We start from the raw sequence: 115,343 nt of genomic DNA on the forward strand, positions 1-115,343 counted from the left end.
GGATATACGTTTATTTTCTCGCTCTTAGGCTTTTTTTTCGCTTTTTTCTTCAAATAACTGCATATTCGCACTTATTCGAAAAGACAGAAGAAAATCGAACGAAATAAGTGTATATAAGCACTTATTTCGATAGAATCGAGCGGGCGAACTTTTTTTTCGATTTCTTCATATTTCTTCCGATTTCTTGCTGCTTCCGCGTTAACGCGGCTTTCTAGACAGTCTGACCGTTTCCTTTCCCGGAAACGGTTCTTTCTATTACGTCCGGTCTATAAGCCCAGCATCGGGCGTAGGGCGAGGACAATCTCCCGGGCGCGTTCCAGCGCGCCTTCGCCGCTTCGGACGATAAGGTCGCAGCCTTCCAGGGCGGCGATCTCTTCGTCGTAGCCTGCCAATCGCGCGGCGATCTGCTCCGGGTCGGAGCCGCGGGCCAGCAGGCGGGCTTCGCATTCGGAGCGTGCGGCGGAGACGCCGAGCATCAGGGCGCGGTCGCCGAGCAGCGCTTTGGCTACGCGGGCGCCGCTCGGGTCGAGGACGATCGAGCGCAATCCGGCGCCGCTCGCGGTGTCTTCGATCGAAGCCAGCGAGGTGCCGTACAGATGGCCGCGGTATTCGCTGGTTTCCAGCATTTTGCCTTCGTTCATCATCCGTTCCAGCGTCTCGCGCTGGGTGAAATGATAATCGACGCCGTCGGTTTCGCCGTCGCGCGGCGCTCTCGATGTCCAGGTCACGATGCGGGGAAGCCCCAGCACGGCTTGAAGTGTCGTTTTCCCCGAAGCGCTTGGTCCTTGAAAAACAACCAGTGATATATCCATGATTCCAACCTCCGAATGCCGAGTCGCGGAAGTGCTTTTTTCTGATTCGGCCTGATAAGATGCAACGTGTATTTTCGCATGTTCGCGCAAAATGTGCCAGCTTTGCACATACCGGGAAGCTTTTTTCGAAACCCTTTTTCATGTTAAAATAAAGGTATGCGCGTCTCTGTCGTTTCGAAAAGAGCGCCAAATCGAAACGCCGATCCGGCTTGCCCTCCGGTATCCGAACCCCCTTCCCTCATTTGCAAGGCGAAGGGGGTTCGTGCCTGATCGCGCCGGAACCGGCCCAACGGAAAGAAGGTATTTACCCGTGAAAAAAGAGCTGATCGAACGTCTCGACCGCTACGCCCGTTTCGATACCCAATCCAATGAAGACAGCGAGACCTGCCCGTCCACGCCCGGACAGATGAAGCTGGCCGAACAGCTCGTGCGCGAGCTGACGGAGATGGGCCTTACGGAAATCACGCTCGACGAGAACGGCTATGTCATGGCTTCGCTTGAAGCCAATACGGATAAAACCGACGTGCCGGTAATCGGCTTCCTTGCCCACCTGGACACGGCAACCGAATTGAGCGGCGCCAACGTCAATCCGCAGATCGTGGACAGCTACGACGGCGGGGATATCGTGCTCAACCAAGAACTCGGCATCGTCCTGTCGCCGCGCGAGTTCCCCGAGCTGTCGCACTACGTCGGCCATACGCTGGTGACGACCGACGGTACGACGCTGCTCGGCGCCGACGACAAAGCGGGCATGGCGGAAATCATGACGGCGCTGAACCATCTGATCGCGCATCCGGAGTTGAAGCACGGCAAGCTGCGGGTCGCGTTTACGCCGGACGAAGAGATCGGCCGCGGACCGCAGCGTTTCGACGTACAAGCGTTCGGCGCGAAATACGCCTATACGATGGACGGCGGCCCGCTCGGCGAACTGGAGTACGAAAGCTTCAACGCCGCTGCCGCCAAAGTCACGATCAAAGGCGTCAGCGTTCACCCCGGCACGGCCAAAGGCAAAATGATTAACGCCGCGAAGATCGCGATGGAATTCCACCGTCGTTTGCCGGAGCAGGAATCGCCGGAATTCACCGAAGGCTACGAAGGCTTTTTCCATCTGCTGGACATCACCGGCGGCACGGATCAAACGACGCTGTCGTACATCATTCGCGACTTCGACCGTAACAGCTTCGAAAGCCGCAAAAAGCTGATGGAAAGCATCGCGGGCGAGTTCCGTCAGACTTATGGCGACGAGAACGTGCTGCTCGAACTGCGCGATCAATACTATAATATGCGCGAAAAAATCGAGCCGGTGATCGAGATCGTGGACCTGGTGAGCGACGCGATGAAAAAGCTGGACATCACGCCGGACATCCGTCCGATCCGCGGCGGCACCGACGGTTCGCAATTGTCCTACATGGGTCTGCCGACACCGAACATTTTCACGGGCGGCGAGAACTATCACGGCCGTTACGAATACGTGTCCGCCGATAATATGGTCAAAGCGACGGAAGTCATTTTGGAAGTGGTGCAGGCGTTCGAGCGTCAAGCCTGACAGGAGGTACCTTAACATGTTCGAATATGAAAACCGCAGCTACGAGGACGTGGACTTCGGGGCGCAGGAGCTGCGGGACGGCGAGCTGACGAACTGTACGTTTGTCCGCTGCCGCTTTACGCACGGTTCGCTGGAAGAGATCTTGACGCGCGGTTGCCGTTTCACCGAATGCGATTTCCGCGGTGCTTCGATGAACGGCTCGATCCATATCGAATCGGCGTTCGAGAACTGCAAGTTCAACGAAGCGAATCTGTTCGCGGCCAAGTTCGACAATTGTAAAATGACGGGGTCCGACTTTGCAGGCTCCAAACTGGACGGATTTACGGTCGTGCGCGGCGATTGGTCGTATACCAACCTCCGCCATGCGCGCCTGGACCGGCAGGATCTGCGCGGCGCACGCTTTTTCGAAGCCGATCTGTCCGAGACCAGTCTGCAAAAAGCCGATCTGCGCGGTGCCGACCTGACACGCTGCATGCTCGGAAAAGCAAAGCTGCAAGGCGCGGATCTGCGGGATGCGGTGCTGGACGGAGTCGATTTCAAATCGCTGGACGTCAAAAACGTACGGATGGATCGGGATCAGGCGGTCCTGTTCATGCGCTCTTACGGGGCGAAGGTCGACTGAGCCGATTATGAAAAAAGAATGATTTTAAAAGACGGTGCACGGCAAGCCGAACCGATGCTGCTTTGAACCCTTTGCCGCAAAAGCGATAAGCAAAAGGGGCGAAGCAACATCGCGGACAGCTTCCGTCCACTGTTTTTTCAATTCCCGACTTTTTTAATCGGATTTTAAGCTTATATCGTTATATCCATATCATTTTAGGGTAAAAAATAAAGACGCGTTTTGATTTTATTTATGGAAAGCGAGGGTTTTGCAATGACGAAAGCAGTGAACGAGAAAGTAACTTTGGGTAAAAGCGGTTTGAAAGTAAACCCGATCGGCCTCGGCACCAATGCCGTCGGCGGGCATAACCTTTTCCCTAATCTGGATGAAGAAGCGGGTAAAGCATCGGTTCGCTCGGCTTTGGAAAGCGGCATTAACTTTCTGGATACGGCGTTCATCTACGGACCCGGACGTTCGGAGGAACTGATCGGCGAGGTGCTGAAAGCTTACGGACATCGCGACGAGATCGTCATCGCCACCAAGGGCGCACATAAAATCGTCGACGGAGGCGTTGAACTCGATAACTCCCCGGCTTTTCTGAGAGAATCGGTCGAAGCCAGCTTGAAGCGTCTCGGTACCGACTACATCGATTTGTACTATATCCATTTCCCGGATGAACATACGCCGAAAGACGAGGCTGTAGGCGAGCTGGCGAAGCTGAAGCAGGAAGGCAAGATCCGTTCGATCGGCGTTTCCAACTTCTCGATCGACCAACTGCGCGAAGCCAACAAGGACGGCCATGTCGATGTGTTCCAGGGCGAATATAATCTGTTCAAACGCGGCGCCGAAGCCGAGCTTCTGCCATACGCCAAACAAAATAACATCTCGTTCGTCCCTTACTTCCCGCTCGCTTCCGGCCTTCTGACCGGCAAATACAGCGCGGACGACAAGCTCGACGAGAGCAAGCTCAAAAACCCGATGTTCCAAGGCGATAACTTCAAACGCAACGTGGAAAAAGTAAACCGCCTGCGCGAGATCGCCAATGCCCAGGGAGTCGACATCTCCAACGTGGTTCTCGCCTGGTACCTGACCCAAGACGCGATCGATTCCGTGATTCCGGGTGCCAAAAACGACAAGCAAGTCGCAGCCAACCTCAAAACACTCTACGTCACACTGACGCCGGAGCAAATCCAGCAGATCGACTTCCTGTTCCGGGACTAAGCAGGACTGTTCGTTTTTTCAGACGGTCGGCACCGACTTGAATACAATGGATTTTGTTGCATGGTTCATGATTCAGACCGCCGATGTTCTCGGCGGTCTTTCTGCGTTGAAATTTTCACCTTGCATGAACGCGCCCCGCGCTCAACCGCACGCTGCATCCGGGGCTTTTTTTATGTTTTTTCATACATATCAAGTCAAGGAAGCGTATCCAGTTCGCACAGCTTGTCTTTTTTCGAAAAATTTTCGCTAAAACCCGGTTTTCCATATTCATTTCGTCTTTCTTTTCGAGTACAATGGGTCAGTTGAGTTCCACAAAGAACGGAACCGTTCGGAAATCACTTGCTTTCTATCTTGCATCGTTGGAGGAATCATTAAAAGCTATGAATCACCCGTCCCCTTCCACCGTCAAAGTCGTTACCGCCGATCCCGGCGCAATCGGCTTGTTCGGTCTGGCCATCGTCACACTCGTTGCTTCGTCGCAGAAGCTCGGACTGACGGAAGGCCTCAGCTATGCCGCTTCCTGGGCTGTCTTCCTTGGCGCTTTTGCTCAGCTCTTCGCCAGCATCCAGGATGCCAAGCACAATAACACGTTCGGTATGACCGCTTTTGCCGCTTACGCATTCTTCTGGTTCGCCATGGCGACCAACTGGTTGATGAAAATGGGTACTTTCGGCCCTGAACTTGCCGGTGCCGTCGACGGTAAACAGCTTGGTTTTGCTTTTGCCGGATATCTGGTCTTTACCTTGTTCATGACGATCGGCGCGATGGAGACGAACAAAGTGTTGTTCATCATCTTCTGTCTGATCGACGTTTTGTTCCTCGGTCTGACGCTTGACGCCTTCGGCGCACCGGAGTTCTTCCACGAGATGGCGGCTTACGCGGAACTGGCCATCGGTATCGTCTCGCTGTACGGTTGCGGAGCCAACGTATTGAACGTCCACTTCGGACGCGAGTTCCTGCCGATCGGCAAAGCGTTCGGCATCTTCAAGCCGCGCGCGTAAAAAAGATCCGATCTCCCTATACGATCTGTCCGGATTGCATGGCTGAAGGGTTCGTGAACTCGTCTAATGAATTCGCACCCGAAAAGAATCGGAGCATCAGCTATAAAGAGGCTATCCTTAAAGTCGTCGTACGACTTGGGGCAGCCTCTTTTTTCTATCCCGCAAACACTTTACCGAAAAGACTTGATTAACTTACTAAATGTAACTATAATAATTTTAAGTAAGTAAAATTCATGCCGTTTCGGATCGCGTTCCTGACGGGTCCGATTCGGGTGCGATTTTGGCATCCAACGGCAAAAGGAGTCTTTTCCCATGAAAATCGAAGTCTGGTCGGACTATGTCTGCCCGTTCTGTTATATCGGCAAACGCCGTCTTGAGCACGCCCTGGAACGTTTCCCCAATAAAGATCAGGTTGAAGTGGTGTACAAAAGCTTCGAACTCGATCCAAACTCCGCTGTTCAGCATAACGGCGATATTCATGATCTGCTGGCTGGCAAGTACGGCATGAGCCGCGAGCAGGCGATGGCTTCCAACCGCAGCGTCGGCGAAGCGGCTCGCGGCGTAGGACTGAATTACGATTTTGACAATATGCGCTATACGAATACGTTCGATGCGCACCGTCTGGCTCATTTTGCGACGGAAAAAGGACTGCCGCAAGCGCTGACTGAACGCCTGATGCAAGCCTACTTCACGGAAGGCGCCTTCCTGGGTGACCACGAAGAGCTGGCGAAGTTGGCTGCGGAAGCGGGCCTCGATAAGGAAGAAGTGCTGGCGGTATTGAAATCCGATGCCTACGGCGACAAGGTTCGGGCCGATGAAGACGAAGCGATGCAGCTCGGCGTACGCGGCGTGCCGTTCTTCGTGCTGGATGGTAAGTTCGCGGTTTCCGGCGCGCAGCCGGACAGCGTCTTCGACCAAGCGTTGGAGCGTGCGTGGGGCGAGCGTCCGGCGTTGACGGTGCTGGGCGACGATTCGGCGGAGCTGGACGGATGTTCGGACGGCTCATGTGCGGTGCCGGGGGCCGGGAAGCCTGAGTAAAGGCTTCTGTGGGGAAGTCCTATTCGTGGAAGGCCGCGCTGGGCGCTGCGGGGGAAATTGCCAGCATATGCTTCCGAAGTGCATTTCTTCGAAATGATTCACGAGACGCTGTCTCACTCGGAAAACTGGATTGGAATTTCAGTGGAAGTTTTCCGAGTTCAAAAGCGTCTCTCGCTGAATTTCCCCCTCCGCTAGGCGCGGTCACGAATCGGACTTCCGGGAAGGTTTAACACAAGCTTCGCGGTGTTGGGTATAGATTAAAGCATAAAACAGCGTTCCGGGGATTTGTCCGGAACGCTGTTTTTGATATTGATGAGGGAGGATGAAGGGGAATCAATAGGTGGGTCAGGCGATTCAGGCAGGAAGGAGAAGAAGAAGGAGAAAATTTTACTTTATCTATCTGGTTTGCCCTCTTCACTTTTTACTTTCTACTCTTCACTTCTCACTTCTCACTTCTCACTTCTCACTTCTCACTTCTCACTTCTCACTTCTCACTCTTCATGTTGACCTTTTGCACACATTTCAGCGAATTTTAGTGCTGTTTTTTAAAAATCTTGACGAAATATCAAGATATTTTTGGTTTGGGGTGAAGTTTGAGCCGAAATTCAGAAAAATGTTGATCAAACGTCAAGATCGGGTAGAAAAAGCATACAAAAGTCGTCGAATTGTTGACGATTTGTGCGCATTTTTAGGATTGCAGGCGCCGCGGCGGTTGCGCAGGGTACGCGCGCACACGTAACCGCCTTGTGGCAAGCAGCAAGCGCACCGCTGCGTCTTCGGGTTGCCGGATGGAGAGGCCGGCAACCCGAAGCGGAGCAGCGGTTTTCGGCGAATCTGTTAATCCGCCAAGCGTTCATAAGCTTGGCGGGTTAACGGTTCCGGCTCGGCGCCGAGTTCTTCTTGGAGACGAAGCGCGAACGTCCGGTAGCTTTCGCGGGCTAGGCGTTTGTTGTCGGCGGATTCGTAGGCTGACATGAGTTGGCGGCAGATTTCCTCGGCGTAGGGTTCTTCCTCCTGGAGAGCGGTCAAGAGGCGGATGGCCTCGTCGGTTCGGCCTGCGGCCTTTTCTTCTTCGGCCAGTTCGAGGGCTAGGCGCAAGCGTCGGCGGTTGAGCTTTTCGGCCCGGGATTCGGCCCACGGGTAGTCGTGGTGTTCCAGATAGCCGCCTTTCCAGAGGGCTAATAGCGTCTCAGCCGGATCGATGTTGCCTTTTACCGAACCGATTAGCTTTTCGGACTCGTGCTCGAAGCGTTCGACGTCCGTTTCCACGCCGCCGCGCAGCAGACGATAGCTTTCTTGGCGGTACTCCAAAGCCATCTCCGGCTTGCCGTCCTTCAGCAGCTTGCGAATCTGGTAGACCGAGGTATGCAGGTGCGTGGCGGCTTTGTCGCCTGACATGCTTGGCCAGAGCAAGTCGGTCAGTTCGTCTCGCGGTACCCATTGCTCGCCTTGGTGCAAAAGATACGCGAAGAGTTCCTGCGACTTGGCGGTGCGCCATTTGACCGGACGAACCTTGCGGGCTTCGGAATCGTATAATTCCAGCCGACGAAACATAAGGATGCCGGGCATCTCCAGCTCTTTTGGAGCAGAATCGCCAGCCTTTGCAGCCTTGTTTTCTACCGCGAGAGATTCCGGCACGATTCGTGCAATTGCTTTTTGCAAACGGGTGGGGCCAATAGGCTTGAGCAGGTAATCAATCGCCTGCAAGTCGAACGCTTCCACGGCGTAATCGGAATAGGCCGTGACGAAGACGATCGCAATACCGGGATGGCGCTGCTGGATATGCTCCGCTGCTTCCAATCCGTTCATCTCCGGCATGCCGATATCCAGAAATACGGCATCCACCGGCTCGTTGTCCAACCATTCGATGCCTTCGCGAGCCGATGTACACATTGCAACAGGCTCCAATCGCCCGTCCGCACGAATCAGCCGCTCCAGATGGAGCAGTGCGGGCTTTTCATCGTCGATCAGCATTGCTCGCATCCGTATCACTCCACTTTGTCTAATCTTTCTTGCTGCCTATGAATAACGCTTCCGCAGGAACGCCGCAAACGAACGATCGTCCGCTCCAGCCGTTCCAGCGTCAGCGGTTTGAGCAGGTAATCGAATGCCCGTTGTTCAAAAGCTTCAACTGCATATTCGCGGCTTGCCGTCACATAGACGATACGCAAACCGGGCAAGTCGCGCAGAAGACGCTCCGAAGCCGCAAGCCCGGAAATATAGCCCAGACGCGTTTCCACAAATAAAGCATCGGGTTCGAGCCCCAGCGCTTCGCTTAGTGCGGCTTCGGGCTCGTACGAGCTGCCGACCAATTCGACATCGGGATAGTCGCCCAACATGCGGGCTGTCCGTGCCAGCGATTCCCGATCGCCATCCAAAAGATAAATCCGCATGCTTCTCATCCCTTTCCCGGAAAACGCGGGTACTCGTACTTAGCATACCGGAAAGGGCTGAACATTTTCTGAACAAGAAAAATGGAATTTCCTTACTGCAACACCGCATTCTTGGGAAGATCGAATCCGATCTCCGTACCGCCCTCACTTCCGGGAAGGCCCGGTTCCAGTCGCAGCGCTGCACCATGCAAAGCAGAAAGGCGCCGGTGGATATTGCGCAGACCCACACCGCCCGTTCGACCTGCCATAATCTCGTCGAAATGTTCTGGGCTAAGACCGACTCCATTGTCTCTAACCCGAACAGAAACCGTCGAGCCGGTATCCCGAATCTCCAATATGACTACGCCTCCGGCGGAACGCTGCATCACACCGTGCCGAACCGCATTCTCGACCAGCGGCTGAATGCTAAGCGGGGGGACAAAAACGCCCACCAGTTCATCCGCTTCGTATTCAAACACCAGCCGATCGTCGAATCTCGCTTGTTCCAAGGCCACATACGCCTCGACCAGCTCAAGCTCCTTTTGCAGCGGCACAAGCCGATCCCGGTTATGGAAGTCGAAGCTCCCCCGCAGATAATGACTGAGTTCGATCAGCAGATCAATCGCTTTGTCGGGATCGGTGCTGCACGCGGAAATAATGACGTTCAGCGCATTGTACAAAAAGTGGGGCTTGATCTGGGCTTGCAGAAACGCCATCTCCGCACGGATCGCTTCTTCCGCCGAGCGGCGCATGCCGATCAACGTACGCGCTCGCGCTCTCAACTCACCGGCATCGACAGGCTTGCTCAGGAAATCGCTGGCGCCTGCCTCGAAGCCTGCCCGGATATCCTCCGGCAAACCCCGCGCAGTCAGCAAAAGAATCGGCAATTCCGCCAGCGTATAACGCTCACGCAACTGGCGACACAGCTCAAGACCTGACATACCGGGCATCATCCAGTCCGTCACAACCAGCTCAAAGCCGGACTTTTCCTCGATCAACGCAAGCGCTTCGGCAGCACCGGATACTGCCTCCACCTCATAACCGGCCGTTGCCAGCAAGTTTAGCAGCACCCGTCGATTGACCGGATCATCATTGACGATGAGCACGCGCCCGGCATCGGCAACCGCAAGTCCCGGAGTATCAGGAACCTGTGTATTGGAGTTTGACTCTTCGGCAAATGCCAATATCCCCGTTTGGGAAGCTTCCGGCGCAGATGAAGACACAGGCAAAGTGAAAAAGAAGGTTGTCCCTTCGCCCGGCGTTGAATCCAACCAGATCCGGCCTCCGCCCAATTCGACAAGCTGCCGGGTAATGCTGAGCCCCAGCCCCGTTCCTTCCATCCCCAAAGCCTCGTCCGTACGTTCGAAGCGGCGGAAGATGTCAGGCCAGCGTTCTCGTTCGATTCCGATTCCGGTGTCCGCCACTTCGACTCTCACCTGATCGCCGTCGGCATAGGCGCTGATCCGAATCTCGCCCCGCTCTGTATATTTGACCGCATTGCCCAGCAGATTATAAAGAATTTGCCGCAACCGATCCTCGTCCATCCGCACGCCAGGCAGATCCTCCGGGCACTCCTGCACGATCCGAATCGGCTTGTCTTCAAGCGTGTACGTCATGACCTCGATTACCGAGCGGACGACAGAAGTCAGATGCAGGGTGCGCACATCCAGGCGAATACGCCCATCCTTCAAATTCGAGAAATCCAAAATATCGCCGACCAGCAAGGATAGCCGCTGACCCGTCGTCATGACCATCGCCAGATTTTCTCGCTGCTTGGCCGAAACGGGACCTGCCGCACCTTCCAGCATGGAACGCGCGATATTAATAATGCCATGCAGCGGCGTCCGTAGTTCATGCGACGTATTCGCCATAAACTCGTCTTTTAGCCCATCCAAGGTCAGCAACCGGCCCGACAGTCGCTCTACATCGGCAAATGCCCGGACAAAGCGGCGGATCAACAGCACGGTCTGCGCCAACACGAACAGAACCAACTCATAGATCGCCAGCCAACGCGTATCCACCTGAGCGATCAGATAGACCAGGTTCAGCAAAATGAAAACGGAGATGCTCATCAAGCCCACCGTGACCAGATACCAGTCCTCCGCGCTTTTTTTCACCCAACGAATCATGATCCAGCCCGTATAGGCCAAGCTCAAAAAGGCTACAGAGAGCAGAACGCTTTCCAGCATCGAAAAGATCGGCATCGGCAGCACCAAAGCCAATACGGCTCCCGATATCGCCAACGAAGCGTATCCTCGCAGCACGACCTTATGAATCGTCCCCGGAATCAAAGCATCCATATAGGCCATCAGAAACAGATAAATCAGGTTGGACGATACGGCCTGAAGCTTCAGCATCGCCATATATGGCATGTTAGGCAGGAAATAATCGAGCAGCTTTTCCCCGTGCGTCAAAACGTAAATGGCCGCGAACATACAAAACAAACCGAGGAAAAGCTGCGGCAGCTCGCGCTTGTGCAGAACATACAGCAGCAAGAACAGCATGCCCGGCAAAAAGAACCCGCAGATCGAAGCAAAGTCCCGAATCCAATCTCCTTGCTTATCCAGCAAAATGACGCTTTCCGGCCCAATAACAATCGAATCGAAAATTCCGCCCGAGGCATAACTGAAATTCGAAGCCTGCACAACCAATACAGCCTTGTCTCCGGTCAGATGCACGAAGCCGGTATAAGGCACGTTTTTTTGCACATCGGATGCACGGTCTTCAGATGGATAGCCACTTCCGCCTACCTTTTCGCCGTTCAGATAGACCCGGCTTGCCATTCGCACGTTAGCGACGCGCAGTCCAAAATCTTCATCGAAAGACTGTCCGAGATCAATCTCCAATCGATAGGTTCCGTAACCGAGCGGCCCGTCCGGCATGGCGTCGTTCCAGGCACCAGGCACTTGCAGCGTCTTTCCTTCCGGGCGTTTTTGCGTCAGCTCGCCGGGATCAACCAACTTTCCGGGATAAAAAGTCCATTCTCCGCCCAGCGTGGCCGCACCGCGCTGCGCATAATCCCAGTCGCTCAAGTCCACCTTGCCGTCTTGCGCACGGGGCAGCCCGCGCTGCGACGCCATAATATCCATCAATCCAACCGCAGGCACTATAATGATCAAGCAGAAGGCCAGAATCAGAATCAGCCACTTTTTCAACATCGTATCGCTCTCATTCCTGTTCATCTTCTGTGCGAGCCGAATCTTGCCCGGCACTAGTTGTCGTCATACGGGATTCGAAAAATCGAAACATGGATTTTCAATGAAGATTATACACCGTTTTTCTATCCAAAATCTTCGATTTCCATGACGGCTGATGCAAATTTGCCCAAAACGCGATTGCGGCGATTCCGGCGACCTGCTACGCTAAATGCAAAGAACCGTCAGGAAAGAAGGATGCCGCATGAAAAAAAATCCACGCAAAAGGCAAATCGTTGAAGCGGCAGCACGAACGATTGCAGACAAAGGCTATGAGAGTGCTTCAATCAAGGAGATCGCGGCAGAAGCCGGACTCCCCGCTCCCGGCCTGATCCACTACTATTTCAAAACAAAAGAAGAAATCTTGCGCGAGGTGGTCAAGCAAAGCCGCGAACGGTATGAGGAGGAGTTTGGGGATACGCTGCCCGGCCGTTCATCCGAGCTGTTCGGAGCCGAAGAAGGTACGCCTCGCAAAACGGCTGACGAGCATGGTCCGGATTGGTATAAGCTTCGCTACGAGTTTTTTGCCCAGGGACTACGGGACGCGGCGCTTGCGAGCGACGTCTCGCAGCTGCTTGAAGTCGGGCGCGGAGGGATTGCAGGCGTGCTGGATTCCGCGTTGCTCGGACTGGACGATCAGGAACGAGAGTCTCTGTCGGCGATTCTTCTGGCGTGCTTCGACGGTCTTGCGCTTCAGAAGCTGCTCCACCCTGAACTGGATTTGGAAAAGACCTATACGCTGCTGGAAACGATGATTCTGGATCGTTTTCCGGCAGCGGAGTAGTGTTTAAGGAGCAGCGAACGTGTAGAGTAGAAAACGTCAAAGAACTTCGGGGAACTTTCGGAAATTCCAGCGCGAAAAGTCTGAAATCGAACGAGTCGGAATCGGATTCACAAGAAATAAATGCGGATATGCACTTATTTGTTTCGAGTTGGGCGATTTGGAGAAAATAGATGCGCATATACACTTAATTTCTCGATATGATACGATCTTTCGCTACTTTTCTCTAGGGCGTGTACGCAAACTCCGAAGGGCGCAGATTGAGCTGAATATTCGTTCTCATCAAGGAACTTTTCCGAAGGCGTGCCGGGGCACGTCAAGGGAAAGTGACGTAGAGGAGGGCGAAAAGGCAGCTCAAGATGCACGTCGCCTGAGTTTGCGTACACGCCCTAAATAAGTGTAGATTTGCATCTATTTGAAAAGTCGGGCGCAAATCGGACGAAATAAGTGTAATTGGGCACTTAATTTGAATAGCGACCCGGCGCCGAAAAAAATTGCGCGAAAAAGCGAACGAACGCGGAGACTCGCGCTTGTTCGCTTTTTGGATCGAGCGCTTTTTGGATTCGACCGATTTTTGGGCGTGGCTTGCTTTTGCGGCGGCCGAAAACGAAAAGGCTGTCCATTCGGTTTGGTTTGGTTCGGTACTGCTCAGTTCGCCGGAGCCGTCGCCAGACCCAGTTCCTTCAGAAGACGCTCTTCTTGCAAAAAGTGGTGCCTGTAGTGCATTTCCGTTACTGTGACCCATTCCGAGGCGGTCAAATTCCCGAATCTCGGATGCGCCTGAGTATGCCCGGAGCGGTCGGCGATGGCGGACGCTTCCATTTCCGACACGCATGCAACCACTTGTTGCAGCGCGCTTCGAAGCTGCTCTTTGCTTTCCGGCTGCGCAGGCGTGTACTGCGGGGAAGGCGGAACCTTGACGCGTTCGGGCGGGAAGCTTCCGGCCTCGAACAACGCTTCGCCAAGCGGCGTTTTAAGCAGGGGCTGAGACGGCTTGCCTGAAGCCGCGGCTTCCAGGCAGCGCTTTGCGTTCGCGAGCTGCATATGCAAAGCCGATCCGGCAAGGTGCATGTACATTTGTCCGAGCGACCATTCGTCCTCGGCCGGAACACGGCGAAGCTGTTCAAGATCAAGTTGGTCGATCTGCCGCAGATAGCGCCGCGTGGAGCGTGCGACGCTTTGCGCGAGAGGTCCGGCCTGCGCGGAACGGTCGCGATCGGCGGATGCGGAAGTATTGTGCTCGGCGGGCGCGGAAGTCCCGGAAGCGGGGGAAGGGTTCGAAACCTTCGAAGTATTCGTACTCATGGAAATATCGACTCCTTTTCGTATCGGATATTCCCAGTCTATAGCTGCGCTGCTGACACCATCCTGTCAGTAGCGATTCCGCATATGTTGCAGTTCGTTGCGCATCAGCGCGCGCAAGCTTTCCGGCTCCAGTACCTCGGCCGACGCGCCCAGGCCCAGCAGCAGCGGCAGCAGGTCTTTCTCGTGCCGCATCCGAAAATGCAGCCGATACTCGCCGTCCGAATCTTCGATGTTTTCCAGGTAAAAAGGACGCAGTTCTTTGACCCGTTCGACCGCCGAGCGGTCGGCCCGAACCACGGCGCGCAAAGTCCGGTCGTCTTTGGCCCGATAATCGGACAACCTGAAATCGCCGGGCAACTCGAAACGCTCCGGCATCAAGCGCAAATCCCCAATCCGCGAAACGCGAAAATGGCGGATTTCCCGATGCCGGTCGCAATGCGCGATCAGCATCCAGACGCCCCTCACCAGCACAAGCCCGTACGGTGCGACCGCGCGGCTTGGGTCCGCAGCGGAAATCCGGCTTTCTTCTCCGGCTTTCGTGTACGTAAACTCCACTTTCCTTTTGCGCAGCACCGCTTCGCGCAGCAGCTCTACCCGTTCCAGTTCGGCTTCGCCTTGCTCTGCTGCCCCGTCGGGCGCAAGTCTCGCCGTTTCGCGCAGATTGGCGACTTCTTCGCGCAAATTCGGCGGCAAAATATGCTCCAGTTTTTCCCGGAACGTACTTGCTCCCGCGCGGACGCTGCCGCCGAAAGTCTGGTGCGTCAGATCCGCTCCGATCAGCGCCGCCAGCGCTTCGGCCTCGGTCAGCATCACCGGCGGCAGAAAATAACCTTCGATCAGCGAATACCCCGCTCCCGGCGTGCCGAGCAGCGGAACGCCGGCTTCGCTCAAAGCCTGCATATCCCGATAAATGGTCCGAACGCTCGTCTCGAACGTCTCGGCCAGATCCTCTGCCCGAACCGTCCGTTCCCGCTGGAGACGGAGCAAAATAGCCAGCATCCGATCGGTTTTGTTCAAGATTTCTCCTCCTGTTTGCGCGCCAAAGTGCTGACATTTTATCACCGGCGCAGAAACAGCGTCAATATCGGATGCGATCGGCGAGCTTTGAAAAGATACGTCGAACGACCGGTCGGACGGGAGATCCCTGAGTTAATCGAAACCGAATACGCTTTGAAAGGATACGTCGAAAAACAAGCTTTGGAATCCGGAAGGTTGTTTTTCGCTTGCGAACGTTCAACGTACCGGAAGGCGTCGAACGTTTTTTTCGGATCGGCTATTTTGAGCAAGGTTGTTGAAATAAGTGCGCATATGCAATTATTTCGTTCGATTGGCTCCCGAATTTTCGAATAGGTGCAAATATACACTTATTCGAAGAAAATACGCGTAAAATGATAGGCGAGCGAGAAAATAGATGTATATTCGCACTTATTCTCTCCAAATCGCAGAATGCGAAGAAAATAAGTGCATATCCGCACTTATTTTCAGAATTCCGAAATCGTTGCGTCATACCGAGGCGGGATTTTCGGACTTGAATGGCTTCGTATCGTTTCCTGTCGGTACATGATGCTTGTCCATGTACCGTCACGCTTCGTCATGCAAAGCGTTACTTCGCGCTTACCGCCGATGCTCCGCGCAAAGCGCCCGTGCGCACGGCGGCTCCGGCCACGGCGGCGCGGACGGATTCGACGACCCTCGGATCGAACGCGTCGGGAATGATATATTGCTCGTGCAGATCGGCGGTCGGGATGACGGAAGAGATCGCTTCGGCCGCCGCCAGCTTCATTTCTTCGTTGATATCGGTCGCCCCGCAATCCAAAGCGCCGCGGAAAATGCCGGGGAAGCACAGCACGTTGTTGATCTGGTTCGGGTAATCCGAACGTCCCGTCGCCATGACGCGAACGTACGGCGCGGCAAGGTCAGGGTCGATCTCCGGGATCGGATTCGCCATCGCGAACACGATCGGATCGTGCGCCATGCGTTGCAGATCGTGCACGGTCAGCACGTTCGGACCGGACACGCCGACGAAGACGTCCGCGTCGACGATCACGTCCGACAGCTTGCCTTCTTCCAGATACGGATTGGAAACCAGCGCGAAGTCGTTCCAGTGGGCGTTCGCGTAAGATGCGGACCGGGTCAGCGCGCCGATCCGGTCCACGCCGATCAGATTGGCGGCGCCGGCTTTGAGCAGCATCTTGGCGACGGAGAGGCCGGCCGCTCCCATGCCGTTGACGACGATCTTGACCTGCCCGATGCTTTTGCCGCAGACTTTCAGCGCGTTCAGCAGTCCGGCCAGCACCACGATCGCCGTGCCGTGCTGGTCGTCGTGGAACACCGGAATATCCAGCTCGGCGCGCAGGCGGGATTCGATCTCGAAACAGCGCGGCGCCGAAATGTCTTCCAGATTGATCCCCCCGAACGTCGGCGCCAGCGCTTTGACGATAGAGATGATCTCTTCGGTGTCCTGCGTGTCCAGGCAGATCGGTACCGCGTCGACGTCGGCGAACTGCTTGAACAGCGCCGCTTTGCCTTCCATGACCGGCATTGCCGCTTCCGGGCCGATATCGCCCAGCCCCAGCACCGCCGTGCCGTCCGAGACGACGGCGACCGTGTTTTTCTTGGTCGTCAGCTCGTACGCGCGCTCTTTGCGGCCGGCGATTTCCTGGCAAACGCGCGCCACGCCGGGCGTATACACGCGGGCCAGGTCTTCTTTGTTCAGGATCGGGTTTTTCAGCGCCGTTTCCAATTTTCCGCCCCGATGCAAATCCATGATTTCGTCGAGCAATCCCATTTTCTTTTCCTCCTTAATGATTCGAACGTTTGGATCAGAAACAAGTGCGAGCGTCCGAGCGCAACGGCTTCGGCGAGCTTCGACGCATCAGCCGCCCCAGATCGCGATCAACAGCGTAGCGGCCACGACGGTCAGCGCTCCGCCGATCCGGGTCGAAATTTGCGCGAACGGCATCAGTTCCATCCGGCCGGACGCCGACAGGATCGCCACGTCGCCCGTTCCGCCCAGACCGCCGCGGCAGCCTGTCACGATCGCCGCTTCCACCGGATACATGCGCACCCATTTGCCCACGAAAAATCCGGTCAAAATCATGGCGGCGATCACGGAAGCGCAAGTCAGCACGTAAGGCACGGAGATGATCGCGGCCACGTCGCCGAGCGGGATATAGAGAATGCCCAGCCCGACCATCAGCGGCCAGGTGAGCGTCCCGGACACGAATTTGTACAACTGGTACGCGCCCTGCTCGATCTTTTTGGGCAACAGGCCGCTGATTTTGAGCAGCGCCGCGCCGAAGATCATCAGAATCGGGCCGGGGATGCCGACGAACGGCGATAGCAGGCTACCCGTGATAAACAGCGCGCAGGCGAACAGCAATCCGGCTCCCATCAGCGCGAAATTCGGCTTTTCGTTGTCGTATTCGCTGCCACCGAGCTTTTTGCCGCCTTTTTCCCGGACCAGCACGCCGTTGCCCGTAATGGACGGGTTTTTGTCGGCCATCTTTTTAAGAATGCCGGCACCGATAATCGCGAACACGTTGCCGATCACGGCCGCCGGTATCATCTGGGCAACGAACGCCCCGGATTCGCCGCCGAGGATTTGCGAGAACGCGATAGACAACGGCAGGATTCCTTCGCCCACGCCTCCGGCGATGATCGGAATCACGATGTAGAAAAAGGCTCTGTGCGCGCTATAGCCGAGCAGCACGCCGACGCCGACTCCCACGCCGATCGCGGCGACCGTCCCGGCCATCATCGGAATAAAGATGCGGATGAATCCGTCGATCAGCGTGCGCCGGTTCATCCCGGTGATGCTGCCCGCCACCAGACACGCGATATACAAATACAGAAAATTCGACGTTTTCATCAGCGTGTGCACGGCGTCGGTCACTTGCGGGTTCAGCACGTTCCAGAACACGAGGAACGACGGAACCATCAGCGACAAGATAGCGGCACCGCCGATATTTTTGAGCAGCGGCAGCTTGAACCCGAGATCGCTGAGCAAAATGCCGAGAATCATGATGACCGCCAGACCGCCGATCATGTCGTTGGGCAGCTCCCCGACCGCGGCGGCCGCGAATACGATAACGGCGAGCACCAGATACAACGGCAGCGGGACGACCCCGACTTTGAGCTGCATGATTTTCAGACCGGACAATTTGCGCAGCGGATGATTGCGTTCTTTTTGCTCCGAAGATTGCTGTTCTTCCTGCGTCGGCATCATCGGCTGCTGGATGGCTTTTTCCATGATCTAACCTCCTTGTAATCGCTTACAAGTGCATCCTACTCTTTTTGCCGACGCTTTTGTTTTTATGTAATTAACGATTGTTTTTTGTAAATTAATTAAGCGGATTTTTGAAAAAGGAAAAGAAAAGACGGCCCGGAAGCCATGCGCGAGGATAAAAGCTTGGCGCAGGCCGAGGCCGTCTTCTACAGATAAGCCGCGATCAGCGAGCGTCCTCCCGCCACCACCCGATACCGTTGCACCGGGCGGCCGATCGTGCCGTACGTCTGGTCCATCTCCAGCACGTTCATCTCCGCCAGGCCGGACAGGTATTTGCCGACCGATACGCGGGATATGCCGGTCGACGCCGAAATCTCTTCGCTGGAAAAAGACTCGCCGGTCGACGCTTCGATCGCCTGCCAGATCGCGCGCAGCGTCTGGCGCGTGAAGCCTTTGGGCAACTGCGCGGCGGAAGGCGTCTCCGCCGTGCGGCGTGTCAGCGCGTCCAGTTCCGCCTGATCCAGACTGGAACGGTCGCGCAGCAGCAGATGCCGTTCGCGGTACGCGACGAGCGCGTCCCGGAAGCGTCCGAACTCGAACGGCTTGATGAGGTAATCGACCACGCCGTTTTGCAGCGCCCGCTGGATACTGCCTTTGTCGCTGGCCGCCGAGATCACGATCACGTCGACGGGCCATTCCCGCTGCCGCATCTCGGCAAGCAGTTCCAGGCCGTTTTCCTGCTTCATGTACAGATCCAGCAGCACCAGCCCGAACGGTTCGCGATCCAGCAGCTTGAGCGCTTCTTCCGGGGACGGCGCCCAGGCTCCGAACCGGAACCCGTCCACCTTTTCCAAGTAAAACCGGTTCATCTCCGCGACCATCGGATCGTCTTCGACGATCAATACGTTAATCATTTGCCCACCCCTTTTTTCGCGACTTCGTACGGCAGTTCGACGACGAAGCGCGTTCCACTCTCCGGCGCGCCGACGCACGATATGCTTCCGCCCAGACGCTGCGCGCTGCGCCGTACCAGGTACAACCCGACGCCTCGGTCGTCGCCTTTGGTCGAATACCCCTGCTCGTACATCGCCGCCGCGATATCCGGCGGAATGCCGATGCCGTTATCCGACACTTCGATCTTCAACCGGCCTTGCTTGTACACGAACCCGATGCCGATTTCTTTGTCGACGGCTTCCGTTCTCGGCGCTTCCATCGCGTTTTGCAGCAAATTGCCGACGATCGTCACCAGTTCGCGAGAGACCGACGGCTGCGCCGCTTCCGGCAGCACGCCTTCTTCGCTGACCGTCAACCGGATGCCGGCTTCGCGCAGCAAACTGAGCTTGCCGAGCAAAAATCCGGCCATCACCGGGTCTTTGATCTGCGTCGTGACGGCGCCCGCTTCGATCTGAAGGCTCGGAACCGCTTCCTGCAAATACGTCTCCAACCGATCGTACCGCTTCATATGCGTCAATCCCATGATGATATGCAGCTTGTTCATGAACTCGTGCGTTTGCGCGCGCAGCGCGTCCGCGTACAGCGAAATGCCCGACAGTCGCTCCATCAGCACGCTGATCTCCGTTTTGTCGCGGAAAGTGGCGATCGCACCTTCGACGCGGCCGTCGATCCGGATCGGCACCACGTTGACCAGCAGCGCGGTGCCGCCGCGTTCCGCTTCCAGATCGTAGACCGGTTCGCCGCTCGCCAGCACCCGATCCATCCGCAGCAGCGAACGGAAATCCGATTCCGCCGAATCGTCGCCGCGCGCGTCTTGACCGGGCCGTTCGCCGTCGTTATCGCTTTCGCCTATCAAGCGCCTGGCTTCGGCGTTAATCAACGTGATCCGCAGTTCTTTGTCGACCGCGAGAATGCCTTCTTTGGCCGATTGCAGCATGGCGCTGCGTTCTTCCAGCCGCCGTGCGATCTCGTCCGGCTCCATCCCCAGCATCATCCGTTTCAAGCGGCGCGCCAGCAACACCGCGCCGAATATGCCCAGCGATCCGCCGAGCAGCATCCCTCCGTACAGCAGCCACATATTTTGCCCGACTGCCGTTCGGACGCTGCCGAGCGACAATCCGACCGCGACGGCGCCCACCTGCGTCCCGTCGTCTCCGTAGACCGGGGAAAACGCGCGAACCGAAGGGCCCAGCGAGCCGGACGCCGTCGAAATGAATTCGCGGCCGTTCAGCGCGGGCGTCTCGTCCCCGCCCGCGAAGTGCTGCCCGATCCGGGAAGGATCGGGATGGGAAAGCCGAATGCCCTGCATATTCAGCACGACCACGAATTGAATATCGTTCGCCCCGCGCACCGCTTCCGCGTAAGGCTGCACGCCGTCGCTATCGCCGCCCGGTTCCAGCGCCCGGCGGATCGTCGGCGTCAACGACACGGTACGGGCGATCCCGACCGCCCGTTGTTCCAGCGCTTCCCGGGTATGCCTGGAGATTTCAAAGCTAATCATGACATACAAAGCCAGCAGCGCAAGCGCGACCACCGACAGCACCATCAGCGTGGTCGTCGTTTGCACCCGCATCCGGTAACGCCCTATTTTCACTCCCGTTCCCCCGCTTTCGGCGATAATGACCGCATTATAACCGATTCGAACGAACGGCGCGAGGAAGAAACATACAGCGGGCAGCCTTTTGGCGGCATTGCCGTCTCCGTTCGGGCAAAAGAAAAAACCTCCCGGACTTTTCCGAAAGGTTCCTATCCCGCAGCCGAACGGCCTTTTTCAAAACTGTACGCTGAATCCGTCGAACCGATGGATGCCCGTGCCGAATTTCGCCAGGTCGCGATCTCGCAAATACTCCGCCGCCGCTTCGGCCCGACCCAAAATATCCGGCGCAAGCCCCAACGTGTTATGCGAACCGAAAACGCGGACGACGTTCGGCAACGCGGCGATCTTTTCCCAGGAAGCGATCAGATCGACCGGGCTTGTGGACGGATAAAAAGCATAGACCGGCGTCTCGTCGTACAGTAGATCGCCGGTGAACAAGTAACCCGCCGCCGCTTCGAAAAAGCTGAGATGCCCCGGCGAATGGCCCGGCGTGTGACACGCGGTCAACGAGCGTCCGCCCAACTCCACCACGTCGCCGTCCGCGAGCGTTCCCGTCGCTTTGCCGCGAAACGGCGCATAGGTACGCGGATCGAAGCCGGGCGGCAGCGGACGCGTGATATCCCGGCCGATATCGCGGCGAATCTGCTCCAGCGTCAAGCCGGCGATTCCTTTTTCCAACCAATCCCGATCCAGCTCGTGCACGTAAAGGCGTTCGAACCGTCCGTGACTGCCGATATGATCGGTATGCACATGCGTGGTCAGCACGTCGATCGGCAGGTCGGTCAACCGGTCCGTGATGCGCTTGATATTGTCGATGCCGAGACCGGTGTCGATCAGCGCGGCTTTGCGTTCTCCCAGAAGCAAAAAAGAATGCACTTTCTCCCAATGCCCGTATTCGCTGATCGCGTACGTGCGTTCGTCGATGCGTTGTACCGTAAACCAATGATCCTGAAGCATGAGCGCAAGCCTCCCAAGTCGTTAACTCTTTTCATTATACCGTTTGTTTTCATGAAAAAACGCGTCGGACACACTTTTATTCCAAATCGTTCCATTCGGTCGCATCGAACGTAAATCCGTTTTCGGGCGCGGAAGGCGAAGTAGGACTCCGGAGTGATTTTTTTTGGGACAAAAGACTGGAATTCTCTTTAGAAAAAGTCTCCTCTGACCGAAATAAAAATTAAAATTCGTTTCTTTTTTGAACAGGAGGAGTATCCGGCATTATGTTAATTGGTGTCTACCACCGCAGCGACCCGTTCACCTCGATCGCAAACGAACGCATCCAGGCGCTGATCGCGGAAGCGGAGCGGCAGCAACTCTCGCTTTGCTTTTTCAGCGTCGACGGCATTAATCCCGACAGGCAAACGGTTCAAGCGCTGCATCCGTATCAGGGACAGTTCCATCCCCGCGAAACCCCGTACCCGGATATCGTGCTGAACGAATCTCCCGAACTTGCGGCCAAGCGCCCCGAGGCGGAAAAAATGTTGCGTAAGGAAGTTCCTTTCGCGGTGCATCTGATCGGGGATAAAGAAAGCGTTACCACGATTCTTAGCACGGAGTTTGCCGAGCTCCTGCTGCCTACGAAAAAAATCGAAACGCCGACCGACACGGAAACGATGCTGAAGCTGCACGGCGAGGTGCTGCTGAAGCCTTCCGACGGGCGGCAAGGCGGCGGAATCGTGCGCGTCAAACCCGAAAAACACCGCTATCGCTTCGACACGGTCGACGGAGATTCCCGGCTGCTTGACCTGCGCGAACTCCGCAAAGCCGTACGGCGCCTTACCGTTCAAAAAACGTATCTGATCCAACCTTACCGTCCTACATTGACTCCGCAAAACGAGCCGCTCGATTATCGCGTGCACGTCCAGCGGGACCGAAACGGCGAGTTTCAGGTCACCCGTACTTATCCGCGCGTCGGACGTCCCGGCGGATTCGTCAGCAACCTTAGCGCCGGAGGCCGAAGCCCCGATCTGGACGAGACGCTTGTCTCCATCCACGGGGAACAAGCCGCCGCCATGCGCAAAAAGCTGGAAGAAACCGCTCTCCGGCTGGCCGAAGGCGTGAACCGTCCTTACCCTTTTCTGTGCAACGAACTCGGCATTGATCTGCTGATGGACCCAAGCGGCGAGATTCGTTTTCTGGAAGCCAACGCTTCGCCGGAAACGCGCGACCATGAAGAACTGCGCGCGGTCCGGTTGCTGGAATACTGCCGCCATCTGCACGAGGTGCGAACGGGAGCGATCCGCTCCCGTCGTTCGATCGGCATGCTGGTGGCGGAAAAAGACAACGATTCCCGCCTGCACGACGCGATGGCGTTCGCCAGCGCGGCCCACGAAACGGACTTTTTCTGGTTCCGCCCCGTCGACGCCGCTTACGATTCTCCATTGCTCAAAAGCATGGCTTTTCAAAACGGAAAATGGATCGCGCAGGCCAGACGCTTGCCTGACGTGGTGTACGACCGGCTCAAAGAACGCGGCTTGCGACGTTCGGAAAAAGCGTACGAGCGGCTGGCGCATATCCCCAACACGCATACCCGTCCTGCCGGAAGCTTCAACAAGCTGAAAGCGTACGAGTTGCTGTCCGGCGATCCGGCGATCGATCCGCATCTGATCCCGTACTCGCTGCTGGAATCGGCCGAGTCGGCTTTGGACTTTATCGCCCGGCACGGGCAGACGGTCATCAAGCCGAGCGGCGGAACCAAAGGCTCGGCGATCATCGTGGTGCAAAAAGAAGGCGAACATTACCGCATCGACGATCCCGTCTACAGCCATCTGCTGAACGCCGATCAACTCTCCGCCTTGCTGGACGGCTTGGCCGCAAGCAAAGAAATGGTATTGCAAAAATTTATCGACAGCATGACTTCGGAAAACCTGCCGTTCCATATCCGCGTCCATCTGATCCGCGACGCGAACGACGACTTCCGCATCATCGGGCATATGCCGTACATCTCGACGCAGCAGCGGCATAAAGTCGTGAACCACCATTCCAACCTGCGCGCTTTTACCCAATGGCATTGGTTCTTGCCGTATCAGTTCCCGGGACGCGAAGAAGAAATGGACGCGAAGATCGATGCTTTCGCTTATGCCGCCGCCGCGCGGATCGAACAGCGCCTGGAGCATCGCCTGTGGGAGATCGGGCTGGATCTCGGCATCGAACAAGACGGGTCCATCTGGCTGTACGAAGCCAACATGAACAAAGTCGGCGTCATCAATCGGGAATTGGAAGCCGCCGCGCTGCTGGTTCCTTCCTGTATCCGCCTGATAAACGACCATCCCCAACAACCTTAATTAGGAGCGTGACTTTATGAACAACAAGAACAGCGCAACACGGAAAAACAACAAGAAAAAAGTCATGCTTCGTTCTGCCGTGCTGACGACCGGCTTGACGGCGCATCTGTTGTCGGGAGCGCCGGTCGCGGTCAACGCCGATCCGGCCGCCTACGAAGGCGATTCGCTTGCTTACCTCAGCGAGTATCTCGGCATCGGAGCGGCGTACGCGGCTCCGGACGACACGTCGATTACCGATCCGCGCTTCGAAGCGCTAGGCGAAGACGGCGGGGGAACCGGCGGCGGAACGCCGGCTACCGATCCGAACTGGCAAAGCCTGAAAGCGGAAGCCGGCAACGCTTCGGCGCTGCTGAGTTACATGAAGCCGGAACATATCGAGAACGGCATCCTCGAAATGTCGACCGACGGCGGATTGACGTTCGTCACCGTGCCGAAAGAGCAAATCTCGAATTTCACGTACACGTCGTTGACCGTGACCGATCTGGTGAACGGGACCACGTACCAGTTCCGCTTCAAGATTATCGACGACTGGGGCAACGGCTACTCCAATACCGTGACGGCTACGCCGAAAGCGCCTGAAACGCCGACCCCTACACCGACGCCTTCGACCCAAACGTCGAGTCCCGTCTTTTCCAATCCGACTCCGGCGGTGACTTCGAATCCGGCCGAAACGATCCAGGTACTCGCCGTCGCGAAAGGCAGCCTGACCGGACAATCGGCCAGTCTCGTCCGCTCCACCGGAACGAACGGCACGCCGCGCGCCGAGCTGCGCCTGGATTCGCAAGGTCTGACGATCGCTTCCAAAGACGCCGCGCGCGGCGAGACGCTGGCGTATCGCCTGCCGCAATTGAAAGCGACCGATATGCAGATCGTGTTCGACGGCAAAACGCTGGCGCCTCTGGTCAGCAACGCCAATAAGCTTTCGGTCAGCACCGCCGACGTCGGCATCACCTTCCCGGTCGACCGGCTGCGGCTGAGCCAGGCCGCCGAACGTCTCGGCGTTTCTTCGGATCAGGTACAGATCAGCATTCAGATCGAAAAATCGACGGCCTTGACCAGCCCGAGCGCATGGGGCCAGATCAAAGGCGCCGTTCCGGTAGGCGATGCCTACGCGTTCCGCATGCTGGCGAGCAGCGGCACCAAAGTCGCCGAGATCACCGGATACGACAAACGCTACGGCGAACAAAACATTCCGGTTCCCGCAGGAACCGACACTTCCAAACTCGGTGCCGTCATGCTGGTGGACGGCCAGTACGTGCCGATCCCGATCACGTTCCGCGAAGGCCAGGCCGTGCTGCATACGACGGGCGGCAACCCGGTCATGCTGGTGCGTTACGAGACGCCGGCGGCAGCAGGCAAATGGTTCGACAGCGCCCTGACGGAAGCGTCCGTCAAAGGCATTCTCGAAGACCGCTCGCCTTCGTCGACGCTGGATCGCGAAGCATTTGCCCGCATGACGGCGAGAGCGCTCGGCCTTGAATCTTACGGAACGTCCTCGTCGCTGGCCGCGCTGAAAAATGCCGGGCTGCTGGACGGCTTGCCTGACAGCTCCGGCACGGGCGGCGCGATCACGCGCGAAGAGATGATCGCGATTCTCGTCAACGCCAGTCAACAATTCGACTTGCCGTTGAATACGCTGGACACGCCGAAAGCAGTAAGCGCGCAGGCGGCGTTCAAAGATGCGTCGAGCATCTCGGATTGGGCGGGTTCGTACGTCGAGTCCGCGTACGCGGCCGGATTGTTCCAGGGCGACCGCGGCCAGATCGCGGCGCAGCGCCAAGGAACCGCCGGCGAAGCGGCGGCTCTGCTCGTGAACCTGCTGCACAGCACGGGACTGGGTGACTCGGCCAAGTAAACGTCACGGCATAGCGAAGCCGTGCGAATGAATTTTGGCAAGCCAACAGGGCAGCCAAAATTGCCGAGTGAAAAAAGTCGCGAGTGAAAAAAACAGCAAAAAAGCGAAGGCGCCGAGCCTTCGCTTTTTTTTGTGCAGACGGCGCGAACATTCGCGACCGTTCGGGAGTCGCAAAATAAGTGCGATTCTGCAATTAATTTCAAACCGTTCGACGAAAATAATGAAATAAGTGCTCAAATGCAATTATTTCAATGAAAAAGACGAAAACAAAAGGCAAAACCAGAAATTAAGTGACTATACGCACCTATTTCGTCCAAACGGTAAAATTCAAAAAAATTAAGTGTATTTTAGCACTTAAATCCAAAATCAGAAGGCATTCTAACATAAAATCGAGTCCGGTTCTCGGCCGCCTTGCATACCATATCCGCTGAATCCGCTGTCGATCCTATCCTCAAGCCCGCCACTTCATAAAGCGGTGCTCGAACAAATCCACCAACACGAACAATAAAAATCCTACGCCGCTGAACAGGAGAATTCCGGCGTACATGCCGGGGTAATCGAGCCTCAGCCAGGCGTCCATGATGAAGTAGCCCATGCCGTGTTCGGTGCCGTAGATTTCGGTAAAGAACAAGACCGAGAAGGCAGTGCCGAGCGAGATGCGGATCGTGCTTAGGATCGAAGACAATGCGCCGGGCAAGGTGATTTGGGTGAACTTGGCCATGCGGCCTGCGCCCAGGCTGGTCAGGACATCGTAGGTATTGGCCGGAATGGCTTTGACGCCGTCGCGGACAGAGATAATGACCTGAAAAACCAGAATCAGCGCGATCATGACAATCTTCGAAGCTTCTCCGAGTCCGAGGAACAGCATGGCGACCGGAAGCAAGGCAATCTTCGGGATCGGGTAAGTCAAATAAACGACCGGATCAAGCAGCCTGTTCCAGCGTGGGGAACGTCCCATCAACAGGCCCAGCAGCAAGCCGACGATTAAAGCCAACGCAATCCCGGCAAAGACCCGGCCCATGCTGGTGCCGATATTCAGCAGCATGTCTCCGCCGTCCAGCTTGAATAATGCCCGATAAACGACCAGCGGCGACGGGAGCATGTCGCGCTTCAACAAGGCAGCGATGAGTCCCCATAATACATGCAGAACGACGAAAACCGACAGCAAGCGGAGCAGCATCGTTCCGAAGCCGCTTATCCTATTGTTTCGGCTCGGGCGGCTTGTTGCGCGGCTTGTAGCCGAATCGGATTCCGGGTTGCTTTTCTCCCCGTTGTTTCCTGCACGGCTTTTCTCTGTGTTGTTACCGGATTTCATTCTCCTCACCGTCCTTCACGCATGATTCGTCGAATATGGCGAGTCTGCTCGTAAAAAGTCTCATGATCTCGCTTGTCCTCATCTGCGAGAAAGAAAACGGATTCGTTGTCGATCAGGACGGGGTGTCCGGCGGAAGAGGTCAGGATCACGATCTTGCGACCCAGCAAGACGGCTTCTTCGACATCATGCGTGACGAACAGCATCGTGGACGGCTGCTGGCGCCAACTCTCCAGCAGAAGACGCTGCAACCCTTCGCGCGTAACGGCATCGAGCGCGGAGAAGGGTTCGTCCAACAGCAGCAGATCCGGCCGGATCGCAAAAGCCCGGGCAATCGCCACGCGCTGTTGCTGTCCGCCGCTCAAAGCCCGGGGATAGCGTCCTTCCAGACCGGACAGCCCCATCAGCTCCAGCCAACGCAGCGCCGTGGCTTCGCGCCGGGCGCGGTCTTCGTCCGGTCTGGCAATTTTCAATGCCGTTCGGATATTCGCGATAGCGGTCTGCCAGGGCAGCAGTCCGTAATTTTGCGGGACAAGACCGACCCGGATCTCTGCGCCGGCAGCTTTTCCGCTGCCTATCGGACGGCCGCCATAAATCAGGCTTCCTCCGAAGCCGGGCAGCAAGCCTGCCGCCGCCTTCAACAATGTCGATTTGCCGCTGCCGGAAGGACCAAGTACGGTATAGATGCCTTGTGCCGGCAGATGAAGGTCAAGCGGGCCCAGCACCGGACCTTCTCCGTAATCGACGGTCAGAGCGCGGGCGACCAGGGCCTGATCTTCGCTTTTTCCGGCTACGGATGGCGTAAGGATTGCAGCCTCTTTCTCCATTCTTCCTCCCCCTTTTCCGGCCTCATGCTTGGGTTGATTTGAGTTGGTTTTATTTGAATTGAACGTCCGAGATGACATCCGCCGCATGCAGATCTTGGGTCAGTAGGCCTTTTTCGCGAGCCCAATCTAAAGCCGAATCAACCTGCGCCGGGTCCGCTTGCTTGGCAGGCACGTAGTCCGGAACGTCGATTTGGTCTTTGAGCGTCTCCGGATAACCGACTTCCTTGATAATCAGGTCGATGTATTGTGACTGATCATGCGTCTTCATATAATCCACAGCCTGATCGTACGCCGCATACATGTCACGGATCGCGTCGGCTTTTTCGTCAATCACACTTTGCGGGAAAGCCAGCACGAAGGGGTTGATTTCTGCGGTATGCGTAGAGCCCAGAATGTTCAATCCCGCTTCGGAACCCATCGTTACGAAAGGTTGCGGCAGAACTGCGGCATCCGCTTGGTTGTTTTTGAGCAATTCCAGGCGGGTTGGAATTTGCGGGACTTCCGTGACGGTAATATCGTCTTCGGTCAGTCCGGCTTGCTTCAGCATCATAGCCATCGTATATTGGGTCGAGGTGTTTTTGGACAGGATCACCGTTTTGCCTTTCAAGTCGGCTACGCTTTTCACGTCCGGATTGCCTGTGAGCAGATCGAATTCGCCGAATGTGGTGCTGGTGATTTTTACGTCCTGACCCGCCTCGTTATAGATCGAAATCGCAACCAGATCGGCGCTCAAGCCTTCGACTTTGCCCGCCTGGAACGCGACGTCGCGGTCCTTCGCGCTTTTGAACGTCTGAATATCCAGATTGACGCCGTGCTCCGTGTCGAAGCCCTGCTCATGCGCCACGATGAACGGAATCGCGTCAATCGACGGCAGCAGGCCCAATGTGATCGTCTCGGTTGCTGCTGTCGTCTCGGTCCCCGCATTTGCAGCCGCAGTTGTATCGGATTCCGCCGCATTACCGCAGCCAGCCAGCGCTACGCTGAATGCAGCGGTCAGCATCATCCACATAACGGGACGTTTCCCGTGAAAAGTCCGTTTGGTTTGACGAGTGTTTTTCATTTCTTTTCCAGCCCCTATTCTTTATCTGATTACGTGTCCGCGCATAAGTTTGTTCATTCGTTCACAATCTTATGCAGCCGTTCCTATTCTACTCCTGTGCTCGTATTTTGTATATTCATAATTTTAAATAAGAAGCCTTGCCATATGACATTTGTCACCCCTGTCATCTGACGTTTATGACTACGCGGGGCAAGCGCTTTTTTCTATACTGGGTACACAGAGATGCCCGAGCGGCGTCCGCGAAAGGGGATTACACGATGAACCCGTCCACGAATACCGCGTCCGCCAACCCGATTGCGGAATTGAAAAAACATATGAAGCCTTACGAAAAAACCGACTCCAAAGCCAGCATCCGCCAGATGATCAACACGCTGGTTCCGCTGGTTCTGCTCTGGGTCGGCGGTTATCTGAGTTTGTCCATTTCCTACTGGCTTGCGCTGCCGATCCTGCTCGTGGCTTCCGGCTTCGTGATCCGGACGTTTATCATTTTCCACGACTGCACGCACGGTTCGTTTTTCAAAAATAAAAAAGCCAACGATATTGTCGGTACGATCACGGGAGTCATCACGATGATGCCGTACCGCAAATGGAAATACAGCCATACCCGTCACCACGCGACAAGCAGCAACCTCGACAAACGCGGCGAAGGCGATATGTGGCTGTTGACGGTCGAGGAGTATGCCGAAGCTTCGTTCTGGACCCGTTTGGCCTACCGTTGCTACCGCAACCCGCTGGTCATGTTCGGTCTCGGCCCGATCTATGTGTTCCTGATCGAGTCGCGTTTCAACCGCAAAGGCGCGAAGCGCCAAGAACGCATCAACACCCACCTGACCACCGCGTTGATCGTGCTGCTGTACGCGGCGCTGATCTGGGCGATCGGCTGGCAGGCTTTCCTGCTCGTGCAGGTTCCGGTCTTCTTTTTCTCGGGACTGCTGGGCATCTGGTTATTCTACGTGCAGCATCAGTTCGAAGACTCGTACTTCGAGCATGAGGAAGAATGGAGCTACGTGAACGCGGCCGTCGAAGGCAGCTCGTACTACAAACTCCCGAAGCCGCTGCAATGGATCACGGGCAATATCGGCTTCCACCACGTGCACCATCTGAGTCCGAAAGTCCCGAATTACAATCTGGAAAAAGCGCATGATTCTTCCGTTCCGCTGCAAAAAGCGACGACGATCACGTTGCGCACCAGCTTGCAATCGCTGAAATTCCGGTTGTGGGACGAAGAAACGAAGTCGTTTACCGGCTATGGCCGAAAAGTACGCAGGGGCCTGCCGAAAAATGCGGTGCAAGCGGTCGCTCGCGAATTGAAGCCGAAAGCACCGGTACTGCCGAAAGACTGACCGAACGACCGGTACGCGCGGCGATAGGCAAGCGGCTGACGGATCGTTCGGACGAATGTTGCGGAGATCCGGCATGTTTCGCGAATTTTATAAAGGTTCATTCCAATGTTGCAGTCATCCATCATTTTGCGGAGTTTTCGGTTTGATAGCCGCGAATCGCCGCAAAGTGATGGAGATCTGCAACATTTTTTGCGGAAAAGGAAATTTGAATACGGAAATGATGGACGCTTGCAACATTTTCGCACACCGGAGACCGGACAAAAAAAGTGCTTGGCAATAGGCGCCGCGGCTTGGGAAAAAGGAGGAAGCGGGTTATAATGGTCACAAAAAATCAGGCGGTGCACGCACAGGGAAGGCTTGTGCCGATTCCGGCAAAAATCCGTGGAGGGCAGACCGTCATGCAGAAGTGGTATCAGATTTTTCAACGCAGCACCGGGCTTAATCCTTACGTGTGGGTCGTGTTTTATATCCTGCCGTTTTATTTCATTTTCCGTTCGTCTTCCGCGTTCCAGGCCGCTACCGGCATATTGATGGTCATCGGATTTTTCGTGTGCTATTTGCTCGCTTTCGCTTCCAAAGGACGGCTGCGCTATTTTTGGACGAGCATGCAGATTTTGTTCTCGGTGTCGATGACCTTGATGTTCGGCTATATCTACTTCGCGGTTTTCCTGGCTTATTTCGTCGGAAACATTCGCAGCAAAAGCGGCTTTTTCACCTTATATTCGATCCAGCTTGCCGCGGCGCTCGCTTCGGCTTACGTCGGCTATATCCATCTGAATCCGCTGTTGATCACGCAATGGCCGTTTGTCGCCTTGACCATCATTGCCGTCATTTTGCTGCCGGTCACGACGTACAACCGCAACCGCAGCGAGCATCTCGAAGAACAGCTCGAAGACGCCAACAAACGCATCTCGGAGCTTGTGGTCATGGAAGAACGCCAGCGCATCGCACGCGACCTGCACGATACGCTCGGGCAAAAGCTGGCGCTAATCGGGCTCAAAAGCGATCTGGCGGCCAAGCTTGTGACGAAGGACCCCGGTCGGGCGGAAGAAGAAATCCGTGACGTTCAGCAGACGGCGCGCGTTGTTTTAAAAGAACTGCGCGAGCTGGTGACCCAGATGCGCGGCACGCATGTGGAGGACGAGATTCACCGGCTGCGGCAAATCTTGAAAGCGGCGGAGATCGAGTTCACCTTGATCGGCGATCCGGCAGAAACGCGTACGTCGCTGCTTAACGAAAATGTGGTCAGCATGTGTCTGAAAGAAGCGGTCACGAACATCGTAAAGCATAGCGGGGCGACCTCCTGCCTGATCGAGATCGAACCGCTCGCCAGTGAATTGATCGTCCGCGTCGCGGATAACGGAAACGGACTGAAAGACGGCGGAAACGTGCGGGGCAGCGGTCTTCGGGGAATGCGGGAGCGGCTGGAGTTCGTAAACGGAAGCCTGGACATCTCTGCGGCTCCCCCGGACGGACGCGGAACGTTGCTGACCCTGCGCATTCCAAATGTGCTAGCGCAACGGGAAGCGGAGATCGGAACCGTACCCACGGCGGACAAGGAGGGGTAAAAGATGATTAGAATCGTCATTGCGGAAGACCAGCGGATGCTGCTCGGCGCGCTGGCTTCGCTGCTGGATCTGGAAGACGATATGGAAGTGGTCGGACGGGCGTCGGACGGCGAAGAAGCGGTTCGGCTCGTGCGGCTGCACAGACCGGATATCTGCGTGATGGACATCGAGATGCCGAAAAAGACAGGTTTGGAAGCCGCCGAGGAGTTAAAAGGTTCCGGCTGCCGCGTGTTGATCCTGACGACGTTCGCGCGCTCCGGGTATTTCGAACGGGCGATCAAAGCGGGCGCGCACGGCTATCTGCTGAAGGACAGTCCGAGCGAGGAACTGGCGGAAGCGATCCGCAGCGTCATGTCCGGCCGCCGCATCTACGCGCCCGAACTGGTCGACGACGCGCCTTACGCCGAAGCCAACCCGCTGACCGACCGGGAAAAAGAAGTGCTGCTCCTGATCTCCGAAGGCAAAAACACGAAAGAGATCGCCACCACGCTCTCGCTCACCAACGGCACGGTGCGCAACTATGTATCGGTGATCCTCGACAAGCTCGGCGCGGGCAACCGGATCGAGGCCATTACGAGGTTCAAAGAGAAAGGCTGGTTCAAGTGAACCGGCTTTTTTATTTGCGGTCCAGACGATTCTTTTTGATGAATTCCTCGAAATCTCCGGAAGCGTCCGCTTCTTCGCTCAACCTGTGGCTTTTGAATTTATCATACTGTTCGGAGGCCAACTTTTCTGCGACTTCCTGCGATACTTTGCCTGCGTTATGCAAAATTTCGCGATCGTTGAATTTTAGAAAAGCGTCCAATTTGTCAGCCCAGTCTTTCATATACATCGGGGAACGGCGTTCTGCCTGATCTTCCGCATAGTCGAGGTACATATTGACGATTCGGTTCAAAGACGCCAATTCCTGTTCCGTGAGATAGTTTGTGGCGACGGTGACGTCGGACTTTCGAACTTTATCGCCTTTCCAGGTCGTCAAACCCATGTTCTGCTGCTCGGCATCGGCACGGTTCGCTATCAATTCCGCGGCCGTTTGTCCATGTATGGCAAAATGAAGTTTATTCTGAACCGTGGCAAAAAACAGGCTTGCCGGTTCGGACTTGGGATCGTAGTCGATCGCGGTGGCGTAGATATCGGTGATTTTGCGGTAAAACCGTTTCTCCGAAGCTCGAATATCGCGAATGCGTTTGAGCAGTTCGTCGAAATAATCTTGTCCGAATGTCCGCATTTCTTTCAACCGTTCGTCATCCATCGTAAAGCCTTTGACCATATATTCGTTCAATCGTTCCGTAGCTCAACGTCTGAACTGGGTACCGCGATGCGAACGGACACGGTAGCCGATCGCGATGATCATTTCGAGATTGTAGTGCTTTGCATTTCTGCTTACTTGCCGCTTGCCTTCCGTTTGAACTTGTAAGTAATCCTTACAAGTTGACTCTTCTTCCAATTCATTTTCCTGATAAATATTTCGAATATGTAAAGTAATGTTTTGCGAAGTCGTTTGATACAGCTCCGAGATCGCTTTTTGCGTCATCCAAACGGTTCCGTTCTCCAATTTCACGTCAATGCGTGTCTGTCCGTCCTCCGTTTGGTAAATCAAAATATCCGTTTTTTCCGACACTGCAAAAGCTCCTTTCCTGGATAATTTTATTATGCAATCATATGTTCCTATTTTATCATAAAATTATCGCTCTTCTCAATCGCCTGCAGCCTGTACACCCGCCCCCTTTTGCGATATGGTAAACAGAGTATTTTCCCCAATCAGAAAGGTGTGCGTAACAGTGCGAATCAACAAATATATCGCCGAGTCCGGCTTCACGTCGCGGCGCGGGGCGGACAAGATCATTGCCGAAGGCAAGGTTACGATCAACGGCGAAAAAGCCGATCTGGGCAGCCAGGTCGAGCCGGGCGACGACGTTCGCGTAAGCGGCAAGCGGATCAAGGAAAAGGCCGCGCAGGAGAACGTGTATCTGGTGCTCAACAAGCCTGTCGGCATTACCAGCACCACGGAAAAAAGCGTCAAAGGCAATATCGTGGATTTCGTCGGCCACTCGCAGCGGATCTTCCACGTTGGTCGATTGGATAAAGACTCCGAAGGTCTGATCCTGCTGACGAACGACGGCGACATCGTGAATGAGATTCTGCGTGCGGAGAACCGCCACGAGAAAGAATATATCGTCACGGTCGACCGTCCGATCACCCCCGAATTTTTGAAAAAGATGGCGGCGGGCGTGGAAATTCTCGATACGAAGACGCTGCCGTGCGAAGTCGAGCAGTTGTCCAAGTTCATTTTCCAAATCACGCTGACGCAAGGCTTGAACCGCCAGATTCGCCGCATGTGCGAAGCGTTGGGTTATAACGTGCGTGCGCTCAAGCGTATTCGCATCATGAACATCCATCTGAACAGCCTCCCGGTCGGCAAATGGCGCGATCTGACGGCGAAAGAGCTGGATCGGTTGTTCAAGGATCTGGACTATACGCCGCGCAATAGCGGATAGACGCAAGCGACACGGCGAGCCTTTGCGGGGTTGTCATCAGCGTGCCTAGAAAGTCCCGGCAGCCGTTTTTTATCTCTTTTCATATATGGACATTAAGTTTCGGTCGATACCGCAATCGGAGTCGGGATTCTGCGAATAAGTGCGGATATGCACTTATTTTCTTCGAATTCCACCGTTTTAGGGAAATAGATGCGAATATGCACTTATTCCCTCGCTCTTAGACTCTTTCGCGCATTTTTTCTTCAAATAAATGCAGATTCGCACTTATTTGAAGATTCGGGAGCATCTTGATCGAAATAAGTGCATTTGAGCACTTATCTCGACTTTTCAACCTCAACCGCGCGAAGCGCTTTTGGAATGGCTGTTGCGAACGAACGCGAAGCCAAAGTCATTTTCTGCACAGCCTGACGACGAGCCTTTACCGGTTCGTCTTTTTTGCGTTTATGGCGATTTCGCCTACGAATCAACAAATTACAAAAAGTAATTGACGAACTTTAGTAAACCAATTATATTATGATTAGTTAACAACTTACCTTTACATAGAACCTTGCGAGGAGCGATAAAAGATGGCAATGAAATGGACGGCAACGACGATGCGGCTTGTGTTGGGGATCATTTTTTTGGGACATGGCATTTCGAAACTGAGCGGAGGCATCGGCAATACGGCAGATTGGTTCGTTACGTTGGGGTTGCCGGAATTTCTCGCGTACATGATCGCCATGCTGGAACTGGTCTGCGGCACGACGATGATGCTCGGTCTGCTGACCCGCATGTCCGCTGTCGGATTCGTGGCGGTGATGATCGGCGCGATCGTGACCGTCAAACTCCCCGCCGGTCTGCTTGGCAGCACCACGTCCCCCGGTTATGAACTCGATCTGGCGTTGATGGCATTGGCCGCTTATTTTATCGTATCCAAAGAAACCGGCGTCGGCGTGGACAGCCTGCTTGCCGAACGGGATGCCGACGAAAAAGCGGCCGCCGTTTCGAAAGGTTCCGTGTCTTCGCCCGCATCGAACGCAGCATGAGTTTGGCTGTTGTCCATTCGATCTTCTCGGCAGCCGCCCTTCTCGGCAGCCGACTTTCTCGACATTCTGTCGTTGTTGAAGAAAACCGCAAGACGAAGAAACCCGGCCTCCTTTAGGAGAACCGGTTTTTTCTGCATTCTGCTTGTTGAAAGCCGAAGCCAACCCTATGCCGGTTAGCCTTTTTTATCTGATCAGGCCGAAGTAATCGATAGCGTACATGATCGCGAACACGACGACGACAGTAACGGCAACCGTGATCACCGTACGTTTGAGGGACGTATTTTTCGCTTTTTCCGCTTGGTGCTTGGCTCTATGCTTGGCGGCTTCTTCGTCGGCACCGTTCCAGTTATGAGGAAGCATATCGATTCCCCTCCCTTCTCCTTTACTAATACCCATTTTTTTCATTACTTATACCTAATTTTTTACGACTTAAGCTTGTTTTTCGGATCAATATCTAAGCTTTTCCTTTGCATATGAAACAACTTACCTATCTTGCCAAAACGTAATCATTACGATAATATAAGCTCTATTGCGTTAATGATAATCGTTACGAATTAGAGAGGGGTTTTACTTTTGCATAAAAAAATGTTCCCGTTGTTGGCGTCTTTGATCTTGGGAGCCGGACTGCTGAGCGCCTGCGGATCTTCCAACCCGGAGACGGCCGCGCAATCGACCGACTCCGATGCTGCCACGACTGCCAAAAATGTTCATTTCCTATATAACTTCGCGACCAGCTCGCTTGATCCGCATGTCGATTCCAGCTATGTGCCGCTGCGCGCGGGCATCACGGAAACGCTGGTGCGTCTCGACGAAGAAAACCTGACCGTCGCGCCGTGGCTGGCCGAGAGCTGGGAGAGCGAAGACGGACAGCATTGGATGATCGACTTGCGCGACGACGTGACGTTCCAGAACGGCAAGCCGATGACGGGAGACGCCGTGAAAGCTTCGCTGGAACGCGCCCTGTCCGAAAGCGTCGCCATCCAAAACGCGCTCAAGATCGACACGATCGAAGCGGACGGCGACAAACTGTCGATCACGACGACGCAGCCTTTTCCGGAATTCGCGTCCGAGCTGGTCAATCCGAACACGTCGATCATCGACGTGAGCGAGCCGGACATCGTGAACAAGCCGATCGGCACCGGGCCGTTCTCGCTGACGTCTTTTACGCCGGGCAGCAAGCTGGAAGTGAGCCGCTACGACGGGTATTGGGACGGCGCTTCGCCGCTCGACACCGTGACGTTCTCGTTTAACGAAGACGCCAACGCCCGCTCGCTCGCGCTCAAATCCGGCCAAGTCGATATCGTCTACCGCCCGGAAGTGGAAAGCCTGGAATCGCTCGAAGCCATCGACGGCATGGTCGTGGAATCCGCCTCGACGTTCCGCGTGCATCAGCTGACGATGAACATGGAACGCGAAAGCATCAAAGACCTGAACGTGCGCAAAGCGCTCGACGCGCTGATCGACCGTCAAGGCATCGTCGACACGATCCTGCTCGGCCACGCCGAACCTGCGATCGGGCCGTTCCTGCCTTCCCTGCCGTTCGCGCCGAAATATGACAACGCCGCGACCGAGTCCGGTTCGGAAGCCGCCGTGAAGCATCTGGAAGCCGCAGGCTACAAACTGGAAAACGGCGTGATGGCGAAAAACGGCAAACCGCTCAAGCTCACGCTGCTCACCTACTCCGCCCGCGCCGACCTGCCGCTGATCGCGCAGGTCTTCCAATCCGACGCCAAACAGATCGGCATCGACGTGGAAATCCGCCAGATCGACACGCCGGAAGAATACATGGCCTCCAACCGCGATTGGGACATTGCGACTTACAGCAACCTGACCGCTCCGCGCGGCGACGCCGGGTACTACTTGAACGCGACGTACCACCCGACAGGCGCCCTCAACTTCAGCGGTTCGGAAGATCCGGAATTGACGGCGATCATCGACAAGTTGAACCTGACCGTCGCTCCCGAAAAGCGCGCCGAGCTTGCCGAGCAGGCCGCCAACTATGTACACGACAACGTGTTGAATTCGTTCGTGCTGCACCCGTCCACCATCGTGGCCTACAACGGCAAAAAGGTCAAAAACTGGGTCAGCTCGCTCAGCGAATACTACATGATTACCAATAAGCTGGACGTGATGTAATGTTTCGTATTTTGCTGCGAAAGTTTTTGGAAGTGTTCATATTCTTGCTGTTCATCATGTTCGTCAGTTTCCTGTTCATCCGGCTTGCGCCGGGTGATCCGGTGCTGACGATTTTGAACGTTGACGAGCTGTCGGTCAGCCAGGAGCAGGTCGAAGCCATGCGCGAAGAAATGGGATTCAACGACCCGCTCCTCGTCCAGTTCGGCAACTGGCTGCTGGACTTCGTTCGTTTGGACTTCGGCTCCTCCTACTCGACCGGACAACCGGTGATGCAGACGCTGATGAGCGCGCTGCCCGCGACGGCGGAACTGACGCTCGGCGCGCTGCTGGTCATGCTGCTGATCGCGGTACCGCTAGGCTCGCTGTCCGCCGTTTACCGCGGAAGCTGGATCGACACGCTCAGCCGCATGCTGTCGATCGTCGGCGCGGCGGTTCCGAGCTTTTGGCTGGGCCTGATTCTGATCGACCTGTTCGGCGTCCGCTTCGGCAATCTGCCGACGATGGGACGCGACGGCTTCGCTTCGTTGATCCTGCCGTGCGTCACGTTAGGACTTGCGATCTCCAGCGTCTACGTGCGTCTGCTCCGCTCCAGCCTGCTCGATTCGCTCAGCCAGGAATTCGTGCGTTCCGCGCGGGCGCGAGGACTGTCCGAAGGCCGGATCTTCTGGCTGCACGCGCTGCGTCACAGTCTCCCTCCGGTCATCACCGTATTCGGCGTCAGCCTCGGCAGCCTGATCGGCGGGGTGGTCGTGATCGAAGTGCTGTTCGCGTATCCGGGGATCGGCAAGCTGGTCGTCGACGCGATCCGTCAGCGCGATTATCCGTTGATTCAAGGCTATATCCTGATCATGGCGGTCGTCGTGTTCGTCGTGAACACCGCCGTCGACCTATCGTACCGTTATCTGAATCCCGAAATGAAACTCAAAGAAAAGGAGGCCCACCGATGAAAAGCATCCCTTTGCGCGTTCGCACCCGTGCAGCCAAATCCAAAAAGCACAGCGTCCAGGCGATCGTCGCCGCTTTGTTTGCGCTGCTCGTCATCGCGGCCTCCGCTTATACCTTTTTAGTCTTGAAGCATGATCCCACCTTGACCGACCTGCGCGGACGTCTGCTCGGCGCGAGCACCCTCCATCCGCTCGGCACCGATCATCTGGGACGCGACGTGCTGACCCGTTTGCTGCTGGGCGGCGGTCAGACGCTCGGCTACAGCCTGCTCGCACTGGGCGCGGCGCTGGTAATCGGTATTCCGTTCGGCATCGTCGCCGGCTACAAACGCGGCTGGGTCGACAAATTGTTCATGCGGATCGCCGACGGCTTTCTCGCTTTTCCCGATACCATCGTGGCGATCGTGCTCAGCGGCCTGCTCGGCGCGGGCATCGGCAACCTGGTGCTGGCGATCGTCATCGTCAAATGGGTCAGCTATGCCCGCCTTGTCCGCAGTACCGTACTGTCCGAATCGCAAAAAGACTATATCCGCATCGCCCGTACCAACGGATTGTCCGACGCGCGCATCATGACCAAGCACCTGCTGCCGCATATCGCCGGGCATGTGCTCGTGCTCGCCAGCCTCGATCTCGGCAAGATCATCCTGCTTATCTCGTCGCTGTCCTATATCGGACTGGGCGCGCAGCCGCCGACGCCGGAATGGGGCGCCATGCTGAACGATTCGCGTCCGTATTTCCAATCCCGTCCCGAGCTGATGGTCTACCCGGGTCTTGCGATCGTCTCGGTCGTGCTGCTGGCGAATATGCTGGGGGATTATTTGCGGGATCGTTTTGACGTGAAAAAGGAGGTGCAGCCGTGATTCTCTCGATCGAGGAACTGAGCATCGCCGGACAAGGCCGCACCATCGTGGACAATGTATCGCTAGCGGTACGCGAAGGCGAGTTTATGGCGCTGGTCGGACAAAGCGGCAGCGGTAAAAGCCTGCTGTCGCAGTCGATCGGGCAACTGCTGCCGCCGAATCTCCATGCGTCCGGGCGAATCCTGTTCGAAGGAAGCAATCTGCTGGAGCGTACGTCCAAAGAAATGCGTGCCTTGCGGGGCAGCCGGATCTCTTATATTTTTCAAGACTACCAAGGCGCCTTCACGCCGTTTCGCAGCATCGGAGGACATTTCGACGAGTATCAGAAGGTACATGGGGAAAAGTCTTCGGCCGTCCGCAAAACCAAAGCTGCCGCAGCGCTGGAATCGGTCGGACTGGATGCGGCGCTGCTGCGGCGTTATCCGTTTCAACTGAGCGGCGGGCAGTTGCAAAGAGCCGCGATCGCCACGTCGCTGCTGCTGTCGCCGCGATTGTTGATCGCCGACGAAGCGACGACCGCGCTGGACAGCGTATCGGGCCATCGGGTGCTGGAACTGCTCGTCGCCAAGCAAAAAGAAACCGGCTGCGCGATCTTGTTCATCACGCACGACTGGCGGCATGTCCGGCGTTACGCCAACCGGTTGTCCGTCATGAAAGAAGGCCGGATCGTCGAATCGGGCGGCAAGCACCGCATCCTCGATCATCCGCAGCATGAATACACCCGGAACCTGATCGACGCGGCGCCCGTGTTAAGCCGTTCGTTGAAGTCGGGGCTTGAGGAGGAATCGCGATGATTGGACAAAGCTTGAATTCGAAGCCGACTGCGATAAGCTCGCCGGTATTAAGCGTCGGCCGACTCACCCGTACCTACGCCGGAGCCGACCGCCCCGCGGTCGACAACGTGAGCTTCGCTCTCGAACGCGGCGAATGCCTCGGCGTTGTCGGCGAAAGCGGCTGCGGCAAAAGCACGCTGTCGCGCTGCCTGCTGCGTATCGAAGACGCCGATAGCGGCTCGATCGTGCTCGGCGGCCAGGATATCGCCCGCTTGAACGCCCGTAAGCTGCGCGCGCATCGCCGCAGTATTCAGATCGTATTCCAAAATCCTTCCGCCGCGCTGAACCCCAAGCTCAAGATCGCGGATTCCTTGATCGATCCGTACGAGCATCTTGCTCGGGGTGCGCAACTGAAACATTTCAATTACACGTCGCGCAAAGCCTATATCCGGCAGCTACTCGAAGCCGTCGAGCTGCCTGCCGAGCTGGCGAATCGCTATCCGCACGAACTCAGCGGCGGGCAGCGCCAACGCGTCACGATCGCGCGCGCGATCGGCATCGAACCGGACGTCGTTGTGCTGGACGAGCCGACAGCCAGCTTGGACGTCATCTCGCAAGGAGCCGTGCTGGATCTGCTGACCGGGCTGCGCACCTCGCTCGGCTTGTCGTATCTGTTCATTTCCCACGACCTGGCGGCCGTTCACCGGATGAGCCAGCAGATCATGGTGATGCGGGAAGGCCGGATCGTGGATCGCTTCCGCGCGGAAGACCTGATGGCCGAGGGACGGCATCCGTATACGAAAGAATTGATCTCGATTTTCTGAACGAACCTTATCCGCAAATAATCGATCGGAAATCAATACGGATTGAAAAATGGAAAAATAAGTTCTTATATGCAACTAATTTGTTTTATTTTCTCGCAAAATTCGAAATAAGTGCGCAGATGCAATTATTTGAACAAAAAAAGGGCGAATCCGCGAAAATATGAATAAATAAATGCAGATCCGCAGTTATTTGTTCAAAGCTGATCGATTCGAACAAATTAAGTGCATATGCGCACTTATTGTAGTCGCTTGCCTTCTTTTCATTTTAAACCCTATTGTCATCTGTTGAATGCTGCCGTTCTTCGATATGTTCTGTCATTTCGATAGGGTATATATCCTTTTTTAATCTGGGCGTATCGCACAAAAAAGGGCTGTCCTCAACCGATTCACGGTTTTCGGGACAGCCCTTTGATCGGTTATGCAGTTCAGTTGTTGAATACGCCTTCTACCGCGCTTTTCAGCGGCGTATACGCGTCCCCGATCAGGTTCGTCAGATCATTCGAAGGATGGGCAAACTCGCCGCGTTCGATCGCTCCGTCGATCACGTGGATCAGGAAGCCCGCGCCGCCTTCAGGCACGCCAGCGGATACCAGTGTGCTTACGGCTTCAGGAGCAGGTAACGCTTTATGGGCAACCGGCTTGCCGGATACTTCGGACAACACGGCTGCATACTCGTCATACGAGAACGGTTGAGGAGCGGTCAACTCGTAGATTTTGTTGGCATGGCCTTCCTGCGTCAATACGACAGCTGCCGCACGTGCCAGGTTATCTCGCGTCACGTAGTTCAGTTTGCCTGTCGGCGCAGCGGAAATGACCGCACCGCTAGCCGCGATTCCCGGTGTGCCTTCGTTTACCAACAACTCCAGATAGAAGCCGTTGCGCAGGAACGTATAATCGGCACCCGTCGTGCGAATCATGTATTCGGTCGCCAGATGGACGTTTTCCAAAGCGATCGTCATTCTTTCGCCGAAAGCAAGCCCTGTGTACACGATATGCTGGATTCCCGCGTTGCGCGCCGCTTCGACCACGGTCGCGTGCTGGCGAATGCGCAGGGTGTTATCCATCGAGGAAGCCGAGACGAACAGCAGCTTCTCTCCGCCTTCGAATGCCGCAGGCAGCGAAGCCGCATTGTCATAGTCGCCCAGACGAAGCTCGATACCCAGCTCCGCGAGAGCCGCTGCTTTCTCCTTGTCGCGTACGATGCCAACGATGTCTCCCGCTTGTACGCCCAGATCGATCAGATGGCGGATTGCCGCCGAACCCAGATGACCGGAAGCTCCGGTTACGATAATTTTGCCCATGTGTATTCGCTCCTTCGAGAATAAGGTTAAGTAAATCGTTTAATTGTAACCATTATAGTTTCAGGAAAGAACGAAGTCAACTCTCTTTTCGTTAGCGTGTATTCTTTACCAATTCCAGTGCTGCATTCACGATCGCTTGAGGATCATACGCCTGGATGGAGTGGGCCGAATTTTGCACGACGGTCGTCTGGGATTGCGTCGACCATGACTCTCCGAATTTGCGCTGCGTGTCCAGCCAATCTTCGGTCACTTCGCCGAACCGGTCCGCCACAAGCTGGGTCATCGGAATATCGAGTTGCGTTTTGTCGTCCACGATCTTTTGCGCATTGGCCCGCATATTGCGCATCTCGTCCGTTACGTTATCGTTGATCGCGACGAGCAGCGTAGCCAGCCGATCCTGTTCTTTCATCTCGGGCGATAGCAGGCGAAGACCGTTGCGCTGTCCGTTCAGATATTCCGCGAAGCCGTTCACGTGGTACAATGCCCGCACGATGCCCGATTTGATCGCAATGCGTTGAAGCTGCATATTTCGCTCGGGGAAAGTGAGATAAAATTCAGGCGAGCCCGAATCGATCGTCACGATACCCGCAACTTCGTCCGGGTATTTCTGCGCAAAACGGATCGCTTCCAGACTGCCCAGCGAATGGGCGGTCAGGACATAAGGCGGTTTGACGCCAGCCTGAATCAGCCCCTCGCGCAGCTCTTCCGTGATCTGATCGATCTTGCGCTTGTCGTCCGTGATGTCGCTGTAGCCGTAGCCAAAACGCTCTACGACGGCAAATGAAGCCTGCTCGCGCAGCAAGGCATACAGCGGCGAGAAATCCGCATACGGGCTGGCCGTGCCCCAACCGGAGATCAGCACCACCGTCGGCTCGCTTACGCCTTTCCCCGACTTTTGTTCCGTGTAGACGTGCATCCGGTGCCCTTCCACGTCTACCAAAGCTCCCGGCGCGACGTAAGCGGCACGATCGCGATACTCGCCGACCGCTTGATAAATAAAACCGGCCAGCAGCACCACCAGAATGACGATCAAAACCCAGCTCAGACCCGAAACGATCCGCCGAACTACGCTTTTCTTTTTTCTTGCGGGCTTTTCAGGGTCTGTGGGTCCTGTCGGTCCTTCCGATCCCGGCGAAGGCATAGGCTGCGCAGGCAGACCCGCATCCGCCTGAGCCACTAACTGCTCCATCGCCGCCCGTCTTTTGGCACGTTCGTCCTGTTCCATCTTCGATCCCTCCATAACAACGAAAAAGCGCATTTTGCACGTGAACCTTTGCTGATTACCGCTGAATGCGTACCTCTGCAAATTCTCTCGCGAAAACGCGCCTTTCCAACAGTTCCGAATGCTTTCTTATTTACTGACGCCCTGCTTATTCAGACCCCTGCATGTTAAAAAGCTAACTTTAGTCCTCGTAGCCAGCCAAGCCCTTGTCGATCAGGTAAGCCATCTCGGCATCCAGAACGTTCTCGATTTCGAGTTCGTTCAGTTTGACGTTTTTCTGCGCAACGACGTAATCGACCAGCTCGTCGCCGTCCAACTCGATCGTGTCGCCCGGCTTTTTGGCCGCTGCCGCGATGAACGCCTGCTCGTGCTTCAATACCGTCTTGATGCCTTCCTCGCCTACTCCTGTTTTATCCGCAATATATGCGATCATTTCGCTCTCGTTCACTTGTTGTTCGCTCATTTTCCGACTTCCTTTCGCTTGCTTTTTTTCCGGCGAATCTGCCGTTTCCATTGTAGCATACGCGTTTGCGGACAGGGAGGTTGCGGGCGGGCTTGCCGATCGGAAATTTTGTTTAGAATTTGTTCAGAGAAGGATTGTATAATGGAGAAACTTTTGACGGACAAACGCCGGTTCGCCAAAAGACAAAACGATAACAAGGGGACGCGACACCTAAGATGAACAAATCAGGATCGAAATTCAAAAAAATGGGGCTGACGCTCGCCTGGCTATCGACGTTGGGGGCGTTGTGGCTGGGGTCGGCCCATCCGGCCCATGCGGAAGGAAGCCGGGATCTGGTCGAAAGCGGCAAAGGCGAGCGGCCGTTCACCGAATGGGCGCCTGGAACTTACCTGGCGGGGATCGAACGGATCACGTCGCTGCAAACGTACGTCAAAGTGGGAGAAACGATGTATCTCGGCTCCAGCGTACCCACGTCTTACAACGGCGAAGATATCGTCGTCACCAAACCGGACGGCAGCAAAGTCGTGCGGGACGTGATTGCAGGCGGGGCGGGACTGATCGATACCGTCGCCAAAGAAAAATCGGGTCCCTATTCGTCTTCCAATACGGGCGGATACACGCCGCTGACCGTCGCGGCCGACCAGACGGGATGGTGGACGATCCAGTTTCACGGTCCGGGTTCCGGCGGCAATCCCGGAGCCCTTGCCGTTTCTTCGAACGATTTTTACAATTCGGACAAGCAGCAAAACATTAACAAACAGCAAGGCACGGTAGCCGCTTGGGATATCACCGTCAAAAACGCAGACGGCGAGATCAAAGACGGACGAACGTACACGAACTACTTATCGCTTAATATGGGCGGAGGCGGCAAATACGCCTATTCGAAATTATACGTGCTGACCAAAGACGGTTATCAGTACGAAACGGACCTGAACGGCATCGACCCGTTCGGCTTCGGCTTTTTCTCCAATAACCGCGGTTTTTTGGACGGATCGAACGCGACGCTGTATCGGTCGGTCAATCTGAACGGCAGCAACTTCCTTCCGCTGGGCGGCGTGACGGTGCAAAATCCGACGAAGCCGGACACGGCGACGGATCAGACGCATCGAATCTTTTTCAACCGGCCGAGCGCGGATCTTCCGGCAGACGTTCCGACCGAACCGCTTTCGCTGGCCCAGCTCGAAAAAGACAGCCTGAAATTCGTCGGCACGTCGAGCGCGACGACCTCTCCGGGCGTCGGCGGCACATTCTCGTTCAAAGCCGACAAACCGGGCAGCTACCAGCTCGTGATCGACACCGATCTTGACGGCACGTACGATGCGGCGGTCGACCGCGTGCTCGAAAACACCTTCGTCGCGGGCGAAAACGAAGTCAAGTGGGACGGCAAAGACCGCGCGGGGGCCGTGCTGGCCGAAGGACATTATCCGGCAAAACTGACGGTCAAAGGCGGGGAATACCATTTCCCGATGCTGGATATCGAAAGCGCGCCGAACGGGATCAAGATCAAAGCGCTGAACCAACCGTCCGAGCCGGCGTTGCCGAACGGCGTGACTCCCGGCACGATTTATTGGAACGACAGCAATTATAAAACGGCCAACGGAACGAATATTTCGCTCGATCCCACCGGCACGCAGATCGCCTCCAAGCCGCGCGACGCCTCTTCCGGCATCGACAGTTCGGCGGGCGCGCGAGGATTCGACAAAGACTACGGCAACAACAAAGGCATCGATACCTGGACGTATTTCCCGGGGCCTTCCTACACGACGGTCTTGAACGTAAAACCCGAAGTGTCGGGCACGGTGTTCAAAGATAACGACGGCAACGGCCAACAAGACGCCGGGGAACCGTTTTACGAAAAAATCATGCTCACGATTACCAACGGCGGCGGCATGGAATACAAAGTATGGACCGATGCCGCAGGACGGTTTTCGTTCCCTTCCGGTTCGGGCAAAGTCACGCTTCGACTGGATCGCGCTTCGTCTTACGACGTCACGACAAGCAACGCCGTGCAAACGGTCACGGTCGCAAGCAATGCGTCGCAAACCTTCGCCGCGATCGGACTGAAAAGCAAAACGACGGCGGCGCCTTACATCATCGGCTTGTCTGCCGCAAGCGATTCGGGTTCTTCTTCGGCGGACGGTATCACGAACGTCTCGACTCCCCAATTGAAGGGAACCGCGGAGCCGGACAGCCAGGTTACGGTCTACGATAGCGACGGAACTACCGTGCTGGCGACCGCGACCGCCGACGATCTGGGAAACTGGGTGGCAACAACGAGCCCTCTTGCGAACGGCACGCATACGCTTACTGCCAAAGCTCAGGCTCCCGTGAAAGAAATCAGCCCTGCTTCAAGCGGCTATTCGATCGTGATCGATACCATCCCCCCGGCATCCATAGCCGTTTCGAATCCGCAGGACGGTTCCGTGATCGATTTCGATTCGCAACCGATCGCGTTCGAAGGGACAGCGGAAGCGGGAAGCCAGATTCGGTTTTCCGCCGACAACGGCATCACGTATTCGCCGATTGATCAGGCGGGCCAAAGCGGGTCGTGGAAGTACGCATTTCCTTCGAAGCTGGAGCCGGGAACATATCGTTTCAGCTTCGCGGCTCAAGATACCGCGGGCAACCGGAGCGCCGTCAGGTCGGTATCGGTTACCGTCAAAGCCGCTCCCGCCTACGGCGAACTCGGCGTGAACGGCCTTGATTCCGTGACGATTCCGGAAGCGAACGAGCCGGAAGCGACGACCGTGTATCAAGCCGTCTACGGCGAGACCGAATCGCCGGTAACCGATCCGGTCTCGTGGAGCCTCGAACCGACAGCCCCGCAGGGCGTGACGATCGACCCTTCCACGGGCGAGCTTCGCGTGTCGCCTTCCGCCCCGGAAGGCTCCGTGACCGTCAAAGCGGCGCTAAGCAGCGATCCGACCGTTGCCGGCAGCCGTACGGTCACACTGAAAAAAGCGCCGATTCCCGTCGTATTGGGTTCCGTGACGGGCACGGTCTACAGCCACACCGGAGGAACCGTTGCGGGCGTCACGGTTTGGGCCGGCACGCCCGGCAACGAGCAGGCGTTCAGCGCGCTTTCCGACGCAAACGGTCAGTATCGGTTGGATGCTCTTCCGACAGGAAATTACGTGATTTCCGCGCGCTCGCCTCAACGCGTGCTGGATAGCGGCGAAGTCACGGTCCGTGCCGAATCCGAGCGGCTTGACCTGCATCTGGCCGAAGTCGCCAAGATCGTGCTGTCGGCCGATCCCGACCGCTTGATCGGCGACGGGCAATCGACCGCCGAACTCAAAGCGAGCGTCGTCGACGCGCTGACGGGCAAACCGATCGAAGGCGTGCGGGCGACCCTGTCCGCCGATTCCGGCAAGCTGAGCGCCGAGAAAATCGCGACGGATGCGGACGGCAATGCCCAAGCGACGTATACGGCTCCGAAAATCGACAGCGACCGGGCGGTGCAAGAAACCGTGACGCTGATCGTGCGCGAACCGAAATCCGGCATTTACGCGGAAAAACGGTTGACGATCTCGCTTCTGCCTCCGTCGATCAACGGCATCGTGACGAGCGGCGGCAAAGCGATCGCGGGCGCGCTGGTCAAAATCGCCGAAGACCTGGACGGTGACGGAATCGTCGATTTCACGGCCGAAGTCCGCACGGCGGCCGACGGCACGTACCATATCCCGGTTCCGCGCGGCAATAGAGCCTACACGCTGCACGTGGAGGCGCCGATCGAGATCGGCGGCGCGATCCGCACCGTCAAAATGCAGCAGCGCAGCGAAGTCGGCGCGTTGAACCAGCCGGGCGAAGAAGTGGCGGCGATCCGCCAGATCAGCGGCCAGTTGTTCGTGCAAAAAGACGAAAACGTCAGCTCGCCGTTCGAGCATTTCGTCCGTAACGGAAGTGTCAGCGGAACGCTGCTCGACTCTTCCGGCCAGACGCTGTCTTCGGAAGTGAAGATCGACGCCGAAGGCGGTTATCAGGTCGACGACGTGCAGCCGGGCACGTACCGGCTGCTATTCAAGTTCGAAGGCCCGTCCGGCGAAAAACTGGCAGGCGTGTTCAAAGACGTGACTGTCGACCAGGAAGGCCAATTGACGATCGAGCCGGTCTTGATCGACCCGTACGGCATCGTGACGGATTCGGCGACCGGGAAAGCCGTCGAAGGCGTCGATATGCGCCTATACTGGGCCGATACCGCGCTCAACCGTTCGCAAGGACGCACGCCGGACACGGAAGTACCGTTGCCGGAACTGGCGGATTTCGCGCCCAACCGTAACCGCAACCCGCAGCTTACCGTCGCCGACGGCAGCTATGCCTGGATGGTGTACGCGAACGGCGATTACTATATCAAAGCCGTCAAATCCGGCTATGAGACGTACGACAGCCGAATCGAGAAGCGCAACCGCGCCGTCGTTCCCGGCGAAGACAGCTGGATCGATAACGGCATCATCCATGTCGGCAGCGCGATCGTGGAATACGATCTGAGCATGAACGCGGTCGCGTCGGTACCTACGCCGGCTCCGGCCCCTCCGGTTGCCGCCGCTCCGGTTCAGACGCCCGTGACGACGGCAGTCGTTCCCGCGGTTCCGTCCGAACCGTCCGTCGCCAACGTGGCGATCGGCGGATACAAACTGACGTGGAAGCCTTCGACCGGAGCGTCGTCGTACCGCGTCTATATCGACGGCCGCCTCGCCGCTTCCGACGTCAAACTGACCGAATACTGGCTTGGCGGATTGCAAGCCGGAAACGGCTATCGCCTTCAGGTCTCGGCCGTATCTTCGGCGGGAGAATCGGCGCTCAGCGCGGAGATTCTGTGGACGGCGCCGGAGCAAGGCGCGCATATCCATTACATCTTCGGCTATCCGGACGGCACGTTCCGTCCGGAACGCTCCATCTCCCGCGCCGAGATGGCCGCCATCATGACGCGGATCATGATCGGCAACGAAGTGCCCCAGGCGGCAAGCGGCCGCTACGCCGACGTGCAGGTCTCCCACTGGGCGGCCGGATATGTAGGCAAAGCGGCCGACCTCGGCGTCATGAACGGCACGCCGAGCGGCATGTTCCAGCCGGAACGCGCGATCACGCGCGGCGAACTGGCCGTCATTATGGCCCGGTTCCGCAACCTGGAACCGATTGCCGGAGCGAACTTCTCCGACACGGCAGGCCATTGGGCCGACGGCTATATCCGCGCCGCCGCCGAAGCCGGCCTGCTCAAAGGCTACACGAACGGCACGTTCCGTCCGGACGAGCCGATCGCCCGCGCGGAGCTTGTCACGGCGGTCAACCGCATGTTGGGCCGCGGGCCTCTGCTCGGCGAACTGAACGTCCGTTGGCCGGACGCTCCCGCAAGCTACTGGGCGTTCCGAGATATCATGGAAGCTTCCGTCGATCACGACTACGTTCGCGAGAACGGCGGCGAATACTGGACCGAACATTAAAGTTCGTCCGTCGCTTTAACGAAAAAGACTGTTCCGAACGCCGCTTGACGGCGTTGGAGCAGTCTCTTTTTTTATATGCGGATCTATTGTCTCAACCGATAACTTAATGATATTGAACCATCTTGATCCGGGCTTCTTCCTGATAGGTGATCGGGCTTGGGACTTGCGGCGTGTGCAGATGGCGTTCCACCGAAAATTCCAGTTTGCGGTAATCGTCGTCGCCGAGAGCCTTGTCCGGTTGACGCATGCCGGTGACCCAGTTTTTGAACTCTTTTAGTGCTGTTGCCATGTCTTCCATCCTCCTTGGATGATGTAACTCAGTCCGATTTGCGATAATTGGTTACGCTTACATTATATCGGGTTCTCACGGCACTGAATAGAGTGTCCGCCTTGAAAAAACACCTTTTCGCCGTGAACATTGTGTGTCATTGCGTTTTCGTTTCTACAAAGCGGATCGGAGTCTTTTCAATAAGGACATTTCTACAATTTGATCTATTTCGCTTCTGAAAAAGTCTGCCACACTCTTCACGTCACGAATCGAGGTCTTTGAAAAACGCGAATAATTCCCCGCTTTCCTGCTCGATCAGCTTTCTCCCCTTACTGCTTTCCGAATTTCCTCCAACGGCACCTTCGGCACCCGATCGTAGGTCACGAGGCCGTTGATCTCTTGTTCGACGTCGGTCAATTGCGTGTAGCAAAAGCCTTGCACGATACCGGACACGGTCAGCGGTCGGATCACGGCACCGAGGCGGGCCAGGAAGTCTTCGTCGTTGTCCGCGCCGGAATAGCCCCAGCCCTCCTGCTCGCTTTTCCGGTAGGCGATGCCGCCGAACTCGGTGACGAGGATCGGCTGACCTTCGTACGCCCCTTCCCCGACAAAAATGCGCCGGTTGGCCGGCATCGCGTTCGTCGCTTTTTCCGCGGATGAATAACGTTCGGCCAGAACCTCTTCCCGCCATTCGTAATCATGGATCGCGACGATATCGGTCTTCACCATTTCCCAACCGTCATTGTAGATAACCGGTCTAGTATCGTCGAGCGAACGCGTCAAATGATACAGAGTCAGGCCGTGCTCCTGCTGGCGGCGGTCGATCTGCACGTTCGGAATGCCCCAGCTTTCGTTCATCGGCACCCAGGCCACGATGCACGGATGGTTGTAATCGCGGTCTACGGCTTCCTGCCATTCATGCGTGAACTTGCGGACATACTCTTCCGAATACGCGTAGGCATTGGCCGCTTCGCCCCAAACGAGCAGTCCTATCCGGTCGCACCAATATAGGAAACGCGGATCTTCCATCTTCTGATGCTTGCGCACGCCGTCGAAGCCCATGTCTTTGGTCAACCGGATATCGCGCACGAAGTCTTCGTCCGACGGAGCGGTCAGAACCCCTTCCGGGAAGTAGCCCTGATCCAGCACCAGTCGCATGTAGGTCGGACGGTTGTTCAGGCTCAGCCGCCCATTTTCGATCGAAACCTTGCGCATGCCGAAATAACTGCTCACCGTATCCACGGTCCGACCGCCCCAGGTCAGTTCCAGCTCGGCGTCGTACAGATTCGGATGCTCCGGCGTCCACCAGCGTCCCAGGCCATGATCGTTGAAGTCGTTCAGTCCGATCGCGCGCGTTTCTTCGGCATGCAGCACGGGGAAACGGTCTTCGGCGATCAAGGTTCCGTCAAAAGAAATCCGCAGCGCCGCCGTGACCGTTTCTCCGCCTGCGGCCGCTTCGTATGCCCCGCGCGAGAAAAACGTCCGCACGCGTACCTCCCCGCGGTCGATATCGGGCGTAAATTTCACTTTTTCCACATGCACACTCTTCACCGGCTCCAGCCATACGGTCTGCCAGATTCCTGTCGTCCGCGTATAAAAGATGCTTTCCGAGCCTTCTTTCCAGAACTGCTTGCCGCGCGGAAGCGTCACATCGCGGCTGAAGTCTTCGGCGCGAATGATCAGGGTATTGCCGCCTTCCGCGTTCAACAGATCGGTGATATCCGCGTGAAAAGGAGTATGGCCGCCTTCGTGCGATGCTGCCCATCGGCCGTTGACCCAGACGGTGGACACATAATCGCACGCGCCGATATGTAGCAGGATGCGTCGATCGGACCACTCTTCCGGCACGTCGAAGCGGCGGCGATACCAGACCCGATCATGGAAGCCCGGATCGCCGATACCGCTGAGCTGACTTTGAAAAGCGAACGGAACGGTAATGCGCCGATCGAACGCTCCTTCTCCGCCTTCGAACCAGCGCTCGCGGTCTCCCCGGCGCGCGTCGTCGAAAACAAAATCCCACTCGCCGTTCAGGTTCAGCCAATCGGCGCGTTGAAACTGCGGACGCGGATACTCGGGGCGGGGCACATTGCGTTCATTTGAAAAGGTCATAAGTCCTCCTTGGATGCGATCGACGGCGGATGCTTCCTGCGATCGTTCGACAGGAGCATCCGGCGCGTCGTCTTTTTGATAGGATTTGCTACATTTCTTTGCCGCCCGTGAACGCGATGCCTTTGATGATCTGCTTTTGGAAAATCAGGAACACGATCAGCACCGGAATTGCGGCGAGCGCGTTGGCGGTCATCGGCAGGGCGTATTCCTGGTTATACGAACTTTGGAACATCGGCAGGCCGAGCGTGATCGTCATATAAGCTTTGTCCGAGATCGAGATCAGCGGCCAGACGTAGTCGTTCCACGAACCGATAAACGTGAAGATACCGAGCGCGGCCAGCGCCGGACGAGACAGAGGCAGGAAGATGCGGTACCAAATTTTGAAAAAGCCCGCTCCGTCGATCCGCGCCGCTTCTTCCAGGTCTTTGGGCAGCCCGTCGAAAAATTGCTTGAGGATAAAAATGCCCATCGGCCCCGCGATCGCGGGCAGGATCAACGAGACTCTGGTGCCGAGCAGATCGACGTCGCGCATCAGCAGATAAAGCGGAATCAGCGTCGCTTCGCCGGGAATCATCATCGCCGATAAGAACAGGACGAACAGCACTTTGCTGCCGGGAAACCGGATACGGGAAAAGGAATACGCCGCCATCGACGCGAGCAGCAGCACCAGCGCCGTCGTGACAGCCGAGACGACCAGACTGTTGCCCATCCAGCCGAAAATCGGCGCGCGGCTCAGTACGGTCTTGTAGTTGTCAAACGACACGTTGAACCCTCCGGCGAACAAGCTGCCGCCTTCCGGCGTCAGCGAGAGCGACAGCATCCAGAAGACCGGCGTCAGGAACAGGAGCGCGAATAAGGCGGCCGCAATGCGAACGACGTACGGATACAGGCGATCAAGCATGGAAACACCCTCCTTGGATAAAGGTTACGATCACTCGCCGAATCTGCGCAGCAGCAGCGTTTGCAGCAGCGAGATTACCAGAATGACCAGCATCAGCACGAACGCGATCGCCGACGCATAGCCCATCTGGAACGTCTGAAAGCCGTTTTCGTAGATCGAGAACACGACCGTTTTGGTCGCGCCCGCCGGGCCTCCGCCCGTGATCAGCTTGGACTGGCCGAAAATTTTGAACGAAGCGATGGTCTGGAGCACGACGACCAGCACGGTCACGCGCGACAGCGACGGAAAAGTGATGTAGCGGAACGTCTGCCAACGGTTCGCGCCTTCCAGCCCGGCCGCTTCGTAAAACGATTCCGGAATATCCTGAAGCCCGGCGAGGAACAGCACGAACACGAAACCGATCGTCCACCATAGCGTCGCCATGATGATCGAAGCCCAGGCCAGCGTCGAGTCGGACAGCCAGAAGATTTCGCTGTCGATCAGTCCGATCCCGCGCAGCACTCGATTCAGCAGACCCGTGTACGGTTGAAGAAAGATCACCCAGATGCTGGAGATAACGGATACCGACAGCACGTAAGGCATGAAAAAGGAAATGCGCAGGAACGCTTGGCCTTTGCGGATACTATTGACCATGACCGCCAGCAAAAGCCCCGCGCCCGTGATCAGCGGCACGCTGACCGCCGTGAATAGCACCGTATTCAGCAGATTGGCATGGAACTCTTCGTCCTGCATAAGGTTGACGTAGTTTTGCAGGCCGATAAACGTTTTGTCGCCGAGCAGCGACCAATCGTAGAAGCTGACCCCGAAGCCGTACAGAATCGGAATCAGCGAGAACAGCAGGAAAAAGATCGTGTACGGCAGCACCATCAGCACGCCGGTCACCCAGCCTTGCCGACGCAGCGAGCTTCGCGGCGCGCGGGCGGGAGCCCCGGTTTTTTTGCGGCCTGCCAATGTTTGGGTAGCCATGATGTCGCCCCTTTCGAATACTTAAGATAAGAACAGGAGACCGTTGTCACGGGAAAGTATTCCGGATCGTCCGGACAAATGCTCCGGCTTCGATTGCCGCGCTCCGGAAACGTTGTTCGAAACTTCGAAACAAGGAAGGCGGTCCGCGGCGGGACCGCCTTTTCGCTTGCTTTTCGTCGTGATCCGCGGATTATTGGCCGATTGTTTTGTCGATCGCCGCATTCGACTTTTCGAGCGTTGTCTGCGCGTCCTGCTTGCCGGCCATCATCTTCTCGAATTCCTTAATGACGTTATCGTTGACCTGGCCCTGCTTTTCGTTGCGCGGCCAGTATTTGACGAAGTCCGCCGACGCCGCATAGTCGCTGCGGTAAGGCATGTCTTGGAACGCCTGCGATTCCAGCACTTTGGTCACGCTCGGGATATGCCCGGCTTTGGCCCACAGCTCGCCGTTGTCGGCCAGCCATTTGGCGAAGATGAGCGCGGCTTTTTGCTTGGCCGGATCTTCCGTGCCGTGCTTCGGCAGCGCCAACGTATGCGAATCGCCCCATGTTGCGGGTTGGTCGTAGATCTGCGGCATCGGCACGACGCCGAAGTCCAGTCCGTCGATGCCTTCGAAAGCGCCCGTGCTCCAGACCCCCGTAATCAGCACCGCCGCGCGTTTGTCCTGGAACAGCTTGACCGCATCGTTGATTTTCGGCGGAATCAGTCCCGACGTGTACAGGCTGTCGACGTACTCCAGCGTTTCCAGCGCCTGCGGGTTGTTCAGCGCGGCTTTGCCGCTGTCGTCGTAGAATTTGCCGCCGCCGGTCATCTGGTTATAGAAGCCCCAGAACATCCAATAGGAGTCGATCCGTACGTCCGGCTGGGCCAGCGGCGCCACATCGGCCGGAACCGCGTCTTTGATCTTGGTCAGGAATTCGGTGAAACCTTCCGGGGATGGGTCGTAAACGGGATTTCCGTCTCCGTCCAGCACGCCCGCTTTTTCCAGATGCTCTTTGTTGTAATACATCACGATCGCGTGCGTATCGAGCGGGACGGAATAATGCTTGTCGTCGTACACGGTCGATTCCAGGATCGTCGGATTGAACTCGCCCCAATCAAGCTGCGCTTCGGCGGCCAGATCGTCGAGCGGGGTCACGAAGCCGGAAGGAACGAACTGCGGCATGCGCGAAGAGTGCAGTACCATAAGATCCGGCGCCTGATCCGACGCGATTGCCGTTTGCAGCTTGGTATAATAATCGCCTGCCGGATTCGCCAGCTGTTCCACGTGAATCTCCGGGTTCTCCGCGTTGAACTTCTCGATCATCTGGGTCATGAACTCGCCATCGCCGCCGCTGAACGGCGTCCAGTACGAGATCGCCGTTTTGCCGGCCGGCGCTTCGCCGCCTCCTCCGGCGTCCGCGCTTCCGCTCGTGCCCGAACTTGTGCCGGGCCCTCCCGCCGCGCAGGCGCTCAGCAGCAGCATGAGCGTCAAAGCCCATGCGGCCGTTTGGAACAGATGTCTTTTTCTCATCGTAAAACCTCCCTTATGGATCTGCTTCGAACCGTCTTCCCAACGTCTTGCAAGTTGCTGCCGCCCCCGCACCGTTTGCTGATTGCGTTCAATGATCGCGCTTACAAATCAATCATAAGGCTGAATGCCCCGGGACTGAATGACGCTTCTTTAGGGGCAGTGGACATATGTTTGGGTTTCGGTACGTGGGGAGTCCGACAAGCGAAGGAGGGTTCGATCGGATTGAAGCATGCCGAGAGTTCTGTTCGAGCACCGATTTCTAACGGAACGAAGCGACGCTTAGACGTCGTTTGAGGAATCGCGGAATTTTTAACGGAACGAGGTGACGCTTAGAAGGAATTCGAGTAGGTTTTCAAGCGAAAAAGAAAGATTTCCGGGTTTTAAAGGATATGCGATCCGTTACAATCCAAAACATATCTGATCGGAGCGTGTAACGGATATGCAATCCGTTAGAGGGCCGGAGCATCGGATAAACCAGTAAGGTGGAGTGGGTTGCGATGGGTATGTTTCGTTATAATCGACAGCAGCGGACGGAAAAGGGAAAGCGGAAACGCAAAACTGGAAAAGGGCAACAGGCAGGCGCACTCGCCGGAATCGTACGTTAACGCGCTCTGCCGCTTCCCGCCGCTCCTTTTTGCAGCTTGTGCCGCCGGATTTTCCGCTTCGCCTGCCTGCCTTTTCGCTAATGACGCGGTCTATCCCTATGGCTCTTTGCGCGCGGTGCCGGGCTTACAGCCGGGTTGCCGCCGCATTCCGCTCACGGATTAGCCCGGTCCGGCCGCAGCGTCTCGCGGAATTCTTTGGGCGTGCGCCCCGTCTCCGCTTTGAACACGCGGTTGAAATGCCGGATATTCGAGAAGCCGGTCTCGTAGGCGATCGAAGCGATCTTGTCGTCCGTGTGCAGCAGGCGCTTCGACGCTTCGCGCACCCGAACGGCGGTCAGGATCTCGACGAAAGAGCGGCCGAGACGGGTTTTGAACAGGCTGCTCAAATACGAGGCGTTGAGGTACACCCGCTCGGCCATGCTGCCGAGCGTGATCGGCTCCGCGTAGTGCTCTTCGATATGCCGGACGATCTTGTCCACGGCGTGCATGCCGCCGCCTTCGTCGCCGCGGCGGATCAGCGCTTGCAGCGAGCGGAGCAGTCCTGCGCAGTAGGCGGCCAGCTCCGTGCGCGAGCTGATCGCGAGCGCGCCCTGAAGCACGCCGCCGATATCGCGGCCTTCCGGCCAATCGCCCTGCAAGCCGCGATCCACGGCCAAGCCGTATGCTTCAAGCAGCATGCGGCAGACCTGCTCGTGGATCACGCCGGGACTGACGGCGGAACCGCAAAGCTGCTCGATGCCTTCGCGAATCCGTTCGCCGAGATCGTCGTCGCCGCCTTCGAGCAGCGCTTGCTCCAGATAGCCGCGATGGGTCAGCGGCGTTTTGGCCGACGGCGTTTCTTGGCGCGGCGGATCTTCGTACAGCAGTACCCGGTTGCCGCCGGACGTCAGGCGATACAGCAATGCGATCTTCGCTTCGCCGTAGGATTTCGACGCTTCTTCGATGCCGTGCACGCCTCCGCCGATCCCGACGGTGATCGTCAGATTGCCTTCGCGGCGGATTTTCGCCGCGATATGCCGGGCAAGTCCCGCGATGTCTTCGCGCGACTCCGCCGAGACTTCGGCGTCAAGCAACGCCACGACGCTTTCGCCGCGACGGAACACGAAGCCCGCGCGGACGCCGGCCAGTGCTTCCTCGACGAATTGGCGAATATACAGCGAGAACAGCTCTGCTTCCTGCTGTTCGTAGCGGGTTGGCTCGACCGAATCTTTGTCCAGCTCGGCGACGAGGCAGTAGATGCCGCGCTCGAATTCGATACCGGCTCTCCGCATTTCCCCCGGCCGTGCATGCGGCAATTCACCGCGCACAAGTCCGTCCAGCAGCCGTTCGCGTTCTTCGGAAGAAGCGGAGACAGGCATTTGCGCGGGCAGACGTTTTTCGCGCTGCATGTCTTTTTGCAGCAATTCGCGCTCCACCTGATCCAGCACCCGGTACAGTTCTTCCTTGTCTACCGGCTTGAGCAGGTAATCCCGCGCGCCGTACCGCAGCGAGCTTTGCGCGTAACGGAAATCGCTATACCCGCTTAGCACGAAGCAACTCATATCCGGGTAACGCTCGCGGATCTGTTCCTGAAGCCCGATCCCGTCCAGACGCGGCATACGGATATCCGTGATGACCAGCTCCGGCTTCAGGCGTTCGATTTCCTCCAACGCTTCAAGGCCGTCTTTCGCTTCGCCGACGACTTCCCACTCTTTGCCCGACGTGCCAATCAAGTGGCGCAGTCCCCTGCGGAAAATCGCTTCGTCGTCGACGACCAATACCGTTCGTTTATCCAAGGCCCTCTCTCCCTTCTTCCGCTTGTTGTTGCGAGACGCGCGGCAGCACGATCTTGGCTCGAATGCCTCCGCTTGCCGAATGCTCCAGCCGAACGCCGAAGCCCGGTCCGTATTTGAGCGCCAGCCTGCGATGCACGTTGACCAATCCATGCCCGCCGGGTCCGTCCGGCAGCAGCCCTTCTTCCATCTTGGCGTTTTGCCGGCCTAAAGCCTCGCCGTCCATGCCCGGTCCGTTATCTTCGACCGCGATCGAGACCTGTCCGTTCTCCGCCGATATCGCGATCAGTATCTCCACGTTGCCGCTGCCGCGTTCCAGTCCGTGCACGATCGCGTTTTCCACCACGGGCTGAAGCGTCAGACGGATGATCGGCTGCTCCAGCAGCCCCGGCCGCGCTTCGATCTTGTAGCGCAGCCGTTCTTCGTAACGGATGCTCTGGATCGCCAGATAGCCGCGGATATGCCCGATCTCTTCGCGGATCGTCACTTCCGAACGGCCTCCGCCCATGCTGTAGCGCAGCAGGGCGCTCAGATGGTTGGTCATGCTGACCACTTCCCGGTTGCCTTCAAGTTCCGCGTACATGCTGATCGAACCGAGCGTATTGTACAAAAAGTGCGGGTTGATCTGGCTCTGTAGCGACGCGATCTCCGCGTTTTTCTCGCGGATCTCTGTCTCGTACAGCCGATACGTCAAGCTCCCGAGCCTTGAGACCATCAGGTTGAACGTGCGGCTGAGATGCCCGATCTCGTCTTCGCTTTCGACCGGGATCGAGAGTCCGAATTCGCCTTTTTCCACCCGCTTCATCGAACGCCGAAGCACGCTTAGCGGCCGGGTGATGCGCAGCGAATAGAGAACGGACACGAAGACCGAAGCGGCCAGGCAGGCCAGTCCGACCAGCAGCATCTGTCGGTTGACCGTCTCGGCGTCTTGGAGCAGCACCGTGAGCGGCACCGCTTGAAGCACCGTCCAGCCCGTGACCGGAGACGTTACGTAGGTCATCAGCAAGGCAGAGCGGCCGCTCCCCAACGTAACGGTGCCTTCCCCCCGATACGCGCCCAGATTGCCGGTAGCGTCGGGAAAATTCCCGTTTTGGTAGATCGGAATGCCTTTATGATCAAGCACGGCGACCGAACGCTCCCCGCTGCCCGACAGATTGGCTATCCGTTCGTTCAGATCATTCGCAGGCACGTCGATTTTTAAAATCGCGAGAGGGTCGCCGCTTTCCAGGCTGCGAATCACGCGCACGGCGGAGAATACCTCGTATGTCGAACCGTTATCCGACAGCACGGCATGCGGCCGGACGAACACGGCACGGCCGGAAGAAGCCTGCGATAAAAAGGCGCTCAGATCAGGGTCGTATCCTTCCGTAAACCGCCCCGGACTGTCCGGCGGCTCCATGTACGAACGCACCTTTTCCGCTTGAAGCGTGATTCCGATCGTGTCGACCCGGCCGTTCACGCGAATGCGGCGCATGAAATCCTCCAGCAACATCCGCTCTTCGTACAGCGTCGACTGTTCGGCATCCCGGCGTTCCAAATAATCGAGCAGCTCCGGCGTCTGATACGGCAGCGTCGTCAGCAGCGCCAGCTCATTCATATAGATGTCCAGATTGGCGCTGAATTCCCGTACGGCGTCCGCCTGGTACGTGCCGACATTGCGCTGCGTGGACTTCGAGTACCCGATCCCGCTCAGCAACGAGGACAACAGCAGAGGCACGGCGATCAGCACCAGATTGATCCAGATCAGCTTGAACGCAAGGCCCCGGTCTTTCCAGTATCGGTCTCTCCAATAAGCCGCTAACCTGCGCATAGGCTACTCCTCCAGAATCCGGTCGATTTTCGGCTCGATCCGCTTCAGCAGTCCGTCAACCGTTAGGCTGCCGGACCACAGCCGTTCCAGTTCGGCCACCAATTCGTCGTTGATCCGCCCCTGCTTGGGATGGTCCGGGAAGTAGGCGACGTCGTCGGCCGCGTTTACGTAGTCTGCGCGGCGGGGCAGCGCCAGAAACTCCGGCGAATTCGCCGCCGCTTCGTACGCCGGAATATGTCCCGCCTGCGCCCAGACGTCGCCATGGCGCGTCAGCCAATCCGCGAATTTGAGCGCGGCCTGCCTGTTTGCCGGATCGGCGTCCGCCCGGGCCGGCAGCGCCAGCGTATGCGCGTCGCCCCACGAAGCCGGATGATCGTAGATTTGCGGCAGAGGCATCACGCCGAAATCGAGATCGTCGGCCTGCTCGAACAAGCCGATCGACCAGACGCCCAGAAACAGCGTAGCCGCGCGTCCCCGGGCGAACTGGCTGGTCGCGTCGTTGATATCCGGCGGAATCAAGCCTGCCCGGTATAGCGAATCGACGTAATCGAGCGACCGTTTCGCCGCCCGTTCGTTCAGTTCGGCATGTGTGCCTGTTGCATCGTACAGCTTCCCGCCTCCGTCGATCTGGCTGTACAGCGACCACCACAGCCACAGCGAATCGATGCGGATGTTCGGCACGGCGAGCGGCGCGACGTCTGCGGGCACTTCGTCGCGAAGCTTTTTCAAAAAATCGGTAAAACCCTGTTCTCCCGGCGCGATCTTAACGACTCCATCCGTATACAACCCGGCCTGCTCCAGCCACTTTTTGTTGTAATACAGCACGCCGAAATGCGCATCCAGCGGCACGCCGTAATGCTTGCCGCCCACAACCGTTTTGCGCAGGATATTCGGATTGTAGCCGTCCCAGTCTATGCCCGCTTCCTTCGCTTCTTTTTCCCCAACGACCGATACGAACTCCGCTGGCACGTACTGCGCATACTTCGATACGTGCACGATCGCGATGTCCGGCGCTTCGCCCGTTACGATCGCCGTGGAGAGCTTCGCGTAATAATCGTCCAGCTTGTTGTTGTTCATGCGTACCATAATCCCGTCTTGATTCTCTTCATTGTATTTGGCTACGAGCGCGTTCATGAACGAACTGTCTCCCCCGCTGAAAGGTGTCCAGAACTCGATCGACGTCTTCTCTTTCGCGGCGAGAGGTCTTTGGTATCCGCTTTCATTTTTGCCCGTTAGCCAAAGCCCGAGCAGCAACACCCCGACGATCAGCACAGGCACCAGCCACAGCGGCGTCCTTTTCCCATACCAAAAATCCGAACGGCGCATCACTTTTCTCCTCCTTTTTTCCGGCCTACGCCCGCTTTTCTTCATTGTAAATCCAAATGCCGCGCAAGCGACGCTTTTCGACTTTTTCCCCAAAATACCGTCCATACCTAAAAATATGTCCATTCCTCGGCAAAAGAAAGCCTTTTTCAAAAAATAAGACAGGTCCCTCCAAAGATCCGTCCTGTTCAAGGGTTGTCGGCTGCGTTAAGTTGAAGACGTGCTTTCCCGTGCTATACCGAAGGAGATTTTTGTAAGCGCTTATCTATAAAAGAAACTTCGAGAGGAGACGGAGAAATGAACAGCAAAACGTGGATCAAAGGAGGACTTGCCCTGATGCTGCTCGGCACGACGCTCAGCGGCGGAAGTCTGGACACTGCACGAGCGTCTTCAGCGGGCAAAAACGACTTCTACAACGTCATCATGCAGGACGGCGCGGACCCGTTCATGTATCGGCACGCCGACGGCTATTACTACTACACCAAAACGACCGGAAACAACGTCACGCTGTGGAAATCGAAAACGCTCACCGGCATCGACGCAGGCGAAACGACCGTAATCGAAACAGGCGGGCAAAACGTCTGGGCACCCGAGCTGCATCATATCGACGGCGCCTGGTATATCTATTACGCAAAAGACGACGGCGACAACGCCAACCACCGGATGTACGTGATGGAGAACCGTTCGCTCGACCCGACAAAAGGCACCTGGACGGACAAAGGGCAGATTGCCGATTCCACGAACCGCTGGGCGATCGACGGCACCGTGCTGAAAACGCGCGGCGAGCTGTATTTGATCTGGTCGGGCTGGGAAGGCACGGAAAACGTGCGGCAGATTCTGTACATCGCGCATATGAGCAACCCGTGGACGATCGACTCGCCGAGAGTCGAGATCGCGCGGCCGGAACATACTTGGGAGACCAACCACACCCCGTTCGTCAACGAAGGCCCGCAGATTCTGACGAAGGGCAACGAGATCAGCGTCGTCTACTCCGCAAGCGGCAGCTGGACCGACGATTATTCGCTCGGCCTGCTGACGGCGAAAAAAAGCGGCAACCTGCTGGACCCGGCTGCGTGGACCAAACGACCGGACCAGGTGTTCAAAAGCGGCAACGGCGTCTACGGACCGGGCCACGCCAGCTTCACCAAATCGCCGGACGGACGCGAAGACTGGATCGTCTACCATGCGGCCAAACGGCAAGGCTCCGGCTGGGACCGCGAGGTGCGGGCGCAGCGCTTCACGTGGAACGACGACAAAACGCCGAATTTCGGCGCGCCGGTGAATCCGAACGCGCCGATCGAGCTGCCGGGCGGCGAGCCGGAGCGCGACCGGTACGAAGCGGAGGACGGACGGCTGGCCGGAACCGCGAAGGTGTCGCGGCATCCGGATAGCTCGGGCGGCGCGAAAGTCGGCTATATCGACACGCCGGACAGCTATGTGGAGATCGACGTGAACGTGCCCAAAAACGGGACGTACATCCTGTATGCGCGTACGGGAAACGGTACGGCAGGCGGCGTCTGGTCGACGCTGAAGCTGTCCGTGGACGGCGGAGCGCCAAGCGATTTTTACGTGACCAATCAGGGCTGGGACAACTGGGGAACTTCGACGCAAAAAATGAGCTTAAGCAAAGGCAAGCATACGATCCGTTTCTCCAAAGGGGACGGTTACGCGGAGATCGACGGGTTCGATTTGTTCCGGATCGGGAAGTGAGGCGGCGCGGATTTCGGAAGTCATTCCGGGGTTCGCTTTTTTGATGCGTCCATAGGCGTACGCGTTTTTTCGAAAGCCTGTCTCAGGCAAAACCGGAACTTTACTTTTGGGTAGCGGCTTGCGCCTGCGTGACGAACTTTGTTGCGCGCGCAGCGCCGATCAACGATAATACCCCTGTTCGCATCATTCGAAAGCAGGAGGTACGTTTACGGCATGAAACCGATTGTAGAAGTGGCCGCGAAAGCAGGAATCGACGAAAAGCATTTGGAGCTCTACGGCAAGTACAAAGCGAAGTTGAATCCTTCGCTGACCGAAAAATGGAAAGACCGCCCGAGCGGCAAGTTGGTGCTGGTCACCGCCGTGAATCCGACGCCGGCCGGCGAAGGCAAGACGCTGACCACCATCGGGCTGACGCAGGCGCTTCAGGCACTGGACGTGAACGCGGTCGCCGCGCTGCGCGAGCCGTCGCTCGGACCGTGCTTCGGCATGAAAGGCGGCGCGACCGGCGGAGGCAAAGCGCAGATTGTGCCCGCCGAGGATATCAATCTGCATTTTACGGGCGATCTGCATGCGATCTCGTCTGCGCATAATCTGCAGTCCGCCCTGATCGACAACCATATCTACCAAGGCAATGCCCTCGGTCTCGATCCGAAGCGGATCGTCTGGAAACGCGCCGTCGACATGAACGACCGCGGCCTGCGCAGCATCGTGACCGGATTGGGCGCGGGCAACGGAATGCCGCAGGAAAGCGGATTCCTGATCACGTCCGCTTCGGAGGTCATGGCCGTGCTTTGCTTGAGCGAGAACGCAGCGGATCTAAAAAAGCGCTTGGGACGAATCGTAGTCGGTTATACGTTCGAAGGCGAAGCGGTTACGGCGGCTCTGCTGGACGCCGTGGAAGGCATGGCGATCTTGTTGAAGGATGCAATCAAGCCGAACCTTGTCCAGACGCTGGACGGAACGCCGGTGATCGTGCACGGCGGGCCGTTCGCCAATATCGCGCACGGATGCAGCAGCGTGATCGGAACCAAAACCGCGCTCAAGCTCGGCGATGTGGTGATCACCGAAGCGGGCTTCGGGGCGGAGTTGGGCGCGGAAAAGTTTTTCGATATCAAATGCCGTCAGGCCGGGTTGAAACCGGATGCCGCCGTATTGGTCGTGACCGCGAAAGCACTCAAATATAACGGCGGAGTCCCCGTCAAAGAGCTGGGCGAAAAGAATACGCGGGCTTTGACGGAGGGGCTGGGCAATCTGAAGCGGCATCTGCGCAACCTTCAAGCCTTCGGCATGCCGGTTCTGGTCGCGGTCAACCACTTTGCCGCCGATTACGAAAGCGAGCTGGACCTGATCTTCGACGCCTGCCGCGAGCTTGGCGTCGCGGCTGAGCTGTCCGACGTTTGGGCCGAAGGCGCTACCGGCGGCGCCGCGCTTGCCCGCAGCCTGATGCGGATCCTGGAGGAGCAACCTTCGCGGTATGAGCCTTTGTACGGAGCGTCATTGAGTCTCAAGGACAAAATCAAGACGGTTGTTACCCGACTGTATGGCGGAAGCGACGTAACCTATGCGCCCGCCGCTTCGAAAGCATTGGCCGACTTCGAACGGCGCGGCTTCGGCGATCTGCCCGTGTGCATGGCGAAAACACCTTATTCGTTCTCGGACCGGGCTTCCCTGCTCGGCGCCCCGGAAGGCTTTACCGTCAGCGTGTCGCGCGTGTCGCTATCCGCAGGCGCCGGATTCGTGGTCGTCGAAACGGGCAATATGATGACGATGCCCGGCTTGCCGAAAGTTCCGGCAGCTTCGAGAATGCGTTTGGAGACGGACGGGACGATCGAAGGGTTGTTGTAGCCGTTCACCTAACGTGCGCAAGGTTACAAAACCGCCATCCTCTTTAACCAAATAACGGTTGAACCGTCCGCTCCGAAGTCCGACAATGAAAAGGATGATTTTTCGAAAATGGTCTCAACCCATTTCGCAACAAGGAGCTGACGATATGAAAAAGCCGAACCGGAAACCGACTTTCTTTTTACTAAGCGCGGGCGTGATCGCGGCGGGAATAGTTACCGGAAACGGACTATCCGCGAACCAAACAGCGGAAGCCGCAACAGAAGCCGCAGTCGTAGGGCATGCTGCGGTCGACATCGCTGCGGTCAATGAGGAGCCGTCCGCGTCGGTCCTCGCCGATTCTTCCGCTCAAGCGAGCACAGCAGAAAATCCCGGCGCGGAAGCCGTGACGGAGGCTGCCGACACCACGCCCTTTATGCGCTTGCAGCAAATGAATTTTTTGAGCGCGACGACAGGTTGGATGGTTCGCGCAGGCAATGCGCAAACGCAAAAACAGCCGCTGAGTCTGCTTGTTACGCAAAACGGCAGCCGTTCCTGGACTGAGCATTCATTACCGGGCAAGTACGCGGCAGGACTAGGGTTGTCCGGCGCCGATACAGGTTGGGCCGTCGTTTACGACGGATCGAAACAAACGCAAGGAGTCGTCAGCTACGCCCGCGCCCGTGTGCTGCATACCGCAGACGGCGGCAAAAGCTGGCAAACGCAGTGGAGCGGCGCGGGCGATTTTACGGACTCTTTCCCGCCGCAAAACAATCTGGCGGTTACGGGAAGCGACAGCGCCTACGCGATCGTCGGCGACCGGCTCCTTTTCACTCGTGACGGACGTGTCTGGTCGACTGCCGTTTTCGGCCAAGCCGGATTCGTGCCGGAACACCTCTCTTTCTCCGACGCCAAGAACGGCTGGGTCGTCGGCACGATGCCCCCGTTTGTAGGAGCAGTCGATGCAAAGGCTGTTGTTGTGCTGCACACCGCAGATGGAGGTCGCACTTGGAAAAAACAATTTACAGCCGGACCGACCGACGAGGAAAACAGCGACAGTAGCACTCTTCGCAGCGCAGCTATCGACTTCGCCGACGCCCAAAACGGCTTTATGCTGACCGATGATATCAGCATGATGGCCGGCGATCTGTATCGAACGACCGACGGCGGAAAAAAGTGGACCAACGTGTACGCCAAGCTGCGCAGCCATCGCCCGACGCTGGTCGGACTTTCGTTTATCGACGGGCAAAAAGGGTGGATTTACGCTTCACCGGGAGCCGGTCCGATCGACGGCGGTCTGATGGTCACCCGCGACGGCGGCAATTCGTTCCGCTCCGATCCCGATGCGGGTTATGACTTGAGCGCAGCTCAATACTTCGCGAGCGGACAAGGTTACGCCACAGGCAGCACGGCATACGATCAGGATTATTTGTCCCGTACGCGCGATGGCGGCGATACGTGGACCGTCGTGTATCCGGCGAAGTAGGCGAATGCTTGAGCTGTGGATCGAGGTGAACATGAAGGAATACCGCTTGTATGTAATCAGGTAAAAACAAAGGAGGATGCCATGGTGCGGCATCCTCCTTTGTTCTGCACTGTCGCAAATGCTCCGTTCGCGCTAAGGCGCGGACAGTCCGATGCGTGGACCACGCAAACTACAAAATCAATTCGGCTCAGGCGTTTCCGTCCCGCTAACGGATCGCATGTCCGTTAAAAGCGTAAATCGGCCTTTTCCCAAACTCTAACGGATCGCATATCCTTTAGATGCTCAAACGCAGGCTTTTTCAGCCAAAAAACAAGAAAATCCTGCTCTAAGCGTCGTCTTGTTCCGTTAGATTTTTGCAAACCCCGGATTTACTTTCTAAGAGTCTCCTCGTTCCGTTAAACTCTGTCAGGGCGGATTACGGTTACACATAGCTTGCGGCGGATTGCCGGAAAACGGATGATTGTCGCCTAATATTGCGAATTATCGCCACTCTACCACTTCGTCTGTCCGCTGCCGCGTTTTCGGGGTCAACGAGTCGCCTGCGCGGTATCCGAAGGCTGCCATGCAAGCCAGACCGAAGCGGCTGTCGTCCATCAGACCTTCCTCCGCCAACACACGCTCCAGCTCATGCTTCACGAAGCCTTCCATCGGGCAGGAATCGATCTCAAGCATCGCGGCGGCTGTCATCATATTGCCGAGAGCCAGATACGTCTGGCGGCATGCCCATTCGAACATCGCACGCTCGTTGTCTTGCAGGGCAAAACCCGTACGCAAAAACGCGTCGTATGTGCCGCGCTTCATCTTCGCGATCTCTTCCGGCAGACGCTGAACATCGTTCAGCATATGCGAGATGTAATCGGAGTCCGCGACCATCTCGTGCGGCAAACGCGCCAAGACGAGAATCGCGTGACTGGCAGAAGCCAATTGACGACGCGCTCCCCCTGCATGGACAGCAATCTTGTCGCGCAGTTCGGGACTTTGCACCACGACGAACTTCCAAGGCTCAAAACCGTAGGAACTTGGCGACAGCCGGCCTGCTTCCAAAATAAAGTCGAAGTCTTCTTGCGTCACTTTGCGCTCCGGGTCGAAGTCTTTGACCGCATGGCGAAACTTATAGGCGTTTAACAGTTGCGTTTTGATTTGTTCGTTATTTTCCATATCGAAATCCTCCTTCGTCACATCCCCGTTTCTCTTTGTTATACTAACGCAGATTCCGAACGCGCTCCACCTTCGTACATCCGATTGACTTTTTTCAGCATTAAAATATTTTTCCATGAAAAGAGAAGAAGGAATTTATACCTAATCGAAGAATAATACATACAGACTATAAAAAGAAGGGTTGTAGGTCCATGAGCACAGCTTTCAATATCAACATCAACGGTTTGGAGTCACAAGAAGGCCGGTCTTATTTCGACGGCAATATTTTGCAGTACATGGGATGGAGCATTCTGGGGTGGCTGGTTACAGCATGCACGCTCGGCATTTGCTATCCGTTGGCAGTCGTGATGATTTACAAATGGAAAACTGAGCATACCGTTATTGGGGGACGCAGACTGTATTTCGACGGAACGGCGATTCAACTGTTTGGCACCTGGATCAAATGGTGGCTGCTGTGCGCCGTTACGCTCGGGATTTACTCGTTCTGGCTCGTAATCAAGCTTGAACAATGGAAAACCAAACATACGCATTTCGCTCGCTAACCTCAATAAAATGAAAAAGGAGATCCCGCAGAACTAAACTGCGGAATCTCCTTTTTTCACTTCTTCCTCAACTTCCTTCCCAAAAACACGATCAAAACCAACGCCACCGCGAGCAGAATCAAGTTGAACGTGATCTGAAGCGAAGCGTTTGCGCCGACTTTAGGACCGGACCCGTCATCCGCCCCCGAAGCTTCCTCGGCGGCCGGCGGCACGAACTGCGATGCGTTTTCCTTGCCGAGTGTCGCCTCGCCCGGACCGGATTGTTCGATCTCCGTGCGGAAAGCCGAGATATCGTACTGCGGCGTCTCCTGCGCTTGCGCGCCGTACACCAGACGGTAAGGACCGGTTCCCGTATCTTCGAATACGAGTCGGTCGACCCGGTAGCCGATCCGGATCGACTGGATATTCAATGCCGTGTTCCCCCCGTTGTCGATCACGACCATCGGCTTTTCGCTGCGGATCGGCTCCGCCAGCCGAATCTCCGTATCTTCGACGGTCGAGCCGGACAGTTCCAGTCGATTGAGTCGATCCGGGGACAGGACGCGGGTGTTGAGTCCGGTTCCTTTTGCCCGATCCACGTAGAACATCCGGCTGAACCCGCTCGACCCGTCTGATGCGGACGCATTCAGCTTGATCCGGTCGATCCGAAGTTTGTCCGCGTTGTATAGAACCACTTCCGACATGCGTCCCGACGGCTGAACGTTGAACGTGATTTCTTTGCTCTGACGGAAATCTTCCCCGCTCACCGCAGTACCGACGTCGATCAACGCCATGCCTTCAAGCTCGAACGGTTCCGGCCCACTCGGAACCTTCACCCGATAGTACCCGTATTTGGCCGGTTCGTTCAGCTCAATGACATTGCGGAACGCACCTTCGCCCGTCGAATACAACTCGCCTGTGGTTACGGCTTCCCAGCGCTGCCCGTCGTAACTGCCGTCCAAGCTAACCTTTTTGAGAAAAGAAGCCTGCGGTAACGAGAACGTTAACCGACTGCCGCGAATGTCTTCGTTATCCGCAGCCGGAACGACGCGAAAGTCGAACCGGATCTCTTTTTCCCCTTCTGCGCGGTCGATCAGCTCCAACGGGTATTCGCGATCCAGCCCCCTCTCGCCTTCCTCCCCGGAGTCCATATAGTACGGCATGAACTGCCCTGAAGAATTGATGATCCGTACATCGCCCAGGTCTTCCTCTGCTCGCCCGTAAACGTCAGGGTCCAAAAACAACGCCTGATACCGCGAGCCTTGCGTCACCTGAATTTCTTTGGCAAACGTCCAGACGCCGGAAGCTTCCGCGTCGTTTTCGGCGGGTCTGGCCTGCATCGTTCCCGGCAGCATAAGCACACCAGACAGCAACAAGATCGCGCTTGCCGCTGCCCATCCTTTTTTCACGCGCAGGCTTTCGAATTTTCCCGGACCGCCCCGGCTTCGATCAGTTCTCTCCTTCCGCATCGTCATGCTCCTTCCCTGCCGCCTCCTCTTCCAGACGGTTCGATACGCGCTGATACATATACGAGATGCCCAGCAAGATGAATCCGGCAACGAAAAACGCAATGATGCGGCTGCCCGTGCTGTTGAGTCCAAGATCGAAGACCAATAATTTGGCCGTACAGAATAGCGTAAGCGCCAGACCCATGCGCCGGATGTACACATAACGTCGGCGGAAGCCGTACACGATGCACGCCAGCGCCACCAGCAGATAAGCCAGACTGTAGACCATCCCCGCGTTTTCCACATGCAACTGAACGCCGAGCAACGCGCTAAGCATGATCAGACCATACACCGCGACCCCGACCGGGTACCATTCGCCGTTTTCCGGATAGCGCCGCACGGCATGCTGCAATCGGCGGCTGACGCTCCAGAAAATGACCACGTTTACCGCAAGCAGCACCAACAAGGCGATATAGTCGGCGGCTCCGTTCAGACTCCAATCCCGATACAGCACCGGAACGACCAGCATGAGTGCTATCCCGATAAAGCAACTTACGCCGTATTGAATCAGGGCATACGCTCTCGTGATCCGATCCTGAATCAACGGGAAACGGGAGATGCCCAGCGACAACAGAGCCGTGACGCCTGCCGCCAGCAGCGCTTTGTAGAACAGATAATGCGTGTCCGAGGACGAACGCAGCAGATCGTACAGGTAAAAGGCTTCGTACAACCCGTAGAACCACGTGTTCAGAATCGCCACATACCGGATGAATAGAAGCAGATGCCGTTCTTCGGACGAGTATTTCCCGCGCGGCTCCCCACTGCCGTCGGATACGGCGGACGCGCCGCCTTCTGCTTGGCCGTTTTTGCGCCATTCCCAGATATAGAACAAAGACAAGCCAAGCGTTCCGAGGGTAATCAGCGTGTATTTGATCATAAACGTGCCGGAATCTTCGTTCGCCATCAGACGGCTAAGACCGTGCTGCGGCAGATCGACCAGCACGAACGCCAGCATGCAGAGCAGCAAGACCGCCCAGCCCGCCCGCTCCAGCATTTTCGAACCGCTGCGGCTGCCGTAAATGCTCAGCACCAGCGCTTCCGCCAACCAGCCGAGCGCCGCCCATTCCCATTGAAGCTGGAACGGCACGATCAACACCGCAAAGATCAGCGCGGTAACGTAGAACAGCAGACGGGTATTCTTTTCCTCCGGCACGAACTTTTCGGCCAGCCGTCCAAGCCCTACGTACAGCAGCCCGAACAGCAAAGCGAGCAGTCCCCGGAACTCGATCGCGCCTGACGATTCGAGCAGCGCGTACATGACTCCGCAGCCGACGAGGGTGTTGACGCCGAGCAGCACGACATCCCATTCCGCCAATTTTTGCTTGAAACGCAGCGGGTAGATCAACGTCGAACCGAGATACATCAGGAACGTGAGGAACGCGTACCCGGCCCCGATCCAACGGCTGTCCGCCAACCAGACGAGCAGCAGCATGGCAGGAGTATTCAAAATAAAGCTGAGATAAGCGACCACCGTCCAGCGTTTGTGCAGCGACACCAGAAGCAGCAGCAGATTGAGCAGGAACATATAGACCATCGCCGCATAGACGGCAGGCCCGGCCAATCCTTCCGCCAATCCGTAGGACAGCAGGGGCAGATAACCGCCGACAAGCCCCAGCGCGCCAATCGTTTTCGAGTCGTAGCGCAAAGCGAGCAGCACGGTGGTCAACGTCACGAGCACGGACAGCCCCAACGCCGCGAACATGCCGATAATCCCGAGCAGGAAGTAACTGTAGAAGATCGACCCGTACAGCACCGCCGTCCCGCCTCCGAGCAGCCCGAGCGCGAACGTCCGGCGGTTTTTCCGATACAGAAATTCCCCGGCTCCGAGCAGAATCGCACCGAAAGCGAAGAAAGCGATGCCGCGCATGTAGTCGTTGAACCAGGTCGTGTAACTGTAGCGGAACGCCAAGCCTACCGCGATCAGAATCAGCAGAATCGCCAGCTTGTTGATCCAGTTCAAGCCGATCTTCATTTCGAGTCGGTTCTGCCGGATACGGCGCTGGATCGTCGCTTCGTCGACCCCTTCGTCCGTCATCCGGTTGTATTCGTCGTTCAGCGGTCCCAGCGTGCGCCGGTTCGCTTCTTCCTGCATTCTTCGCTGATGTTCCAGACTGCGCTCCAAATGGAGGGAAAGATCGTCCAGTCTGGCCTTAAACTCCTGCTGCTCGCCGTCGGTCAGCTTGCGCGAAGCCAGCATCATCTTATGTATCCGCTCGCGCGTGGTTTCTTCGAACTGCCGCAGACGGTTTTTGCGCAACGAATCTTCCCCGGCAAAGTACGTCTCCAGCTTGCGGTTCGACAAACGCAAAATATTCAACTTTTCATCCAAAATCTGTTCGCTGAGCGATACCCGCAGATCCGCGTTTTCTTTTTTCAACTTGGCGGATTCCTGTCGAAGCTCGTTCAGCTTGCGCCTGTCTTCCTCGGTTTCGCGGCGCAGCCTTTCGTTCTCGTGGATCAAATCGCTCGATTCATACTCCTTGAGCAGCTCCTGCGTTTCGCGAAGCAAATTCCGCTGGTTCTGTTCGATTGTAAGGAGCCGTGTTTTGAACTCGTTCATCCTGGCAGCCTCCCGCGTCTCTTTTTTCAAAAAGCTGGTTGATTCATTTACTATATATGGATTGCTGCGTGAATAGGTATACTTCCTGTTACCCTTTTTGTCATATTTTCCACTAAAAATCGGGAAATTGATGACATTTACTTCTTCGGGAAAAAGGAGTATGCTAATCAGGCTTATAAGAGTTACACACTGTAAACTATATAAAAGGAGCTTGTCCCATGTCTTTTTCCGACCTTTCGCCGCAACAATCAAACAAGGTCCGACTCCCGATGTTCGTGCTGATGCTCAACTTGTTCATCGCGCTGCTGGGGCAAGGGATGGTTATCCCGATTCTGCCCGATTACCTCAAGCAGTTCGGCGCCGCCGGAACGGCTGCCGGTTATCTCGTGGCGGCGTTCGGCGCCGCGCAATTTCTGTTCTCACCGATCGGCGGACAATTATCGGATCGCTTCGGCCGGAAAAAACTGATCATCGCCGGATTGTTCCTCACCGTTGTCTCCGACTATTTGTTCGCAGTCGGCCATACGCTGACCCTCCTCTATATCGCGCGCTTCATTGGAGGGATGGGGCTGGGCCTGATGGTTCCGTCCGTTATGGCCTACGTCGCCGACAGTACCACGACCGAGACCCGGGCCAAAGGCATGGGCTACCTCGGCGCGTCGATGAATCTGGGCATGGTGCTCGGTCCGGGCCTCGGCGGCCTGATCGCCGAGTTCGGCATCCGCATGCCCTACTACTGTGCCGCCGGACTCGGACTGCTGGCCACGCTGCTCTCGCTACTGTTACGCGAGACGCTGCCGCCGGAGCACAGGCAAGCCGCCGGACGCCGCAAACGCGAGCCTTTTACCCGTCAAATCACCGACTCGTTCCGCACGCCCTACTTCCGTTACCTGCTGCTGGTACTGGTCATGACGTTCGGGCTGGTCAACTACGAGACGGTCTACGCGCTGTTCGTCGAGCAAAAGTACGGCTTCGACGCCCGCAGCATCTCGATCGTGATTACGCTGGGCGCGGTCATCGGGATCGTCTGCCAAATGTGGCTGCTGGATCGGATGGTCCGTCGTTTCGGCGAAATGAAGCTGATCCGCATCTCCCTGGTCATGATCGCGATCGCTCTCATTCTGATGCTCGTCAAGTTCAACTTGATCTATCTGCTCGCGGTATCGGCCTTGTTTTTCGCGTTCAATTCGTTCCTGCGTCCGACGGCGGGTACCTTGATCGCCAACGCCGCCGGAGACCGTCAAGGATACGCCGCCGGGCTCAACACCACCTACACCAGCCTGGGCAGCATGATCGGTCCGCTGTTCGCCGGATGGCTGTTTGACGTTCAATTGAATTTGCCTTATATTTTGGGAGCTTTGATTCTGCTGGCCGCGCTTGCTTTGACGATGGGGCGCAGCATGAGGCCGGCGCAGGAACGGGAGATTGCCCATGAGTGAGACTTGGCACCAGCATCGCAAAAACCAAAATCACGAAGATCTGATCGACGCCGGACGGGAGCTTTTTTTGACGCATGGCTTTCCGGGCATCTCGGTCAAAGACGTCTGCGAACAGGCCGGCGTAAGCCGCGTGACGTACTATAAGCATTTCGAATCCATAGAAGACCTCGTTTTCGCCGTTCAAATGCGGGCGCTGGAGCATATGTCCGACTTCGTGCAAGCCGAGGACGCGACGCACGGTTCCCGGGGCGGCGGCGCGACGCGGCTTCGCCGCATGCTGGAAGCGTGGAGCACGTATGCCGCGGTAAACAAAGCCTATATGCGGTTTATTCTGCTGTTCGACCTGCACTACGACGCTTACCCGCCGGATCAGAAACTGCTGGATCGGTACGACGCGTTTATCCGATCGAAAAAAGAACATCACTTTCTGAACGATGCGCTGGAAGCGGGCATGCGCGACGGCTCGCTGCGTTCCGATCTGAACGTGTACGAGACGGGGGAGTTCGTGTTCACCGCCATGATGGGACTGCTGCAAAAGCTTAGTTTGACAGGCGGTGTCGCTCTTGCGGGTAGCGCGCAGGCGGAAGCCGGGGCTGGCGGGGGCGAGGTTGAAGCGGTGGCACCTGCGCGCGTCCCTGCATCTTCGGCGGTATTCGCGGACGCTCAGCGGTCGGGCATCTCGCGGCGCTTTATCGAGATGATTATCGGCTCGCTGCGTGTTACGGATTGAGAGAAAGCCGGATCGGATGCAGGAGTCAAAAAACGAAAAGCTGTACCTGAAGCCGTGACGCGGCACCGGGACAGCTTTTTTTCGTTTCACGCTTATCCGCCAAGATTTCGATCCGAAAAGCGTAAGCCAGGCAGAAAATTTTTACGAATAAGCGCGTTTATGCACTTAATTCGTTCAAAATAATCCATTTGAATAAAATAAATGCTTAAATACACTTATTCCCTTGTTTCAACGCCTATTTACCCCTTTTTTGTTCAAATAATTGCATATACGTACTTATTTTCGATTTGGCGAGGTTTCTTTAGAAAATAGTTGCACTTACGCATCTATTTTCGATCTGGCGAGGTGCCTTTGGCAAATGATCGCACTTACGTACTTGTGTTACAGCCGCTAACTCACAACGCTCGTCCCCACACTTTCCCATCCCTCAAAAAGCGGTTTATCACCCTTCCCCGATCGACCCGAAAAATTATTTTAAATTTTATCTATACTTTGTGATATAAATCACATTTAAAATTTTAGATTTAATTTATGATAAAGCCATGGAAGAGATCACTTACCAAAAACAAAAAGAGCCGCTGCAAAAAGCGACCAAATAAAACTCTAGGAGAGTGGCAAAAATGAACAACTGGCTGAGAACAAACAAAGTGGCAATGTGGTTACTGACTGCGCTTCGCATCTTTATCGGTCTTAAATGGATCGAAGGTGGCTGGGGCAAACTGACTGGCGGCGGCTTCGACGCTTCGGGCTTCCTGCAAGGCGCTCTCGCTCAAGCGAGCGGCGACCACCCGGCGGTACAGCCGATGTGGGCAAGCTTCCTCGAACACTTCGCCATCCCGAATGTCGGACTGTTCAACGTACTGGTTCCGATCGGCGAATTCGCTGTCGGCCTGGGACTGATCCTCGGTACTTTCACTACTTTCGCCGCTCTGATGGGCATGGTCATGAACTTCGCCTTCCTGTTCTCGGGAACCGTTAGCACCAACCCGTACCTGATCATCGCCGAAATCCTGATCGTGGTCGCTGCGCTCAACGCCGGCAAGATCGGTCTGGACCGTTGGGTTATCCCTTACCTCAGAGCGCATGTCTGGGGCCGCAAAAACAAAAACAACCAAACGCCGAGCGGAAACATCCCTACAAAAGCAAACGCGGCATAACGCAAACGTCAGCATATCCAATCAACAAGTGTTACCCATACAAAAAAACAAACCTACTGTAGCAATAACCCAAAAAACAATCAGGAGAGTGGAGAAAATGAACAACTGGCTGAGAACAAACAAAGTGGCAATGTGGTTACTGACCGCGCTTCGCATCTTTATCGGTCTCAAATGGATCGAAGGTGGCTGGGGCAAACTGACTGGCGGCGGCTTCGACGCTTCGGGCTTCCTGCAAGGCGCTCTCGCTCAAGCGAGCGGTGACCACCCGGCGGTACAGCCGATGTGGGCAAACTTCCTCGAACACTTCGCGATCCCGAATGTCGGACTGTTCAACGTACTGGTTCCGATCGGCGAATTCGCTGTCGGCCTGGGACTGATCCTCGGTACTTTCACTACTTTCGCCGCTCTGATGGGCATGGTCATGAACTTCGCCTTCCTGTTCTCGGGAACCGTCAGCACCAACCCGTACCTGATCATCGCCGAAATCCTGATCGTGGTCGCTGCGCTCAACGCCGGCAAGATCGGTCTGGACCGTTGGGTCATCCCTTACCTCAGAGCGCATGTCTGGGGCCGTAAAAATAAAACAGCAGACGCGATCGGCAATCCAACCCATAAAAACCAAGCCGGTGCCGCGTAACCTCCAAATAAGCCTTCAAGCCAAACGCCGCCTCCAGCATTCACATCGAATGCCGAGAGCGGCGTTTTTTATTCCTATAAAAAAACCAGGCAACCAAGCTTAATAATGTCTACTTCAAAAGAGTTTTCGAGACGGGTACGTCCACTCCGTGACTCCGCGCCAGATCGATCAAAGCGGAAGCTCCGAAACGAACCGCCATCAGCACCTCGTCGCGTTCTTCGGCAGAGCGATAGGCAGGCAAGTCGTCTTTCTCTTCATCCATAAAGGTCAGGGCGTCGCTACCGTAATACGGATGCCAGTCCGGATAGGGAGGAGCAGCCGCAAAAGCGTTCAGATTAGCGGGCGGGGCTTCGAACGTTTCTGACGGGATCGCGCCCAGAACCGAGACTGCCGGCGCAAGCGTCGACGCAGCGTCCGCTCCTTCTTCCGCGCATAGCATCAGCAGCTCCAGCAATTCCGCCGCCCGTTCCGGATCTCGCAGCGTAACCGGAGCGCCGTTGCCCGACACTTCGTCCCCGACCAGTTCGCTGAGCATCAGGCCCGCCCATTCCGCAACCTCCGTCGCTTCTTCCGGCAGCACCCGAATGCGGATCAGATCCTCGCTATTTGCCTTTTGCATGTTAACTCCTCCTTTTGGACCGACTCTGCCGATCACTCTTCTTGATTTCATTTTAAAAGATAAAATAAGAAGATAAAGAGAAGATAAACGAACGATTTTTTCGTATTTTAAGCCGTATTATTTCAAGCCTGCCTGTAGTGCCGTCCAGAAAGCCTGATCCTCCATGCCCAACGCGTAGACCGAAATACCGGCCAAACCGTATTTTCCGACCAAACGGGCTTTGAGCTTGATGCTGTACTCGTCCTCGTACCACAGCACATGCTTATCGCCGTTTTCAGCCGTGTAACGAAGCGTCATGGACTTGGATTTCGCGTCGCGCGTTCCGGTCTTATCCAGTCCCCGAATCAGCGTCCGCACGTTTTTCCAGGCCAGCATCGCTCCGCTTTCGTCGGACGGATCGGACAGGTTCCAGTCATTGCCGTATGCCGGAACGCCTGCGAGCAATTTGGACGGATCGACTTCCGAGACCGCGAACTTCAGCGAAGCGTCGATCCAGCTTAGCCCCGCGGCAGAACCGGGTTCGCCCCAGATGCCATGCTCGTCGTAGGTCATCACCTGCACCAGATCCCCGTAGCGTCCTATCGCTTCGTAGTCGAACGCGCCCGACCAACCGTTCTCGGGATCATCCTCGGTTTTCGCAGGAACGGATACCATCGTCTTTTTCCCAAGCTTGCGCATCTCTTTTGCCGTATCGCGCACAAATCGGCTTAAGGCCTCCCGATCCTCCGGCCGTACTTCCTCGAAGTCGATATTGATGCCGACATAATCATTCGCGCGCACCGTATCCAGCATATTGCGAATCAAACGGATTTTCGCGGCAGGCTCGTTCAGCACGCGGTGCGCGATTTCTCCGTCCCAGCCTTTTTCCCCGTAATTCGAAACGAGAGCGTAGGCGTCCATGCCGTAACGGTCTGCGGCATCCAGTGCTTTGTGCGGAGTAAAGCCTACCAGATTTCCTTGCCCATCGGTATTCAACGTATCGGTCGCCAGCATGTTAAAACGGTTCGGGTACAGCTTTAGCGAAGCGTCTGATTGATCCGTGTAATAACCCAGTACGATCGGACCGATCTTCGCGCTGTTCGAGCCGGCATGACCGAGAGGTTGGCCCTGGGCCAAGATTAGAGCCGCAGCCAGCAACCCGGTAGCGATTTTTCGAATGATCATGATGAGGCCTCCGTTTCCACGCTATCCTAAAATAACAAAAAAGCGGCTACCGCCCGAAGACGATCCCGCTTTATGCGTCTGACCTTAATCTATAAGTTTTAATCTGAATTCGCAACTGTAAAGAAATGCTCTCGATCTTAACGAACGTCCGGAGAACCCAAACGGTTGACCGGCTGATAGCCTTGTCCGTCGCTCCGTCTTCTCGCCCGCTTAGGACCGCTGCGCAGTTCGCCCGTCAGCTCCATAAACCAAGCCTCGTCGCGAATATGCAAAGCCAAGTCGATCAGGCTACGAATCTCCTGCTCGCTTTTACGCGGATTTTCCGACAACTTCTTCATCCCGCGATCCGACACGGCAATCTCTTTTCCCATCAAATCCCGGTTGTCGCTATGGGTGACTTGCAGCAAAGCCGTCTGGATCGGCGCGCTCGCGGCAATCAGATACCCGTGTACCAAAGCGCCGTCGTCGGTGTATGCCTGAACCCAATCTCCCGTCGTCCATTTACTCATTTTGATACACCTCTCTCTTCCACGTTTAAAAGTTTGTTGTTTGCCTGATCCGTCTAAAAGAATTATACTTGGGCTATAACTGTAATTATAAAACATACAGTTCTAAAGGTCAACAAAGCTACTTATCCGTCTTCTACGCTGTAAGGTCACTCGCCGCGTAAGGCCTTTTAGAACTTATCCTTATATTAAATCAAGTTGCGGAGGGATAAACAATGAATAGCGAATTTCCTACAGCCGTACATCTACTTGTCTACCTGGCCCACTCCCTCTACAAAACAGCCAACAGCGAAGAACTTGCCGAAAATATCGGAACTAATCCCGCACGCGTCCGCAAAGCAATGGGGTGCCTGCGCGAAAAAGGGTGGGTCGGCACGCGCGAAGGCGTCGGTGGCGGGTACTTCCTCAAAGTCGAGCCTGCCGCCATCCGTCTGGCCGATGTTTACCGGGCTGCGTGCTGCGGCGGGCTTCGTCCCAAAAAAGGTACGGGCAGCACCAGCAGCGATTGCAAAATCTCGTCCGGCATCTCAGGTGCAATGGATCACTACTTCGATGAAGCGGAACGCCGCTATCTGGATTACTTCGACGGCGTGACCGTGCAGGATGTGCTGAACCGGATCGTCAGCGACAAGGAAGGCGTCAATAGCCAACCTGAAATTCAGGCATGACCGGCTTCGTTTCGCGTACTCGTTAACTTTTACAAAAACGCCAAAAGGCCGTGTCTCAGGACGCGGCCTTTTGGCTGTTGGACGATCACTCGATCCTGGTATAGAGTTCTGGCGTTATGGGCGAATCCTTTTGAGGCGACTCGCGTTTTGGATTGTTATATGGAACTTTACTTTGCTGCGCCGATTTCTTGCTTACTGGGCGCCTACCACGCTGTTCAATACGTCGTCGATCATTTCTCCATTGGCTACAGCGCCTGTGTACAGCCAGCTTTTTTCGCCGGTAAACTCATACACTTGCCCCTCTTTGACTGCCGGAATGTTCTGCCAGACCGGATCGGCGAGGATTTGGTCTTTGGTTTTCTCGCTTCCGTTCACGAGGAAAATGTAATCCGCGTCCATATCAGCCAGCAGTTCCAACGACAGGCTGCTCCAGTTCGCTTCGCTTGCTTCGGAAGATTGCTTGACGACATCCGGTACCGTCATGCCCAAATCGTTGTAGATCACGTCGCCGCTCGACAGGTTTTGGTTCACGACATAGACGTCGCTACCGAGCACCCATAAGGCAGCCGCTTTCTTTGCACCGCCCGTTGCTTCGTCCAGCTTCGCTTTGGCATCTGCGGCTTTGGCTTCGTAGTCGTCCAGCACTTTTTGCGCTTCATCTTTTTTGCCAAGCACTTCGCCGACGGTCAGCAGTTCTTCCCTCCAGGAGTTGTTCTGCGCGTTACCCACGACATAAGTCGGTGCGATAGCCGAATACTGCTTGTACTTATCGCCTGCCACCATCTCCGCGCTGTCCATCAGAATCAGGTCCGGCGAATAGCTTGCAACCACTTCCAGCGGCAGATCGGACGGGATGCCCGGTACGCCAGACAGCGAATCTTGCAGATAGTCCTGGTAGGAGTTCCCTTTGATCATCCATTGTGCCACAGGCTTCACGCCGAGCGCCACCAGATTGTCTTCCAGATAGGAAGCGATGATCGCTTTGGGTTCGGCCGGAATCGTCACTTCGTTCCCCATGGAATCGGTCAGCACACGGTCTTCGGCCGGAGCGGTTGTTTCTTCGGTCGTTGTTTCCGTAGTCGGTTCGGTTGTCGTTGTTTCGGTTGCTGCCTGTTCGGTCGTCTCCGCAGGTGCCGCTGTCTCCGTCGTTGCGCCGTTCGAACATGCGCTAACCACCAGCGCAAGTCCACCGATTAGAGTAAAAGCCATGCGTTTAAACGTTTTCTGTTTCATGAATATGTAGCCCCCATTTATGGTCTTTTTACATTGATAATGATTCTCACATCCACCAATATAACCGTAATCGCTACGTTCCGCAACCTTTATACCGAAATAGCAGGCCAGAAAAAAAGAAACGTTGCGCTGCCGTGACTCCTTAATCCCGGAGCAGCTTGGTAGCGAAACGTTTCTTTTCAAAATCACTCAACTTCGGCTTCAACCATCCTTACGCCCGATTCCGACTACGCTCCACACGCACCCGAATCACCTTGATAATCTCCATCAAAATCACCGCGCCCAATGCCAGAGCCGAAGCGATCAGCCAGTCGTTCACCCCGAATTCGGCCGGGATCGAGAAGATATCGCGGACGCCCGGAAGCAGCGTTACCGCATAGAGCACGAAGCAGAACAGCACCGCGCCCAGCACGTATTTATTGGAAAAGAAACCGGCGCCGAATGCGGTCTGCGTCTGCGAACGAGCGGCAAACGTCTGAAGCGTACGAGCCAGGATCAGCGTGGTAAAGGCCATCGCTACGCTCAATTCCGGCGATTGCTGGAGACCGATATACTGCGACACGATAACCGCGGCACCGATCAGCACGCCGCGGATAATAACCGTCTGCAACGTGCCGCCCGCGAAGATGCCTTCCTTGATATCCCGCGGCTTGCGCTGCATAACGTCCGGTTCGGCTTTTTCCATACCCAACGCAATCGCCGGCAGCGAATCGTTAAGCAGGTTAATGAACAGCAGTTGCAGCGCCGTGAACGGGTTGATCCAGTCGAAGACCAGGGCGAACAGAATCGCGATGATCGCACCCAGATTGCCCGAGAATAGATAGGCGATCGACTTTTTGATGTTATCGAAAACGGTGCGGCCGACTTCGACTGCGCTGACGATCGAAACAAAGTTGTCGTCGGTCAGCACCATCGCCGCGGAGTTTTTGGCAACGTCCGTGCCGCTGCCCATCGCGACGCCGATATCCGCCTGTTTGAGCGCCGGAGCGTCGTTGACCCCGTCGCCGGTCATCGCGGTGATACGGCCTTTTTTCTGCCAAGCGCGGACGATCCGGATTTTGTTCTCCGGCGATACCCGCGCGTAGACGGCGATATGCTCCAGACGGTTGTCCAGCTCGCTATCCGACAAGGCATCCAGCTCGCGCCCTGTCAGCGCTTCGTCGCCTTCCGTCATCAAACCGATATCGCGGCCAATCGCCTGCGCGGTCGTCTTATGGTCGCCCGTGATCATAACCGGACGGATACCCGCGCTGATCGCTTCTTTGATCGCGCCGTAAACCGCGTCGCGCGGCGGGTCGATCATCGCGGTCAGGCCGACGAAGACCAGCTCGTTCTCGTCGCTCTCGTCCACGGACACGCCGTCTGCGATCTCTTTGTAACCGAACGCCAGTACACGCAGGGCACGGTCGGAGAAATCTTCGTTTTTGGCTTGAATCTTGCGCAGCCATTCATCGGTGAACTTCTCTTCCCGCTCGCCGATCCGAATCTGCGCGCAACGGTCGAGCAGCACATCGGGTCCGCCTTTGACCAGAAGCAACCGGCGTCCGTCGATGGTATGTACCGTCGACATCAGCTTACGGTCGGAGTCGAACGGAATCTCGCCCTCGCGACCGAACTCGCTGCGGACTTCTTCATGGTCACGGTTCTTTTTCGAACTATAGGCCAGCAAAGCCGTTTCCGTCGGATCACCGATCTCTTGCCCGTCTTCGTTGATCCGGGAATCGTTACACAGCACGGCAATGCGCATCAACCACTGTTCGGAATCCGTCCATTGGCCGGGATCGTCAGGGATTTGTTCTTCCCGTCCTTCCGGTACGTAGTCGTCGACGACCGTCATCTTGTTCTGCGTCAGCGTACCCGTCTTGTCGGTACAAATGACGCTGGTCGAACCCAATGTCTCGACCGCAGGCAACCGCCGAATGATCGCATGCCGCTTCGCCATCTTGTTCGTTCCGACCGCCAACACGATGGTTACGATCGAGGACAAAGCCTCGGGAATCGCAGCGACCGCAACGGCTACCGCGAACATGAACGAATTCAGAATCGCGCCCGTCATATCATTCGTATCGCCCGAGAACCATTCGCGGCCCGCTTCGACGCCGAAGATCACGATACACAGAATCAGAATGAACACGCCCAGCTTTTTGCTGAAGCTCTCCAGCTTGCGCTGGAGCGGCGTCTGCTTGGCTTCCGCGCTTTCGAGCAACCCGGCAATCTTGCCGATCTCGGAGTTGGCTCCGGTTCCGGTAATGACCATCGTGGCGCGCCCGTAGACTACCAGCGCGCCGCTGAATGCCATATTGCGCCGGTCGCCGACCCCGGATTCTTCGTCGATAATGTCCGAATGCTTTTCCGCCGGTTCCGACTCGCCCGTCAACATGCCTTCATCCGTTTTGAGCGAGCTGCTTTCCAACAACCGGCCGTCGGCAGGCACATAATCCCCGGCTTCAAGCAATACGATATCGCCGGGCACGACTTCCCTCGCTTCCACCGTCTGCACTTGTCCGCCGCGCTTGACCTTCGCGGACGGCGCCGACATCTGCTTCAGCGCATCCAGCGAATTCTCGGCTTTCTTGGTCTGCACGACGCCGATGATCGAGTTCATGACCAATACCGCGAAGATGATGACCGATTCGATAATCTCGCCCAGCGCCAACTGTACGATCGCTGCGGCCAAAAGCACGATGACCATCGGATCTTTGAACGATTCCAGAATCAGCTTCCAGACCGGGTCTTTTTCCCGTTCCTTCAGTTCATTGTAACCGTGCTCCTCCAGCCGCCTGCTCGCTTCCGCCGAATCCAACCCTTCCGGGCGGGACTTGAGTTCCTTCAGCGCCTCTTCGCCACTTTTACGGTAAAACTCCACGCAATCCCTCCTAAATGATTCATACGGTCCGGCTTCTCGATTGCAATCAAAACCGTTTGGCAGGCCGGCCGCTCTCTTTCCTTTTTACCCAGAAGAGATTGTCGCGGTTCCACATTTTCAGCTATTTTTCAGCAAATTTCAAAAATATAGGGCAGAAGTTCGAAAAAACTTCGAATTTCTGCCCACTTCCGCAATTTCACTATGTTTTACTCGACATATCGCTTTAATAAGCCGAGTGCTCGCCAGTCCGACATATTCCACGACTGCCACTCGCGACGTTCGGTTAACTCGTCCACGGCCTTTTTCCGAAGCCATGAATCCAACGCCTTTCCGTCCTCCCGGGAACCGTATTCAACCAGAACAGGCACGGCGTCGGAGGACAAACCCATTAGATAATCGAGATCAAGATCTGCCGATGCTTGCTCCCTCTGTAGATTCAATAAGGCAATCATGCGATCCATCAAGGAGTAATTGACAGCCAGATACCCACAGACCGCCAACGCCACCATCCACCGTCCCAACGGCAAGCGTCTGAACCGAATACACAACGCGAACAGAACCAGCAGCAGGAAAAGGAAGATCATGAACGCATGCACCAGGAAGCGCAGACGCGTATATCCGTAGGCTTCTTCATACATCAATAAACGGGAAAAGGCCGAACCCAGCATCGCAGCCGAGCAACAGACGAGCAGCACCAATAATCCGTTCAGCATGCTGCGCATTTTGCCTTGACCGGGATCTGTGGCATACATGCCGACCAGCAGCAAAGCGAAGTTGATAAACGTGACCCCGATCAGCTCCCCGAAGCCGCTTCGCGTATACTCCGCATAGGAAGCCGATTCCGGCAATACGCCTTGCCAAGCTCCGAACAGATACGAGAATTGAAAAGCCACAAATAGAACATAGACGATATTCAAAGTAACCATCAACGTGACCGTGACCAGCGTCTGGAACTTGGCCGAAGGCTCGTTAAAGCTGGCCATCGCAGGTCCTTGCACAGGCGGCGGGCGACGAGGAGAACGGAATCCCGCCAGATAAGTGAAAAAGAAAACGCCGAGCAGCACCGCCCAGACCAGCCTTGCTGCCCCATCGCCGAAAGTAAGCTGCGCGAACCACGCGGGAATCTCCCCCGCCATTGTACGCAGCACACCATCTGCCGAGAACAACAGGATCAGTACGACCGTCAATACCGGAAGCGCGATCAGCAATCCGTACATGACTTGCTTGAAAGCGGAATCTCCTTCTGGCTCCGGCTTATTTTCCTGTTTGGGCTTGCGCCGGAAAGCGGCCGGCAAGTCCGGGATATGCAATAGCGTCTGCTTGACCGCATATCCGATCGCATCGGCAATCAGCATCGGATCATGCCAGCTTCTCCGTTGGTCGCCGAGCATATAGGTCATCTGCCAAGCGACAAGTACAGGCAAGGCGATCAAGTTAAGTACAAAAAACACCGGGTTATCGAACAGTCCGTAAGTAAGGGCCAATAGCAGCGCGGCTGCCGTCAGCAGAAGCCCGGAACGCTCGGGCGGCCGCATCGCATCCCGCCCGAACGTCCAGAAGTAGGCATAAAACAGCAGCAGAAATAACGGCACAGACACCCCCGGTACCTTTCCGAAAAACAAAAGCTGATGCAGACCCCCGAGCGCCAACGCTGCCGCGATCGGCAGCAGCAGACTCTTTTTCCTGTCTACCGTCGTCATATTCATTTTAAGCAACCCTCCGTTTTCCCAAACTTCTTCTCGATTTCAAACGTTCTTCCCATTAGAGCTTTGCATTCTTTTTCCATTGTAGGTGATAAAATAAGAAGATAAAGAGAAAGATTGGGAGTGGTTTTTTCTTATTTTGTAAAGGGGGAAGCAAGATGAAGCTGCATCGACAATTCCTGCTGCTGCATGAGCGGTACAGCACGGAACAAGCGGAGATCTCGGGGATACAGGTCACGCTGGCGGAAGTGGCAGACACGCTGGATTGCACGCACCGGAGCGCGTTGACGGTCATCGGGAAAATGGCGGACGCCGGGTGGATCAACTGGTCGTCGCAGCGTGGGCGCGGCAAACGTTCGGGGTTGTCTTTCCTCGTTACGCCCGAGGAGATCGCCGCCCAATCGGTAGCGGATGCGATCCGGCGCGGCGATTTTCGCGGCTTGGCCGGCGAGCTGGGCGATAACGCGCCTTCGCCCGCGGTGCAGGAGCGCCTGCAAGAATCTCTGCGCACCTACTTCGGGCACCATTCGGAAACGCGGACGGGGCGCCAGATCGACACGCTGCGGCTACCGATCCGCCAACAGCTGCATACGCTCGACCCTCTGCGCACCAATCTGTTGGCCGAATCGTTCGTGGTCGGCCATATCTTCGACGGCCTGCTCAAACAGCAAGCCGATTCGGACGAGATTTTGCCGGCGCTCGCGCATCACTGGGAGTCGTCGCCGGACAGGCGGCGCTGGACGTTTTATTTGCGCAAAGACGTAACGTTTCACGACGGGCATATCCTGACTGCGGAAGACGTCGTGTATTCGTTCGAACGGATGATCAAATTGTCGGAGCGGGTGCTGTACGGCTTTATGTTTCGGAATATCGACGAGGTGTCGGCGACCGGACCGTTGACGGTGCAAATCTTGTTGAAAAGGGAGCATACGCTGTTTTTGCCGTTTCTGTGCACCAGCCGCACGACGATCATTCCCAAAGACATGCTCAGGCGAGGCGAAGAAGCGTTCAGTGTCCAACCGATCGGCACGGGGCCTTTTCGGGTAGCCGAGTTCGACCGCGATCTATGCGTGCTGGAAGCTTTCCCCGCGCATTACGCGGGACGGGCGCATCTGGACCGGGTGGAAATCGTGAATATCCCGTGGCAAATGGGAAACGGGCAAGAAGTCGACGGCGCGTCGGATTTGCCTTTTCACGTCGTGCCGGGCGCGGTCGCAACAAAATCGGAGCAAAGCGGACAACCGGACAAACCCGCCCGAAAAATACAGCCGGGTCCCGGTCAAGCCCGCATCGCGTATGCCGATACCGCATCTTCCTTGCCTGCCGGAAGCAAGTTCGTCGAACAAGCCCCACCTACTCTGCCTTCCGCGTTGTGGACGCGCGCGCATGCCGAAGTGTTTTCGCGCAAATTCGTGACCTGCAATACCAAAAGCGGACCGCTGCGGGATCCGCGTCGGCGCGCTTCGGTGATTGCGGCTTTGGCCGAGCGGGAAACGCCGGACTGGGCCAAAACCGAGCAAACGGCGGAAGACCTCAATCTGGCGAATCGCACGTCGCTGCGCCTGCTGACCATCCCGCAATACCGCAAAGACGCCGAACTGATCCGCGAACGGTTGGAACGGCGCGGATACGCTTGCCGGATCATCATCGTGACGGTCGACGATTTCAAAGGCAGGACGCGGCTCGCCGCGGACCTGATCCTGTTCTCGCTGATCCGGGACCGCGACGAGCAGCTTCGCCTGTTCGATCTGTACCTGAACATGTCCGAACATACGGATTCCAAAACGCGCCTGGCGATCCGCAGCGCGCTGCGCCGGGCTTCGTTCGAGACGACGCCGCGTGCGCGCGCACGCGAGCTGGACGAGATCGAAACGCTGCTGATCGCCGGCCACCGCTTGCATGTGCTGTACGAGACGCCGCTGCAAACCGCTTACCTGCCCAGCATCCGCGGCGTCAGTTTCGGCTCGCAAGGCTGGATCGACCTGCGCACGATCTGGTTCCCGCCGGAAAGCTAACCATTTTGCATTTTTGTTTGTTCTTGTGAAAAACCGCTGCGTACACGATCTGAAAGAGTCACTCAGCGTCGAAAACAAATTCAAGAACCCGCAAGCGACGCTGATTCTTTCGCGCCGCTTGCGGGTTCTTTTTAAAAATCAGTCGGTAGGGTTCGGCTAAGCGCAAAACCGTTGAGCTTGAGCGAAACGATCAAGCCTTCGCGAGATTGTACCGAGTTTCGGGGGGATATCCGCATTTGCGCTTTTTCGCCTTTGCGCTTTTGCAGATCAATGTTGACGTTTGGTCAACAATTTCGTGCAAAAAAAGCTGTCTCGCTCCGAATTCTGACCTTTTGCACACATTTTCCGGCTTGCGAAGCAATTTTGACGTTTTTCTCGCCGAAATGTGCGCATTTGGTCAACAATTTTTCAAAATGACCGAATCATGAACCGATATGTTGACGTTTCGTCAACATCATGATCTATATCCGGTTTGTTTTCCCGGTACCGACGATACGCCGATGCGTTTCTGCATCCGCGACCACGTACAGCTTGGCATTCGCCGGAATCGGCATGTCCAGCTTGCGGTTGATCCCGAGGTCTTCGCGGTCGGCGATCAACGTTGCGCCTTGCGCCAACAGCGCCTGGAACGCGTCGCCGTACGTTTTCCACGAGCGGTCGACCGACACTTCGTATACATCGCTGCCGTTCGTGCGGTTGAGCAACTGCGTGATCACGTCGGAACTGCCTTCGTGCAGCGCCGCGCGTACCGCCAACCGCGAGATCGCATCGTGCGACAGAATGAATTCGTTCACCTGCGCGTGGCGGAAATTCTGCACATGGTTCTCCATCGTGATCTCGACCGTCGTATGCACATGCGGAGCGATCCGCTCGATGCTGGATACGACGAGCAGCGATTTACCGTCGATCAACGACGCTTCCTCGATCCGTTCATCGGCGAAAATGATCGCAGCACGGCAGGTGGAAATGCTCGCTTTCGCCAAAATGGAATCCGCTGCCGGATCGCCGCTAACGAAATGCACCTGTTCCAGATGTTCCAGCGGATGCCGATTGGATTCGTCGATGAGTACGATTTGCGTTTTGGGCGCATTCTCCAAAATCTCTTCGATCGCCGAACGGGCCTTTTTGCCCCAGTTCACGATCACGATATGCTGCTCTCCTTCAAACGTCAACGTTCCCGCGCCCCTTTGCCGCTGCACGTCCGCGATCGAGTCGATGACTTTCCCGATCACCAGACTGAGCAGCCCGATTCCGAATATGTAGAGAAAAATCGTAAACGCTTTGCCTGCCGGAGACGTCGCGAAGTAATCGCCGTAACCGACCGTAGCCATCGTGGTTAATACCCAGTAAAAAGCGTTGAACCAGTTGACGAACGTCTCGGGTTCCAACAGATAAGCGATCGTGGCACTAAACAGGACGAAGGCCAAAATAATGCCGCCAATCGTCGTTTTGCGCAAATGCATCAACCTTGTCGACAGCCGGATAAAAAAATGCACGCCCCGCTCCTCCTATAACGTCGTCTCGTTCGAATGCCGCGCTGCGGAAACCGCCCGGCAACTCAAACCGGATAACGCATCATGATATGATTCTTTGCGAATCGAGCCCTTGCTTGGATTCCGCCTGCCGATCGTCTACGATAAAACGATAGAGTTTCCGAAACGCGTCCGCATCACCTACCGTAAAGCATCCTATGCGAAATCAGTCGAAGGAGAGGTCAAAATCATGTCCATGTTCAAACGTATCCGCAACATTTTCGCCAAACCCGAGGCTCCGCTCAAAGAACGCGGCATTCTCGATATCGGTCCCGGCGACATCTGCGAAGTCTCCATGGTAACGTACGAAGTCACCGGCCGCACCCAAAACGCCCGCCGCAAAGCGGTCGTCCTGACCCTGCGCGACGGCTCGAACCTGTCCTATCTGGTCATCGAAGAGCGCGAAGAAAACAAATACGCGCTGTATCATCCTATCGACGGACGCCTCGACTCCATCCAGGAAGTCCCAACCACCATGGACCTAGACGGCACCGTCTACCATCTCGAAGAACAATATAACGGCCACGTCTCCACCACCGGCCGCACCCCATTCATGCAAGGCGGCGACCAATCCGTCTGGCAATACCAATCGGACAACATGAAGCTCCTCCGCATCGAATGGATGGACGGCCGCTTCATGCTCTACGAAGGCGAAGACATCCCTCCCGCCGACGTCCGCGTGATCCGCGGAGGCGGAAGCGGCGCATAACCAACGTAATCGAAGCTGCTCCACTCAGCCCGCTTACCGTATTCTGTAAGAACTGCGATACGCTTTAAATGTTTTGATTTAAAACCGCCCTGTCCAGACAAGGCCGCGCTCACTGGAATCGTGAGCGCGGCCTTTACATGTCCAAATCCCTTCCTCCCCGCCCCTATAGGCGAAAAAGAAATGTTTTCCCCGGCGAAGCTAGGGCGGAGGGAGAAATTCAGTGAAGGAGCGATAGCGTTCGTCTTTGAAATTGGGAAGCCTCCTTAATAAAATTCAATCAGCTTCCCAATTTCAACACGCGACCGTAACGAATTTCTCCCGCAGCCCCCCGCTTCCCTAAGCGAACAGGATTTCTTTCGAGCCAAATTCAAATAATCAAACTGCTGATCGAAATTGCCGTCCCGATAAACACCGCACACAGCAGCAAGCCAACCGCTACGTTGCCTTTTTCCAGCTCTTCCCCCACTTTGAACTTCGGCGTCACGAGCGCGAACACCCCGTACACGATCACCATGCAGACTTGGCCGATCAGGAACCAGATCGCCATAAACCAGATCGACGTGTTCGTGTAGGCGGAGATGCCGAGGATAATACCGGTCGCGATAAACTTGCCGCCGAGGGCAAGACCTACGGCGACGTTGCCTTTTTTCAATTCGTCCATGTCGTTGAACGGAGTCTTGAGGAAGAAGATCAGCATGCCTATGATTTGCAGCACGATGATCGCGACCAAGCTGACTCCGATGTTATAAAACGTTGTCCAGTCAAATCCTAATTCCGCCATCAATTGGCCCACCCCCGAAATTTCGCATATGCCAGATCGTAATCGGCAAAGTCATGTACTTCTTCCAGCACGACGGCAACCTCTTTGGCGTCTTTCAATTTGCCGTAACGGGTATCGTCTACCGGCTGCTTCATCCGGTTGCCCGAAGGCAGTTCCAATACGGCGAAGTTGCGCGTCTCGCCGTTCAGCGCCGTTTTATACACGCCCACCACGTCCACATCCGTCGTGACGGACACTTTGAGATTCTCCAGGTCGGTCTTCGCCGAAGCTTCGTCCGGGTATGACTTGAGCGTCGTCCAGCCGGATAGCTGCACGTCGTTGCGCCCCTGATCGTCGGTCGTCAGCGTGGCGCTCATGGATTGCAGCGTCCATATCTGCTGTCCTGTCGCATAGTTGTTGTCGTTCGCCAGCAGCTCGTTGTCCGGCAGCACGGTCATGTCGCTTCCGATCAGATCGCCGACGGAGCCTTCCTGAATCCGGTAATCCCAGGGTACGGTGTTCACGCCAGGACCGTCGTCGCTATTCGTGCTGAGCACGGAGCCGCTTGAGCAGGCACCCAGCGCAAGCGCGAGCAGCAGGATCGGCAGCACGGCAAACATCCGCAATCGGCGCTTGTTTCCGCTTTGCATATTTCGCAGCATCTATTCCACTCCCAACGCGATAAAATGGCTGGCATTGCCGGTAATGAGTCCTCCGGCACGGCCCAGCATTCCGCACGGAACGCCGTCGATTACAAACATCCCGGCAAGCAAATGCAGCTCGCCTTCGGCTGTGTTCACGCGCGGCAGATCCGCTCTTTTTTGATACACGACCGGAAAAAGCCCGCTCGTGTCATAACCTTCTTCGTCTTGCAATTCCAACTCTCCAGCTTGCCCATACATGCGCACGGAGCCACCTTCGCGGCCAAACATGGACTTGGACACGTAATCGCCGGAAAACAAAGGCTTGTTGTATGTAGGCAGCATGTAACGGGCTATCGCTTCGCGTTCCCCGTCGTTATACAACATGCCCAGTTCGTGCAAACCCCAGACGACAGCCATCATGCCTTTGGATTGCAGTAAAATGGCGTGCGGATGGTTGAACAGTCTAAGCTGTCCGCTCTCAACCGCGTAAGCCAGCGCTTCGCCTCCGTCGTCGACCGACATCCATTCTTTCGGATATAGGGCGAACATGCGATGAATAGGCACGCCTTCGCCGTCTTTTACCAGACCGTCGTCGATCGTCAGTTCCAGGCAGTCCACCAACCGCATATCCCGGCCGCTATGTTTGACCAAAGCCTCGATCGTTCCGGAATCCTCGGCATGTTCGCCGTAAGCGATACAGGCCGCCGTTTCCGGCTGTTCGTACGCCCAAGCCGTCCGAACCTGCTCCGCCATGCCGCCGTTCATGCTGCGCACGCCAAGACGCTCGCACATCCAGGGCGTCGCGATCGAAGATTCGACGTAACCGGTCGGCGTATCGGCGTTCAGCTCCAGCAGCTTGATACGGACTTTTTCCGGGGCTTCAGGATCTTGTGAAATGGCAAAATCGAAGCGTGCATAACGGCTGATCTTCGGTTCTTCCGCGACCGGAGCCTGATCCAGCATGTTCCACAACACTGGCGGAATCCCGATCAGCTCGTACAGATCGCGGCGGCGATGCACGTAACGGACCGCTTTGTCGAACACGTTCCACAACCGTTGCGAAGCTTTTTCCAACTCGGCATGCACCGACTCGTCCATGACCGCAACCTGATCGATCCAGTAGCGCTCGTCTTCGTAATCTGCCCATGTAAAACCCAACCCGTGAAGCTCTTGGACAAGCGCTTCGCGGTTCTCCGACGGCTTGCCTATGATGCGAAAAATCCCGCTCATCCGCCGAAGAAGCCTCCCGACTTCGAACCCGAAGACTTCGAACCCGACGAACTAAGTCCGCTGGATTTGCCGCCTACGCCGCCGGAACTGGACGAGGTAGAGCGCCGGGTGATTTTACCCGTAGAATTCGAGGTCTTCGGACGTACCGTGGAGCCGCTCACTTCGCGGTTTTGGAAACTGCCCGTACTGTACGTGCGCGGCGTGTACGGACGGGTCGATCCCGCGTAATATCCGCCGCGAGTCTGATTCCAGGTGCGCGACGAGTAGACGCCCGCGTTGTTGAACAGAAAATGGTACAGCATCAGATCGCCCCAGCCGAAGCCCGAGCCGTATCCGCCGTAATAGTTGTTGACGACCGTTCCGCCTGAACCGTCGGACGGCGCGGTCGTCTGCTCTTGCTCCTGAAGATCCTCTTCCGTGATCGGCAGGCTCCAATCGACTTGCGGATCGTAATATTGCTTGACCTCTTCCGTCGAGGCTTCGACCAGTGTCGGTTCGGCAGAACTACCTGAATTGTTCGAAGCGAATGCACCGCCCGGAATAAACGCCGTGTTGGCGATCAGGGCAAGACCCAGCGACGTCGACAGTACCTTGATCGGACGGCTGAAGCCCGGTTCGCGATTGTCACGGCTTGCTTCGACGATTTGTTTGCGGTTGACGGGTTCGCTTGGCGAAAGAGATCGATTCGGCGAGTCCTCTTTTAACGTATATCGTTCTTTTCCCGTGTGGTCCAACGTTTTGTCCCTCCTTCAAAACTGCGTATTTCTTGTTTGGCTACAGTTTTACCCGTGCATCGGGACGAGCAGCAGCTCCAACTTGCCCGTATCGACGTTCAGGCGGCCTTCGACGGCTTCATATTCTTTACCCTGAACGACGAGGTAATTCGCATGTTCGAGCGCAGCCACCATATTCATGCTCCACGGACGCTCTTCGATCTGACGCAGCTCGCCTCCGACCATTTTCTCGAACAGTACGACTCCGATATCTTTGTCCATTCGGTTATCCCTCTTTCTTGAATGAGTCTCGAGTTTTTCTAAGATTTGACGCTGATGGTTTTGGCTTACGTTTTCAGTATACGTGTTTTGTGGGGAAACGGTTGCGGGGGATGGGAAAAAGAACGAGCGGGGAGGCGCTGCGGGAGAAATTCGTTCAAAACGCTGTCTCGCGTAGAAAGCTTGCAGCTTCACGCGCTCAAAGGCGTTTTTCACTGAATTTCTCCCTCCGCTGGGCTCGCTCGTATTTTGGAGGGAGATAGGGGAGAGAGACTAAAGAGATCGTCAACGTGACTTTTTCGACAGTCGGTCTTTGCTTGTCAGCAGGCTGACGGCGAAGATCGCGAGCAGGTTGGCGGCGAAGCCGGGGACGATTTCGTACAGGGCGTCTTTGAGCACGGGAACGTTGGCCCAGACGATAACGGTGATCGCGCCCGCGGCCATGCCGGCCAGAGCGCCCCAACGGTTCATTTTTTTCCAATATAGGCTCAGCAGGATCACCGGGCCGAAAGAAGCGCCGAAGCCGGCCCAGGCATAAGCGACCAGAGTCAGGATCGTGTCGTTTTTGGTGTACGACAGGGCGAGCGCCACGATCGAGACGATCAATACGGCAAGGCGGCTGACGACGTTCAGTTCGCGATCGGATGCGCCGCGGCGCAGCAGAATGCGGTACAGGTCTTCGGTCAGCGAGCTGGACGTTACCAATAACTGCGAAGAGATGGTGCTCATCACGGCGGCAAGCAAAGCGGCGAGCAGGAATCCGGTAATCAAAGGATGGAACAAAATATGCGATAGCTCGATAAAGACGGTCTCCGGATCGTTCAGGCTTAAGCCTTCGCGCGAAAAGTACGCGGCGCCGATCAGACCGGTCAGCATGGCGCCGCCTACGGAGAAGATCATCCAGCCCATGCCGATCCGGCGGGCTTTTTTGATTTCGTTGACGGAAGAGATCGCCATGAAGCGGACGATGATATGCGGCTGGCCGAAGTAGCCCAGACCCCAGGCGAGCAGCGAGACGATGCCGAGGAAGCTCGCTCCTTTGAGCGGGTCCAGCAGCGTCGGGTCGATCGCCCGGATCTCGCTCAGCGAGCCGCCGATTCCTCCGCTATGAATCAACGTGACGACCGGCACCAGAATCAACGCCAGGAACATGATCATGCCTTGCACGAAGTCCGTCCAGCTCACTGCAAGAAAGCCGCCGAACAGCGTGTAAGCGATAGTGACGATCGAGACGATCCAAAGTCCGGTATGGTAATCCAAACCGAAGCTCGATTGGAACAGGATGCCGCCGGAGACCATGCCGGACGAGATATAGAAAGTGAAGAAAATGATAATGACCAGCGCCGACACCAAGCGCACGATCCGCGTGCCGTCGCCGAAGCGGTTTTCCAAATAAGACGGGATGGTCATGGAGTCGCCCGCTTCCTCCGTGTAGGTGCGCAAGCGCGGTGCCACGTAAAGCCAGTTTGCATAAGCACCGACGGTCAAGCCTACCGCAATCCAGCCCGCGCTCAGCCCTTGCGTGTACATCGCGCCTGGCAATCCCATCAGCAGCCAGCCGCTCATATCTGCCGCTCCGGCGCTCAAAGCCGTTACGGCCGGGCCGAGACTGCGACCTCCAAGCACGTAATCCGACAAGCCGGACGTTCGCCGATAGGCAAACCAACCGATCACCAACATGCCTGCCAAGTAAATGCCGAGCGAGATCCAAATTTGTGTATTAGCCATGTGTTTCCCCCGATTTCTTTCTATTTATCGGACCTTCGTTGCACGAATGTCATTCCAAGATCGTAATTGATTTACCGCGTTATCGCAATGAAATTTTTGGGTTAAAATATGAAGGCGCTATCGAAAAGGTATTCGGGTAAAAGGCAGCAAAAATGCGACGGATTCTGCGGATCATGCGGATGATAACAAGAGCAAACGAAAAAAAGCCCGACCCCCCGACAATCGGGAATCGCGCTTTGACCGTTGACGCCGGACTCGTGTCGAATCTCGTACCGGACACCGAACAGGAGTATTTTCCCTGTATTTCTGCTAGGGCGTGTCTTCAAACCTCGATGGAAGCAGATTTGGCCGAATTTTCGTTCTCGGCAAGGAACTTTTTCGAAGGCGTGCCGGGGCACGTCAAGGGAAAGTGACGAAGCAGAGGACGAAAAGGCGGCAAAAGATGCACATTGGCAGGTTTGAAGACACGCTCTAATCCGCCAAGCGAAATACTTCCGGCAGTTCCCGCGATACGGGGCTGTCGTCGGAGTTCGTTTCCATAATGTCTTTCATATACGCCCACCATTTCCGGCAAATGTCCGTATCGGCGGAACGCGCCCACAACTCTTCGTCCCGGATCGTGAGGTAGGCGAACAGGCTGTCCGTCTCCGCGTCCAAGAAAATGGAGTATTCCGATACGCCGTGCTCTTTGAGCATTTCCTTCATCTCGGGCCATAGTTCGTCATGCCGTTTGCGGTATTCTTCGTGATGCTGCTTGTACACCTTCATGACCGAAGCTTTACGAATCATCTTTGCCGCTCCTTCCGTTTTCGCGTGCAGAAGTCGTTTATCACTCAAAATTATAACGCTTTCATTTTGGAATGCGCAATAAAAATCCGGTCTCGCCCTGGGGCGTGTCTTCAAACCTCAATAGAAGCAGATTTTGCCGAATTTTCGTTCTCAACAAGGAACTTTTCCGAAGGCGTGCCGGGGCACGTCAAGGGAAAGTGACGCTGTGGAGGGCGAAAAGGCGGCAAAAGATGCACATTGGCAGGTTTGAAGACACGCCCTAGGGCAAAAACCGGATCGGAAAAGGATAGCTGGGTGTCGATCGGACGGAAAACGAGTTGAACCGGAGCAGCGCGATATCGCGATGAATCCGGGCACGATATCGCGGTTTCGGTCGAGCGGCATGCGCCTGTGCGTCAACAGCCTACAGCCGGTGCGTCTGGTGCGTCTGGTGCGTCTGGTGCGTCTGGTGCGTCTGGTGCGTCTGGTGCGTCTGGTGCGTCTCGAATTGTGCACGAAAAGTCAACAATTCAAGCCGAATTCCCGATTTTTCGTGCCCATGTTGAGATTTCGTCAACATTTCTTCCCTAATAGTCGCGAAATCAGCATAAAACCGGAAATTTGTTGACTTTTTATCAGCATTTCAAAAAAACAGCCGCTAAAATCCGCAAAATGTGTGCAAAAAGTCAACAATCGCAAAACCGCCTGTTGATGCCGAACGATCGGCGGTTGCTTCACCCGAAATTAAAGCACGGTCCGCCTCAGCTATGTGCATTTCCGTCAGGCGCAAAGGCGTAAGTAACTTCTAAATCAAAATGCAAAAAGGAATCAAACCGCCGCTTTATCCTTTTTCATCTGCTTGCTTCGCAACTGTCCGCAAGCCGCGTCGATGTCCGTTCCGTGTTCCATGCGAACCGTGGCGTTGATGCCGCGCTTTTTGAGCACATCGTAGAAGCCGTTGATCGCTTCCGGCGTGCTGCGCTGATACTGGCTGTGCTCGTCGACCGGGTTGTACGGAATCAGGTTGATGCTCGCCAGTTCCTTGAACTCGTCGAGCAGGTCCGCAAGCTGCGCCGCCGTCTCCAAGCCGTCGTTGACTTCGCTGAGCAGGATATACTCGAACATGATCCGGCGTCCGGTCGTGTCGAGATAATAACGCACGGCGTCCATCAGCTTCTCCAGCGGGAACGCGCGGTTGATCATCATGATCTGCGTGCGCAGCTCGTTGTTCGGCGCGTGCAGCGAGATCGCCAGATGCGTTTGCGTGCCGAGATCGGCGAACGCTCGGATTTTGGCCGGGATGCCGCTGGTCGACACGGTGATGCGTTTCGCCGCGATCGCCAGACCTTTGCGGTCTTTGACCACGTCGAGGAAGTTGATCAGATGCTCGAAGTTGTCGAACGGCTCGCCGATGCCCATCACCACGATGTTGGTCACTTTTTCCCCGTTGCCCGCCGCGTCGAGGTAATGCTGCACGGTCATGATCTGCTCGACGATCTCGCCCGCCGTCAGGTCGCGGCTTTTCTTGATCAGGCCGCTCGCGCAGAAGCTGCATCCGATATTGCAGCCCACCTGCGTCGTCACACAAACGGACAGCCCGTACTTTTTACGCATCAGAACGGTCTCGATCAGGCTTCCGTCATGCAGTTGCAGCAAAAATTTGACCGTGCCGTCGGACGCTTCCTGCTTGACGAATTCCTTCATCGTGTTGAGCGAAAAGCGCTCTTGCAGCAGTTGCAGACAGTCCGCGTTCACGGCCGTCATTTGCGAAAAGTCGCTTACGCGCTCGCTATACAGTGCTTTCCAGATATGCGCGGCACGGGATTTCTTTTCCCCGTTCTCCGTCAGCCAGCCGGACATTGCTTCCAAAGTCAATCCGTAAATGGATGGTTTGCTCGTCATGTTGCGTTACCCTCTTTTCAACCCGGAATATCGGGGCTTGCCCGCTTTTTCCGGTACGTAAAATTCGGCTCTGCGGGACTATGCCGCACAGCCGAGTATTCGTTCTTCATTGTCCCAAATTTTAGGCATGAACACAAGAGGCGCGGCAGAACGGTTTTCGTCCGACGGGATCGAACGTTTCCGTATTGCCTGCGCCGTTTAAAATACTTTTTCGTCCGTGTACTGCGACTTTATTTCCAAAAATTCCTCCAGGTGTTCCAAAAACAAATCGGTCAATCGCGGATCGAAATGTTTGCCCCGTTCTTCTTTGAATAAGTCGATAATCTCGCAAACGGGCCAAGCTTTTTTGTACACCCGGTCGCTCGCCAACGCGTCGAACACGTCGGCGATCGCGGTGATCCGGCCGTACAGATGGATTTCTTCGCCGCTCAATCCTTGAGGATAACCGCCGCCGCCGTATTTTTCATGATGCTGAAGCGCGATGATCGCCGCCGTTTTGAGAATCGGGCGACTGGAATGCTTCAGCATCTCGTAACCGGAAATCGCGTGTCCCTGCATCGTTTGGTATTCTTCGAACGTGAGCTTGCCGGGTTTGTTCAGGATCGAATCGCTGATGCCGACTTTGCCGATATCGTGCATGGGACTTGCCAGCGCCAGCAGGTTCGCTTCTTCTTCCGGCAGTCCGTATTTCAGCGCCAGCAGCTTCGTGTATTCCGCGACGCGCTTGACGTGGAACCCCGTTTCCTGCGAACGCGTTTCCGCGATTTCGCCGAGCGTGTAGATGATTTCTTTTTGCGTGCTTTCGATCTCGTGCCGCAGTTCCAAATTTTCGAAGACGGCTTCGGTGTTGGCGCAGTACGATTCGGCCAGATAATATTCCCATTCGCTCGGCGTCCGGTACGGATCGATAAAGATCAACCGTTCGGTGCCCGACACGTTCGGCGAATAAAAGTCGAAGCCTTCGAACAATGCCTGCTCCTGATTGAACGTACGCAGCAGCGGCAAAATATCTTCGATCTGCCACGGCAGGATATTCGCGTCCAGATCGACGAACCGCCCGGTCGCGGCCAGTTTGCGCCACCGCCGGTTGCTTTTTTGCAGGATCAGCCCGCCGTACGCGTATTTCGTGTTCAGGATCGACGCCAGATGGTGCAGCACGTCATGGCCCAACTCTTCGAGCGAAGCGGCGTTCAGCACCAGCGAAGACGACAAGGCTACGTATTCGAGGCTTTTTTTCTCGTCTTCGGTTTTTTTGAAATCCCGGTAAGCCCGCAGCGAACCGACCAGCGCGGACTTCAGTTTGCCGATGCCGCCGTCCAGCTCGCCTTTGAGGCGGAACGTGTTGATATCGTAGCGGAACATGATTTCTTCTTCGGCGTCCGCCCAACTTTTATCGGCCACGACCACGACGCGCACCGCGGCGTTAAGCAGCGTGCGACGGATATAATCGACCAAATACAGCGGCTTTCTGTCTTCCGAATCGCCGAGTTCCAGCATCACGACCGCGATATCCGTTTCTTCTTCGAGCATTTTGGGAGCTTCGGCGATGTCTGCGGCGTGCAGCAGGCGAATGCCGCGGCCTTCAAAACGAAAATCGGCCAGTAGGCGGGACAGCAACAACGCTTCGTCGCGACCGCCTCCGATCAGCAGAATATTCCATTCGGTTGCGACCGCTTGGTCGTCTTCTCCGTTTCCGGCGTATCTGTTCATTCCGATTCTCCTCCAGCCTTTTACATGGTGTCGATGACAAACTTTTGTTGCCGTAAAAACGTCTTTCTATCATAATCGCTGCCTCATTTTCATCCCAAAGCAGACAGCGTAAAAGAATATGCCCTTTTCGCTTTATCGTCAATTTAGTGAGCGATTTGAAGGGAACATGGGTACAAATTTCGTAGAATATGCAGAAAAAATCCCAGTCGGGCAAGGTTTCGGGATAAGAAGACCAATTCGGATTACAGAGGAGCATAATAATGGAATATGAGATTGATAATTCAATTCACGCTCGCAAAATCGTCCTGGCCGGAGCGACCGGATTTATCGGCGAAGCGCTGCGTGAACGGTATATGAAAAAAGGCTATGAAACGGTCATGATCTCCCGCCGTTCCGGTCATGTCTCCTGGGAAGACCGGGCGGCGATCGAGCAGGCTCTGAACGGCGCCGATCTGCTGATCAATCTGGCGGGACGTTCGGTCAACTGCCGCTATAACGAGCAAAACCGGCGCGAAATCATGGAGTCCCGCACCCGCACGACACAAACGCTCGGCGAAGCGGTCGCCGCTTGCCCGCAGCCGCCGAAACTCTGGATCAATTCCGGCACCGCCACCATTTACCGGGACGCGCGCGATCGGGCGAGATCGGCAACGGCTTTTCGGTCGAGGTCGCCAAAGCCTGGGAACAAACCTTTTTCGACGCGCCGACGCCCCATACGCGCAAAGCCGTGTTGCGGATCGCGATCGCGCTGGGCAAAGGCGGAGGCGTCATGACGCCTTACGTTAATCTGGTACGCTTCGGCCTGGGCGGCAAACAAGGACCGGGCAGCCAGCGTTTCAGTTGGGTACATCTCGAAGATCTATGCCGCATGTTCGAGTTTTTGGAAGAGCGCGGCGATCTGTCCGGCGTCTTCAACGCGTCCGCTCCCGAGCAGGTCACGAATGAGGAGCAGATGCGCATCATGCGCGAAGCCTATGGCCGAAGCTTCGGCTTGCCCGCGCCCGCCTGGATGCTGGAAGCCGGAGCAGCCTTCATTCGCACGGAAACGGAGCTGATCCTCAAAAGCCGCTGGGTCGCGCCGGAGCGTTTGCTGCAAGCCGGCTTCACGTTCCGTTATCCGACGCTGCGCGAAGCGATGGCGGAGATCGCGAAGTGACCGGCGCGGCGCGTTTTTTGCCCGTTTTGCCGTTTGCCGAAAAAATTTGCTCCGCCGAATGAAACCGTTTTTCGGCAACCCGCGTATATCTGGCATCAATCCAACGGAGGGTGAACATTTATGTCTTTTTTCAAAAAAATGCTGGCTAGCGTAGGAATCGGCAATGCCAAAGTGGATACGGTGCTCGATAACGCACAGGTGCCGGTAGGCGGAGAACTCTCGGGCGTCGTACATATCGAAGGCGGCCAAACGGAGCAGCAGGTCGACCGTATCTATCTGTTTATCAAATCGGAGTATATCCGCGAGCACGACGACCGCAAAGTGCGCGAAACGGCGACGATCACGAAGTATCTGCTGAGCGAGCGCTTTACGCTTCGGGCAGGCGAACGCAAACAAATCCCGTTCCGCTTCACGTTGCCGGAATACACCCCGATCACGCTGCGCAGTTCAGGCGTCTGGGTGGAAACGGGTCTGGACATTCCGAGCGCCGTCGACGCGACCGACCGCGACGCGCTGAATGTAACGCCGAGCGACGAAATTCAGATCGCACTGGACGCGATCGAGCAGTTGGGCTTCCGCTTGCGCGAAGTCACGAACGACTACGCGCCGCGTCACCGCGGGCCGCTGTCGTTCGTACAGGAATTCGAGTACGTGCCGACCACCAAATTCCGCGGCCAGCTCGACGAGCTGGAAGTGGTGTTCAGCCAGCACGACGGCGAGTTGGAGTTGCTGCTCGAAGTCGATCGGCGCGCGCGCGGACTGGGCGGCTTTTTCTCGGAAGCGATGGGCACGGACGAGAGTCTCGTTCGCGTCCGGTTCGCGCGCGGCGAATTGAGCCGCGGTCCTCAATATATCGCCGACCTGTTGGAAAACACGATCTCGCGCTACGTGCGCTAAAAGTCGGTTCTGCATAAAGATCGGTTCCGCAAAAAAAAGCTCGTTCAAGCAGCCGTTCCACAAGCCTTCACCGGCTTGGGAACGGCTTTCTTTATGCAATCGGCTGCAAGGCACGCATCGGTTGCGAATTTTCGTTCCCGTTACGCGGGCGACAACCGGAAAGCTTCCGCCAGCAGCCCGTACATCTTCAGCTTCATGCCGAAATCGGGCGATACGGTCGCGAGCATCAATTCGTCCGCTTCGTACAGATCGGCCAGCGCGATTAACTGCCGACGCACCCCGGCCGGATCGCCGACGACCATCCGCTGCCGCCCGGCAGCCATTTTTTCCCGCTGCTGCTGCGTGTAACGCCGCGAATCAATGTCCGCAAAAGACGGCACCGCGTCCAAACGTCCGTTTTCCGCAATATCCAGCAAATAATCGTCAAACACGCGCGCAAGCCGCTCCGCTTCCGCTTCGTCTCGGCCGCACACGGCGAACAAAGACACCAATACGCGGGGACGGTCGGTTTCCGAGAAACGGACAAACCGTTCCCGGTAATTCCGCACCGCTTCCCGGCCTGCCCGTGCGCGGATAAAATGGCCGAAAGCCAGACCCAGCCCGTGATCGGCCGCGATCTGCGTGCCGCTTTCGCTGGAGCCAAGCAGCCATAGCTCCGGCGGCGAGGATGGACGCGGCGTCACGGGCGGACTTGACGTGCCTCGCATATATTCCGCCAGCTTGGCGACCTGCTCGGGATAACGTTGAAACGAACCGCTTCGCCCGTCCAGCAGCGCGGCCGACGTCTCGGCCCGCCCTCCCGTCGAACGGCCGACTCCGAGGTCGATTCGGCCCGGATGCAGCGCCGACAGCACCGAAAATCTTTCGGCCACCTCAAATGGGCTGTGCATAGGCAGCATAACGCCGCCGGAACCGATACGCATTCGGCCTTTCGTCGCGGCGGCCAGCGCGGATACCAGCACGTCCGGCGCCGAACCGGCCAGCACCCGGTTGCCGTGATGCTCCGACACCCAATACCGATGATATCCCCACTGCTCCGCCGCTTGAGCCAGTCGAAGACTTTCAGTTAACGCGATCTCCGGCGAAGCTCCGCTTCGGATCTCCGAATAATCCAAAATCGACAACTTCATCGGTTTTCCTCCTCGCGAAATTCTTTTCTTTTCATTATAAGCGAAAAGAATCCCGTGACAAAAAAGCCGGGAGTCGGAACGGCCGGCTGGCTTGTCCATTGATTATTCGACTTTTTTCGCGATTTTACTTATCTCCTATTAGGAACAGTTTGATTATTAGATAATCGTATTGAAATCGCGTGCGCGTGCATCGAGCTGTTCGGAAGCTGCCGAAATATCTTCGAATTCTTCCATCGCGGTACGGATTTGCGAATGGCTGCGCGATATATTTTCTTGCGCTTGGTTGGTACCTTCCGTGATGTTGGTGACTTCCTTGGTGATGCCTTCGATATTGCGTCGCACTTCCACGATCGAGTCGCTCACGCGGCCTGCCAGTTTGCGGACTTCTTTGGCGACGATATCGAACCCTTTGCCGTGCTCGCCGGCATGCGCCGCTTCGATCGCCGCGTTCAGCGCGAGCAGGCTGGTCTGCGACGCGATCTCCTGAATCGTTTGCACGATGCCGCGAATCGACTCCGCCTGGCCTTGCAAACTGGCGAGCGTGGCGATATTTTTTTCAGATACTTCCGAGATCCGTTCGATGCTGCCGAGCAATTCCGTGCTGCGCACGATGCCCGATTCCGCGCGTACGTTCAAGCCTTCGGACATCTGCTGAAGTTCGGACACGACTTCTTCGATGCTTTTTTGGCGGCGGGTAATATCGGTTGCCACTTTGAACACAGCCACTACGCGACCTTGTTCATCGAGTACCGGCATATAGGTCGCTTCCAGCCAAATCCGTTGTCCCCGCGCGTCCATCCGTTCGATTTTATCCTGAAAACTTTGTCCGGCCATCAGGTCGCGCCAGAACTTTTCGTAGTCCGGGCTGCTTACGAATTCGGGAAAGCAAAACTGTCGATGCTGCATGCCGATCATGTCCTGGCGGGTGTAGCCCATCGCTCCGGCAAAGTTGGCGTTCACGTCGATCACCCGACGATCCAGATCGAAGGTGATGGTCGCCAGACTTTTTTCCATTGCGGCCATGATCCGATCGTTGTTGACCGCTGATACGATTTCCGTGCTCATTATAAAATCCCCCTATCTTTCAAATTAATTTTGCCCAATAAGTTGTTACCTTTTATATCGTCATTTTCCAGTTGAGATTTATATGTTTTTCGACAAAATTCTTGATTATTTGAATGTATTCGTTCGACATGGAGTTATTCCTTTTAAGTTTGAAAAAAAGACCGAACCTTGTGGTCCGGTCTCTGGGCTGTCGAGAAAGTTACGTTAGTGGGGGGAAGCGAGAAGACTCCGAGAGAAATTCGTTCAAGATGCTGTCTCACTTGGAAAACTGGATTGAAATTTAAGATGTAGTTTTTCAAGTTCAAAGGCATCTTTCACTGAATTTCTCTCTCCGTCTTCTCGCTTCCAGTTACGTTGGAATTTCTCGACATATTGACCGGACAGGCGGTCCGGTCTTTTTTGCAGCACCTCGAAAGGAATTTCTTCGGTCGTCTCTTGTGGAGGTGGTGATATGGATTACTTCAAAAAAGGGTTAGAGCAGTTTGGAAAATTCTTTGGCTTGGGCATCGAGTTCGCCGGAAGCGGCGGAGATTTCGGCGAATTCGTCCAGGGCCAGGCGGATTTGTTCCTGGCTTTCGGTGACGGTGTTTTGGGCAAGGTTGGTGCCGCTGGCCATATTGTCGACTTCTTTGGTGATGCCTTCGATGTTGCGGCGGACTTCGATGATCGAGTCGCCGGCGCGGTTCGCGAGTTTGCGGACTTCTTTGGCGACGATATCGAAGCCTTTGCCGTGTTCGCCCGCGTGCGCCGCTTCGATCGCGGCGTTCAGGGCCAGCAGGCTCGTTTGCGACGCGATGTCCTGGATCGTTTGCACGATGCCGCGGATCGATTCCGCTTGGCGCTGCAAACTGGCAAGCGTATTCATGTTGTCGTGCGAGACCTGCGCGATATGCTCGATGCTTTGCAGCAGCGCGTGGCTGCGTTCGATTCCGCCTTCGGCACGGATGTTAAGCCCGTCCGACATCTGTTGAAGTTCGTTCATGACGGTCGAGATCGTTTCGATACGTTCCGTGATGTTCGACGCGACTTTGGACACGCCGAGCACTTTGCCGCTTTCGCTCAGCACCGGCATGTAGGTGGCTTGAAGCCAGATCCGGCGTCCGGTCGCGGTAACGCGCTCGATTTTGTCTTCGTAACTGCGTCCGCCGAACAGGTCGCGCCAAAACTTTTCGTAAGCGACACTGTCGGCGAATTCTTTCGCGCAAAATTGCCGGTGGTCCATGCCTTGCATTTGTTCTTTGGTGTAACCCAGCACTTTGGCAAAATTATCGTTCACATAGACGACCCGGCGATTCAGATCGAAACGAACAATAGCCAGATTCTGTTCCAAAGCTTTGACTACCAGAGTGTCGCTAACCTGATCTTCGGCCTGCTGCATATTCGATCCGTTCATGATGTCCCCGAGCCTCCATGTGTTAAATAATTAATAGAAATTTTGCGCAATTAGATTTCCCATCAAACTTCTTGGCAAATATATCGGCAGGAATCTTGCGATTGCTTAGAACAATTTTTCCGCAATAAAAAAACACTTTCGAGAAAAGCCAGGATTGCCTTGACGGTTACCCTGCCTTTTTCAAAAGTGTCCGCTTTTTTCCCGGTCAAACGAAGCGTCAGACCAAGTCGGAAAAGCGTTTGGCCTGCGTGTCCAGTTGCCTGGAGGCTTCCGAGATTTCGGCGAATTCTTCAAGCGCCCGCCGAATTTCTTTTTGGCTTTTATAGACGCTGCTTTTGGCACGATCGGTGCCGCGCGTAATATTGCCGACCTCGCGCGCGATGCCTTCGATGTTATGGCGCACCTCGACGATCGACTCGCTGACGCGTCCGGACAGTTTGCCGACTTCTTTCGCCACGATATTGAATCCTTTTCCGTGTTCGCCCGCATGGGCCGCTTCGATCGCCGCGTTCATGGCCAGCAGACCGGTCTGGGACGCGATCTGCTGAATCGTATGCACGATGCCCCGAATCGACTCCGCCTGCTCCTGAAGATTTTCGAGCGTGGAAATGTTTTCGCCGGACACTTCCGCGATCTCTTCGATGCTTTCGAGGAGCGAACGGCTTCTTCGGATGCCTACGTCCGCTTTGCTGTGCAGCTTGTCCGACATGCGTTCCAGCTCGCCGGTCACCGTAGAGATCGTTTCGATCCGGTCGGTGATGTCGGACGCGACCTTGCATACGCCGATCACCTGCCGGTTGCTGCCGAATACGGGCATGTAAGTCGCTTGCAGCCACAGTTTTTTCCCGTCGGCGGCTATCCGCTCTACCTTGTCTTCGTACGTGCGCCCGCTAAGCAGGTCCCGCCACAAACGATCGTATTCGGAACTGTTGGCGAACTGGGGCAAGCAAAACCGCCGATGATCCATGCCGATCATGTCTTCTTTGCGATACCCCATCACGTCCGCGAATTTATCGTTGACGTACACCACGCGGCGGCTGATATCAAAACGGATGATTGCCAGATTCTCTTCCAAAGCCCGGACGACAAAACTATCACTCACTTGTTCGTTATGCGACTGTTCCACGATTCGACTGAGCCTCCCGTTCACGAGGATATAGGTTGATAGAAAAGGTCGATATTGAAAATTTCTCCAAGTATTGAATGATTCGGCGGAGATCGTCTTCATTCCTTCATCCCCTGCAAAGGATCTCGCGAAACAAGTTTTTAGCCCGGCAAACTGAGCGGCGAATCGCCGAACACGACCACGCGGTTTTTTCCGGCGCGCTTGGCGTTGTACAACGCGGCATCGGCCTGCTGATACAATTCTTCGAACGTCAGGCTGCTCCGGTACGCGTACGCGATCCCGATGCTCGACGTGACGCCGATCGGACGGCTGTCCGGCAGATCGAACACGGCGGCTTCGATCGCGGCGCGCAATTTTTCCGCGCTCAGCCGCATCTCGGGTTCGGACAATCCGGTCGCGAATACCGCGAATTCTTCGCCGCCGAAACGTCCGGTTACCGAATTGCCGTTAAAATCATTCCGCAGCACGTCGGCGAACCCTTCGAGGATCACGTCGCCGCCCGTATGGCCGTACGTATCGTTGACGCGCTTGAAATCGTCGATATCGAGCAGCATCAGCATCAGTCCCGGTTCTTCGAGCCTGCCCGCGATCAGTTCCAAAAAGTGGCGGCGGTTATTGAGTCCGGTCAGTCCGTCGATCGTCGCCTGCCGGGTCAGCACAAGCTTTTGCGATTCCAGTTCTTCGTTTTTTTCCTGCAATTGTTCCATGTGCATTTTGGTGTTCGAAATGATCCGGCCCGTCTCCACCGCGATGTCTTCGATCTCCGAATAGGAGCGGTCCATTTGCACGCCTTTGTCGAACAATTCGTCCACATGCCCGTCGGCCAGCTTTTGAAACACGGCGCGGAGCTGTCCCAGCGAGAGCAGCAGCGGGCCGATCAGCCATTTGCCGAGCAGGTAATTGACGTAAAAACAAAGCAGCCCGAGCAGCAGCATCAGCGCGGCCGTCACGCCGACGATCTCGACCAGCAGCGGCGGATAGATGCGGGCGGTGATCATGCCGATCTCTTGCCCGTCGTCGTTCAGGATCGGGGCGAAATACGGTTTGTTGAAATAATCGTATAACCAGTTGCGTTCGCGCAGCGAGTCTTCCGCCGTACCCGAAGAAGACAGATACGCGCTTCGGTACAGCTCCCGCCCGTCCAGTTCGACGATCATATCGACCGTATGCAGCGCGCGCGGCATTTCCCGGCCTTCGTCGTACTCCAGCGGCTCGTTGCCGTCAAGCAGCGGAATGCGGTAATTGACGACTTCCTGCCGTTCCACCGTTTTCCACCAGCGCTCGAAGCCCGGCGATTGCGGAGAAAGGTCGGTCAGCGTCGCGATGCCGTGGTTTTCGGGAAAAGCGGGAGAAGTCATTTCGCGCATGGTGGAGTGGGCCACAAGTTGGGCGCCGAGCTGGGCGAGCGGACGGATCACGATGGAGAGGAGAATCGTAACGATGACGGCGAACACAAGGATCGTAAACAGCGTGGATGCGTTCATGGAAAGGCGGATCAGCCGGCTCAAACTGGGGCTGCCGTGTTTATGCTTCAAGAGGATTGCCTCCCGTTCTTGGGGTGTGGGTGCGGTTCTTGACCCGGATCTAAGCAAAGCCGGTCAAGAGTGTAGCTGGCGCGCGGCGAAAGCGGGAAAGGGCGTCAAAAAAAGGTTCGGCGCCCGGCGCGAATCTTCCTGCTTAACGAATCTACGTTTCTCAATTGTAGCGGCGGGGTCGGTTACGCGCAATCCATTCTTGCAAGAGTTACATAAATCCTACAAAATCGGGTGAAAAAAAGCGCGTACTGTGCTACAATACTGAAATTGCAAACAATTGCAATCGGCCATCAACCTAGGGAGGTTTATCGATCGCCATGCTCATTATTGGTATCGCCGGCGGCACCGGTTCCGGTAAAACGACGGTAGCGAGATCCGTCATCGACCGGCTCGGCGCCGGAAAAGTTACGTTCATATCTCAGGACAACTATTATAAAGACCATCCGGAGCTGAGTTTCGAAGAGCGCGGAGCGATCAACTACGATCATCCGTTCGCGTTCGACAACGATCTGATGGTGAAGCACCTGAACGATTTGAAAGAAGGCAAAGCGGCGTACGCGCCGGTCTACGACTTCACGCTGCACGCCCGCTCCGTCGATCAGACGGTCGAACTGAAGCCCAACAATATCGTCATTATCGAAGGACTGCACGTTCTGTCGGACGAACATCTTCGCGCGCTGCTCGACATCAAGGTATTCGTCGACACCGACCCGGACGTGCGGATTCTTCGCCGCGTCGTGCGCGATATCGAAGAACGCGGCCGCAGCATCCGCTCGGTGCACGACCAGTATCTGCGCACGGTCAAGCCGATGCACGAAGCGTTTATCGAACCTTCGAAAAAGTATGCCGACCTGATCATTCCGGAAGGCGGCCATAACGAAGTCGGCATTCAACTGTTGTCGATCTTGACGGAAAAGTATCTGTCGGGCGACCATCAGTGGGATCACCGCGCGTAATATCGCAAAAAAGCCTGTCTCCCGAACGCCGCAACGCGTTTTCGGGGGACAGGCTTTTTAATTACGGCGCAAGACCTGTTCGGACGTCGGTTATTTGTAAAACACTTTATCGACGTTGTATTTGGCCCGGCCGCTGTTGATCAGATACGTCTCGTAAATATCGCGGTGCGTCGGGTCGGCGACCAGGCAGACCTCGATACGGCGGACTTCTTCGCGATGGTTTTTCATCGGCGATACGCTGTCTTCGAAGTGTTTTTTGATCCGCGGTCTGAGCTTGCGGGCTTTGCCGACGAACAGCAATTCGTCGTTCTCGCCGTAAAACATAAAAATGCCGGCTTCTTCGCGCGTGATCAGGTGGAAGTCGGTAAATCCGTAAATATGGCTAAGCTGCGGATTCTCCTGCTTCTCGATCGAGACATCCGGCTTCGGTACAGTCACTAAAATCATCAGGTTCACGTCCTCTGTAGAAAATGGCCGATTCGGCCCCGCCGCAGCATCATGTACTGCCAGCGCTGCCCATCCTATCATAGAATCCATCTGCGCGCCATGAAAATAAATGATCGCTGCAACCTCGGGCAAGCTCTCTGCGTATGCTTTTCCATGCAGAAAATCCTTTTCCGTAGCCTGACCGCAATCGTGCCTTAGACGCCGCATCGAACAGGATCGGATTCATATTCGAAGGAGTGAACGTTCATGTCTACTGTCCATGCAAGCATTACCGAAGGCGTTCTGCGCACGCGAAAAAAGCTGCGTCAGGACACCCTGATTTCGATCTTCGACGAATTCGACGGAGAACGCATGGGGCTCGACGACGCCAAACGCACAGAGAAGTATCGCAAAATGGCACTCGGCCCTTTCTCCTTCTATCGCGGCAGCGCCTATCTGTTCTACTTCGACGTGACGCGCCAATACTTCCCTTACCATACCCCGAAGGAACGCCCGACCTGGGTGCAAGGCGATCTGCATTTCGAAAATTTCGGTGCGTTCCAGAGCGGCGACGGGCGCATCGTGTACGACGTAAACGACTTCGACGAAGGCTATGTCGGCTCTTACCTGTACGACGTTGTACGGATGGCGGTCAGCATTATACTGGTCGGACGCCAGCTCGGGTATACCGCGGAAGAGCAGGTCGACGCGGCGGCGCATTACATACGGTCGTATTACAAGCAGATCGGCAAGTTCGCTTCCGGCAAAGACGATCCGGCTGATTTCGTAGTCGATTCCGACTGTGCAAAAGGAGCGGTGCGCAAACTGCTTCGCAAGCTGGAAAAACGCCAACAAGGACATTTTCTGGAAAAGGTGACGGCCCGGATGCAAAGCGGCGGCGGACGCGCATTTCTCGAAAATAACGAGCTGGCCGAGCCGACCGAAACCGAGCGCGGCGGACTTGAGCAAGCTTGGAGCTTTTACATGGATACGCTGCTGTGCCGTCGGCCGGGCGAGGAGCACTACCGGATCAAGGATATCGCGGTGAAGCACGGCTCGGGCACGGCCTCGATCGGATTGAACCGCTTCTATGTGCTGATCGAAGGCGGTACGGCCGAAGCAACAGGCGACCGGGATTCGGACGATACCGTGCTGGAGGTCAAAGAGGTTCGCGTACCCGTTCCCGCTTATTTTATGCCGTATTCCGAATCGTTCTGGGAGACTTTTGCGCACCAAGGCAAGCGCGTAACGGCTACCCAACAAGCGATGCACCATGAAGCCGATCCTTATCTGGGCTTCCTGACGATGGACGGACGCCATTTCTACACCCGCGAACGTTCCCCGTACAAAAAGCGCTTAAAGCTTGAGGCGCTGCAAACGACCGGGGATATGGAGCGCGTGCTGACGATCATGGGACAGCTGACCGCCAAGATGCACGCGCGGGCCGACTTCGATGTGAGTTTGGGCATTTTGCCGTATCATAGCGAAAAAGAAATTGCCAGGGCGATGGGGGATGATCCCGATGCGTTCGCGAAGCATATTTCTCAGTTCGCTTATGCGTATGCCGATGTCGTGGAGCGGGATTACGCACTGTTCACGGAATGGATCGCGAAGCGTTTTCCGGGTACGCAGGCGGCAGGAGCGGAGAGTTTAGAGCGGAGCGAAGAGGCGAGCGGGGCGACAGCAAAGGCGGAGGGCGATGCGGCAACGGCGAACAAGAAAACGGCAGGCGACTCGGAGCATGCGGCGGCGGACGATGCGGCAGGCCCGTTCGCGGCGGAACCGGCAATCGAAGACGGAGTGACCGTGGAGCCTGCGGAGGAAAAAGCAGCCGACGCGGTCGAAGGAGAAACATGCCCCGGCCCGCAAAACGCGGCGGAATAACATCAGCGGCCGGCGGTTGCTTTGCAAATGGTGGCCGCCCCGCTTCTATGCCCGCTATGAGTCATATCCGAACAGGTCCGATATCTCTATCGCGTCAAAAAAGAACCTTCGAACCCGCTGCGAGGCGGAGACGAAGGTTCTTTGGCTGGCTACTACTCTGATCGTTTGCAATATTAGGCTACGCTCCTCGAAAGTCTGGGCACGCCTCTCGAAAATCCGCTTGAACCGTGCGTGTTTCCGATGAACGCAAAGCTTGGATTTGATGCGCCCAGCGTTTGAGTCGTGCGCAGGATTGGAATGTTCGTGCGTATGACTTCCACGCAAGTGTTGACGTTTCGTCAGCATTTTGGCAAGAAAATCGACCTTTCGGCTTGTGATGTTAACGTTTTGCACACATTTTCCGCCGTATGAAGCGTTTTTAACGCTTTGGGAAGAAAAATGTGCGCATGACGTCAACATTTTTCGTATTCAGCTTCGTTTCGTGGAAAAATGTTGATTTTTCGTCAACATTCGTATCCGTCGATCGGTCGAACCGCCCCGCTGGCTACAAGCTGCCGCCGAACGTGTCGCCGCCTTGGATCGTCCCGCTTTCGAAGCCTTTGTAGAACCAGCTTTTGCGCTGCTCGGACGTGCCGTGGGTAAAGCTGTCGGGCACGACGTACCCTTGCGATTGAAGCTGGATGCTGTCGTCGCCTACCGCGCTCGCGGCCGTCAATGCTTCGTCGAGGTCGCCTTGTTCCAGCAAATTCTGCCCCTGCTCGTAATGCGCCCAGACGCCCGCGTAATAATCCGCTTGCAGTTCCAGCTTGACGGAGTATTTGTTGTATTCCGTTTTGCTGAGCGTCTGGCGCAGGCGGTCGACTTTGCCGCTCGTGCCGAGCAGGTTTTGCACATGGTGGCCGACTTCATGCGCCACGACGTACGCCATCGCGAAATCGCCCGGCGCGTTGAAATGCTGCTTCAGCTCGTCGTAAAAGCTCAGATCGATATACAGTTTCTCGTCGCCGGGGCAATAAAACGGGCCGACGGCCGAGCTGGCGGTTCCGCAGGCCGATTGCACGCTGCCCGTGAACAGCACCAGCGTCGGATTGCGGTAGGTCATGCCGTTTTCCTGAAAAATCCGGCCCCAGACGTCCTCGGTATCGGCGAGTACGACGGACACGAAATCGGCCAACTCTTCTTCCTCGGCCGTTCCCTGATAATTCGCGGCCGATTGCGTCTGCGTCTGCTGCGTCGAAGTGCTTCCGCTTCCGTTCAGCAGGTCGGACGGATTGCCGCCGAGCAGCATGACGATAATGACGATCACGATGCCGCCGACGCCCAGGCCGCCTCCGACCATCAAGCCTCCTCCGCCGCTTCGGCCGCGCTGGTCTTCGACGTTGCGGCTCGCTCTTCTGCCTTTCCACTGCATAGCTGTTCCTCCTTGATGTCGGCGGGAGTGCAGGTCCTGCTTGTATACCCGTCGCCCTGAATATCGCGGACCTTCGGGTACGGATGCCGCATGGATCGCGCCGCCCGAGTTCTCGCTCTCTTTCACAGAATTAACCTGCGGAGCGGCAAGCAACACGCGGCGGGCGGAAAAGTTGGTCGGCCAAAAGAAAAAGCATCCGGTCGTGCTTTAATTCGCTCCCTGCTCCAACGCGTCCAGCCGTTCCAAAATCCGGCGTTTGCGATACAGCATATGCGCCGCTTCGGATACGCCGTCCAGCGTCTGGCGGTTGGCGAACGCGCCGAATACGATCCCGGCGACCGGAACGGCTTGCAGCAGCTTTTTCCAGCCCCAGCTATCGCGGTACGTGGTCATGACTTCGCGCCAGCCCTGGATTTTGGACATCGCGGTGACCGAAGGCGGGAGGTTGCCGTCTTCGCCCGCTTTGAGATTCAGCTCCGCCAGCACGGCTTGCTTGCCGACGATATCGGAAGACGCGAATTGCAGCACTTTGACCGCGAATACGCGCTCCGACTTGTCGTTGGCGTCGTAGCCGTAGCAAAGCCCGATCTCCTGAATGACTTTCAGCGACAGGCCCAGCACCGCCGGAATATCCGCCGCCAGCGTGAAAATGCCGCCGACTCCGGTCGTCGCGCCTTGCGCCGTCGCCAGATTGCGGCTTTCCCCGGCCAGGCGCGAAGCCGCTTCGTCCATCACCGCCAGCGGATACGGACCGGACAGCGGCACGTTTTTGCGGGTCGCGGCCTTTTCCAGCACGCCGACCACATGGCGGCGCGCGATAAGATATTTGCCGCCGTTTTGCACGTAATTGCCCAGCTCGTCGAGCAGGCCGCCGATTTTTTCGTGAATGAATTTCGGCGTGACTTTGTCGAGCAGCTTGAACGGGATGCTTGCAAGACGATCCCAGATCGGCAGCTTGCGCTGGCTTTTCATCCATTTCTCCACGTCTTTGAGCGCCGCCCGCAGTTGCGGTTCGGTGTCCGGCACGGTCTGCGCGGTCTCGGTTTGGATATCGGTGTTGATATCGTTTCGGATTTCGTTTTCCGCTTCGTTGCCCCGCCGATCGTCGTTCGATTCGTTTGCCATGCGTTTCCCTCCCGGTCTTTCTTTTCGATTGTAGCTCCCTTTATCTTTAACCTTCTTCGGGCCAGACGATCAGGGCGACCCGCGATAAGCGATATCTTTTCGGTTATACGCGCCGAATTCGTTTCGGTTACGGGAGTTGCGCATATAGGAAAAAGAATCGGCCGGACGGGGCAGTCGGAGCCGAAGCTGCTGCGCGGCTTCGGCGGCGCGTGGCGCGTGTTACTCCGCGCCGGGAAGCCGGACGCGCTTATCGCGCGCGTCCCAGCGCGGAGCGCCGGTTCCGGCGAGCCGCAGGCCGCCCGCCCATTCCGCAAAGGCTCCCGCGTCCGCGGGCGCGGCTGCCTTTCCCGCCAGGATCTGCCGTCCGAGCGGGGACGGCTCGAACCTGGCGTTCCCGAAGTCCGGCGGCGATAGGCCGTACTTCGGGAACGCGGCGTCTCCGCTTAGGCGAAGCAGCGGAGACGGCCCGGCGGCCATCCGTTCCAGATGGCGCCAGAACTCCAGGTCGCCCAGTCCCAGGGCGACCAGCTTGTCCGCAGCGAGCCGGAAAAGCTCGCGGGGCGCGGCGGCGCCGGAGGCGGCGGCTTCCAGCGCCGCGCGCTGGATGCTGCCGAGTCCGTCAGAGACGGACGGCAGCCGCGCCAGATGCGCCTCGAAAGCGGCGCGGGCGAACGGCAGCGCTTCGCTGTCCGCGGCGAAGAAGCGGACATGCTCTTGCGGGTCCGGCGAGCTGTACGCCGCCCAGAAGCGCGACGCGAGCGCGAACTGCGCTTCGCCGACCGGCTGCCAGGTGCCGGACAGCGTGCGAAGCTGCTCGGGCTTCAGTTGCCCCAGCCCGTGAAAAATCTCGATGCCCGGGAACTCGCCGATGCACAGCAGGCTGATCCGCGTACGTCCCCGCTGCATCCGTCCGATGCGGTCCAGCAATAGCGCCAGCATGGTCTGATCGAACAGATCGTGTTCGAACCATAACACGGCTTCTTCGAAGCGTTCCAATTCCCGCAATCGGCGCTCCTGCTCCGAACATCCATCCAAATAAAGCGTGCGGGGAATCCCAAGCTCGCGCTCCAATATTTCGGCCCGCGCAAAACGGGCCGAAGCCTCGTCCATATCCGCAAAGACCGGTCCGAACGGATACAGCTCCCGCCAGACCAGCACCTCTCCTTCGATTCCTGCCTGATGCAGCAGTTCTGCGGTATGATCTCCATTGACAATATGCAGCATATGTTTTCCTCCTTCGTGCAAATCGCGGAACGCGGTAAAGAAGTCGGAGACGTGCAGGGCGGAACGAAGCCGGATGCGGGCATCGAACAGTCTTTTTTTCAAAGCCGATTCCGATATATTCAAAAAGGACGCGATCTCCCGCACAGCGTACCCTTCCAGATAAAACAACCGCACAGGCAGTCTCAATTTTTCCGGGAGCGCTTCAACGGATTCGTACAGTCGGCGTCGTGATTCGCGCTGCTCGGCCACGACCGCGGTATCTATGCCTGTCTCGCTTAAACGATTCTCCGGCTCTGCAAGCGGTACTGCCGCAGCCTGGGCCGACTTCGACAGCCGTCCAGCTTTTCGGCGCACAATCGTACGCAGCCATCCCGGAAAAGCCTCAGGCTCACTCAAACGATCCAGACCGCGAAAAGCCTCGGTAAAAGCCTCCTGCATAACGTCCTCCGCCAAATAAGCATCGCCCAGCCGCTCATAGGCGACTGCGAATGCCATTCCGCTATACTGCCTGACCATCGTTTGCCATGCTGCCGCGTCGCCGTCTTTTGCTTGTTCGATCCATCCGCTCCATTCGTCCATGCCTTTCGGCTCCCTTCGTTGCGTTCCTGATCCTAAAGTGTTGTCCAACGGACATTCGGTTACATTTTTACGTCATTTTTTTATGAATTTCGACGTCTTTTTCTTTTTTCCATATCCGTTCTTGAAGAGATCGACTATTATGAGTATAGAACTAAAGAACTATGAAAAAAGAGGAATTTATACTATGCGCATCCTGTCCAAGTCATCGGCCGCTTTTTTGTTCGTTCTATTCCTGACTTCTCTATATTATGCCTGGATTGTCGTCTGGCAGCATGATGCGAATATCGCGACATGGGGCGGCAACGTGTTGGCTTTGACCGGCAGCTTGATCTCCGCGCTTTGGCTGATGGGCGCCGCGAAATACGGCTCCCGCGATAACCGGACGTTTTGGATTTTGATGTCGCTCGGATCGTTTGCCTATTTCGTTGCCGAAGTGATCTGGATGTACGACGAGAAAGTTCTGCGTATCGCTCCGCCTTCTCCGGGATGGACCGACGTTTTTTATAATCTTCAGATCGTGTTCAGCTTCGCCGCTTTTCTGTACCAATTTTTCCGTTTGAAAAAAAGCTACGGCGCGTTCAAGGTCGTGCTCGACATTTTGATCGTGATGACGGTTGCCGTCACGTTCAGTTGGCATTACCTGATCGAGCCGATTCTGCTGGTCGGAAGCACGTCCTTTTTGAAGCTGCTCGCCAATCTGTCGTATCCGCTGACGCCGCTTGCCTTGTTGTTCGGACTGGTCAGCATGTACCTGGGTGGACGAAGCGGATTTGCGCGACGCTCGATCCTTTTTTTGTTTCTCGGCTTGACCGTGCAGATTCTCGCCAACGCCGTGTACATGATTCAAGTGTTCGCGGGCGAGTACGTATCGGGCAGCCTGGTTGATCCTTTTTTCATGCTCGGCTTGCTGCTCGTCGGCTACGCCGGATTTATCCAACGGTTCGGCCCGCGTAGTCCGATCGACCTGTCGAAGCCGGAATCGGGCGTGGAAAAGCTGGACATCCCGCGGCTGGTTCTGCCTTACGTCACGGTGATGGTCCTGTTTTTGTTTATGTTTTTCGGTTCGTCCGAAATCGGCTCGTTTACGGCGGGCATCGGGATTTCGATCGTGCTTATCGTCGTGCGGCAACTGTTGGTCATGATCGAAAACCATCAACTGCTGACGAGCCTGTATCGAAAAACGGAAGAATTGGAGCAAAGCGAAAAACGGTATCGGTCGTTGGCATACCATGACACGTTGACAGGATTGGCGAACCGGATGTCGTTCGAGGAGCGGTTGAAGCATACGATCGAGGAAGCGCGGCCGT

The 115,343-nt window shown here is 56.2% G+C and carries 90 protein-coding genes and 3 pseudogenes (1 of these 93 running past the window's edge); 37 read left to right on the forward strand and 56 right to left on the reverse strand.

From position 1 onward, the window contains the following. Nucleotides 1-266 precede the first annotated feature (266 nt). On the reverse strand, nt 267-812 hold the full coding sequence (locus WKI47_RS16790; RefSeq protein WP_340228317.1) for a guanylate kinase: 546 nt from the start codon (nt 810-812) through the stop codon (nt 267-269). Nucleotides 813-1,122: 310 nt separating this feature from the next. On the opposite strand from WKI47_RS16790, the gene pepT reads away from it, so the two are divergent. From pepT to WKI47_RS16820, 6 genes are all read left to right on the forward strand, one after another. After that, a complete protein-coding gene (pepT, locus tag WKI47_RS16795) occupies nt 1,123-2,358 on the forward strand; it encodes a peptidase T (RefSeq protein ID WP_340228318.1) in 1,236 nt (411 codons plus the stop codon). Nucleotides 2,359-2,374: 16 nt separating this feature from the next. Next, nucleotides 2,375-2,980 carry a pentapeptide repeat-containing protein gene (locus tag WKI47_RS16800; RefSeq protein WP_340228319.1) on the forward strand — a complete coding sequence of 202 codons (606 nt, stop codon included), beginning with the start codon at nt 2,375-2,377 and terminating at the stop codon, nt 2,978-2,980. A gap of 264 nt (nt 2,981-3,244) precedes the next feature. Further along, on the forward strand, nt 3,245-4,180 hold the full coding sequence (locus WKI47_RS16805; protein WP_340228553.1) for an aldo/keto reductase: 936 nt from the start codon (nt 3,245-3,247) through the stop codon (nt 4,178-4,180). 380 nt (nt 4,181-4,560) lie between these two features. Further along, nucleotides 4,561-5,181 carry an acetate uptake transporter gene (locus tag WKI47_RS16810; protein ID WP_340228320.1) on the forward strand — a complete coding sequence of 207 codons (621 nt, stop codon included), beginning with the start codon at nt 4,561-4,563 and terminating at the stop codon, nt 5,179-5,181. Between the two features lie 312 nt (nt 5,182-5,493). Then, nucleotides 5,494-6,219, forward strand: coding sequence for a DsbA family oxidoreductase (locus tag WKI47_RS16815; RefSeq protein ID WP_340228321.1), 726 nt, complete (start codon nt 5,494-5,496; stop codon nt 6,217-6,219). A 340-nt stretch (nt 6,220-6,559) separates the two neighbouring features. After that, nucleotides 6,560-6,958 carry a hypothetical protein gene (locus tag WKI47_RS16820; RefSeq protein ID WP_340228322.1) on the forward strand — a complete coding sequence of 133 codons (399 nt, stop codon included), beginning with the start codon at nt 6,560-6,562 and terminating at the stop codon, nt 6,956-6,958. A 98-nt stretch (nt 6,959-7,056) separates the two neighbouring features. On the opposite strand, the gene WKI47_RS16825 is transcribed toward WKI47_RS16820, so the two are convergent. From WKI47_RS16825 to WKI47_RS16835, 3 genes are all read right to left on the reverse strand, one after another. After that, nucleotides 7,057-8,202, reverse strand: coding sequence for a response regulator (locus tag WKI47_RS16825; protein WP_340228323.1), 1,146 nt, complete (start codon nt 8,200-8,202; stop codon nt 7,057-7,059). A gap of 5 nt (nt 8,203-8,207) precedes the next feature. Further along, nucleotides 8,208-8,612, reverse strand: a complete 405-nt coding sequence (locus tag WKI47_RS16830) for a LytR/AlgR family response regulator transcription factor (protein WP_340228324.1) — start codon at nt 8,610-8,612, stop codon at nt 8,208-8,210. 92 nt (nt 8,613-8,704) lie between these two features. Then, the gene (locus WKI47_RS16835; protein ID WP_340228325.1) at nt 8,705-11,749 is read right to left on the reverse strand and encodes a hybrid sensor histidine kinase/response regulator; all 3,045 of its coding nucleotides are present in this window, start codon (nt 11,747-11,749) and stop codon (nt 8,705-8,707) included. 241 nt (nt 11,750-11,990) lie between these two features. On the opposite strand from WKI47_RS16835, the gene WKI47_RS16840 reads away from it, so the two are divergent. Further along, entirely contained in the window at nt 11,991-12,569 is a 579-nt protein-coding gene (locus WKI47_RS16840) for a TetR/AcrR family transcriptional regulator (RefSeq protein WP_340228326.1), read from the forward strand. 645 nt (nt 12,570-13,214) lie between these two features. Here WKI47_RS16840 and WKI47_RS16845 read toward each other — a convergent pair. From WKI47_RS16845 to WKI47_RS16875, 7 genes and pseudogenes are all read right to left on the reverse strand, one after another. After that, nucleotides 13,215-13,871: a DinB family protein gene (locus tag WKI47_RS16845; protein ID WP_340228327.1), complete on the reverse strand. Its 657-nt coding sequence runs from the start codon at nt 13,869-13,871 to the stop codon at nt 13,215-13,217. A 66-nt stretch (nt 13,872-13,937) separates the two neighbouring features. Then, entirely contained in the window at nt 13,938-14,888 is a 951-nt protein-coding gene (locus tag WKI47_RS16850) for a YafY family protein (RefSeq protein ID WP_340228328.1), read from the reverse strand. 586 nt (nt 14,889-15,474) lie between these two features. Beyond that, the gene (locus WKI47_RS16855; protein ID WP_340228329.1) at nt 15,475-16,659 is read right to left on the reverse strand and encodes an NADP-dependent malic enzyme; all 1,185 of its coding nucleotides are present in this window, start codon (nt 16,657-16,659) and stop codon (nt 15,475-15,477) included. An 87-nt stretch (nt 16,660-16,746) separates the two neighbouring features. After that, nucleotides 16,747-18,021: pseudogene (locus tag WKI47_RS16860) on the reverse strand (2-hydroxycarboxylate transporter family protein); the annotation flags it as partial. Nucleotides 18,022-18,305: 284 nt separating this feature from the next. Further along, complete coding sequence (locus tag WKI47_RS16865) at nt 18,306-19,013, reverse strand: response regulator (protein ID WP_340228330.1); 708 nt, start codon at nt 19,011-19,013, stop codon at nt 18,306-18,308. Next, a complete protein-coding gene (gene dcuS / locus WKI47_RS16870) occupies nt 19,010-20,647 on the reverse strand; it encodes a DcuS/MalK family sensor histidine kinase (RefSeq protein WP_340228331.1) in 1,638 nt (545 codons plus the stop codon). The genes WKI47_RS16865 and dcuS overlap by 4 nt, the downstream gene beginning before the upstream one ends. A 177-nt stretch (nt 20,648-20,824) precedes the next feature. Then, nucleotides 20,825-21,607 (reverse strand): MBL fold metallo-hydrolase, encoded by a 783-nt coding sequence (locus tag WKI47_RS16875; protein ID WP_340228332.1) that lies wholly within the window; start codon nt 21,605-21,607, stop codon nt 20,825-20,827. Nucleotides 21,608-21,870: 263 nt separating this feature from the next. Between WKI47_RS16875 and WKI47_RS16880 the strand changes: the two genes are divergently transcribed. Beyond that, the gene (locus WKI47_RS16880; protein ID WP_340228333.1) at nt 21,871-23,934 is read left to right on the forward strand and encodes a YheC/YheD family protein; all 2,064 of its coding nucleotides are present in this window, start codon (nt 21,871-21,873) and stop codon (nt 23,932-23,934) included. A 16-nt stretch (nt 23,935-23,950) separates the two neighbouring features. Beyond that, a complete protein-coding gene (locus WKI47_RS16885; protein WP_340228334.1) occupies nt 23,951-25,789 on the forward strand; it encodes a fibronectin type III domain-containing protein in 1,839 nt (612 codons plus the stop codon). Between the two features lie 451 nt (nt 25,790-26,240). Here the strand turns inward: WKI47_RS16885 and WKI47_RS16890 are convergent, their stop codons facing one another. Genes WKI47_RS16890 through WKI47_RS16900 form a run of 3 tightly spaced genes read right to left on the reverse strand, consistent with a single transcriptional unit; the run spans nt 26,241 to nt 28,988 of the window. Continuing rightward, nucleotides 26,241-27,104, reverse strand: a complete 864-nt coding sequence (locus tag WKI47_RS16890; RefSeq protein WP_340228335.1) for an ABC transporter permease — start codon at nt 27,102-27,104, stop codon at nt 26,241-26,243. A gap of 5 nt (nt 27,105-27,109) precedes the next feature. Then, nucleotides 27,110-27,928 (reverse strand): ABC transporter ATP-binding protein, encoded by an 819-nt coding sequence (locus tag WKI47_RS16895; protein WP_340228336.1) that lies wholly within the window; start codon nt 27,926-27,928, stop codon nt 27,110-27,112. Nucleotides 27,929-27,977: 49 nt separating this feature from the next. Beyond that, nucleotides 27,978-28,988: an ABC transporter substrate-binding protein gene (locus tag WKI47_RS16900; RefSeq protein ID WP_340228337.1), complete on the reverse strand. Its 1,011-nt coding sequence runs from the start codon at nt 28,986-28,988 to the stop codon at nt 27,978-27,980. A gap of 257 nt (nt 28,989-29,245) precedes the next feature. Between WKI47_RS16900 and WKI47_RS16905 the strand changes: the two genes are divergently transcribed. From WKI47_RS16905 to WKI47_RS16915, 3 genes are all read left to right on the forward strand, one after another. Then, nucleotides 29,246-30,331: a fatty acid desaturase gene (locus WKI47_RS16905; RefSeq protein WP_340228338.1), complete on the forward strand. Its 1,086-nt coding sequence runs from the start codon at nt 29,246-29,248 to the stop codon at nt 30,329-30,331. Between the two features lie 398 nt (nt 30,332-30,729). Then, on the forward strand, nt 30,730-31,899 hold the full coding sequence (locus WKI47_RS16910) for a sensor histidine kinase (protein WP_340228554.1): 1,170 nt from the start codon (nt 30,730-30,732) through the stop codon (nt 31,897-31,899). Between the two features lie 3 nt (nt 31,900-31,902). Then, entirely contained in the window at nt 31,903-32,505 is a 603-nt protein-coding gene (locus WKI47_RS16915; RefSeq protein ID WP_340228339.1) for a response regulator transcription factor, read from the forward strand. Between the two features lie 10 nt (nt 32,506-32,515). On the opposite strand, the pseudogene WKI47_RS16920 reads toward WKI47_RS16915, so the two are convergent. Continuing rightward, a pseudogene (locus WKI47_RS16920) lies at nt 32,516-33,433 on the reverse strand (virulence RhuM family protein). Nucleotides 33,434-33,680: 247 nt separating this feature from the next. Between WKI47_RS16920 and rluF the strand changes: the two are divergent. Beyond that, nucleotides 33,681-34,397: a 23S rRNA pseudouridine(2604) synthase RluF gene (gene rluF / locus WKI47_RS16925; RefSeq protein WP_340228340.1), complete on the forward strand. Its 717-nt coding sequence runs from the start codon at nt 33,681-33,683 to the stop codon at nt 34,395-34,397. 566 nt (nt 34,398-34,963) lie between these two features. Then, nucleotides 34,964-35,422 (forward strand): DoxX family protein, encoded by a 459-nt coding sequence (locus tag WKI47_RS16930; RefSeq protein WP_340228341.1) that lies wholly within the window; start codon nt 34,964-34,966, stop codon nt 35,420-35,422. Nucleotides 35,423-35,605: 183 nt separating this feature from the next. Here the strand turns inward: WKI47_RS16930 and WKI47_RS16935 are convergent, their stop codons facing one another. Next, nucleotides 35,606-35,782, reverse strand: a complete 177-nt coding sequence (locus WKI47_RS16935; protein ID WP_340228342.1) for a hypothetical protein — start codon at nt 35,780-35,782, stop codon at nt 35,606-35,608. A gap of 225 nt (nt 35,783-36,007) precedes the next feature. On the opposite strand from WKI47_RS16935, the gene nikA reads away from it, so the two are divergent. From nikA to WKI47_RS16960, 5 genes are read left to right on the forward strand one after another with little or no spacing between them, the layout of a single operon-like run. Then, nucleotides 36,008-37,558, forward strand: a complete 1,551-nt coding sequence (gene nikA, locus WKI47_RS16940; protein ID WP_340228555.1) for a nickel ABC transporter substrate-binding protein — start codon at nt 36,008-36,010, stop codon at nt 37,556-37,558. After that, nucleotides 37,558-38,505 (forward strand): nickel ABC transporter permease, encoded by a 948-nt coding sequence (gene nikB / locus WKI47_RS16945; RefSeq protein ID WP_340228343.1) that lies wholly within the window; start codon nt 37,558-37,560, stop codon nt 38,503-38,505. Before nikA ends, nikB begins: the two co-directional genes overlap by 1 nt. Further along, entirely contained in the window at nt 38,502-39,362 is an 861-nt protein-coding gene (gene nikC / locus WKI47_RS16950; protein ID WP_340228344.1) for a nickel transporter permease, read from the forward strand. Before nikB ends, nikC begins: the two co-directional genes overlap by 4 nt. Further along, nucleotides 39,359-40,156, forward strand: a complete 798-nt coding sequence (locus tag WKI47_RS16955; RefSeq protein ID WP_340228345.1) for an ABC transporter ATP-binding protein — start codon at nt 39,359-39,361, stop codon at nt 40,154-40,156. Before nikC ends, WKI47_RS16955 begins: the two co-directional genes overlap by 4 nt. Then, on the forward strand, nt 40,153-40,959 hold the full coding sequence (locus tag WKI47_RS16960; RefSeq protein ID WP_340228346.1) for a dipeptide/oligopeptide/nickel ABC transporter ATP-binding protein: 807 nt from the start codon (nt 40,153-40,155) through the stop codon (nt 40,957-40,959). Before WKI47_RS16955 ends, WKI47_RS16960 begins: the two co-directional genes overlap by 4 nt. Nucleotides 40,960-41,384: 425 nt before the next feature. Here WKI47_RS16960 and WKI47_RS16965 read toward each other — a convergent pair whose 3' ends face one another. The 3 genes from WKI47_RS16965 to WKI47_RS16975 all read right to left on the reverse strand — a co-directional run bounded on the left by WKI47_RS16965 (nt 41,385) and on the right by WKI47_RS16975 (nt 43,945). Next, nucleotides 41,385-42,260, reverse strand: coding sequence for an SDR family oxidoreductase (locus tag WKI47_RS16965; RefSeq protein WP_340228347.1), 876 nt, complete (start codon nt 42,258-42,260; stop codon nt 41,385-41,387). A gap of 91 nt (nt 42,261-42,351) precedes the next feature. Beyond that, nucleotides 42,352-43,485, reverse strand: coding sequence for an alpha/beta hydrolase (locus WKI47_RS16970; RefSeq protein WP_340228348.1), 1,134 nt, complete (start codon nt 43,483-43,485; stop codon nt 42,352-42,354). A 178-nt stretch (nt 43,486-43,663) separates the two neighbouring features. After that, on the reverse strand, nt 43,664-43,945 hold the full coding sequence (locus tag WKI47_RS16975) for a hypothetical protein (RefSeq protein ID WP_340228349.1): 282 nt from the start codon (nt 43,943-43,945) through the stop codon (nt 43,664-43,666). Nucleotides 43,946-44,160: 215 nt separating this feature from the next. Between WKI47_RS16975 and WKI47_RS16980 the strand changes: the two genes are divergently transcribed. Beyond that, on the forward strand, nt 44,161-49,386 hold the full coding sequence (locus WKI47_RS16980) for an S-layer homology domain-containing protein (RefSeq protein ID WP_340228350.1): 5,226 nt from the start codon (nt 44,161-44,163) through the stop codon (nt 49,384-49,386). A gap of 103 nt (nt 49,387-49,489) precedes the next feature. On the opposite strand, the gene WKI47_RS16985 is transcribed toward WKI47_RS16980, so the two are convergent. From WKI47_RS16985 to WKI47_RS17020, 8 genes are all read right to left on the reverse strand, one after another. Continuing rightward, nucleotides 49,490-49,675 (reverse strand): hypothetical protein, encoded by a 186-nt coding sequence (locus tag WKI47_RS16985; RefSeq protein ID WP_340228351.1) that lies wholly within the window; start codon nt 49,673-49,675, stop codon nt 49,490-49,492. A 294-nt stretch (nt 49,676-49,969) separates the two neighbouring features. Continuing rightward, nucleotides 49,970-51,763, reverse strand: a complete 1,794-nt coding sequence (locus WKI47_RS16990; protein WP_340228352.1) for a glycoside hydrolase family 2 protein — start codon at nt 51,761-51,763, stop codon at nt 49,970-49,972. Nucleotides 51,764-51,851: 88 nt separating this feature from the next. Next, nucleotides 51,852-52,664 (reverse strand): carbohydrate ABC transporter permease, encoded by an 813-nt coding sequence (locus WKI47_RS16995; protein WP_340228353.1) that lies wholly within the window; start codon nt 52,662-52,664, stop codon nt 51,852-51,854. A gap of 30 nt (nt 52,665-52,694) precedes the next feature. Continuing rightward, nucleotides 52,695-53,630, reverse strand: a complete 936-nt coding sequence (locus WKI47_RS17000; protein WP_340228354.1) for a sugar ABC transporter permease — start codon at nt 53,628-53,630, stop codon at nt 52,695-52,697. Nucleotides 53,631-53,820: 190 nt separating this feature from the next. Then, on the reverse strand, nt 53,821-55,143 hold the full coding sequence (locus tag WKI47_RS17005; protein WP_340228355.1) for an ABC transporter substrate-binding protein: 1,323 nt from the start codon (nt 55,141-55,143) through the stop codon (nt 53,821-53,823). 757 nt (nt 55,144-55,900) lie between these two features. Further along, the gene (locus WKI47_RS17010) at nt 55,901-57,523 is read right to left on the reverse strand and encodes a response regulator (protein WP_340228356.1); all 1,623 of its coding nucleotides are present in this window, start codon (nt 57,521-57,523) and stop codon (nt 55,901-55,903) included. Further along, on the reverse strand, nt 57,516-59,330 hold the full coding sequence (locus WKI47_RS17015) for a sensor histidine kinase (RefSeq protein WP_340228357.1): 1,815 nt from the start codon (nt 59,328-59,330) through the stop codon (nt 57,516-57,518). Before WKI47_RS17015 ends, WKI47_RS17010 begins: the two co-directional genes overlap by 8 nt. 3 nt (nt 59,331-59,333) lie before the next feature. Beyond that, complete coding sequence (locus tag WKI47_RS17020) at nt 59,334-60,656, reverse strand: extracellular solute-binding protein (protein ID WP_340228358.1); 1,323 nt, start codon at nt 60,654-60,656, stop codon at nt 59,334-59,336. Between the two features lie 294 nt (nt 60,657-60,950). Here WKI47_RS17020 and WKI47_RS17025 point away from each other — a divergent pair, with 294 nt between their 5' ends. The 3 genes from WKI47_RS17025 to WKI47_RS17035 all read left to right on the forward strand — a co-directional run bounded on the left by WKI47_RS17025 (nt 60,951) and on the right by WKI47_RS17035 (nt 65,670). Then, complete coding sequence (locus WKI47_RS17025; protein ID WP_340228359.1) at nt 60,951-62,363, forward strand: family 43 glycosylhydrolase; 1,413 nt, start codon at nt 60,951-60,953, stop codon at nt 62,361-62,363. 213 nt (nt 62,364-62,576) lie between these two features. Next, complete coding sequence (locus WKI47_RS17030) at nt 62,577-64,208, forward strand: formate--tetrahydrofolate ligase (protein WP_340228360.1); 1,632 nt, start codon at nt 62,577-62,579, stop codon at nt 64,206-64,208. A gap of 145 nt (nt 64,209-64,353) precedes the next feature. Beyond that, a complete protein-coding gene (locus WKI47_RS17035; protein ID WP_340228361.1) occupies nt 64,354-65,670 on the forward strand; it encodes a hypothetical protein in 1,317 nt (438 codons plus the stop codon). Between the two features lie 480 nt (nt 65,671-66,150). Here WKI47_RS17035 and WKI47_RS17040 read toward each other — a convergent pair whose 3' ends face one another. Beyond that, a complete protein-coding gene (locus WKI47_RS17040) occupies nt 66,151-66,828 on the reverse strand; it encodes an NAD(P)H-dependent oxidoreductase (RefSeq protein ID WP_340228362.1) in 678 nt (225 codons plus the stop codon). Nucleotides 66,829-67,019: 191 nt separating this feature from the next. Here WKI47_RS17040 and WKI47_RS17045 point away from each other — a divergent pair, with 191 nt between their 5' ends. Then, nucleotides 67,020-67,370 (forward strand): DUF898 family protein, encoded by a 351-nt coding sequence (locus tag WKI47_RS17045; protein WP_340228363.1) that lies wholly within the window; start codon nt 67,020-67,022, stop codon nt 67,368-67,370. A 56-nt stretch (nt 67,371-67,426) separates the two neighbouring features. Here the strand turns inward: WKI47_RS17045 and WKI47_RS17050 are convergent, their stop codons facing one another. Both WKI47_RS17050 and WKI47_RS17055 read right to left on the reverse strand, forming a co-directional pair. After that, nucleotides 67,427-68,818, reverse strand: a complete 1,392-nt coding sequence (locus WKI47_RS17050; RefSeq protein WP_340228364.1) for a DUF3999 family protein — start codon at nt 68,816-68,818, stop codon at nt 67,427-67,429. Next, nucleotides 68,799-71,417, reverse strand: a complete 2,619-nt coding sequence (locus WKI47_RS17055) for a DUF2339 domain-containing protein (protein WP_340228365.1) — start codon at nt 71,415-71,417, stop codon at nt 68,799-68,801. Before WKI47_RS17055 ends, WKI47_RS17050 begins: the two co-directional genes overlap by 20 nt. A 218-nt stretch (nt 71,418-71,635) precedes the next feature. Between WKI47_RS17055 and WKI47_RS17060 the strand changes: the two genes are divergently transcribed. The 4 genes from WKI47_RS17060 to WKI47_RS17075 all read left to right on the forward strand — a co-directional run bounded on the left by WKI47_RS17060 (nt 71,636) and on the right by WKI47_RS17075 (nt 75,380). Beyond that, nucleotides 71,636-72,856 carry an MFS transporter gene (locus WKI47_RS17060; RefSeq protein ID WP_340228366.1) on the forward strand — a complete coding sequence of 407 codons (1,221 nt, stop codon included), beginning with the start codon at nt 71,636-71,638 and terminating at the stop codon, nt 72,854-72,856. Continuing rightward, complete coding sequence (locus tag WKI47_RS17065; RefSeq protein ID WP_340228367.1) at nt 72,849-73,586, forward strand: TetR/AcrR family transcriptional regulator; 738 nt, start codon at nt 72,849-72,851, stop codon at nt 73,584-73,586. The genes WKI47_RS17060 and WKI47_RS17065 overlap by 8 nt, the downstream gene beginning before the upstream one ends. Before the next feature lie 620 nt (nt 73,587-74,206). Then, the gene (locus WKI47_RS17070; protein WP_340228368.1) at nt 74,207-74,743 is read left to right on the forward strand and encodes a DoxX family protein; all 537 of its coding nucleotides are present in this window, start codon (nt 74,207-74,209) and stop codon (nt 74,741-74,743) included. Nucleotides 74,744-74,840: 97 nt separating this feature from the next. Beyond that, on the forward strand, nt 74,841-75,380 hold the full coding sequence (locus tag WKI47_RS17075) for a DoxX family protein (protein ID WP_340228369.1): 540 nt from the start codon (nt 74,841-74,843) through the stop codon (nt 75,378-75,380). Between the two features lie 109 nt (nt 75,381-75,489). Here WKI47_RS17075 and WKI47_RS17080 read toward each other — a convergent pair whose 3' ends face one another. From WKI47_RS17080 to WKI47_RS17090, 3 genes are all read right to left on the reverse strand, one after another. After that, a complete protein-coding gene (locus WKI47_RS17080) occupies nt 75,490-75,999 on the reverse strand; it encodes a hypothetical protein (protein ID WP_340228370.1) in 510 nt (169 codons plus the stop codon). A 117-nt stretch (nt 76,000-76,116) separates the two neighbouring features. Further along, complete coding sequence (locus WKI47_RS17085; RefSeq protein ID WP_340228371.1) at nt 76,117-77,163, reverse strand: glycosyl hydrolase family 18 protein; 1,047 nt, start codon at nt 77,161-77,163, stop codon at nt 76,117-76,119. A gap of 137 nt (nt 77,164-77,300) precedes the next feature. Continuing rightward, nucleotides 77,301-77,672 carry an IDEAL domain-containing protein gene (locus WKI47_RS17090; RefSeq protein ID WP_340228372.1) on the reverse strand — a complete coding sequence of 124 codons (372 nt, stop codon included), beginning with the start codon at nt 77,670-77,672 and terminating at the stop codon, nt 77,301-77,303. Between the two features lie 212 nt (nt 77,673-77,884). On the opposite strand from WKI47_RS17090, the gene WKI47_RS17095 reads away from it, so the two are divergent. Beyond that, the gene (locus WKI47_RS17095) at nt 77,885-78,337 is read left to right on the forward strand and encodes an Rrf2 family transcriptional regulator (protein WP_340228373.1); all 453 of its coding nucleotides are present in this window, start codon (nt 77,885-77,887) and stop codon (nt 78,335-78,337) included. A gap of 192 nt (nt 78,338-78,529) precedes the next feature. On the opposite strand, the gene WKI47_RS17100 is transcribed toward WKI47_RS17095, so the two are convergent. The 3 genes from WKI47_RS17100 to WKI47_RS17110 form a co-directional block, all read right to left on the reverse strand. Next, nucleotides 78,530-79,570, reverse strand: a complete 1,041-nt coding sequence (locus tag WKI47_RS17100) for an ABC transporter substrate-binding protein (protein WP_340228374.1) — start codon at nt 79,568-79,570, stop codon at nt 78,530-78,532. A 211-nt stretch (nt 79,571-79,781) separates the two neighbouring features. After that, entirely contained in the window at nt 79,782-82,436 is a 2,655-nt protein-coding gene (locus WKI47_RS17105) for a cation-translocating P-type ATPase (RefSeq protein WP_340228375.1), read from the reverse strand. Nucleotides 82,437-82,642: 206 nt separating this feature from the next. Then, nucleotides 82,643-84,142: a DUF4173 domain-containing protein gene (locus tag WKI47_RS17110; RefSeq protein ID WP_340228376.1), complete on the reverse strand. Its 1,500-nt coding sequence runs from the start codon at nt 84,140-84,142 to the stop codon at nt 82,643-82,645. Nucleotides 84,143-84,297: 155 nt separating this feature from the next. On the opposite strand from WKI47_RS17110, the gene WKI47_RS17115 reads away from it, so the two are divergent. Next, nucleotides 84,298-86,154: an ABC transporter substrate-binding protein gene (locus WKI47_RS17115; protein WP_340228377.1), complete on the forward strand. Its 1,857-nt coding sequence runs from the start codon at nt 84,298-84,300 to the stop codon at nt 86,152-86,154. Between the two features lie 461 nt (nt 86,155-86,615). Here the strand turns inward: WKI47_RS17115 and WKI47_RS17120 are convergent, their stop codons facing one another. Continuing rightward, nucleotides 86,616-87,650, reverse strand: a complete 1,035-nt coding sequence (locus tag WKI47_RS17120; protein WP_340228378.1) for a potassium channel protein — start codon at nt 87,648-87,650, stop codon at nt 86,616-86,618. A gap of 226 nt (nt 87,651-87,876) precedes the next feature. Between WKI47_RS17120 and WKI47_RS17125 the strand changes: the two genes are divergently transcribed. Next, nucleotides 87,877-88,395, forward strand: coding sequence for a DUF4178 domain-containing protein (locus tag WKI47_RS17125; protein ID WP_340228379.1), 519 nt, complete (start codon nt 87,877-87,879; stop codon nt 88,393-88,395). Between the two features lie 367 nt (nt 88,396-88,762). Here the strand turns inward: WKI47_RS17125 and WKI47_RS17130 are convergent, their stop codons facing one another. The 10 genes from WKI47_RS17130 to WKI47_RS17175 all read right to left on the reverse strand — a co-directional run bounded on the left by WKI47_RS17130 (nt 88,763) and on the right by WKI47_RS17175 (nt 98,129). Continuing rightward, the gene (locus tag WKI47_RS17130; RefSeq protein ID WP_340228380.1) at nt 88,763-89,176 is read right to left on the reverse strand and encodes a DUF350 domain-containing protein; all 414 of its coding nucleotides are present in this window, start codon (nt 89,174-89,176) and stop codon (nt 88,763-88,765) included. Next, entirely contained in the window at nt 89,176-89,817 is a 642-nt protein-coding gene (locus tag WKI47_RS17135) for a signal peptide protein (RefSeq protein ID WP_340228381.1), read from the reverse strand. Before WKI47_RS17135 ends, WKI47_RS17130 begins: the two co-directional genes overlap by 1 nt. Continuing rightward, nucleotides 89,818-91,029 (reverse strand): glutathionylspermidine synthase family protein, encoded by a 1,212-nt coding sequence (locus WKI47_RS17140; protein WP_340228382.1) that lies wholly within the window; start codon nt 91,027-91,029, stop codon nt 89,818-89,820. It lies immediately after the preceding gene. Beyond that, nucleotides 91,026-91,763 carry a hypothetical protein gene (locus WKI47_RS17145; protein ID WP_340228383.1) on the reverse strand — a complete coding sequence of 246 codons (738 nt, stop codon included), beginning with the start codon at nt 91,761-91,763 and terminating at the stop codon, nt 91,026-91,028. The genes WKI47_RS17140 and WKI47_RS17145 overlap by 4 nt, the downstream gene beginning before the upstream one ends. Nucleotides 91,764-91,811: 48 nt before the next feature. Beyond that, nucleotides 91,812-92,024 (reverse strand): hypothetical protein, encoded by a 213-nt coding sequence (locus tag WKI47_RS17150; RefSeq protein WP_340228384.1) that lies wholly within the window; start codon nt 92,022-92,024, stop codon nt 91,812-91,814. A gap of 282 nt (nt 92,025-92,306) precedes the next feature. After that, a complete protein-coding gene (putP, locus tag WKI47_RS17155; protein ID WP_340228385.1) occupies nt 92,307-93,749 on the reverse strand; it encodes a sodium/proline symporter PutP in 1,443 nt (480 codons plus the stop codon). Nucleotides 93,750-94,220: 471 nt separating this feature from the next. After that, nucleotides 94,221-94,538, reverse strand: a complete 318-nt coding sequence (rhaM, locus tag WKI47_RS17160) for an L-rhamnose mutarotase (RefSeq protein WP_340228386.1) — start codon at nt 94,536-94,538, stop codon at nt 94,221-94,223. Between the two features lie 403 nt (nt 94,539-94,941). Beyond that, a complete protein-coding gene (locus WKI47_RS17165) occupies nt 94,942-95,094 on the reverse strand; it encodes a hypothetical protein (protein WP_340228387.1) in 153 nt (50 codons plus the stop codon). Between the two features lie 251 nt (nt 95,095-95,345). Next, entirely contained in the window at nt 95,346-96,419 is a 1,074-nt protein-coding gene (rlmN, locus tag WKI47_RS17170; protein ID WP_340228388.1) for a 23S rRNA (adenine(2503)-C(2))-methyltransferase RlmN, read from the reverse strand. Nucleotides 96,420-96,617: 198 nt separating this feature from the next. Further along, nucleotides 96,618-98,129 (reverse strand): HD domain-containing phosphohydrolase, encoded by a 1,512-nt coding sequence (locus WKI47_RS17175; RefSeq protein ID WP_340228389.1) that lies wholly within the window; start codon nt 98,127-98,129, stop codon nt 96,618-96,620. 260 nt (nt 98,130-98,389) lie between these two features. Here WKI47_RS17175 and WKI47_RS17180 point away from each other — a divergent pair. Both WKI47_RS17180 and WKI47_RS17185 read left to right on the forward strand, forming a co-directional pair. Next, nucleotides 98,390-99,285: pseudogene (locus WKI47_RS17180) on the forward strand (TIGR01777 family oxidoreductase). Between the two features lie 120 nt (nt 99,286-99,405). Next, nucleotides 99,406-100,182, forward strand: coding sequence for a sporulation protein (locus tag WKI47_RS17185; RefSeq protein WP_340228390.1), 777 nt, complete (start codon nt 99,406-99,408; stop codon nt 100,180-100,182). Nucleotides 100,183-100,322: 140 nt separating this feature from the next. On the opposite strand, the gene WKI47_RS17190 is transcribed toward WKI47_RS17185, so the two are convergent. From WKI47_RS17190 to WKI47_RS17210, 5 genes are all read right to left on the reverse strand, one after another. Next, on the reverse strand, nt 100,323-101,312 hold the full coding sequence (locus WKI47_RS17190) for an LLM class flavin-dependent oxidoreductase (RefSeq protein WP_340228391.1): 990 nt from the start codon (nt 101,310-101,312) through the stop codon (nt 100,323-100,325). Nucleotides 101,313-101,468: 156 nt separating this feature from the next. Further along, complete coding sequence (locus WKI47_RS17195) at nt 101,469-102,377, reverse strand: methyl-accepting chemotaxis protein (RefSeq protein ID WP_340228392.1); 909 nt, start codon at nt 102,375-102,377, stop codon at nt 101,469-101,471. 472 nt (nt 102,378-102,849) lie between these two features. Beyond that, on the reverse strand, nt 102,850-103,770 hold the full coding sequence (locus tag WKI47_RS17200; RefSeq protein ID WP_340228393.1) for a methyl-accepting chemotaxis protein: 921 nt from the start codon (nt 103,768-103,770) through the stop codon (nt 102,850-102,852). Nucleotides 103,771-103,987: 217 nt separating this feature from the next. Continuing rightward, a complete protein-coding gene (locus WKI47_RS17205; RefSeq protein WP_340228394.1) occupies nt 103,988-104,896 on the reverse strand; it encodes a methyl-accepting chemotaxis protein in 909 nt (302 codons plus the stop codon). A 140-nt stretch (nt 104,897-105,036) separates the two neighbouring features. Then, nucleotides 105,037-106,431, reverse strand: coding sequence for a GGDEF domain-containing protein (locus WKI47_RS17210; protein ID WP_340228395.1), 1,395 nt, complete (start codon nt 106,429-106,431; stop codon nt 105,037-105,039). A gap of 317 nt (nt 106,432-106,748) precedes the next feature. Here WKI47_RS17210 and udk point away from each other — a divergent pair, with 317 nt between their 5' ends. Then, nucleotides 106,749-107,387, forward strand: coding sequence for a uridine kinase (udk, locus tag WKI47_RS17215; RefSeq protein ID WP_340228396.1), 639 nt, complete (start codon nt 106,749-106,751; stop codon nt 107,385-107,387). Between the two features lie 90 nt (nt 107,388-107,477). Here the strand turns inward: udk and WKI47_RS17220 are convergent, their stop codons facing one another. Next, entirely contained in the window at nt 107,478-107,834 is a 357-nt protein-coding gene (locus WKI47_RS17220; RefSeq protein ID WP_340228397.1) for a nucleotide excision repair endonuclease, read from the reverse strand. 246 nt (nt 107,835-108,080) lie between these two features. Here WKI47_RS17220 and WKI47_RS17225 point away from each other — a divergent pair, with 246 nt between their 5' ends. Beyond that, entirely contained in the window at nt 108,081-109,697 is a 1,617-nt protein-coding gene (locus tag WKI47_RS17225) for a DUF2252 domain-containing protein (protein ID WP_340228398.1), read from the forward strand. A 544-nt stretch (nt 109,698-110,241) separates the two neighbouring features. Here the strand turns inward: WKI47_RS17225 and ypfJ are convergent. Continuing rightward, entirely contained in the window at nt 110,242-111,108 is an 867-nt protein-coding gene (gene ypfJ / locus WKI47_RS17230) for a KPN_02809 family neutral zinc metallopeptidase (RefSeq protein ID WP_340228400.1), read from the reverse strand. Nucleotides 111,109-111,148: 40 nt separating this feature from the next. Here ypfJ and WKI47_RS17235 point away from each other — a divergent pair, with 40 nt between their 5' ends. Next, nucleotides 111,149-111,319, forward strand: a complete 171-nt coding sequence (locus WKI47_RS17235; protein WP_340228401.1) for a hypothetical protein — start codon at nt 111,149-111,151, stop codon at nt 111,317-111,319. Here the strand turns inward: WKI47_RS17235 and WKI47_RS17240 are convergent. Both WKI47_RS17240 and WKI47_RS17245 read right to left on the reverse strand, forming a co-directional pair. Next, the gene (locus WKI47_RS17240) at nt 111,316-112,233 is read right to left on the reverse strand and encodes an EcsC family protein (protein ID WP_340228402.1); all 918 of its coding nucleotides are present in this window, start codon (nt 112,231-112,233) and stop codon (nt 111,316-111,318) included. The two genes, WKI47_RS17235 and WKI47_RS17240, sit on opposite strands and share 4 nt — an antisense overlap. 219 nt (nt 112,234-112,452) lie before the next feature. Continuing rightward, nucleotides 112,453-114,036, reverse strand: a complete 1,584-nt coding sequence (locus tag WKI47_RS17245; RefSeq protein ID WP_340228403.1) for a sigma-70 family RNA polymerase sigma factor — start codon at nt 114,034-114,036, stop codon at nt 112,453-112,455. A 184-nt stretch (nt 114,037-114,220) separates the two neighbouring features. On the opposite strand from WKI47_RS17245, the gene WKI47_RS17250 reads away from it, so the two are divergent. After that, nucleotides 114,221-115,343, forward strand: partial view of a putative bifunctional diguanylate cyclase/phosphodiesterase gene (locus WKI47_RS17250; protein ID WP_340228404.1) — the 5' end (the start) only. 1,199 nt of this gene lie beyond the right edge of the window; only the first 1,123 of its 2,322 coding nucleotides appear in the window; its start codon is at nt 114,221-114,223; its stop codon lies off the right edge, out of view.

Origin of the sequence: Saccharibacillus sacchari, from assembly GCF_037722395.1 — a bacterium.
Lineage (GTDB): Bacteria > Bacillota > Bacilli > Paenibacillales > Paenibacillaceae > Saccharibacillus > Saccharibacillus sacchari_A.

Excerpts from the sequence above, each read along its gene's own strand:
- WKI47_RS16790 (WP_340228317.1), bottom strand. The coding sequence starts at position 812 with ATGGATATATCACTGGTTGTTTTTCAAGGACCAAGCGCTTCGGGGAAA.
- WKI47_RS16800 (WP_340228319.1), top strand. The coding sequence starts at position 2,375 with ATGTTCGAATATGAAAACCGCAGCTACGAGGACGTGGACTTCGGGGCG.
- WKI47_RS16810 (WP_340228320.1), top strand. The coding sequence starts at position 4,561 with ATGAATCACCCGTCCCCTTCCACCGTCAAAGTCGTTACCGCCGATCCC.
- WKI47_RS16815 (WP_340228321.1), top strand. The coding sequence starts at position 5,494 with ATGAAAATCGAAGTCTGGTCGGACTATGTCTGCCCGTTCTGTTATATC.
- WKI47_RS16825 (WP_340228323.1), bottom strand. The coding sequence starts at position 8,202 with ATGCGAGCAATGCTGATCGACGATGAAAAGCCCGCACTGCTCCATCTG.
- WKI47_RS16830 (WP_340228324.1), bottom strand. The coding sequence starts at position 8,612 with ATGCGGATTTATCTTTTGGATGGCGATCGGGAATCGCTGGCACGGACA.
- WKI47_RS16835 (WP_340228325.1), bottom strand. The coding sequence starts at position 11,749 with ATGTTGAAAAAGTGGCTGATTCTGATTCTGGCCTTCTGCTTGATCATT.
- WKI47_RS16840 (WP_340228326.1), top strand. The coding sequence starts at position 11,991 with ATGAAAAAAAATCCACGCAAAAGGCAAATCGTTGAAGCGGCAGCACGA.
- WKI47_RS16845 (WP_340228327.1), bottom strand. The coding sequence starts at position 13,871 with ATGAGTACGAATACTTCGAAGGTTTCGAACCCTTCCCCCGCTTCCGGG.
- WKI47_RS16855 (WP_340228329.1), bottom strand. The coding sequence starts at position 16,659 with ATGGGATTGCTCGACGAAATCATGGATTTGCATCGGGGCGGAAAATTG.
- WKI47_RS16865 (WP_340228330.1), bottom strand. The coding sequence starts at position 19,013 with ATGATTAACGTATTGATCGTCGAAGACGATCCGATGGTCGCGGAGATG.
- WKI47_RS16875 (WP_340228332.1), bottom strand. The coding sequence starts at position 21,607 with ATGCTTCAGGATCATTGGTTTACGGTACAACGCATCGACGAACGCACG.
- WKI47_RS16880 (WP_340228333.1), top strand. The coding sequence starts at position 21,871 with ATGTTAATTGGTGTCTACCACCGCAGCGACCCGTTCACCTCGATCGCA.
- WKI47_RS16885 (WP_340228334.1), top strand. The coding sequence starts at position 23,951 with ATGAACAACAAGAACAGCGCAACACGGAAAAACAACAAGAAAAAAGTC.
- WKI47_RS16890 (WP_340228335.1), bottom strand. The coding sequence starts at position 27,104 with ATGAAATCCGGTAACAACACAGAGAAAAGCCGTGCAGGAAACAACGGG.
- WKI47_RS16895 (WP_340228336.1), bottom strand. The coding sequence starts at position 27,928 with ATGGAGAAAGAGGCTGCAATCCTTACGCCATCCGTAGCCGGAAAAAGC.
- WKI47_RS16900 (WP_340228337.1), bottom strand. The coding sequence starts at position 28,988 with ATGAAAAACACTCGTCAAACCAAACGGACTTTTCACGGGAAACGTCCC.
- WKI47_RS16905 (WP_340228338.1), top strand. The coding sequence starts at position 29,246 with ATGAACCCGTCCACGAATACCGCGTCCGCCAACCCGATTGCGGAATTG.
- WKI47_RS16910 (WP_340228554.1), top strand. The coding sequence starts at position 30,730 with ATGCAGAAGTGGTATCAGATTTTTCAACGCAGCACCGGGCTTAATCCT.
- WKI47_RS16915 (WP_340228339.1), top strand. The coding sequence starts at position 31,903 with ATGATTAGAATCGTCATTGCGGAAGACCAGCGGATGCTGCTCGGCGCG.
- WKI47_RS16930 (WP_340228341.1), top strand. The coding sequence starts at position 34,964 with ATGGCAATGAAATGGACGGCAACGACGATGCGGCTTGTGTTGGGGATC.
- WKI47_RS16935 (WP_340228342.1), bottom strand. The coding sequence starts at position 35,782 with ATGCTTCCTCATAACTGGAACGGTGCCGACGAAGAAGCCGCCAAGCAT.
- nikA (WP_340228555.1), top strand. The coding sequence starts at position 36,008 with ATGTTCCCGTTGTTGGCGTCTTTGATCTTGGGAGCCGGACTGCTGAGC.
- nikB (WP_340228343.1), top strand. The coding sequence starts at position 37,558 with ATGTTTCGTATTTTGCTGCGAAAGTTTTTGGAAGTGTTCATATTCTTG.
- nikC (WP_340228344.1), top strand. The coding sequence starts at position 38,502 with ATGAAAAGCATCCCTTTGCGCGTTCGCACCCGTGCAGCCAAATCCAAA.
- WKI47_RS16960 (WP_340228346.1), top strand. The coding sequence starts at position 40,153 with ATGATTGGACAAAGCTTGAATTCGAAGCCGACTGCGATAAGCTCGCCG.
- WKI47_RS16965 (WP_340228347.1), bottom strand. The coding sequence starts at position 42,260 with ATGGGCAAAATTATCGTAACCGGAGCTTCCGGTCATCTGGGTTCGGCG.
- WKI47_RS16970 (WP_340228348.1), bottom strand. The coding sequence starts at position 43,485 with ATGGAACAGGACGAACGTGCCAAAAGACGGGCGGCGATGGAGCAGTTA.
- WKI47_RS16975 (WP_340228349.1), bottom strand. The coding sequence starts at position 43,945 with ATGAGCGAACAACAAGTGAACGAGAGCGAAATGATCGCATATATTGCG.
- WKI47_RS16980 (WP_340228350.1), top strand. The coding sequence starts at position 44,161 with ATGAACAAATCAGGATCGAAATTCAAAAAAATGGGGCTGACGCTCGCC.
- WKI47_RS16985 (WP_340228351.1), bottom strand. The coding sequence starts at position 49,675 with ATGGCAACAGCACTAAAAGAGTTCAAAAACTGGGTCACCGGCATGCGT.
- WKI47_RS16990 (WP_340228352.1), bottom strand. The coding sequence starts at position 51,763 with ATGACCTTTTCAAATGAACGCAATGTGCCCCGCCCCGAGTATCCGCGT.
- WKI47_RS16995 (WP_340228353.1), bottom strand. The coding sequence starts at position 52,664 with ATGCTTGATCGCCTGTATCCGTACGTCGTTCGCATTGCGGCCGCCTTA.
- WKI47_RS17000 (WP_340228354.1), bottom strand. The coding sequence starts at position 53,630 with ATGGCTACCCAAACATTGGCAGGCCGCAAAAAAACCGGGGCTCCCGCC.
- WKI47_RS17005 (WP_340228355.1), bottom strand. The coding sequence starts at position 55,143 with ATGAGAAAAAGACATCTGTTCCAAACGGCCGCATGGGCTTTGACGCTC.
- WKI47_RS17015 (WP_340228357.1), bottom strand. The coding sequence starts at position 59,330 with ATGCGCAGGTTAGCGGCTTATTGGAGAGACCGATACTGGAAAGACCGG.
- WKI47_RS17020 (WP_340228358.1), bottom strand. The coding sequence starts at position 60,656 with ATGCGCCGTTCGGATTTTTGGTATGGGAAAAGGACGCCGCTGTGGCTG.
- WKI47_RS17025 (WP_340228359.1), top strand. The coding sequence starts at position 60,951 with ATGAACAGCAAAACGTGGATCAAAGGAGGACTTGCCCTGATGCTGCTC.
- WKI47_RS17030 (WP_340228360.1), top strand. The coding sequence starts at position 62,577 with ATGAAACCGATTGTAGAAGTGGCCGCGAAAGCAGGAATCGACGAAAAG.
- WKI47_RS17035 (WP_340228361.1), top strand. The coding sequence starts at position 64,354 with ATGAAAAAGCCGAACCGGAAACCGACTTTCTTTTTACTAAGCGCGGGC.
- WKI47_RS17040 (WP_340228362.1), bottom strand. The coding sequence starts at position 66,828 with ATGGAAAATAACGAACAAATCAAAACGCAACTGTTAAACGCCTATAAG.
- WKI47_RS17045 (WP_340228363.1), top strand. The coding sequence starts at position 67,020 with ATGAGCACAGCTTTCAATATCAACATCAACGGTTTGGAGTCACAAGAA.
- WKI47_RS17050 (WP_340228364.1), bottom strand. The coding sequence starts at position 68,818 with ATGCGGAAGGAGAGAACTGATCGAAGCCGGGGCGGTCCGGGAAAATTC.
- WKI47_RS17055 (WP_340228365.1), bottom strand. The coding sequence starts at position 71,417 with ATGAACGAGTTCAAAACACGGCTCCTTACAATCGAACAGAACCAGCGG.
- WKI47_RS17060 (WP_340228366.1), top strand. The coding sequence starts at position 71,636 with ATGTCTTTTTCCGACCTTTCGCCGCAACAATCAAACAAGGTCCGACTC.
- WKI47_RS17065 (WP_340228367.1), top strand. The coding sequence starts at position 72,849 with ATGAGTGAGACTTGGCACCAGCATCGCAAAAACCAAAATCACGAAGAT.
- WKI47_RS17070 (WP_340228368.1), top strand. The coding sequence starts at position 74,207 with ATGAACAACTGGCTGAGAACAAACAAAGTGGCAATGTGGTTACTGACT.
- WKI47_RS17075 (WP_340228369.1), top strand. The coding sequence starts at position 74,841 with ATGAACAACTGGCTGAGAACAAACAAAGTGGCAATGTGGTTACTGACC.
- WKI47_RS17080 (WP_340228370.1), bottom strand. The coding sequence starts at position 75,999 with ATGCAAAAGGCAAATAGCGAGGATCTGATCCGCATTCGGGTGCTGCCG.
- WKI47_RS17085 (WP_340228371.1), bottom strand. The coding sequence starts at position 77,163 with ATGATCATTCGAAAAATCGCTACCGGGTTGCTGGCTGCGGCTCTAATC.
- WKI47_RS17090 (WP_340228372.1), bottom strand. The coding sequence starts at position 77,672 with ATGAGTAAATGGACGACGGGAGATTGGGTTCAGGCATACACCGACGAC.
- WKI47_RS17095 (WP_340228373.1), top strand. The coding sequence starts at position 77,885 with ATGAATAGCGAATTTCCTACAGCCGTACATCTACTTGTCTACCTGGCC.
- WKI47_RS17100 (WP_340228374.1), bottom strand. The coding sequence starts at position 79,570 with ATGAAACAGAAAACGTTTAAACGCATGGCTTTTACTCTAATCGGTGGA.
- WKI47_RS17110 (WP_340228376.1), bottom strand. The coding sequence starts at position 84,142 with ATGAATATGACGACGGTAGACAGGAAAAAGAGTCTGCTGCTGCCGATC.
- WKI47_RS17115 (WP_340228377.1), top strand. The coding sequence starts at position 84,298 with ATGAAGCTGCATCGACAATTCCTGCTGCTGCATGAGCGGTACAGCACG.
- WKI47_RS17125 (WP_340228379.1), top strand. The coding sequence starts at position 87,877 with ATGTCCATGTTCAAACGTATCCGCAACATTTTCGCCAAACCCGAGGCT.
- WKI47_RS17130 (WP_340228380.1), bottom strand. The coding sequence starts at position 89,176 with ATGGCGGAATTAGGATTTGACTGGACAACGTTTTATAACATCGGAGTC.
- WKI47_RS17135 (WP_340228381.1), bottom strand. The coding sequence starts at position 89,817 with ATGCTGCGAAATATGCAAAGCGGAAACAAGCGCCGATTGCGGATGTTT.
- WKI47_RS17140 (WP_340228382.1), bottom strand. The coding sequence starts at position 91,029 with ATGAGCGGGATTTTTCGCATCATAGGCAAGCCGTCGGAGAACCGCGAA.
- WKI47_RS17150 (WP_340228384.1), bottom strand. The coding sequence starts at position 92,024 with ATGGACAAAGATATCGGAGTCGTACTGTTCGAGAAAATGGTCGGAGGC.
- putP (WP_340228385.1), bottom strand. The coding sequence starts at position 93,749 with ATGGCTAATACACAAATTTGGATCTCGCTCGGCATTTACTTGGCAGGC.
- rhaM (WP_340228386.1), bottom strand. The coding sequence starts at position 94,538 with ATGATTCGTAAAGCTTCGGTCATGAAGGTGTACAAGCAGCATCACGAA.
- rlmN (WP_340228388.1), bottom strand. The coding sequence starts at position 96,419 with ATGACGAGCAAACCATCCATTTACGGATTGACTTTGGAAGCAATGTCC.
- WKI47_RS17175 (WP_340228389.1), bottom strand. The coding sequence starts at position 98,129 with ATGAACAGATACGCCGGAAACGGAGAAGACGACCAAGCGGTCGCAACC.
- WKI47_RS17185 (WP_340228390.1), top strand. The coding sequence starts at position 99,406 with ATGTCTTTTTTCAAAAAAATGCTGGCTAGCGTAGGAATCGGCAATGCC.
- WKI47_RS17190 (WP_340228391.1), bottom strand. The coding sequence starts at position 101,312 with ATGAAGTTGTCGATTTTGGATTATTCGGAGATCCGAAGCGGAGCTTCG.
- WKI47_RS17195 (WP_340228392.1), bottom strand. The coding sequence starts at position 102,377 with ATGAGCACGGAAATCGTATCAGCGGTCAACAACGATCGGATCATGGCC.
- WKI47_RS17200 (WP_340228393.1), bottom strand. The coding sequence starts at position 103,770 with ATGAACGGATCGAATATGCAGCAGGCCGAAGATCAGGTTAGCGACACT.
- udk (WP_340228396.1), top strand. The coding sequence starts at position 106,749 with ATGCTCATTATTGGTATCGCCGGCGGCACCGGTTCCGGTAAAACGACG.
- WKI47_RS17220 (WP_340228397.1), bottom strand. The coding sequence starts at position 107,834 with ATGATTTTAGTGACTGTACCGAAGCCGGATGTCTCGATCGAGAAGCAG.
- WKI47_RS17225 (WP_340228398.1), top strand. The coding sequence starts at position 108,081 with ATGTCTACTGTCCATGCAAGCATTACCGAAGGCGTTCTGCGCACGCGA.
- ypfJ (WP_340228400.1), bottom strand. The coding sequence starts at position 111,108 with ATGCAGTGGAAAGGCAGAAGAGCGAGCCGCAACGTCGAAGACCAGCGC.
- WKI47_RS17240 (WP_340228402.1), bottom strand. The coding sequence starts at position 112,233 with ATGGCAAACGAATCGAACGACGATCGGCGGGGCAACGAAGCGGAAAAC.
- WKI47_RS17245 (WP_340228403.1), bottom strand. The coding sequence starts at position 114,036 with ATGGACGAATGGAGCGGATGGATCGAACAAGCAAAAGACGGCGACGCG.